The organism is Faecalibacillus intestinalis (assembly GCF_003024685.1).
Lineage (GTDB): Bacteria > Bacillota_I > Bacilli_A > Erysipelotrichales > Coprobacillaceae > Faecalibacillus > Faecalibacillus intestinalis.
Genome location: NZ_PYLQ01000006.1, coordinates 1 through 115,343, shown reverse-complemented (window position 1 = coordinate 115,343; position 115,343 = coordinate 1). Strand labels below are relative to the sequence as shown.

At 27.8% G+C, this 115,343-nt stretch carries 128 protein-coding genes, 3 pseudogenes and 1 other annotated feature (1 of these 132 running past the window's edge); of the genes and pseudogenes, 29 read left to right on the top strand and 102 right to left on the bottom strand.

Annotated elements, in window-relative coordinates; translation table 11 throughout:
* The 7 genes from C7U54_RS06385 to C7U54_RS06355 form a co-directional block, all read right to left on the bottom strand.
* Positions 1-18 carry the 5' portion of an RDAC family protein gene (locus C7U54_RS06385; protein WP_107029699.1) on the bottom strand. Its footprint begins 243 nt before the window's first position, so 18 of the gene's 261 nt are visible here — the first part of the coding sequence; its start codon is at positions 16-18; its stop codon lies off the left edge, out of view.
* 52 nt (positions 19-70) lie between these two features.
* Positions 71-1,252, bottom strand: a complete 1,182-nt coding sequence (locus C7U54_RS06380) for an iron-containing alcohol dehydrogenase (RefSeq protein WP_107029698.1) — start codon at positions 1,250-1,252, stop codon at positions 71-73.
* Between the two features lies 1 nt (position 1,253).
* A complete protein-coding gene (locus C7U54_RS06375) occupies positions 1,254-2,090 on the bottom strand; it encodes an SDR family oxidoreductase (RefSeq protein WP_193448609.1) in 837 nt (278 codons plus the stop codon).
* A complete protein-coding gene (locus C7U54_RS06370) occupies positions 2,090-2,836 on the bottom strand; it encodes a carboxymuconolactone decarboxylase family protein (RefSeq protein WP_107029696.1) in 747 nt (248 codons plus the stop codon). Before C7U54_RS06370 ends, C7U54_RS06375 begins: the two co-directional genes overlap by 1 nt.
* Position 2,837: 1 nt before the next feature.
* Positions 2,838-3,350: a flavodoxin gene (locus C7U54_RS06365; RefSeq protein WP_107029695.1), complete on the bottom strand. Its 513-nt coding sequence runs from the start codon at positions 3,348-3,350 to the stop codon at positions 2,838-2,840.
* Positions 3,316-3,894 carry a flavodoxin family protein gene (locus C7U54_RS06360; protein ID WP_107029694.1) on the bottom strand — a complete coding sequence of 193 codons (579 nt, stop codon included), beginning with the start codon at positions 3,892-3,894 and terminating at the stop codon, positions 3,316-3,318. Before C7U54_RS06360 ends, C7U54_RS06365 begins: the two co-directional genes overlap by 35 nt.
* 83 nt (positions 3,895-3,977) lie before the next feature.
* The gene (locus C7U54_RS06355; RefSeq protein ID WP_107029693.1) at positions 3,978-4,865 is read right to left on the bottom strand and encodes a LysR family transcriptional regulator; all 888 of its coding nucleotides are present in this window, start codon (positions 4,863-4,865) and stop codon (positions 3,978-3,980) included.
* An 83-nt stretch (positions 4,866-4,948) separates the two neighbouring features.
* Between C7U54_RS06355 and C7U54_RS06350 the strand changes: the two genes are divergently transcribed.
* The gene (locus C7U54_RS06350; RefSeq protein ID WP_022002362.1) at positions 4,949-5,572 is read left to right on the top strand and encodes a DUF5052 family protein; all 624 of its coding nucleotides are present in this window, start codon (positions 4,949-4,951) and stop codon (positions 5,570-5,572) included.
* Between the two features lie 19 nt (positions 5,573-5,591).
* Here C7U54_RS06350 and C7U54_RS06345 read toward each other — a convergent pair whose 3' ends face one another.
* The 6 genes from C7U54_RS06345 to C7U54_RS06315 all read right to left on the bottom strand — a co-directional run bounded on the left by C7U54_RS06345 (position 5,592) and on the right by C7U54_RS06315 (position 12,731).
* Positions 5,592-5,822 (bottom strand): hypothetical protein, encoded by a 231-nt coding sequence (locus C7U54_RS06345; protein ID WP_107029692.1) that lies wholly within the window; start codon positions 5,820-5,822, stop codon positions 5,592-5,594.
* 143 nt (positions 5,823-5,965) lie between these two features.
* Entirely contained in the window at positions 5,966-6,472 is a 507-nt protein-coding gene (locus C7U54_RS06335; RefSeq protein WP_107029691.1) for a YcxB family protein, read from the bottom strand.
* Between the two features lie 367 nt (positions 6,473-6,839).
* Complete coding sequence (locus C7U54_RS06330; RefSeq protein WP_107029690.1) at positions 6,840-7,145, bottom strand: hypothetical protein; 306 nt, start codon at positions 7,143-7,145, stop codon at positions 6,840-6,842.
* 88 nt (positions 7,146-7,233) lie between these two features.
* Complete coding sequence (locus tag C7U54_RS06325) at positions 7,234-10,440, bottom strand: SNF2-related protein (RefSeq protein WP_396129918.1); 3,207 nt, start codon at positions 10,438-10,440, stop codon at positions 7,234-7,236.
* The gene (locus tag C7U54_RS06320; RefSeq protein ID WP_107029688.1) at positions 10,424-11,848 is read right to left on the bottom strand and encodes an SWIM zinc finger family protein; all 1,425 of its coding nucleotides are present in this window, start codon (positions 11,846-11,848) and stop codon (positions 10,424-10,426) included. The genes C7U54_RS06325 and C7U54_RS06320 overlap by 17 nt, the downstream gene beginning before the upstream one ends.
* Before the next feature lie 64 nt (positions 11,849-11,912).
* A complete protein-coding gene (locus tag C7U54_RS06315; RefSeq protein WP_107029687.1) occupies positions 11,913-12,731 on the bottom strand; it encodes a Cof-type HAD-IIB family hydrolase in 819 nt (272 codons plus the stop codon).
* Positions 12,732-12,837: 106 nt separating this feature from the next.
* Here C7U54_RS06315 and C7U54_RS06310 point away from each other — a divergent pair, with 106 nt between their 5' ends.
* The gene (locus C7U54_RS06310) at positions 12,838-13,548 is read left to right on the top strand and encodes an ion transporter (RefSeq protein ID WP_107029686.1); all 711 of its coding nucleotides are present in this window, start codon (positions 12,838-12,840) and stop codon (positions 13,546-13,548) included.
* Here C7U54_RS06310 and C7U54_RS06305 read toward each other — a convergent pair.
* The 25 genes from C7U54_RS06305 to C7U54_RS06190 all read right to left on the bottom strand — a co-directional run bounded on the left by C7U54_RS06305 (position 13,540) and on the right by C7U54_RS06190 (position 41,024).
* Complete coding sequence (locus C7U54_RS06305) at positions 13,540-14,250, bottom strand: hypothetical protein (RefSeq protein WP_107029685.1); 711 nt, start codon at positions 14,248-14,250, stop codon at positions 13,540-13,542. The two genes, C7U54_RS06310 and C7U54_RS06305, sit on opposite strands and share 9 nt — an antisense overlap.
* A 150-nt stretch (positions 14,251-14,400) precedes the next feature.
* Positions 14,401-15,033, bottom strand: a complete 633-nt coding sequence (locus C7U54_RS06300; protein WP_107029684.1) for a hypothetical protein — start codon at positions 15,031-15,033, stop codon at positions 14,401-14,403.
* Positions 15,023-15,505 carry an RNA polymerase sigma factor gene (locus C7U54_RS06295; protein WP_107029683.1) on the bottom strand — a complete coding sequence of 161 codons (483 nt, stop codon included), beginning with the start codon at positions 15,503-15,505 and terminating at the stop codon, positions 15,023-15,025. The genes C7U54_RS06300 and C7U54_RS06295 overlap by 11 nt, the downstream gene beginning before the upstream one ends.
* Positions 15,506-15,596: 91 nt before the next feature.
* Entirely contained in the window at positions 15,597-17,165 is a 1,569-nt protein-coding gene (locus tag C7U54_RS06290) for a sensor histidine kinase (RefSeq protein WP_107029682.1), read from the bottom strand.
* Complete coding sequence (locus tag C7U54_RS06285; RefSeq protein ID WP_162297496.1) at positions 17,158-17,826, bottom strand: response regulator transcription factor; 669 nt, start codon at positions 17,824-17,826, stop codon at positions 17,158-17,160. The genes C7U54_RS06290 and C7U54_RS06285 overlap by 8 nt, the downstream gene beginning before the upstream one ends.
* Before the next feature lie 158 nt (positions 17,827-17,984).
* On the bottom strand, positions 17,985-18,578 hold the full coding sequence (locus tag C7U54_RS06280; protein WP_022002375.1) for a hypothetical protein: 594 nt from the start codon (positions 18,576-18,578) through the stop codon (positions 17,985-17,987).
* 118 nt (positions 18,579-18,696) lie between these two features.
* Positions 18,697-19,815, bottom strand: coding sequence for an aldo/keto reductase (locus C7U54_RS06275; protein WP_107029680.1), 1,119 nt, complete (start codon positions 19,813-19,815; stop codon positions 18,697-18,699).
* Between the two features lie 704 nt (positions 19,816-20,519).
* Positions 20,520-21,938: a hypothetical protein gene (locus C7U54_RS06270; RefSeq protein WP_107029679.1), complete on the bottom strand. Its 1,419-nt coding sequence runs from the start codon at positions 21,936-21,938 to the stop codon at positions 20,520-20,522.
* A gap of 60 nt (positions 21,939-21,998) precedes the next feature.
* The gene (locus C7U54_RS06265; protein WP_162297495.1) at positions 21,999-22,610 is read right to left on the bottom strand and encodes a DUF4230 domain-containing protein; all 612 of its coding nucleotides are present in this window, start codon (positions 22,608-22,610) and stop codon (positions 21,999-22,001) included.
* Positions 22,600-23,247 (bottom strand): DUF4230 domain-containing protein, encoded by a 648-nt coding sequence (locus tag C7U54_RS06260; protein ID WP_107029677.1) that lies wholly within the window; start codon positions 23,245-23,247, stop codon positions 22,600-22,602. The genes C7U54_RS06265 and C7U54_RS06260 overlap by 11 nt, the downstream gene beginning before the upstream one ends.
* Before the next feature lie 115 nt (positions 23,248-23,362).
* Positions 23,363-24,283, bottom strand: coding sequence for a DUF6591 domain-containing protein (locus C7U54_RS06255; protein WP_107029676.1), 921 nt, complete (start codon positions 24,281-24,283; stop codon positions 23,363-23,365).
* Complete coding sequence (locus tag C7U54_RS06250) at positions 24,280-24,603, bottom strand: MerR family DNA-binding transcriptional regulator (RefSeq protein WP_107029675.1); 324 nt, start codon at positions 24,601-24,603, stop codon at positions 24,280-24,282. Before C7U54_RS06250 ends, C7U54_RS06255 begins: the two co-directional genes overlap by 4 nt.
* A gap of 459 nt (positions 24,604-25,062) precedes the next feature.
* Positions 25,063-25,380, bottom strand: coding sequence for a M20/M25/M40 family metallo-hydrolase (locus tag C7U54_RS14950; RefSeq protein WP_206603599.1), 318 nt, complete (start codon positions 25,378-25,380; stop codon positions 25,063-25,065).
* The gene (locus tag C7U54_RS14945; RefSeq protein WP_206603598.1) at positions 25,340-26,092 is read right to left on the bottom strand and encodes a M20 family metallopeptidase; all 753 of its coding nucleotides are present in this window, start codon (positions 26,090-26,092) and stop codon (positions 25,340-25,342) included. The genes C7U54_RS14950 and C7U54_RS14945 overlap by 41 nt, the downstream gene beginning before the upstream one ends.
* Complete coding sequence (locus tag C7U54_RS14940; RefSeq protein ID WP_206603597.1) at positions 26,040-26,225, bottom strand: hypothetical protein; 186 nt, start codon at positions 26,223-26,225, stop codon at positions 26,040-26,042. The genes C7U54_RS14945 and C7U54_RS14940 overlap by 53 nt, the downstream gene beginning before the upstream one ends.
* Before the next feature lie 314 nt (positions 26,226-26,539).
* Positions 26,540-28,042 carry a glycoside hydrolase family 1 protein gene (locus C7U54_RS06240; RefSeq protein WP_022002378.1) on the bottom strand — a complete coding sequence of 501 codons (1,503 nt, stop codon included), beginning with the start codon at positions 28,040-28,042 and terminating at the stop codon, positions 26,540-26,542.
* Positions 28,043-28,102: 60 nt separating this feature from the next.
* Entirely contained in the window at positions 28,103-29,389 is a 1,287-nt protein-coding gene (locus C7U54_RS06235; protein WP_107029674.1) for a PTS sugar transporter subunit IIC, read from the bottom strand.
* Between the two features lie 170 nt (positions 29,390-29,559).
* A complete protein-coding gene (locus C7U54_RS06230; protein ID WP_107029673.1) occupies positions 29,560-31,470 on the bottom strand; it encodes a BglG family transcription antiterminator in 1,911 nt (636 codons plus the stop codon).
* Between the two features lie 227 nt (positions 31,471-31,697).
* Entirely contained in the window at positions 31,698-33,188 is a 1,491-nt protein-coding gene (gene lysS / locus C7U54_RS06225; protein ID WP_107029672.1) for a lysine--tRNA ligase, read from the bottom strand.
* Between the two features lie 33 nt (positions 33,189-33,221).
* Positions 33,222-33,454, bottom strand: a binding site (T-box leader).
* 89 nt (positions 33,455-33,543) lie between these two features.
* Positions 33,544-34,413, bottom strand: coding sequence for an aldo/keto reductase (locus C7U54_RS06220; protein WP_107029715.1), 870 nt, complete (start codon positions 34,411-34,413; stop codon positions 33,544-33,546).
* Between the two features lie 259 nt (positions 34,414-34,672).
* Positions 34,673-36,190, bottom strand: a complete 1,518-nt coding sequence (locus C7U54_RS06215; RefSeq protein WP_107029671.1) for a hypothetical protein — start codon at positions 36,188-36,190, stop codon at positions 34,673-34,675.
* Positions 36,180-36,632 (bottom strand): RNA polymerase sigma factor, encoded by a 453-nt coding sequence (locus C7U54_RS06210; protein ID WP_107029670.1) that lies wholly within the window; start codon positions 36,630-36,632, stop codon positions 36,180-36,182. Before C7U54_RS06210 ends, C7U54_RS06215 begins: the two co-directional genes overlap by 11 nt.
* A gap of 156 nt (positions 36,633-36,788) precedes the next feature.
* Positions 36,789-37,160: a DUF6465 family protein gene (locus tag C7U54_RS14935; RefSeq protein WP_199664661.1), complete on the bottom strand. Its 372-nt coding sequence runs from the start codon at positions 37,158-37,160 to the stop codon at positions 36,789-36,791.
* A 203-nt stretch (positions 37,161-37,363) separates the two neighbouring features.
* Positions 37,364-38,935 (bottom strand): hypothetical protein, encoded by a 1,572-nt coding sequence (locus C7U54_RS06195; protein ID WP_107029669.1) that lies wholly within the window; start codon positions 38,933-38,935, stop codon positions 37,364-37,366.
* Between the two features lies 1 nt (position 38,936).
* Positions 38,937-41,024 carry an efflux RND transporter permease subunit gene (locus tag C7U54_RS06190; RefSeq protein ID WP_107029668.1) on the bottom strand — a complete coding sequence of 696 codons (2,088 nt, stop codon included), beginning with the start codon at positions 41,022-41,024 and terminating at the stop codon, positions 38,937-38,939.
* A gap of 152 nt (positions 41,025-41,176) precedes the next feature.
* Here C7U54_RS06190 and C7U54_RS06185 point away from each other — a divergent pair, with 152 nt between their 5' ends.
* The gene (locus tag C7U54_RS06185; RefSeq protein WP_022002386.1) at positions 41,177-41,785 is read left to right on the top strand and encodes a TetR/AcrR family transcriptional regulator; all 609 of its coding nucleotides are present in this window, start codon (positions 41,177-41,179) and stop codon (positions 41,783-41,785) included.
* 20 nt (positions 41,786-41,805) lie between these two features.
* Here the strand turns inward: C7U54_RS06185 and dusB are convergent, their stop codons facing one another.
* The 4 genes from dusB to C7U54_RS06165 all read right to left on the bottom strand — a co-directional run bounded on the left by dusB (position 41,806) and on the right by C7U54_RS06165 (position 45,226).
* Positions 41,806-42,780 (bottom strand): tRNA dihydrouridine synthase DusB, encoded by a 975-nt coding sequence (dusB, locus tag C7U54_RS06180; RefSeq protein WP_107029667.1) that lies wholly within the window; start codon positions 42,778-42,780, stop codon positions 41,806-41,808.
* Positions 42,781-42,923: 143 nt separating this feature from the next.
* Positions 42,924-43,409 carry a DUF1307 domain-containing protein gene (locus C7U54_RS06175; RefSeq protein ID WP_107029666.1) on the bottom strand — a complete coding sequence of 162 codons (486 nt, stop codon included), beginning with the start codon at positions 43,407-43,409 and terminating at the stop codon, positions 42,924-42,926.
* An 87-nt stretch (positions 43,410-43,496) separates the two neighbouring features.
* Positions 43,497-44,651 (bottom strand): tyrosine-type recombinase/integrase, encoded by a 1,155-nt coding sequence (locus tag C7U54_RS06170; protein WP_107029665.1) that lies wholly within the window; start codon positions 44,649-44,651, stop codon positions 43,497-43,499.
* A gap of 62 nt (positions 44,652-44,713) precedes the next feature.
* Positions 44,714-45,226 (bottom strand): helix-turn-helix domain-containing protein, encoded by a 513-nt coding sequence (locus C7U54_RS06165; protein WP_107029664.1) that lies wholly within the window; start codon positions 45,224-45,226, stop codon positions 44,714-44,716.
* Between the two features lie 147 nt (positions 45,227-45,373).
* Here C7U54_RS06165 and C7U54_RS06160 point away from each other — a divergent pair, with 147 nt between their 5' ends.
* The 10 genes from C7U54_RS06160 (at position 45,374) to C7U54_RS06125 (ending at position 50,257) form a co-directional block, all read left to right on the top strand.
* Positions 45,374-45,571: a helix-turn-helix domain-containing protein gene (locus C7U54_RS06160; RefSeq protein ID WP_107029663.1), complete on the top strand. Its 198-nt coding sequence runs from the start codon at positions 45,374-45,376 to the stop codon at positions 45,569-45,571.
* Positions 45,572-45,725: 154 nt separating this feature from the next.
* A complete protein-coding gene (locus C7U54_RS06155; protein ID WP_107029662.1) occupies positions 45,726-45,938 on the top strand; it encodes a hypothetical protein in 213 nt (70 codons plus the stop codon).
* 16 nt (positions 45,939-45,954) lie between these two features.
* Positions 45,955-46,383 carry a helix-turn-helix domain-containing protein gene (locus tag C7U54_RS15145; RefSeq protein WP_241522572.1) on the top strand — a complete coding sequence of 143 codons (429 nt, stop codon included), beginning with the start codon at positions 45,955-45,957 and terminating at the stop codon, positions 46,381-46,383.
* On the top strand, positions 46,383-46,772 hold the full coding sequence (locus C7U54_RS06145; RefSeq protein ID WP_107029661.1) for a hypothetical protein: 390 nt from the start codon (positions 46,383-46,385) through the stop codon (positions 46,770-46,772). Before C7U54_RS15145 ends, C7U54_RS06145 begins: the two co-directional genes overlap by 1 nt.
* A gap of 52 nt (positions 46,773-46,824) precedes the next feature.
* Positions 46,825-48,027, top strand: coding sequence for an AAA family ATPase (locus tag C7U54_RS06140; protein WP_107029660.1), 1,203 nt, complete (start codon positions 46,825-46,827; stop codon positions 48,025-48,027).
* A 389-nt stretch (positions 48,028-48,416) separates the two neighbouring features.
* Complete coding sequence (locus C7U54_RS14570) at positions 48,417-48,566, top strand: hypothetical protein (RefSeq protein WP_155522448.1); 150 nt, start codon at positions 48,417-48,419, stop codon at positions 48,564-48,566.
* A gap of 149 nt (positions 48,567-48,715) precedes the next feature.
* Entirely contained in the window at positions 48,716-48,916 is a 201-nt protein-coding gene (locus C7U54_RS14565; RefSeq protein WP_155522447.1) for a hypothetical protein, read from the top strand.
* Between the two features lie 15 nt (positions 48,917-48,931).
* Complete coding sequence (locus tag C7U54_RS06135; RefSeq protein ID WP_107029659.1) at positions 48,932-49,132, top strand: hypothetical protein; 201 nt, start codon at positions 48,932-48,934, stop codon at positions 49,130-49,132.
* Positions 49,133-49,386: 254 nt separating this feature from the next.
* Positions 49,387-49,746, top strand: a complete 360-nt coding sequence (locus C7U54_RS06130) for a hypothetical protein (protein ID WP_107029658.1) — start codon at positions 49,387-49,389, stop codon at positions 49,744-49,746.
* Between the two features lie 154 nt (positions 49,747-49,900).
* Entirely contained in the window at positions 49,901-50,257 is a 357-nt protein-coding gene (locus tag C7U54_RS06125; RefSeq protein WP_107029657.1) for a hypothetical protein, read from the top strand.
* Between the two features lie 365 nt (positions 50,258-50,622).
* Here the strand turns inward: C7U54_RS06125 and hslO are convergent, their stop codons facing one another.
* The 9 genes from hslO to C7U54_RS06085 all read right to left on the bottom strand — a co-directional run bounded on the left by hslO (position 50,623) and on the right by C7U54_RS06085 (position 61,016).
* A complete protein-coding gene (hslO, locus tag C7U54_RS06120) occupies positions 50,623-51,492 on the bottom strand; it encodes an Hsp33 family molecular chaperone HslO (RefSeq protein WP_022002389.1) in 870 nt (289 codons plus the stop codon).
* Positions 51,493-51,627: 135 nt separating this feature from the next.
* The gene (gene ftsH, locus C7U54_RS06115; protein ID WP_107029656.1) at positions 51,628-53,577 is read right to left on the bottom strand and encodes an ATP-dependent zinc metalloprotease FtsH; all 1,950 of its coding nucleotides are present in this window, start codon (positions 53,575-53,577) and stop codon (positions 51,628-51,630) included.
* A gap of 12 nt (positions 53,578-53,589) precedes the next feature.
* The gene (gene hpt / locus C7U54_RS14695) at positions 53,590-54,123 is read right to left on the bottom strand and encodes a hypoxanthine phosphoribosyltransferase (protein ID WP_022002391.1); all 534 of its coding nucleotides are present in this window, start codon (positions 54,121-54,123) and stop codon (positions 53,590-53,592) included.
* 10 nt (positions 54,124-54,133) lie between these two features.
* Positions 54,134-55,378, bottom strand: coding sequence for a tRNA lysidine(34) synthetase TilS (gene tilS / locus C7U54_RS06110; protein WP_162297494.1), 1,245 nt, complete (start codon positions 55,376-55,378; stop codon positions 54,134-54,136).
* A gap of 29 nt (positions 55,379-55,407) precedes the next feature.
* Entirely contained in the window at positions 55,408-57,588 is a 2,181-nt protein-coding gene (locus tag C7U54_RS06105) for a SpoIIE family protein phosphatase (RefSeq protein ID WP_107029655.1), read from the bottom strand.
* A 121-nt stretch (positions 57,589-57,709) separates the two neighbouring features.
* The gene (locus C7U54_RS06100) at positions 57,710-58,207 is read right to left on the bottom strand and encodes a GNAT family N-acetyltransferase (RefSeq protein ID WP_107029654.1); all 498 of its coding nucleotides are present in this window, start codon (positions 58,205-58,207) and stop codon (positions 57,710-57,712) included.
* Between the two features lies 1 nt (position 58,208).
* A complete protein-coding gene (gene prmC, locus C7U54_RS06095; RefSeq protein ID WP_032091181.1) occupies positions 58,209-59,066 on the bottom strand; it encodes a peptide chain release factor N(5)-glutamine methyltransferase in 858 nt (285 codons plus the stop codon).
* Entirely contained in the window at positions 59,066-60,142 is a 1,077-nt protein-coding gene (gene prfA, locus C7U54_RS06090; protein WP_022002396.1) for a peptide chain release factor 1, read from the bottom strand. The genes prmC and prfA overlap by 1 nt, the downstream gene beginning before the upstream one ends.
* 85 nt (positions 60,143-60,227) lie before the next feature.
* Positions 60,228-61,016, bottom strand: coding sequence for a YoaK family protein (locus C7U54_RS06085; RefSeq protein WP_107029653.1), 789 nt, complete (start codon positions 61,014-61,016; stop codon positions 60,228-60,230).
* A 173-nt stretch (positions 61,017-61,189) separates the two neighbouring features.
* Between C7U54_RS06085 and tnpA (C7U54_RS06080) the strand changes: the two genes are divergently transcribed.
* The 5 genes and pseudogenes from tnpA (C7U54_RS06080) (at position 61,190) to C7U54_RS15665 (ending at position 63,418) form a co-directional block, all read left to right on the top strand.
* Positions 61,190-61,510, top strand: coding sequence for an IS66 family insertion sequence element accessory protein TnpA (gene tnpA / locus C7U54_RS06080; protein WP_107029652.1), 321 nt, complete (start codon positions 61,190-61,192; stop codon positions 61,508-61,510).
* The gene (tnpB, locus tag C7U54_RS06075; RefSeq protein WP_107029651.1) at positions 61,450-61,809 is read left to right on the top strand and encodes an IS66 family insertion sequence element accessory protein TnpB; all 360 of its coding nucleotides are present in this window, start codon (positions 61,450-61,452) and stop codon (positions 61,807-61,809) included. The genes tnpA (C7U54_RS06080) and tnpB overlap by 61 nt, the downstream gene beginning before the upstream one ends.
* 43 nt (positions 61,810-61,852) lie before the next feature.
* A complete protein-coding gene (locus C7U54_RS06070) occupies positions 61,853-62,440 on the top strand; it encodes an IS66 family transposase (protein WP_158546555.1) in 588 nt (195 codons plus the stop codon).
* A gap of 45 nt (positions 62,441-62,485) precedes the next feature.
* Positions 62,486-63,262 (top strand): annotated as a pseudogene (gene tnpC / locus C7U54_RS06060) (IS66 family transposase); the annotation flags it as partial.
* Positions 63,257-63,418 carry a transposase domain-containing protein gene (locus C7U54_RS15665; RefSeq protein ID WP_241522580.1) on the top strand — a complete coding sequence of 54 codons (162 nt, stop codon included), beginning with the start codon at positions 63,257-63,259 and terminating at the stop codon, positions 63,416-63,418. The pseudogene tnpC and the gene C7U54_RS15665, both read left to right, overlap by 6 nt.
* Positions 63,419-63,525: 107 nt before the next feature.
* On the opposite strand, the gene C7U54_RS06055 is transcribed toward C7U54_RS15665, so the two are convergent.
* From C7U54_RS06055 to trhA, 23 genes and pseudogenes are all read right to left on the bottom strand, one after another.
* Positions 63,526-64,029 (bottom strand): hypothetical protein, encoded by a 504-nt coding sequence (locus tag C7U54_RS06055; protein WP_107029647.1) that lies wholly within the window; start codon positions 64,027-64,029, stop codon positions 63,526-63,528.
* A 5-nt stretch (positions 64,030-64,034) separates the two neighbouring features.
* Positions 64,035-65,210, bottom strand: coding sequence for a DUF2812 domain-containing protein (locus C7U54_RS06050; protein ID WP_107029646.1), 1,176 nt, complete (start codon positions 65,208-65,210; stop codon positions 64,035-64,037).
* A gap of 17 nt (positions 65,211-65,227) precedes the next feature.
* Positions 65,228-66,382: a DUF2812 domain-containing protein gene (locus C7U54_RS06045; RefSeq protein ID WP_107029645.1), complete on the bottom strand. Its 1,155-nt coding sequence runs from the start codon at positions 66,380-66,382 to the stop codon at positions 65,228-65,230.
* 4 nt (positions 66,383-66,386) lie between these two features.
* Positions 66,387-66,695, bottom strand: a complete 309-nt coding sequence (locus C7U54_RS06040; RefSeq protein WP_107029644.1) for a PadR family transcriptional regulator — start codon at positions 66,693-66,695, stop codon at positions 66,387-66,389.
* 172 nt (positions 66,696-66,867) lie between these two features.
* Complete coding sequence (locus tag C7U54_RS06035) at positions 66,868-67,482, bottom strand: thymidine kinase (protein WP_107029643.1); 615 nt, start codon at positions 67,480-67,482, stop codon at positions 66,868-66,870.
* A gap of 11 nt (positions 67,483-67,493) precedes the next feature.
* Positions 67,494-68,867: a replicative DNA helicase gene (gene dnaB / locus C7U54_RS06030; RefSeq protein ID WP_022001325.1), complete on the bottom strand. Its 1,374-nt coding sequence runs from the start codon at positions 68,865-68,867 to the stop codon at positions 67,494-67,496.
* An 11-nt stretch (positions 68,868-68,878) separates the two neighbouring features.
* Positions 68,879-69,325: a 50S ribosomal protein L9 gene (rplI, locus tag C7U54_RS06025; RefSeq protein WP_022001324.1), complete on the bottom strand. Its 447-nt coding sequence runs from the start codon at positions 69,323-69,325 to the stop codon at positions 68,879-68,881.
* A gap of 5 nt (positions 69,326-69,330) precedes the next feature.
* Complete coding sequence (locus C7U54_RS06020; RefSeq protein ID WP_022001323.1) at positions 69,331-71,286, bottom strand: GGDEF domain-containing protein; 1,956 nt, start codon at positions 71,284-71,286, stop codon at positions 69,331-69,333.
* A gap of 44 nt (positions 71,287-71,330) precedes the next feature.
* Positions 71,331-71,897 carry a YybS family protein gene (locus C7U54_RS06015; protein ID WP_107029642.1) on the bottom strand — a complete coding sequence of 189 codons (567 nt, stop codon included), beginning with the start codon at positions 71,895-71,897 and terminating at the stop codon, positions 71,331-71,333.
* A gap of 230 nt (positions 71,898-72,127) precedes the next feature.
* Complete coding sequence (locus tag C7U54_RS06010) at positions 72,128-73,279, bottom strand: RNA-guided endonuclease TnpB family protein (RefSeq protein ID WP_107029641.1); 1,152 nt, start codon at positions 73,277-73,279, stop codon at positions 72,128-72,130.
* Positions 73,280-73,284: 5 nt separating this feature from the next.
* Positions 73,285-73,680 (bottom strand): IS200/IS605 family transposase, encoded by a 396-nt coding sequence (gene tnpA / locus C7U54_RS06005; protein ID WP_107029640.1) that lies wholly within the window; start codon positions 73,678-73,680, stop codon positions 73,285-73,287.
* Between the two features lie 151 nt (positions 73,681-73,831).
* Positions 73,832-75,304: a family 1 glycosylhydrolase gene (locus tag C7U54_RS06000; RefSeq protein ID WP_022000818.1), complete on the bottom strand. Its 1,473-nt coding sequence runs from the start codon at positions 75,302-75,304 to the stop codon at positions 73,832-73,834.
* Positions 75,305-75,398: 94 nt separating this feature from the next.
* Positions 75,399-76,264: pseudogene (locus C7U54_RS05995) on the bottom strand (aldo/keto reductase).
* Between the two features lie 115 nt (positions 76,265-76,379).
* A complete protein-coding gene (locus C7U54_RS05990; RefSeq protein ID WP_022000816.1) occupies positions 76,380-77,252 on the bottom strand; it encodes a ParB/RepB/Spo0J family partition protein in 873 nt (290 codons plus the stop codon).
* The gene (locus C7U54_RS05985; RefSeq protein WP_022000815.1) at positions 77,245-78,012 is read right to left on the bottom strand and encodes a ParA family protein; all 768 of its coding nucleotides are present in this window, start codon (positions 78,010-78,012) and stop codon (positions 77,245-77,247) included. Before C7U54_RS05985 ends, C7U54_RS05990 begins: the two co-directional genes overlap by 8 nt.
* 2 nt (positions 78,013-78,014) lie before the next feature.
* On the bottom strand, positions 78,015-78,875 hold the full coding sequence (locus C7U54_RS05980) for a phosphatidylserine decarboxylase (protein WP_022000814.1): 861 nt from the start codon (positions 78,873-78,875) through the stop codon (positions 78,015-78,017).
* Positions 78,872-79,486, bottom strand: coding sequence for a CDP-alcohol phosphatidyltransferase family protein (locus tag C7U54_RS05975; protein ID WP_022000813.1), 615 nt, complete (start codon positions 79,484-79,486; stop codon positions 78,872-78,874). The genes C7U54_RS05980 and C7U54_RS05975 overlap by 4 nt, the downstream gene beginning before the upstream one ends.
* Positions 79,487-79,556: 70 nt before the next feature.
* Positions 79,557-80,111, bottom strand: a complete 555-nt coding sequence (nrdG, locus tag C7U54_RS05970) for an anaerobic ribonucleoside-triphosphate reductase activating protein (protein WP_032091169.1) — start codon at positions 80,109-80,111, stop codon at positions 79,557-79,559.
* Positions 80,112-80,194: 83 nt separating this feature from the next.
* Entirely contained in the window at positions 80,195-80,737 is a 543-nt protein-coding gene (locus C7U54_RS05965; RefSeq protein WP_022000811.1) for a hypothetical protein, read from the bottom strand.
* A gap of 122 nt (positions 80,738-80,859) precedes the next feature.
* A complete protein-coding gene (locus C7U54_RS15410) occupies positions 80,860-81,303 on the bottom strand; it encodes an aldo/keto reductase (protein WP_206603596.1) in 444 nt (147 codons plus the stop codon).
* Positions 81,304-81,326: 23 nt separating this feature from the next.
* A complete protein-coding gene (locus C7U54_RS15405) occupies positions 81,327-81,569 on the bottom strand; it encodes an aldo/keto reductase (protein ID WP_206603595.1) in 243 nt (80 codons plus the stop codon).
* Positions 81,570-81,614: 45 nt separating this feature from the next.
* Complete coding sequence (gene nrdD / locus C7U54_RS05955) at positions 81,615-83,792, bottom strand: anaerobic ribonucleoside-triphosphate reductase (RefSeq protein ID WP_032091168.1); 2,178 nt, start codon at positions 83,790-83,792, stop codon at positions 81,615-81,617.
* Between the two features lie 240 nt (positions 83,793-84,032).
* Positions 84,033-84,698: a PAQR family membrane homeostasis protein TrhA gene (gene trhA, locus C7U54_RS05950; protein WP_022000807.1), complete on the bottom strand. Its 666-nt coding sequence runs from the start codon at positions 84,696-84,698 to the stop codon at positions 84,033-84,035.
* 160 nt (positions 84,699-84,858) lie between these two features.
* Between trhA and C7U54_RS05945 the strand changes: the two genes are divergently transcribed.
* Together C7U54_RS05945 and C7U54_RS05940 are read left to right on the top strand one after the other, a co-directional pair.
* Positions 84,859-85,371 (top strand): dCTP deaminase/dUTPase family protein, encoded by a 513-nt coding sequence (locus tag C7U54_RS05945; RefSeq protein ID WP_022000806.1) that lies wholly within the window; start codon positions 84,859-84,861, stop codon positions 85,369-85,371.
* Positions 85,325-85,618 (top strand): GIY-YIG nuclease family protein, encoded by a 294-nt coding sequence (locus tag C7U54_RS05940; protein WP_230312882.1) that lies wholly within the window; start codon positions 85,325-85,327, stop codon positions 85,616-85,618. Before C7U54_RS05945 ends, C7U54_RS05940 begins: the two co-directional genes overlap by 47 nt.
* 12 nt (positions 85,619-85,630) lie before the next feature.
* On the opposite strand, the gene C7U54_RS05935 is transcribed toward C7U54_RS05940, so the two are convergent.
* Positions 85,631-86,068 (bottom strand): DMT family transporter, encoded by a 438-nt coding sequence (locus C7U54_RS05935; protein ID WP_032091164.1) that lies wholly within the window; start codon positions 86,066-86,068, stop codon positions 85,631-85,633.
* A complete protein-coding gene (locus C7U54_RS05930; protein ID WP_107029638.1) occupies positions 86,065-86,484 on the bottom strand; it encodes a DMT family transporter in 420 nt (139 codons plus the stop codon). The genes C7U54_RS05935 and C7U54_RS05930 overlap by 4 nt, the downstream gene beginning before the upstream one ends.
* An 81-nt stretch (positions 86,485-86,565) precedes the next feature.
* On the opposite strand from C7U54_RS05930, the gene C7U54_RS05925 reads away from it, so the two are divergent.
* Positions 86,566-87,213, top strand: a complete 648-nt coding sequence (locus tag C7U54_RS05925; RefSeq protein ID WP_107029637.1) for a cyclic nucleotide-binding domain-containing protein — start codon at positions 86,566-86,568, stop codon at positions 87,211-87,213.
* Between the two features lie 22 nt (positions 87,214-87,235).
* Here the strand turns inward: C7U54_RS05925 and C7U54_RS05920 are convergent, their stop codons facing one another.
* From C7U54_RS05920 to C7U54_RS05810, 24 genes are all read right to left on the bottom strand, one after another.
* Positions 87,236-87,745, bottom strand: coding sequence for a pyridoxamine 5'-phosphate oxidase family protein (locus C7U54_RS05920; RefSeq protein WP_107029636.1), 510 nt, complete (start codon positions 87,743-87,745; stop codon positions 87,236-87,238).
* Positions 87,746-87,756: 11 nt separating this feature from the next.
* On the bottom strand, positions 87,757-88,533 hold the full coding sequence (locus C7U54_RS05915) for a Cof-type HAD-IIB family hydrolase (protein ID WP_158562272.1): 777 nt from the start codon (positions 88,531-88,533) through the stop codon (positions 87,757-87,759).
* A gap of 118 nt (positions 88,534-88,651) precedes the next feature.
* Complete coding sequence (locus C7U54_RS05910; protein ID WP_455737474.1) at positions 88,652-89,470, bottom strand: MATE family efflux transporter; 819 nt, start codon at positions 89,468-89,470, stop codon at positions 88,652-88,654.
* Positions 89,471-89,571: 101 nt separating this feature from the next.
* Positions 89,572-89,931, bottom strand: a complete 360-nt coding sequence (locus C7U54_RS15125) for an MATE family efflux transporter (RefSeq protein ID WP_241522569.1) — start codon at positions 89,929-89,931, stop codon at positions 89,572-89,574.
* Positions 89,932-89,994: 63 nt separating this feature from the next.
* Positions 89,995-90,300 carry a cysteine-rich small domain-containing protein gene (locus C7U54_RS05905; RefSeq protein ID WP_107029634.1) on the bottom strand — a complete coding sequence of 102 codons (306 nt, stop codon included), beginning with the start codon at positions 90,298-90,300 and terminating at the stop codon, positions 89,995-89,997.
* Entirely contained in the window at positions 90,284-91,606 is a 1,323-nt protein-coding gene (locus tag C7U54_RS05900) for a glycoside hydrolase family 32 protein (protein WP_107029633.1), read from the bottom strand. Before C7U54_RS05900 ends, C7U54_RS05905 begins: the two co-directional genes overlap by 17 nt.
* A gap of 59 nt (positions 91,607-91,665) precedes the next feature.
* Entirely contained in the window at positions 91,666-92,460 is a 795-nt protein-coding gene (locus C7U54_RS05895; RefSeq protein WP_022000794.1) for an HAD family hydrolase, read from the bottom strand.
* A gap of 9 nt (positions 92,461-92,469) precedes the next feature.
* Positions 92,470-93,243, bottom strand: a complete 774-nt coding sequence (gene noc / locus C7U54_RS05890; protein WP_107029632.1) for a nucleoid occlusion protein — start codon at positions 93,241-93,243, stop codon at positions 92,470-92,472.
* 9 nt (positions 93,244-93,252) lie between these two features.
* Positions 93,253-93,957, bottom strand: a complete 705-nt coding sequence (gene rsmG / locus C7U54_RS05885; protein ID WP_022000792.1) for a 16S rRNA (guanine(527)-N(7))-methyltransferase RsmG — start codon at positions 93,955-93,957, stop codon at positions 93,253-93,255.
* Between the two features lie 2 nt (positions 93,958-93,959).
* Complete coding sequence (gene mnmG / locus C7U54_RS05880; RefSeq protein ID WP_107029712.1) at positions 93,960-95,822, bottom strand: tRNA uridine-5-carboxymethylaminomethyl(34) synthesis enzyme MnmG; 1,863 nt, start codon at positions 95,820-95,822, stop codon at positions 93,960-93,962.
* Between the two features lie 104 nt (positions 95,823-95,926).
* On the bottom strand, positions 95,927-96,541 hold the full coding sequence (locus tag C7U54_RS05875; RefSeq protein ID WP_107029631.1) for an RpiB/LacA/LacB family sugar-phosphate isomerase: 615 nt from the start codon (positions 96,539-96,541) through the stop codon (positions 95,927-95,929).
* Positions 96,542-96,622: 81 nt separating this feature from the next.
* On the bottom strand, positions 96,623-98,464 hold the full coding sequence (locus tag C7U54_RS05870) for a BglG family transcription antiterminator (protein WP_158546551.1): 1,842 nt from the start codon (positions 98,462-98,464) through the stop codon (positions 96,623-96,625).
* Between the two features lie 28 nt (positions 98,465-98,492).
* Entirely contained in the window at positions 98,493-99,773 is a 1,281-nt protein-coding gene (locus C7U54_RS05865) for a PTS sugar transporter subunit IIC (RefSeq protein WP_107029629.1), read from the bottom strand.
* A gap of 3 nt (positions 99,774-99,776) precedes the next feature.
* Entirely contained in the window at positions 99,777-100,079 is a 303-nt protein-coding gene (locus tag C7U54_RS05860; RefSeq protein WP_107029711.1) for a PTS sugar transporter subunit IIB, read from the bottom strand.
* A gap of 2 nt (positions 100,080-100,081) precedes the next feature.
* Positions 100,082-101,482, bottom strand: a complete 1,401-nt coding sequence (locus C7U54_RS05855) for a glycoside hydrolase family 1 protein (protein ID WP_107029628.1) — start codon at positions 101,480-101,482, stop codon at positions 100,082-100,084.
* Entirely contained in the window at positions 101,475-101,789 is a 315-nt protein-coding gene (locus C7U54_RS05850; protein ID WP_107029627.1) for a PTS lactose/cellobiose transporter subunit IIA, read from the bottom strand. The genes C7U54_RS05855 and C7U54_RS05850 overlap by 8 nt, the downstream gene beginning before the upstream one ends.
* A gap of 129 nt (positions 101,790-101,918) precedes the next feature.
* Positions 101,919-102,848 carry a G5 domain-containing protein gene (locus C7U54_RS05845; RefSeq protein WP_107029626.1) on the bottom strand — a complete coding sequence of 310 codons (930 nt, stop codon included), beginning with the start codon at positions 102,846-102,848 and terminating at the stop codon, positions 101,919-101,921.
* 11 nt (positions 102,849-102,859) lie between these two features.
* On the bottom strand, positions 102,860-103,618 hold the full coding sequence (locus C7U54_RS05840) for a TatD family hydrolase (RefSeq protein WP_107029625.1): 759 nt from the start codon (positions 103,616-103,618) through the stop codon (positions 102,860-102,862).
* A gap of 234 nt (positions 103,619-103,852) precedes the next feature.
* Positions 103,853-104,410, bottom strand: coding sequence for a DUF308 domain-containing protein (locus C7U54_RS05835; RefSeq protein ID WP_158561775.1), 558 nt, complete (start codon positions 104,408-104,410; stop codon positions 103,853-103,855).
* Positions 104,411-104,496: 86 nt separating this feature from the next.
* Positions 104,497-105,030 (bottom strand): TetR/AcrR family transcriptional regulator C-terminal domain-containing protein, encoded by a 534-nt coding sequence (locus tag C7U54_RS05830; RefSeq protein WP_107029623.1) that lies wholly within the window; start codon positions 105,028-105,030, stop codon positions 104,497-104,499.
* Positions 105,031-105,099: 69 nt separating this feature from the next.
* A complete protein-coding gene (locus C7U54_RS15515) occupies positions 105,100-105,249 on the bottom strand; it encodes a GHKL domain-containing protein (protein WP_227392793.1) in 150 nt (49 codons plus the stop codon).
* A 158-nt stretch (positions 105,250-105,407) separates the two neighbouring features.
* Positions 105,408-105,860 carry a hypothetical protein gene (locus C7U54_RS05820; protein ID WP_022000785.1) on the bottom strand — a complete coding sequence of 151 codons (453 nt, stop codon included), beginning with the start codon at positions 105,858-105,860 and terminating at the stop codon, positions 105,408-105,410.
* A gap of 13 nt (positions 105,861-105,873) precedes the next feature.
* Complete coding sequence (locus C7U54_RS05815) at positions 105,874-106,251, bottom strand: DUF6120 family protein (RefSeq protein WP_107029622.1); 378 nt, start codon at positions 106,249-106,251, stop codon at positions 105,874-105,876.
* Positions 106,244-106,582 carry a PadR family transcriptional regulator gene (locus C7U54_RS05810; protein ID WP_022000783.1) on the bottom strand — a complete coding sequence of 113 codons (339 nt, stop codon included), beginning with the start codon at positions 106,580-106,582 and terminating at the stop codon, positions 106,244-106,246. Before C7U54_RS05810 ends, C7U54_RS05815 begins: the two co-directional genes overlap by 8 nt.
* A 194-nt stretch (positions 106,583-106,776) precedes the next feature.
* Here C7U54_RS05810 and C7U54_RS05805 point away from each other — a divergent pair, with 194 nt between their 5' ends.
* The 6 genes from C7U54_RS05805 to C7U54_RS05780 all read left to right on the top strand — a co-directional run bounded on the left by C7U54_RS05805 (position 106,777) and on the right by C7U54_RS05780 (position 112,939).
* Complete coding sequence (locus C7U54_RS05805) at positions 106,777-107,127, top strand: hypothetical protein (protein ID WP_107029621.1); 351 nt, start codon at positions 106,777-106,779, stop codon at positions 107,125-107,127.
* 73 nt (positions 107,128-107,200) lie between these two features.
* Positions 107,201-108,211, top strand: coding sequence for a hypothetical protein (locus tag C7U54_RS05800; protein ID WP_107029620.1), 1,011 nt, complete (start codon positions 107,201-107,203; stop codon positions 108,209-108,211).
* Positions 108,208-109,053: a hypothetical protein gene (locus tag C7U54_RS05795; protein WP_107029619.1), complete on the top strand. Its 846-nt coding sequence runs from the start codon at positions 108,208-108,210 to the stop codon at positions 109,051-109,053. The genes C7U54_RS05800 and C7U54_RS05795 overlap by 4 nt, the downstream gene beginning before the upstream one ends.
* Positions 109,053-109,907 (top strand): ABC transporter ATP-binding protein, encoded by an 855-nt coding sequence (locus C7U54_RS05790; RefSeq protein WP_107029618.1) that lies wholly within the window; start codon positions 109,053-109,055, stop codon positions 109,905-109,907. The genes C7U54_RS05795 and C7U54_RS05790 overlap by 1 nt, the downstream gene beginning before the upstream one ends.
* On the top strand, positions 109,894-111,000 hold the full coding sequence (locus tag C7U54_RS05785; RefSeq protein WP_107029617.1) for a hypothetical protein: 1,107 nt from the start codon (positions 109,894-109,896) through the stop codon (positions 110,998-111,000). The genes C7U54_RS05790 and C7U54_RS05785 overlap by 14 nt, the downstream gene beginning before the upstream one ends.
* Entirely contained in the window at positions 110,984-112,939 is a 1,956-nt protein-coding gene (locus tag C7U54_RS05780; protein ID WP_107029616.1) for a hypothetical protein, read from the top strand. The genes C7U54_RS05785 and C7U54_RS05780 overlap by 17 nt, the downstream gene beginning before the upstream one ends.
* Here the strand turns inward: C7U54_RS05780 and C7U54_RS05775 are convergent.
* Both C7U54_RS05775 and C7U54_RS05770 read right to left on the bottom strand, forming a co-directional pair.
* Positions 112,926-113,294, bottom strand: a complete 369-nt coding sequence (locus tag C7U54_RS05775; protein WP_199589621.1) for a transporter substrate-binding domain-containing protein — start codon at positions 113,292-113,294, stop codon at positions 112,926-112,928. The genes C7U54_RS05780 and C7U54_RS05775 overlap by 14 nt on opposite strands.
* Positions 113,295-113,424: 130 nt before the next feature.
* Positions 113,425-113,871 (bottom strand): S-ribosylhomocysteine lyase, encoded by a 447-nt coding sequence (locus C7U54_RS05770; RefSeq protein WP_107029614.1) that lies wholly within the window; start codon positions 113,869-113,871, stop codon positions 113,425-113,427.
* Positions 113,872-114,057: 186 nt separating this feature from the next.
* Here C7U54_RS05770 and C7U54_RS05765 point away from each other — a divergent pair, with 186 nt between their 5' ends.
* Together C7U54_RS05765 and C7U54_RS05760 are read left to right on the top strand one after the other, a co-directional pair.
* Positions 114,058-114,951 (top strand): hypothetical protein, encoded by an 894-nt coding sequence (locus C7U54_RS05765; protein WP_107029613.1) that lies wholly within the window; start codon positions 114,058-114,060, stop codon positions 114,949-114,951.
* 157 nt (positions 114,952-115,108) lie between these two features.
* Positions 115,109-115,343 (top strand): annotated as a pseudogene (locus tag C7U54_RS05760) (ISL3 family transposase); the annotation flags it as partial.

Genomic DNA, 115,343 nt, shown 5'->3' with positions numbered 1-115,343 from the left:
ATTAACAACATTATTCATAGTCATCTCTCCTTTACTTTATTATAAACAAAAAGGAAGAACGAATCTTCCTTTATAAACACATTTTATAAATATTCAAACAATCTTTTTGACTTAATGATCGATAAGCTCTAGGTAATGCATCTTGACCATAGCAAGCTTTTACTTTCAACTCATCAAATTTTTCATCATTAATTCCTACTTCACTTAATGATGTAGGTAAATGAAGTTCATCTTTAATAAAGTTTTGTAAAGCTTCAATTCCTGCTTTTGCATTAGCCATGTCATCACCTTGATCTTGAATACCCATCACATTTAAACCAAAACGAGCAAAATCTTCAACAACAGTTTCATCTTTGTTTAATAAATAAGTCATCCATTTAGGGGTAATGATAGCAAGAGCTAAACCATGAGTCATATCATAAGTTGATGAGAATTGTTCAAGCGCATGAAGTTGAGCTTGTGTTTTGTATCCTGATGTACAAAAACTATTTAAAGCCCATGAAGCAGCCCATAACATTGTTGCTCTAGCTGAATAGTTTTCTGGTTCTTCAACAGCAATTGGTAATTGTTGGCGAACTGTTCTTAATAATGTTTCTACAACATTGAATTGTAATGGGTATTTATCGCTATTAACAAAATAGTTCATATCAAATAAGTGAGCCATAATATCAAATCCCCCACATGCTGTTTGTTTAGCTGAAACACTAAATGTATTTGTTGGATCAAGGAAAGCTGCTTTAGGTCTTAAGATATCCCCATTAATACCACTTTTAACACCTTTTTCAACATTAGCAATCACACATGATTTATCCATTTCACTTCCTGTTGAAGCAATTGTAGGCATTGCTAGTACGGGTAAGGCATTATTCCACGCTACTTTCTTTTCTACTAAATCCCAAATATTATCTGTATCAGCAAGTGTTAAAGCCGCAATGGCTTTAGAGGCATCGATTGTTGAACCACCACCAATACCAAGAATGGATGTAATATGATTATCTTTACAAATTTTTGCACCTTTATTGACAGTTGTATGTCTTGGATTTGGTTCCACACCTGCAAGTTCATAAACTTCAATATTATTTTCTTTTAATTCTTTCATGACTTTATCATAAAGTCCTATTTTTTTAATAGAACCTCCTCCATAAACAACAAGTACACTTTTACCATATTTTAATACTTCTTCATGTAAATGACCTAATTGGTCTTTACCAAAATAAACTTTTGTTGTGTTTTGAAATTGAAAATCGTTCATTTTATTTTCCTCCTTCTGGTTTTAAAGGCCCATAGTAATAAGAAGATGTTGCTCCACCATCCATTAAAAATGTTGACCCTGTAATAAATGCACCTTTATCACTCATTAATAATTCAGCTACATTTGCAACTTCATTCGCAGTTCCTGGTCTACCTGCTGGACATTTAGCAAACATATTTTTATAGAAATCTCCCCTTGGTCCATTAAATTCATCAATAGCAAGCGGTGTTACAATAATACCTGGGGCAATAGCGTTGATTCTTGCACCACGTTGTCCCCATTTAACAGATTCAGCCATCACACGTTTTTCATTACATCGTTTTGCTAATTGATAAGCATGTAATGTATCTTTAATATTTTCTGGTTGTAAGATTTCTAAGTCTAATAATTCTTCAGTTGGTGTACAAGCAAGTTGTTCATCTTCTAAAGCTGTAAGTTGTTTCATACGGAAACCTGATTGACTAGAAATTGTCACACCAACGCCACCTTCTTCAATAACTTTTCCGACTTCTTCTAATAAAACAGCTGTTCCATAAAGATCGACTTTTAAAATCGCTTCAATTGGTGCTTGTGAAGGCGAAACCCCTGCGCCATTGACAAGCATTTTGATTTTTCCATAGCTTTTAGCTGTTTCAATCATTTTTAAAATATCTTGTCTACTTGATAAATCCATTTCTATAACTTCAACATCAAATCCTGCATCCACCATTGTCTTTTGAATATTTTTAGCGTTTTCAATATTCTTATCACCTAGAATAATTTTCTTACCGGCACCCATTCTTCTAGCAATCGCCATACTGATTTGACCAGCACCAACAACAATCATAACTTCTTTCATTATTCTTTACCTGCCTTTTCTATACAATCAATGGCATTTAAACTTCTTGGATATCCTACAAAAGGAACATTTTGTGAAACGACTTTAATTAAAAATGCTTCATCATTTCCTAATCTTATATTCGCTTTGGCATGGGCAATGGCTTGTGGCTTGCATCCACCTTGTGCATATAAGAAACAGAAAGTAATCATTTCTCTTTGTTTATAATCTAAACCACTTCTTGTGTAGTAATCTCCAAAACAGTTATCTGTAAGCCATTTACGAATATGCACTGTTTTAGGATCACCACTTGTCGCATATCCTCTCATTTCTTCACCAAAGATTGCTACTTGTGCTTGCTCTCCTTTTTCTAAACGATTGGTATTAGGATCATTTTGATTTTCTAATGGAAGTTGTAAACCTAAAGTCTCTTCAATAAAACTATTCACAGCTTTTAAGAAAGGAAAAACTCTCCCAATTCCTAAATAAGCAACAGCTTGATAAACAATTTCTTTCATTTCTACTGGAGTTACTCCAAAATTATATGCTGCTTTCAACATTCCTTTAAATTCGTCAATTCCTTGGCATCCTAATAAAACTGCAAGAATTGAAATAAATCTAGTTTTATCATCTAAATCATCTTGATTTACAACTTCATCAAATGCGAAGTTATCAAAAGCTTCAATAAATTCAGGATCTGTTCTTAAAAAATCTGAAACATACCCTGGAAACATTTTTTCATGGTAATTTTTAGCGTTATCTGTCATTTTATTTTCCTCCTAATCCTCTTTCTAATTGTTGTCTACATCCATCAACATGACTTCCATGAATACTTAAGCCTTTATGAAGGATACTATTTGGACAAAGTTTCTTTAAATCACTTTCACTTCTTCCCATACCACTTCCTTCATGGCTACAAATCGGATAGATATGCTTATTGGTAAAGTCATAACTTTCTAAAAATGTCATAACAATCGTTGGCATTGTTGACCACCAATTTAGATATCCTAAATAAATCGTATCGTATTCATCAATACTTTCTAATGGATCTAATATTTGGGGACGAGTATTGTTTTTAAGTTCTTCACTTGCACGCTTTGTACATTCATGATAATCAAATGGATAAGCATCCACTTCTTTGATTTGATAAATATCTGCATCAATCATTGTAGATAATGTTTCAGCAATGACTTGTACATTCCCTTTTTCTAAATTAACAATATTTCCCGAGAAATAATTTTCTTTATTATGTGAAAAATAAACTATTAAACTCTTGCTCATTGATCTTTATCTCCTTTGCCATGTTATATGCTTTTTCTAGTGCATTTGTTTTTTCAATATCATCTTTATTCCCTGTTTGGAAACCTAAAATAGAATCTACAAAACGATTACCACCAACTCTTAAACAATCAATATACTTTTGGAAAGTATCTTTAATGATTCTAAAATAACTTTCTTCAGGAGCTAATCCTGTTGTAAGTAGATAGAAATCTTTGTCATGAATTGTTTTTTCAATCGCAAATGTACGATCAATTAATAACTTCATTGAAGCATTAAATGTATAAAAATAAACCGGTGAAGCAAAGACAATGACTTTTGCTTCTAACATCTTTTCATAAATTTCTTGCATGTCATCTTTTTGTACACATTGATTTGTCTTTTGACAAACATTACATCCTAAACAAGGTTTAATGTTTTGATAATTGACATAAATCTTTTCTGTGCTATATCCATTTTCTTCTACACCTTTAATAAAAGCATTCGCTAATCGATCTGTATTCCCATGCTTTCTTGGACTACTCATTAAAACAAGAACTTGTGCCATAATTACTCACTCCTTTTTCCACTTATATGATAAAAAAAAGAAGGAATTGAAACAATTTCAATTCCTAATCATCTTTATAAGTTTTACTTATTTAATGCTTCTTTGTACATCTTTACAAATTCTTCTATATAATAATTTGTCTTATCTTTTGGCCAACAAGCAAAATAATTTCTTTGAATAGGATTACCTTTATAAGATAATTCAATTCTTTCAATTCCTGACATAGGCTTATCTAAATGACCTATTTGATCAACGGGTAAATAACCCCTTTGACTAGCAACCATTAAACGAGCTTGTTCTAAAGAATCTGCATAAAGAAAACGATGCGAAAGATTTAATGACTTTTCAAAAAATTCTCTTTCTGAATCTTCTCTATCTTTAGAGACGACTAAAATACAAGATATATTCTTTAAATCATCAGCACTAATAACTTCTTTTTTAGATAAAGGAGAAAGTGTTGAGATTTCAATAAAAGAAACACTTTCTTTTAAGTTTTCATTATAATAATCTTTATTAAACGTTCTTCTTTGTTCACTTATTTTCATATCAATACGATGATCAACTAATAATTCAAACAATTCCTCATGTGTACCACTGACTACTGAAATATTAACTTCTGGATAAATTCTTTTAAATTCAACAATTGTTTCTAATAATTCATTGGTACTAAAATTTTTAGGATAACCTATTGTTAGGTTTAATTCTTGGTCTTCCCCTCGACGAATTGTTTCTTCTTTAAAATCTTCAATTTCATCAAGGAGCACTTTTCCATGACGATAAAAATATTCTCCTGCCACAGTTAAAGAAAATTGTCTTTTACTTCTTTCAAATAAGCGTACCCCTAATTCCTTTTCTAAAGCTTTGATTTGTTGGGAAATAGCTGATTGTGAAATAAAACATTGTTCAGCTGCTTCTGTAAAACTATGTAAATCAACAACTGTGATAAAATACTTCATTTGTTTAAGTAACATGGATTTCACCTCTTTTTATATTTTACTGTATTTTTAAGTTCTCTGCACAAAAATTTGTTATAATTTAGAAAAGGAGTGGGAATATGAAAAAAATAATCACAGTATTACTATCTTGCATAATGCTTATAAGCTTAACAGGATGTGCCATGTTTGAATCAAAGATCAATGATATTAAAGGAAACCTTGTTGGTAATGGTTATACCATTGATACCTTTGATAACTATGGAAAAAGAGTTATGACAACAACAGGAGATAAAATAAATATTCAAGGTAATCCTGTAGAAACAACTTCTTATGATAGTGATGGAAGTATTATTACAGGATATGAATTATCTTCAGTTATTACCATTACCATTGATGGTCAAGAAATTGAATCTTGTGGAGATACATGTATCTTTACTCAAAAAGGATTAGAACCAAATGTTGATTTTACTCAAGAAGACATAGAAAGTAATGATAATGGAAAACTTTCAAATAATACATATATTGCTAATATTATTAATAAATATAAAAACTACTTTGGTAAATCAAGAGTTGTTGTTATTAAGTCTCAATTAGGTCAACCGATTACAGCTTACTCAGGAGATGAAGTTTATTGGTCAGTACCTAAAAAACTACCTAAAATGACAAAGCTTATGATTGATGGTAAAGCTCTTTATATTCATCGTGCAAATTATCAAATCATTGATACATCTTTATTAAATTAAAAGACGGCATTACCGTCTTTTAATTTTTAGCTTCTTCATTATAGCAATCTAAAATATATTCCGCATTTTCTGCCCATAAACCGTTTTCAACTTGAGTAAGTGTTTTATATGTTTGAGAATGATAAAACTTGCCTGTTGCTTCTTCAAAACCAATATTTTCTTGTTCCTGTATAAGATTAATAACTCTATGAATTTGAATACATACATTCATAGTAATATCTTGTCCATTAAAGAAGTAAATATCATGCATCGTATCTCAACCTCCTTATAAGTTGTAAATAATCTAATGCTTTTTCACTATGAAAAGAAATTTGATTATTTACCTTACTATATTTCAATCTTTCTACAGCTTCTTAAGTTGCTCAATTATTTGACACAAAACACATTTTATAATTATATATTTTTCATTTTACAAAGAATATTTTTCTTTTCAAATATTTCTCTTATTCCCTCATATTGAGTTTTTGTAGCATTCTTCTTTTCAAAATAAAGAACTGCACCTGCTCTAGTCAACATCATAATAAGTGTCCCTGTATCAATTACTTCTTTTATAGTTTTATACTCTATGAAAGTATGTTGTGATTCTTGTATCATATCAATACCTTCATCTAAAAATACCAAATCAAAAGATATTTCTTCTTTTTTAAATATTTCTTTTTGAAGGTTTATTGTTTTTTTTGCAAAATAATAAATCTGTACTTCAAAAACAATTATTGCTATTGGTAGTACAAAAGCCATCCATAACTTAAATTGACGCATCAGCACATTTATCAGTACTAACACAGCATAGACTAATATACATATTTTAAATGCTAATCTTATTTTTGGTGGAAACAAATATCTTCTATTATCCTTTACTATCTGCCAATTTCTCTTATTGTCTTTTATTGCAATTTCCATACTTAGCTCTCCTTATATTATTTTACATTGTATCCAAATTATAACATATTATCTTTCTAAATATTAATTATTTACTTTAGAAAGATATAAATCTAAAAGTGCTTTGGTATGTTCATCAATATAACCTCTTTTACTTCGATCTTTAACATCTTCTATAACTGTTGTAACAAATCTGCCATGTTCACTTTCAGTTGTATCACTTTGACTCTATTTGATTTCTGTCGTTCCTGTTTTGAAATATATGTCATTCCTATTTCTTTTATATCATTATTTTATGCTATCTAAATAGTAGTTGTTAACCTATTATTGATTAATAAAACATTCATCATTATACCAGAAACTCCTGTTCCCGCATGCATTCCTTATTTTACTTTTTTACTAATTTCTTAGAAGCAACTACAGTAAATACTGCTCCCAAAAATAAACAACCAATTCCTAAATAATAAATTACACCATCTTGAAAAATTTCTTCTAAAATAAGCCCCATAGCAAAAATAATTTCCGCAAAGCAATTATTTTTACAATAATTTTTAACAGATTCTTCGGTATATTTCTTTCTCATTCCCTTTGTTAAAAAGGGCGTACCTTTTGCCATCAAAACAGCAATCAATATTGTAACAATTCCTAAAACTACAAAAAAAATAACTTTTCCAATTTCTAAAAAATCATTCATAACACTTTGCCTCCCTTTAAATATTTATATAATTATATAAAAAAAAAGAGCCATTACGAAATTAAACAAATAATTTCGTAACAGCTATTTACATTGTAAATAAGCTTAAGATATCTTCTTTAGACATTTGTGATAATCCACCACTATTATTTTCTACAAACATATCCGCTAATTCTTTTTTACGTTTTTGCATTTCAATAATCTTTTCTTCTACACTATCTTTCATCACAAGATTAAATACTTGAACATTACTCTTTTGACCAATACGATAAGCACGATCTGTTGCTTGGTTTTGCGCCGATACATTCCACCATGGGTCATAATGAATAACATTTTCAGCCGATGTTAAGTTAAGACCTGTACCTCCTGCTTTTAAAGAAATTAAGAATAATGTTGTATCATCTTTTTGGAATCTTGAAACAAGTTCTCTTCTTTCTTCCTTATTTGTACTTCCTGTAAGCATGTAATATGTAATACCAGCTTTTTGACATTCCTCAGCAATTAAACCCAAAGCGGAAGTAAATGAAGAAAAGAGAAGTACTTTTTGTTTATTTTCTTGCATTGTTTTAATAAGTTCCATACAGGCTTTAAGCTTCGATGATGGTTGATCGATATTATCATAAACAAGACGTGGTTCTAGACATAATTGTCTTAGTCTTGTAAGCATTTTTAAAATTTGCATCTTATCTGAACCTTCTATGTCATAAAGTTGTTGAAGTTCTTCATTGACTTTAGCAAGATTGGCAACATAGATTTTTTCTTCTTCATCACTAAATGGAAGAATCATATTTTGTTCTATTTTATCTGGTAATTCTTTTAATACTTCTTTTTTATTTCTTCTTAAGATAAATGGTGTTACTAGTTTTTTAAGCTGTTTTGTTTTTTCTTCGTCATTATTTTTAACAATACTTGATTCATATTGTTTTTGGAAATAATGGTAATTGAATAAGTATTGTGGCATTAAGAAATCAAAAATAGACCATAATTCTGCTAAACTATTTTCAATTGGTGTTCCTGTTAAAGCAAGTTTATGTCTTGTTTTTAAAGTTTTAACCGATTGTGCATTCTTTGTCTTTTGATTTTTAATATATTGAGCTTCATCTAAAATCACATATTCAAATTCAATATCTTGATACAATTCAAAATCTCTTCTTATATAATCATAAGATGTTACATATAAACCTTGTTTAATCTCTTTTATTAATTCTTTTCTTAAAGCACCATTACCTGTAATACATGTGACTGGTAACTGTTTAGAAAACTTATGCACTTCATCTTCCCAGTTATAAATAAGTGAAGATGGACATACAACAAGACTTGGTCTATTAGTTTTTAATGAATCTAATAAAGTGATAATTTGTAATGTTTTTCCTAACCCCATATCATCAGCAAGAATACCATTAAAACCATAATCTTTTAACGTATGAAGCCATACATATCCTTCTTTTTGATAATCTCTTAAGATTTTTTCATAATTTTGAGGTACTGGATACTCTTTTTGCGTTGCTGATTTAAATCTATCTAGTGTTTCTACAAAGGATTCTTCACGATCAAGTTCTACATATTCAAAATCATTTTCTTCATCAATTGCGAGCATTCTTTGCTTATTCATTAAAAACTCACCATTATCAATATCTTTAACATCAACATGATAAGCATCCATAAATTCACTTAATTCTTCTAAATCAGGTGAATCTAAATAAAGCAGTTCGCCATTTTTTAAACGATAGAATTTCTTTTTACGACGATATTGATTTAAAACATCTTGTAATTCTTTCTTTGGTATTTCATGAGACGAAATATCAAATTTTAAAAGATTGTTTTCAACACTAACCCCTACATGTAAGTTATAAGAAATCTTCTTACCTACTCTTTTCAATGCTTCTGATACATAAACATCTCCATATTGTTTTAAATAATCTAATCCTTCAAAGATGAATTCATAGGTTGTTTGGCTATTCATATCAAAATAAGCACGATGCTTATTTTGATCTATTAATGAAGCATATTGTTCAATATATTTTTCAATTAAATCTTGTTGATAAGTTGTAATTATATTGTCATTAAAACCATAAACACGATTTTGATTTTCATCTACATAAACTGGTTGAAAATAAATCATTTGATCATCATCAATATCTCCATAGATTTTAATTTCATCATAAGTTGGTATATCATTTGAAGTTTCATCAAACACTTCAAAATAAGAAAAAATTGGTAACAAAACATATTTATAGAAGTCTTGATATTGTTCCTCTAAAATAATCAATTTCCCCTCATTATCTAAAATACTGCTTAAAAAGCGACAAACATTTCCTTCCTCATCAAAAGTCATACGATTCATATAAAACTCACCATTATTCATTCCATAACAATAACCATGTTTATCCCCAATATAAATTGGGTCTACTACAGTTACTCTTACAATATAATACTCATCTTCTTTTTGGATATATAAACGTAAATTACATTCCATTTCACCTAAAGAAAAGATTTCTTTATTCGCATCATAAAATTCATCAAATAAACGAGAATCTATTGTTATACTTCTTTTAATAGGTTCATAATAATAAGAATATTCTTCCATATCATAGCGACGAATGATCAGTGCTTTTTTCATTAAATCAATTTGTTTTAAAGCATCATCTGTAAAGCTTTTTTCACTGTGGACAAATTCTAAAGCTTTTCCATATTTATAGTTTTCTTGATTTTGAATTCTTTCTATAAAATCAGCAATATTTTTTAATACATATTTCTTTTCATTTCCAATTTTATACTCGAGTACTATTTTATCTCCATTTAGATAAACATTCGGTGTTAAATCATATTTTTCTTGATTGATTGAAAGGCGTAAGTCTGTTTGATATTGGCTTTTATTAAAATCAATAAGCTTTGTAGACATAGAAGCCATTTGTCTTAATTGTGCTTTTCTTCTTTGTCTTTGATTTTCTTTTTCTATTTCTTTGATTTTTTGTAATTTATCACTTTGATAATCAAAAGGGAGTTCATTGATTTCTAATTCATTAAGTTTTAAAATTACTGCACCTAAATGACCACACATTGAATCTTGATCATTAAATGGACATGAACATTCATAAGAAATCACTTGATTATCTTTAATATCTAATGAACATTTTTGGGGATGATTAAATACTGAAACGACAGCATCTATATGATAAACATCTTCATTAGCTGTAACATGTATGCTTTCTACATTATCATAGTGATGATATTTTCTAGCAATTTCTAAGTTATTTTTACTTTTTACAACATTTGAATTAATATTGAATTTCAATTTCATCACCTTCCTTTAAACATGCATCTAACATTTCATGTAGTTTCTTTTTTCTTGGATATTCTTTTTTCAACATATCTACTAACTCTAGTTTAGACATTTCATCTAACTCATGAAATAAGTCATAAATATAATCTCTTAAATAATAATTTCTTATTCCTTGATTTATATAATCTTTTAAGCATTCAACATATACCATTAAATACATTTCTAAACTGTATTCTTTTATCATTCCTTTTAGTGGATCAAAAAAATTCATATTTGGTTTTTGTAGTAAGATATAAATAGCATATTTTGCTTCTTGTTTTCGTTTAAACATTATCGCTAATTCATAATCACTATAATAATCATCTACTTTATTTATAAAATCAATCAAGTAATTTTCAAATTTATTTCCATAAAACTCTTTTAAATCATCATAATAAATAGGAACTTCTGAACAATTATAATAGCTTAATTTTGAACATAAATAATTTAAATACGCATCTTCATTTTCTGGATTGAGTAAGGATTCTAATTTTGCTTTTGTTTCTTTTGTTCTAATATTTTGTATATGTTCTTTATAGTATTGCTTAGCATGTCCTATTTGTTGATTATTCATATAATAGCGTATCATTTCCATAATATAATCTTCATTGTTATTATAAATTTGGATCTCATCTAAGTATTTTTTTATATCCAAATGATGATCATTAATTATTTTAAAATATGTATTTAATAAAGCTGGATTTCTTTTATTTAAAAGCATTTCTTTAATAATAGCTATTTGATCTTCAACATCTAATAAATAAACTACAGACATAATATGACTAAATGCATTTTCATATCTTTGATATTTCATATTTTCTTTAAGCCATTGCACTGTTAATTCTTTATTATGTTCATTAGTAAGCAACTTACAGTATCCTTGAAACATAATATTAAGTATTTCATGGCGATAATCTTTTGGATAATTAGAACTTAAAAATTCTTCAATAACTTGTTGATAATTAGAAATATGAAAATTTCCTTGCTTATTTAATTGAATAATATTCTTTAAATATTTCTTAAATTCTTCATTAAATTCACGTTTTAACATATAACTACTACATGATCTTGCACGAACTCTTTTTAATAAAGCATTAATATCGATATATTGTTGTTCATCCTTAGGAAGTCTTTCTTCAATCGCAAAATAAAGTGCTGCCTCATGTTTACAATGATGACCATCTTTAGCATAGGGGCAATCACATATTGCATCAATAACTTGATTTGTATTATCTACTATAATTTTTGTATGATAAGCTTCACTTCCTAAAACAATCCCTGTATAAGTTTGATCACCTTTTTGATTAACGGAAAAAACTCTGTTTTGTTCAAAATATTTTTTTCCTCTTTCTAATATTGTATCTGTAAAAAATGAACTCATACTCTTCCTCTTTTCGTATTTATTCAATTATACAAAATAGATCACTATTAAAAAAGCACAAAAATTAATTTGTGCCTAAAATATATTTATTGATGACTTCCGCCACAGCATTTTCATTATTTGTCGCCTTGGTAATCACATCACATTCTTTCTTCATATCTTCAACAGTGTTTTGTACCCCAACACCAAGTCCTGCCACTTTAATCATTGATAAATCATTAAAGTTATCACCAACAGCAATCGTCTCTTTAATATCTACACCTAAGATATCCGTAAGTTTCTTTAAACCTTGTCCTTTATTAACACCTTGATGATTAAATTCAATATAACGATTAGATGAATAACTGACATCCAAATCCCCTGTAATATCCTTTAAATCATCTTCAATCTTTTTCAAATAATCATAATCTGTATTCATATACAACACTTTAACAATTTCTTGTCCCTTTAAAAAATCAATATGATCATCAAAGATTTCTTTAACTTCCATTCTTCCTGCTAAATAATCAATCTCTTCTTGAACAAACTTATAAGCATAAACCATATCTTTTGTGTAAACATGAATACATACATCATAGTTTAAACCTCTTTTATAAAGCTCACTTGCTTTTTCAAAAGTAATTCCTTCAAAATAAAGAAGTTTACTTCCTTTATTTTCACTAATGGCTCCGCCATTATAAGAAATTACATATTCATTTTCTAAGTCATAAAGACCTAATTCTTTTAAAGTTCCATCAACCGTATTGTATCCTCTTCCTGTAGCAGGAACAAACTTAACACCTAATTCTTTTGCTTTTTGAATTGCTTCGATATTTTCTTTAGAAATTGAACGATCATCACTTAATAAAGTTTCATCTAAATCACACGCTATAATTTTATACATAAAGAGCCTCCTTTATTTATTATTGTATCTAATCAAATATCTCTTCCACATTAATTTCATAATATGAAATTAATTCTACCTATGTATCTTTAATGAGGGTGATAACATGAAAAAACGTATTTACGAAATAATAGAAGTTTCTAAAGAAGATGATAAAGCAAGTCATATATATGATTTAGTGATGATGTTTGTCATATTTATAAACATTATTCCACTTGCTTTTAAAAATGAATCTCATTTATTTAATATGATTGATTCTATCTCTGTCTTTATTTTTATTATAGATTATTTTCTAAGATGGTTGACTGCAAACTTAAAGTACCATAATAATGATATAATCTCATATCTAAAATATCCATTTTCATTTATAGCTATTATTGATTTACTTTCAATCCTACCATCTATCAGCCTTTTAAATAAAGGATTCAAAGCATTAAAAACAATTCGTCTTATTCGAACATTTAGAGTACTACGTATATTTAAAAGTTTTCGTTATTCTAAAAATATTCAAATTATTATACAGGTTGGAAAGAATTCAAAAGATGCCTTAATTACTGTTCTTTATCTAGCAATAGGCTATATTATTGTCTGTGCTTTAGTTATTTTCAACGTTGAACCTGATAGCTTCCATACTTTCTTTGATGCTATCTATTGGGCAACGATTTCTCTTACTACTGTAGGGTATGGAGACATCTATCCAATAACAACATTAGGTAGAATGATTACCATGGTTTCTTCTTTCATGGGAATTGCTATCGTAGCATTACCTGCTGGTATTATTACGGCAGGCTATATGAAAGAAATAGGATCAGTATAATCCTGATCCTCTCGATACACCATGGTCAGCTTCGATACTTTGCATAACAAAACATGAATACATTGGATAAGGGCATTCTTTTAAACCAAACAACAATGCGTACTTCATCTCATCTTCTGTTTCAATTTCTTTATAACTATCTAAATACTTTTTATAACCTAATAATTTCTTTAAATCTTCATAAATATCTAAACTATAACAATCATCTACAAAACGATGTTCTTGTCTTAGTTTATTTTGCATATCTTTTAAGTATTCATTTTCCCATTTTATTATTTTTTCAAAATCATTTTCTACCCAAATACGTAATGTTTTATCATCAACAATTTGATCAATAGAAAGAATATATAACATTTGGAATAATTGATCTTCTACTCTATTATTTGTATATGTTTTAAGAAAATGAATACTTAGCTCATAGTCTTTTTCTTCTAAAGAAATATCCTTTTGCTCATTCCATTTTTTTAATAATAAATAGATAAGGATTGATTTATCTTGTGGTAGTTCATCAATCAATAATAATAAATAATAAACATATTGTAAGTCTTGAACAGGTGTATTCGTTGTTTGTATTTTTTTATAATTTAATACATGTTTTTTATGATCTTGATATTGAATGACAGGATAATGATTTTTAGGTTTTTTCTTATAAAAGTAATAAAGAATAATGAGAAGCATTGCAAATACAAATAGTAATTCCATAATGATCACTCCTTTAAATCATTATACCACAACATTAAAATAATAAAATTAATATTTTTAATTTTATTTCTAATACTAATATCTATCTTATTAAATTATCCAGTTTACCTATTTCAATGGTTATAAAAAATGGAGGAAAATCCTCCATTTTTACTTAATTCTAATAAATCGATTTTTGATATCTTTGACCGTTACACCCTGTGTAACTGCGGCATTTTCATCACTATACTGTGATATAGTGCTATCCTCATCTATTTTATCTTTATAACTAATCACAAAATAAATATCTTTTTCACCATTATTGATTACTAAATAGCATTCCTTTTCTTTATCAAACATCTTTGTTATATCAACCGCTTTATCTTGATAATAGAATATATACTTATCTTCTTTTTCATCATAAACAATTTCACTGTCATCATTTAAACTATTTGCTATTTCATCCCCGTTCATCGTTTGAATTCCAAAAGGTGTCCCTTTTAAACCAATATGAACTCCCATATCAACGACATCTCCATTTTTATCAGTTGTATAAAAATGATAAGCGTTATCTTGTACTTTTTCATATTGAACACTTCTTTTTTCACCATGGAACCAGACTTCTAATTTACTTTGTATCCCCCCTACATCAAAGGCATAAGCAACAGTAAATGTAGATAATAAGACAATTAATGATGTTGCAAGAGTAAGTAAAGATTTTGGAATTTTTCTTTGATTTAAGTTAATTTCTTTTTGATAATGTACATGTTTAAATGCTTGTTTATAGGCTTCTTTATTCTTCATTGTTCCAGTTCTCCTTAAGTTGTTCTTTTAATATTTGTCTTGCTCTAGAAAGTCTTACTTTAACATTCCCTTCATTGAGTTTTAATTGTTGAGCAATTTCTTTAATTGAATAATCTTCATAATAATATAAGTGAATCACAATACTATACTTTGATGGCAAAGCCATCACTGCTTGAAATAATTCTTCATCCTGTGATCTATCAAATGGAATCGTTGCCATATAATCTTCCATAGATACTTGTTTTCTTTTCCAAAACTTTCTTTGAATATCTTTAGCTTTATTAATTGCTACTTTATATAACCAAGATTCTATATGTTCCTTTGATTCAAAATCTTTTTTATATGTATGATATCTAAGAAAAGTTTCTTGAACAACATCCTCAGCATCATCAGGATTTTTTAACATCGTTAATCCTATCGCAAAAATACGATCTTTATATGTTGCAATCACTTGTTCTGTATCTATCTTCATAACTGCCTCCTCAAGAGCTCTTTCACTTATAATACGTTTTATATAGAAAAAAGGTAACAAAAAGTCTATGTATTTCTACATAAACTTTTTATTACTTATTCATCTCTATGATAAAATGAACTTCTTCGTCTTGTACAACTTTACAAGTATAGTTGTGTAAATCTAAAATATTTCTAACAATCGCTAATCCCATTCCTGTAGAATTTGTATCATTTCTGGATACATCTGCTTTATAGAGAGGTTCAAATATATGATTAATATCTTTATTTTCTATTTTTGATCCATCGTTACTTATAATTATTTTTTCTTGTTTATAAACAATACTTATTTTTTGATTTGCATATTTAAAAGCATTGTTGATTAGATTGTCAAAGACAATCATCATCAATTGTTGATCACATGAAATATTGATTTTAGAATCAATATCAATTGTAATGACTTTTGATTCTAAATCATAATGTTTTAATACTTCTTCAATCATTGTCGAAAGATTATGATTTTGTTTATGTAATTGATAAGAATTTGTCGTTCTTGTATATATCAACATTTGATTTAAAAGATTATTCATATGCTTAGATTCATCTTCGATCATTCTTAAGTATTTATGTTGTTTTTCAGGATTAACATTTTCTATCAACATTTCTGAACTATTTAAAATAACTGCATTAGGCGTTTTCATTTCATGAGCCATTGCATTAATAAATAAGTTTCTTGTTTTATTTAATTCTTCTCTTTCATTTTCAAGATACGTATATATAAAATAAATACATGCTAGAATAATTTGTACAAAACTAAACATTAAAATAAATCTATCTTTTAAACTATCTAAAACAATATTGGATGTATCAATAAACATATTTAGTTTTATATTATTTTCTTTATTTACATAATGAACATATATCTTTGACTTATCAGAAGAAATATCACATGTTTCTTGTTCTACTTTAATATCTTTTTCTTTTGGATTCTTTTCTAGTGTTTGCTTTGAATTAAAAAACATTAATTCAAAATCACCAAGTCTATTTTGATCACTTGCTTTTTTATTTTTATATTTATACCATGAATAATAATTCATTGTTCCTTGTGAGTTACCAAGTTTATAAGTCGTATGACTATTTTCATCATAAAAGATAATTTGATCTATGACGTATTGATTATCTTTTGAATGAAAACTCATCTTTTTTATAGTACAACCAACTTGATTTTGATTATAAAAGTCTAATAAATTATTGATCTCTCTTTTATTAAAAGAATTTTCTAGATTAAAAAAAGTATATTTTTCATTTGCACTATCTTTAAAAAAGATAATAAAGTTTTTATTATTAAATTCATATTTATTTTTTACTTTATATTCAAAAGCTATATTTTGTTTAATATCAAACCCATTACCATCATAAATAGTAGATAGTATATCATGCATATTATTTTCAATATTTTTATCACTTTGCGTTATCATTTGATTCGTAACATCACTTGCTAGTGACCACATAACGGTATCCATTGTATTAAGATTACTCGTGTACATCTGCCTACCTATAATAAAAATAATAATTAACACACTTTCAATTAATAAAAATCTTTTAAGTTTCTTATTTTTAAAGGCAAGATAAAACATGCCTAATAATAAAACAATACTTAACGCTCTTAAAAAATCAACCATTTTCAAACACCTTCGTTTCAAAACAATAACCTTGTTTAATCACTGTCTTTATTCCCTTTTGATAAGGTCCCAAGGCTTTTCTTAATATTTTAATATGTGTATCAACACTTCTTTCCTGTCCTTTATAATCAAATCCCCACACTTTTAATAAAATCTGTTCTCTAGATAAGATCATATTGGGATTTTTTATAAAATATTCTAATATTTTATAATCTATTATTTTTAAATTCAAATTTTGATTATTAAGATATGCTTGTTTTTCTCTTGTATTTAACTTTAATATACCTTTTTCTAAAAATTGATAATGTTTTCTGTTTGTAATAGCTTTACATTTAGCAAGTAATACCGGTAATGAAAAAGGTTTAATAATATAATCATCACAACCTAATTCATATCCTTTTAACTGATCAACTTCTTGTACCTTAGCCGTAATAAAAAGAATTGGTATTTCTTCTTTTTCACGTATCTTTTTACATAATGTAAAACCATCCATCTTAGGCATCATCACATCCAATAAAACAAGATCATAACTTTCAGTTAAAAAGCTATAGTAAGCATCTTCTCCATTATCAAAACTTTCCACAACATACCCATGAACAACCAAATAATCTTCTATTATTTCTCTTAAATTATCATGATCTTCAGCAAGTAGTATCTTCATAACAATACCTCCCTTCATCTTTAATATACTTTCTTCATTTGTAATCTTTGTGTAAGTTCTTTAATAATTTAATTTTATATTATGATATCTTAAAGATTCAACTCTATTCCATCATATTTCATATAAAAAAGAAACAGTATCATACTGTTTCCCTCGCCCTAGTTATTATTATCTTTTTTTGGTAAATACCAATAATTATTGAACTGATATAAGAATGTTTTTGAACCCGGTGGCATTTCTACAAATGCATGATATACATTCATGAAATCTACTGCTGAATTTGCAACAACAAACATAGCGGCCATTCCTAAAAAAAACTTACATTTTGTTAATGAAATATAATAAGGAACTAAACCAAATAAAATATCAGGAATAAGATTGATAGCTATATATTTTTTCTTTGTAAACTCTGTTGTATATACTCCTGCAAAACCAACACGTGGTATTTTAAACATATAAATTTCTTTATAGAAATAAAACTGACATAGTTTTGAAAGAACTAATAAAATATTTGCGAGTATAAAATAGCTAAAAAGATTTGATAAATCCATAGAATCAACATCTCTAAAAAGAACATTTAAATATTCTGGTACAAACATAATACATATAATAATAAAAGTAACAATACTTGTTTGTATATTCTGTTTTTTTCTATCCGTTGGCTCATTAAATCGAATAGCCCCTTCTTTAAGCTTATTTGTTGGAAGTGGATTAGTTTCTGGATCTAATTTCCCCATATATTTTATCTTCATAAGTTGTCTCCTCGTATATACTGTTTCACTTTTATCTATAAATACATCATACCATACATATCACTATTTATTTTACTAAAACATAATACAAAAAAAAGAATGACATAACGCCATTCTCTTATAAGTTCTTAATATCTTGAACGACACGTTGTAAATCTTCTCTGATTTTAATAGATTGTGGACAAAGTTTTTCACATTTACCACATTTCTTACAAAATTCGGCTTGTGCATCTCCTAGATTTGTATAACGTCTTTTAGCTGTATCTTTAAGACCTAACATACCATATTCATTCCATAACTTGAAGTTACCTGGAATATCAATTCCAAATGGACAAGGCATACAATAACGACATCCTGTACATCCATTTTTAGTTTTTGCTTTAATCATATTAGCTACTTTTTCTACAAGTTTTTCTTCATCTTGATCTAATAGTTTAAATTCTTTAAAAGTAGCAAGATTATCTTCTACTTGATCATAAGTTGACATACCACTTAAAACAACTTTAACATTTGGAAGTGAAGCCACAAAACGTAAAGCCCAACTTGAAATGCTGACATTTGGATTATAGTCAGTAAAAACTTGTTCAATATCATTTGAAAGGCTAGCAAGAGCTCCGCCTTTAATAGGTTCCATAATAACTAATGGTACATTCTTTTCTTCTGTAAGTTTATAACCTTTCATTCCTGCTTGGATATCTGTATCAATATAATTTAATTGTATTTGACAGAAATCCCAATCACGATAATTAATAATTTCTTCAAATACTTCATAATCATCATGGAATGAAAAACCAAAGTTTTTAATTCTTCCTTGTTTCTTTAATTCTTCACAATAAGGAATGATATTTAAATCAATAACTTTTTTCCATGTATCTTTATTTAAAGCATGTAATAAATAGAAATCAACATAATCGACATCAAGTCTTTTCATTTGTTCTTCAAAGATTTCTTTTGCTTGTTCCAATGAATCAATTTTAAACATTGGTAACTTTGTCGCAAGATAAAAATCTTCTCTTTTATATTTCTTTAAAACTCTACCTACAAATGGTTCGCTTTCACCATCATGATAAGGATAAGCTGTATCAATATAAGTCACACCACTTTCAATAGCATGATCTAACATTCTTTCTGCTTCTACCTCATCAATAGTGCCATCTTCCTTTTTAGGAAAACGCATGCATCCAAAACCTAATAGTGATGGATTAACACCAAGTTTATCAATTTTACTATATTCCATTTCTTTTTCCTCCCTAAATTAACCTATATACATTGTAACCACTAAAGCCAAGTTCATGTCAAGATAGATTTAAGCTTTACATTCTTGCTAATATGACATACAACATTAGCAAATTTGTAAAGTAATTAATAAATCACAAAAAGAAAGCCCTAATTATAAGTTTATAAAATACTATTTTTATCCATTTATTTTACTGTTCAGCCATACTTTTTTGACATAATTTGATATAATTATTTTGTTATCGTCCTCCTTGAAAGGAGGTGATGTTAATTGTTTTCCGACTTAGTAGTATCCGTCGTGGCAGGTGTGTTAGTTTATTACATATGCAAATGGTTAGACAAAAGATTTAAGCGATAACTAGCCTAGTGTTAGACCACTCTAAAAGTTAGAAAAGGTAAGGATCCACCAATCCTTACCTTTTCGTTTTGATGCAATTGTTCTCCGACTTGCAAATAAAGTATACCATACTTTGCGTGTAGTACACAAGTTATTGTACATTCGCTTAAATTTTTATTTTTTCTTTCAGAAATTACTTTATCAAAAAATTTATCCTTTATTTCATATAACTCCTTTAAAAATTGAATTTCTATTTTTGCTCTTCTCTTTAGTTTTACTGACTAATTATCACTTTCTCTTTTATATCTAAAATATAAGAAATTTAATATCAATTATCCAAGAAAAAGGATATTAATATTTAACAACAATTATTTTAATACTTCTACTAAATCACATAAATCATCATATAGAGTATTTAAGTATTTGATATTCATATCAAAATTATATGTTTCCGTTGTTTTAATCATTATTGTACAAAATAGTCGTTCACTTAATAACGTTGTATAATTATAAAATCCAAATGGTATTTCTTTTGTAATATTGTCATATTGAAAATGACAAACTAGACTAAATATTTGCATTGGTAATGATTGTGGAAATGGATCATTATTATTCGTTAAAAGTGATTTTAATAATTGAGACTTTTTATTTCCACTTAATATCTTTACTTTTCTTTTATTTGTTAATTCATCATATGTTCTTAGAAAAATAGCAACTTTTAAAGGATAAATAGTATATTTATCATCTATCTTTTCTATATATAATCCTTCATTTTCATCAAATGTATCAATCCATTGTTTATCATACTCAATAGCATTCCTTAGAAATTTAACAGCATTACTATTTAAAAAATTATGTCTTTGTTTACTTTCTATTTTTCCAATTGTTTGTTTACAAAAATAGAATAAGTCATCACTCATTAAAAATTCATTTAAATCTTCTAATGAAATATGCATATTCTTCCAAATATCAGGTGGCAATATCTCAAATTCTTCTGTATAAAATAACTCTTGAAAATTATTATCAAGATTATTTAAAAGATCAACACTATAAACTAATCGATTATATTGATTACAATGTTCTACTAATTGAATAATTGGATTAACATTATATCCTTTTACTTCTATTTGATTTTCATAAATAATGTTTTCTATAATACTTTCTAATTTATCGTTACTAGCTAAATCAAATCTTTTATATGCCATATTTTCAATCAATTTTTCAATTTGATATGATATGTTATTAAATTCGTTATTAGTATTACAAAAATAATAAAATGCTTCTTCATCATCAAATAAATTTAAAACAATAAATGATAAATGATTTCCTTTTAAAGCACCTTCCTCATAACTTTTTTTATAATCTACATTTTCTAATGAAAGACTTTTAAATATATTTTCTTTAGGAAAAATAAAATAATTCATTATATAAAAGAAATAAAGCACTTGTAAATACTTTTTATATTCTAATGACTCACTAGGTTCATAAACACCAAAAACCTTTAATCTATTATTTAAAGCAAATCTACTTTTATCATTTCTTACAAGTATTTGCTTTATTTCTTCTTTTCCTCTATCCCAAGTAGCTTCATCAATACTCACTCTATCAACAAAAACTTCCCTATTATTTTGATCCCTATGTCTACAAACAATTTTTCCTTCTATATTATATATCTTCTCTGTTATTCTTATTATTTCTTCAGCTAAACAATTAATATTTGCTTGTTCATTAGATAAATCTTTTCCTATATCAAAATTACTTTGTAATTCTTTATTTTTAAATAACATATCATTTCTCCTCATGAAATAAAACGGGTAAGAATATAATAATTCTTACCTGTTCAAAATTTAATCATTTGTATATTCAAAAGTAACAGTATATTTTTTATTATTAATTTTTCCAACATTATTAATATAACTTTTTATCAATTCTTCTGCTCTTTCATCAGCTTGTACAAATAATATTTTATTCTTCTTTGTTTCTTTTTTCATTGATTCATTTGCTTTACTATATGCTTTCTTTTCATCTTCAAAAGTGATATCACTGACAAATAATCCCTCTTTATCAGAATAATAATGATCTTTATCCAATGAATCCGCATTAATACTTATTCCTTTTCGTAATATTTTAGAATGAGGCATTGTAACTTTTATTTTGTTGCCATCCATCTCCATTTGCAATTGTGAGATATCCGTTCCAATTTTTACAGTTCCTTCATATTCAATCCATAATTTTTTATTATTTTTCAAAAACAAAAATGCTGTCCCTGGATTATCATATTTTGCAACATTATGATACGTTGTTTCAATTGTTGCTAAATCTGCAATTCCTCTCAATTTATTAACCGTAGGTATAATATCCTTTTTTTCATTTTCATTAGAGTGTCTAATAAGTATTCCTGCTCCAAAACAAAGTACTAAAATGATAATACCAAAAACCCATAGATTCTTATTTTTCATTTTCAACACTCCAATCATATGTATATTTATTTCCATTTTCTTCAATTAGAGGATCTATCAAAGCTTTTAAAAGCCTTTTTAAATTATCTTCTGCAAGTTTTTTTATAGCCTTGTTGTTTTTAGTTTCCGTCTTAGCATCATTCACTGCTAATTTATATGCTTCATTTGTTACCCCTTCTTTATCTTCTGATTTATCATAGAAAATGTAATCCAATTTTTGCATATCAACATTGGGTTCCTCTATTTCAATTGCAGGTAATTTAATCGAAATCTTGTTATCCTCGATACTCATTATTTCAATTTTCCTCATATCTACGCCTGCTTTAATATTTGCTTCGTAATTAACAAGATATGCCGCTTTTTTTTCACCTTTTTTTACTTTTTTAGCTACCCCATTATAAGTCATTTGATATGTTGAAATTTGACTTGTTTTAATTACATCGGTCAACGTTGATTTTGTTATTATGGTCGTTTCCCCTCCAAAATACTTATTGTATGCAGGTAAAATAGCAAGTTTTACACAAATAACAGCAACTATAAATAAAAATAAAATTGTAGCAATTTTACTTTCAATAATATTGTTAATTAACTTTACAATATTTACCTTTTCTTTCCCCTTTTTTCTTTTTTTATCCATATGTTTTCCTCCTATTAAAAATAATACCTTTGTAATATTATACTATATTTTGTCGAATTACTTAATGCTGTAACACTAATAAACGCAGAAAAATTTCTGCGTTTATTCTCTATTATTATTCTTCATCCAATTCTTGATCATCATCTGTTGTATCCGTAGTATTTTGATTTTCATTATTTGTTCTAGGAGCAGAAATTGAAACATTTAACTCAAAATCATCTGCATCATAACGAATATCAATCTTATATCCTTCACTATTTTTAGCATAATAAGAATCATCAAAATTATCTGCATCCACTGTATAACCCATTTTCTTACATTTATCAACATAGCTATCATAGTCATCTTTAGTTAAACCACATGCAACAAAAGAAAAACTTTTCTTATTATCTATATAATCTTTTTTAATAACTTGTGCTTTAGGTTTAGGTAATTTATCTTTAAATGTTCCTTGTGTCCAATAGATAGCTTTTTCAGTCTTTTCATCTTCTGTATATTCTTTTGATTTATAATCATAATAGGCTTTATGTATTTTATCGTTACTTATATATTCTATAGTTGCTGTAGATGGATCAGCCAAATTAATATAACTTGCATCTTGTAAATAATATATACCACTATAGTAATAAACTCTTTGATTTTTTACTGTTTTATTTTTATTTACAATTCTATTAGATTTTGCATAAAATTCAATTTTTTTATTTTTTATTTCTTCCATGCCTTCATCATCTGCATTTACTACATCTTTTATATGTTTATAAAACTTTTCTTTATCTTCTTCTTTTAAATCATCTTTTTCTTCAAAAGTTAATTCAAAATGTGTAATCGTATAAGGTGTATTATTTGTATAATCTAGTAATGCATATCGATCACCATCTACAATTCCTTGTTTAACTTTCCAATCTATATCTTCTATATTAATTTTTGATTGTTTTTCTAAATCACTATTTGTGTTATTCTTCTTATTATTAGAACTACATCCACCTATTATAGCAATCATACATATTAAAATTATGCACTTTATTCCTCTTTTCATTTTTCATATCCTCCAAAATATTTCTTTTTAATATATATTGATAACTCCAACTTTGTTTCTAGCTGTTCTACTTTCTCATCAATCATTTGTAATATCTCATTATTGGTTTTTGAATTAAAGCTTTGTATTTCTAATATACTAAATCCTATAGATTGGAAGTCTTTTATTTCTATGTAATCATTCAATTGTTTTTCATCATAAAATCTATATCCTGATTTTGTATCTATGATAGAAGGCTTTAAGATTCCTATTTGATCATAATATCTAAGAGTGTAAACACTGCATTTACAAAGTTTGGAAAATTCCCTAATTTTTAACAACTATTCTATCACCTCTAATTTTAGTTTATCATTCTAGCTAACTAGAGGGTAAAGCCTAAACAACACCTCTTTGTTATCTACATTTAAAATTTATCATTATTTATTTACAAACATTAAAGGCAAAAACATAGAAATATTTAGCAATAAAATTTTTTACATTATGATATTATTAATTTAGAAAAACTAATACTTGGTGTAGGCGCTATTGTAGGTGGTGGATTAGATTTATTTGAAACTAAAGTTATAGCAGATAGATCTTATGATTGGTTTATGAAGGAAAATTTCTCATAATAATTAATATTTTAAAGTTAGAAAAGGTAAGAATCCATCAATCCTTACCTTTTCATTTTGATGCAATTGTTTTCAGATTTGTAAATAAATCATAGCATATTTGCTTCCTGAAGTATGTTTTAAAATTATATATTATTTAAGCTATATTTAGATGAAGTATTTTATAATTTAACTATCTTTATGATTTCCAAGCCAATGACTTACACAATATGCAAAACATGCCGCACCAATTACACATACATTTTCATCAATCTGTGCTTTAGGATGGTGTAAAGAATAATCGCCACGTTCATCCATAAATCCAGCAGTTAAAATCATATAAGTTGTCAGTATTTTTTCAGAAATAATAGCAAAATCTTCTGTTGCTGTACTATTAGGTATTCCTTTTAATCCTTCAATTCCTATTTGTGACATATATTCTGCCATTTCTAAGGTTAACTGTGAATCACACATAAGTGGCGGTACTGTTGATTTCAACTGTTCCACGATAGGTATCTGCAATTTTATGACATACTTCCTTCATACGACTTAATAAATTTTCTCTTGTTGAAACATTATTTGTTCGTAGTGTTCCTTGTAAAATTGCACTTTCAGGTATGATATTAGCTGCACTACCAGCATTAAACTTACCTATTGTAAGTGTGCATATATCTTGAGGATTTGCTTCTCTTGCAATAAGTTCTTGTAGAGCGAGATGAATATGTACACCGATATTTATAGGATCTATTCCTTGATGAGGATAGGCTCCATGTGTTCCTTTTCCATGAATTATTATTTTAAATTCATCAACAGAGTTCATCATAATGGCCCCTGCATTATACATATAAGTACCCACTTGATTTTTCCCTATCATCATATGATAAGCCATTGCTGCATCTGGTCTTGGATTATCTAAAATTCCATGTTCAATCATACCATTGGCACCTTTAAATACTTCTTCAGCATTTTGAAACATTAATTTTACTGTTCCTTGTAAATGATCTTCATCTTCTTTTAACATTCTTGCTGCCGTTAATAACATAGCTGTATGGATATCATGGCCACAGGCATGCATGTTTCCTGAAGTACAAGTAAACTCTTCTCCACTTAATTCAGTAATCGGTAAAGCATCCATATCTGCCCTCAATAAAATAACGGGTTTTCCTTTACCAATCGTTGCAGTTACTCCATGTCCACATAATTGGGGGTTGAATTCCATATTCTTTCAATTGTTTCATAACATATTCAACCGTATTTGGTAAATCTAATCCTACTTCTGCATTTTTATGAAGATATCTTCGTATTTCAATAGTATCTTCTTTTAATTCATTTGCTCGTTTATAATAATCCATTTACATCCCCCCTCTATATACAAAAATAATTATATATCGCTTATTACCACCGTCAACTTCTTTTATATCCCCTTATCAAAAGTTAAAAAATTCATTTTCACTAATAAATCATCAAATTAAAAGGCACCAACAATTCCTATTTATCTAGGTTTATTAGTGCTCTTCTTAATTTTTTCATGTCCAACTTATTTATTGGTTTTGCTTTCATCTTTTATATAATCACAATCGCTTTATTTTTTCTTCTTTTATATTATTGATAAATGAGTTCAAAATAACATAAGGTATATAAATTTTTATAAGGAAGGAAATATACCTTAGTCTAATTCTTCACCATTTGTTGTAATAACTTTTTTATACCAATAAAAAGAATCTTTTTTTATTCTTTTTAAGCTACCTTTGCCTAAATCGTCTAAATCAACATATACAAAACCATATCTTTTTTTCATTTCTCCTGTTCCAGCAGAAACAATATCAATACATCCCCATGGAGTATAGCCAAGTACATCAACTCTATCGATTTCTATTGCTTTTTTTAATTCTTTTATATGATTTCTAATGTAAGAAATACGATAGTCATCGTGAATTTCATTGTTTTCTAATATATCATCATTTCCCATTCCATTTTCTACTATAAATAATGGTTTTTGATAACGATCATATAATTCATTTAAAACAAATCTTAATCCTTCTGGATCAATTGGCCATCCCCAAGGTGTTTTTTCTAAATATGGGTTTGGTGATGCTTGTTGTCCACCAGTAGTTGTCGTATTAGGAGAAAAACGATCAAATGCAGTTGTTCGATAATACGAAAATGCAAGATAATCAGATGTGTTTTCTTTTAACCATTTTTCATCCTCAGGTTCCATCTTTAATTTAAAATTATATTCATCAAAAATAGCTTGTGCATAATTAGGATAATATCCTCGACAAGTAACATCACTAAACATCAATGCTTTTCTTCTGAATTCATATGCTCCAAATACATCATCTGGATGACAAGTCGCAGGATAAATTCCAGAAAGTGCACACATTGTACCTAACATAAAATGTGGATTGATCTCTCTTGCCATTTTATTTGCCATTGCGCTGGCAACTAACATATGATGAATTGATTGAAACTTAATTCCCGCATCTTCTAATGGTGTTTCTCCTTGATTAGAATGAGCTCCAGTTTTACGATGATTCGAAGCTAATCCAAGTGTCCAATAACCACCCAATACATTTATTTCATTAACGGTAATCCAATAAGTAACTTTATCTTTCCATCTTTCAAAAAGAACTTTTGCAAATTTTAAATAAAAATCAATTAATTTACGATTGATCCATCCACCATATTTAGTAGCTAAATTTAAAGGCATATCAAAATGTAAAATTGTTACTAATGGTTCTATATTATGCTTTTTTAATTCATCAATAACATTATCATAAAAATGTAGTCCTTCCTCATTAGGTGTTTCATCATCACCGTTAGGAAATATTCTTGTCCACGATATCGAAAGACGATACGTTTTAAATCCCATTTCTGCCATTAAAGCAATGTCTTCCTTGTAGTGATGATAAAAATCTGTAGCTTGATGGCTTGGGTAATAATACCCTTCTTTTAAGAAACCAACATATCCATAAGGAATGCATTCTCCCATTTGGATTGTCACTTCATCACCTTGATCATTCTTACAAAAAATACGTCTAGGTTCATCCTTAGTTCCATTAGTTATTAAGTCGTGAACAGCAATTCCTCTGCCACCTTCTTGCCATCCACCTTCATATTGATTAGCGGCAGTAGCACCACCCCATAAAAAATTCTTTGGAAAACTCATATTTCATTTACTCCTTCTTCGTTTTACATTAATTAAACAATTTTTAAAGAACAAACTATTTTATTTTTGTTCAAGTTTGGCTTGTTTATTAGACATCAAAACAAATGGAACCCAAATAATAAATGTAACAATTAAAATAATAGCTTGAACAATAATTCCATGAATTCCATAGCTAATAAATCCTGTTACAAATACTGGTAACCCTGGTGGACAATCAAGTACTCCACAAGTTAAAAATCCTATATTTGTAGCAACTACAGCAATAAATGCTGCAATAACTGAATTAAGTATAAATGGAATTGCAAAGATTGGATTTAATACTAAAGGTAAACCGAAAACTACTGGTTCATTAATACCACAAATACCAGGAATTAATGAAAATTTTGCAATAGATTTATGATCTTCACGTTTTGAAAAAATGAAAATTGCTATTAATAATGATAGAGTAATTCCTCCTCCACCAACAACAACGAAACTAGTCCAAAAACCTCTTGTTAAAATATTTGTTGCAACTCCTCCAGCTTGTACAGCAGAAATGTTTTCTGCAAGTCCAGCAGCAGATAAAGGACCTCTAACTCCTTCAATAACCATACCACCATGAATACCTAAAAACCAGAATAATTGATTTGCTAATGCAAGAACAAGAATACCACCTGTTGTATTTGCTAACGCTTGTAACGGAAGTTGAATAATATTGTAAATCCAAACATTTAAATAATTACCAGTGAATGTATTAAATAAACATCCCCCAACTGAAAATGCAGTAATAATAATGAAAATAGGGATTAAAATATTAAATGAACGAGCAATTCCTGTTGGAACCGAATCTGGCATTTTAATTTTAATAGCATCAATGTTAGTCAATAATCCAAAAAATTTTACAGCAACCATTGACATAATCATTGAAACAAATAGTCCTTGTGCTCCAATAACACCTGCACCTAATCCATTGACCACAACTGGATCTTTTAAACCTTCGACCACTGTACTTATTGTATTTGGACATACAGCTAAATAACTTAATAATCCAATTAACCCACTTTCTAATTGTGGTAAGTTTTCTTTTTCAGCAAGTTTATAACCAATTAAAAATGCAATTGGTAATGACATACAAGAAATAGTCACAAAATTTATCGCTGTAAATGCTGGAGATAAATTTGATAACCATGGAACCCATTGTGCCAAGCCATTAGCTCCAGATACTAATATATTTAACATACTACCAAATGAACCAACAATAATAAACGGTACAAACATCGTAAATGCTTCTTTAATCGAACCAAGATATTTATTTGTTTCGACTTTTGAGCTTATTGATAACAAAACATTTTGTAATTTATCTTTCATTTTTTTCCTCTCTCTCTAAAAAATATAAGAATTTATTTCTGCAGATCTATCTATATCTTTCATATGTAATTATAAAACCTCTATTATAGAACTCAATGTATATAAATTCCATTTTATTGTGGAACTTTTCAAAATATAGAAAAAGAATTGATAAATTACCAATTCTTTTTCTATATTTTCAATTCAATATCATTAAATATTTTTATAATTTCTTCTTGGTTTTGTTTTTTTATAATTCTTTTTATATAGTTAGAATTATCCGCAAAATAAGAAAGTTCCTTATATAAATCTAAGATTTTTATCCCTATATTTTTACCAATAAGCGGTATAATAACAAGTTGTACTTTTTTCTTATTCCATAAAATAGGTTTTGATAAAATACCTATAATAATTTTTGTCTTTGGTTCATCAACACAACAAGATAAGATGGCGAGCATATTTTCTAATTCATAGTTTCCTATACAATCCTCTTCAATCAATTTTTTTGAAATACTTTCATTTCCTAAAGTATTTTTTATAATATAAGAAAGAACTCCTTCCTTTGTTTCTTCATTAATATTTTTAATTATTAAATTCCTCTTAATTACTTCTTGCATATGAAAACTATCTTGATCATCCAAAAAGGAGAGTATTCTTTTTTTATCATTATTATTTAAAAAATAATTAACTTCTATTACTGGTATAGGCAACTTATTTTTTATCGGTGTGCTCGTTATAAGAAAATCAACATCTTCAAAATCATAACTTTTAATTCCAATATAATCAACCGTTTGAATTTCATTTATAAATTTTCCGTACATTTCCTTTATCTGATACGCTAAAGTACTTGATGTTCCTCTTCCTACACCGCACATTAAAAGAATGTTCTTTTTATCTTTTATTTTCTTTCTAAGAAGAGCAAGTTCTAAATGTAACGCGATATATCCTATTTCCTCATCACTTAAATTATTTCCATGATAATCTACAAGATGATTACATGCAGCAACAGCTAATTGATAAGCCAATATATTTTGTTGTTTTATTTTATCAATAAGCGGATTACGAAGAACTACATTATATCTTGAACGAACCTCTAATGGAATAAGATGTAAAAGTAAGTAATCTCTTAATTCATTATCATTAGAAAAATCAATGTGCCATTGTGATTGAATATTAACTAACATAGTATTTACAATTTGATTAACATCAAAATCTTTGATAATACGATGAATACTTTCATCAAAATTTCTAATAATTCTCTTTGATGCTAAATGTATTGAAAGAGACACAATTTCTTGATCACTCATCTCAATTCCTAAGTGTTTATGAATTTGTTTTGCTAATTCTACAGCAACAACACTATCAGTCCAACGAGAAATATCAATAATCATTTCTTCTGTAGCTTTCAATAAAATACCTTGTTTAATTCTTTTTAATGATACAAAAATAACAATAATAAAGTTTTGAACAGATACTTCTGACATTGAAATTTGATATTTGACCATTACATTTTCAAGAATTTGACTAATATTTTGAATCATTAACAAATCATTAGAATTAAACTGATTTCCTGGAAAATCATCGCGTTGATCAATATAAGAAATATATATTGCTGCTAAGCATAATCTCTTGTTAAATTCTCTTCCTTCTACTCTCATTCCATAATGTGGTTTTTGTACTAATTTTAAATCATATTTTGACAGTGATTTTCTAATTCCCTTTAGATTTTGCGACAATACAGAAGCAGAAACAAATAGCATTTCACATAATGTTTCTGATTTAACCCAATCATTAGACTCTATCAAATATTTTTGAATCCAATCTTCTCTTTCATTAACACTAAAAACAAAAGAATCTTGTAAAGAGCGATAGGAATTACATAAATTAATAAATTCATCAACATTATTAATAACTAATTTTAATCCTTGAGATGTTTTGACATCAATATAATTCTTTGTTGATTTCATGTCTTCATTTATTAATTTAATGTCTTTTAATATTGTTTTGGTACTTACATTACATAACGCACTTAGATTTTCTGAAGTCACATATTCGCCGTTCTCTTTTAAATATTTTAATATTGTGTAATTTCTTTCATTCATATTGCTATTATAATATTTTATCTAGAAATTTGTCTACTCATGCTTTTTAACATATTAAAACCAATTAGCTATAATATATACTTTTAATAAGAAAAGACACATCTAATTAATGATTTTTATACCTAAATAAGTACTATTTTAAGTATATTTATCATCAATAGATGTGTCTTATTTTGATGTGTTAATCACAAATTTAAAATCAAAAAAATGTTGATTTTATTGTTGTTTTATTTGTTTCTTGGTTTCATTTGAGGGAATAAGATAACTTCTTGAATAGATTCTTGTCCAGTTAATAACATAACTAATCTATCAATACCCATACCCATTCCACCTGTTGGTGGTAAACCGTATTCTAGAGCTTCTACGTAATCTAAATCCATTTCGTTTGCTTCGTCATTTCCTAATTCTTTTTCTTTTAATTGATCAGCAAATCTTTCATATTGATCGATTGGATCATTTAATTCAGTAAATGCGTTAGCATATTCGTTTCCACAGATGAATAATTCAAAACGTTGTGTGAAACGTGGGTCTTCTAAATTCTTTTTAGCAAGTGGTGAGATTTCAATTGGATGACCATATACAAATGTTGGTTCTACAATTGTTTCTTCTACATATTTTTCAAAGAATTCATTGATAATATGTCCATAACCAAAGTGAGCTTCTACTTCAATACCATGTTCTTCAGCTAATTTTTTAGCATCTTCAAATGACATATGTTCATTGAAATCAATACCAGTCTTTTCTTTAATAGCTTCTGTCATAGAAACACGTTTAAATCCTGGAGCTAAAGAAATATGATGTCCTTTATAATCTAATTCATAAGTTCCATTAACTTCCATAGCTGCATTAGAAATAATACCTTCAGTTAAATCCATCATTCCTTCAAGATCACTAAATGCTTTATAAACTTCAATTGTAGTAAATTCAGGGTTATGAGTTCTATCCATACCTTCATTTCTAAATAAACGTCCAATTTCATAAACAGCATCCATACCCCCAACAATTAATCTCTTTAAAGATAATTCAGTCGCAATACGTAAATAGAAATCAGTATCTAATGTATTATGATGAGTAACGAATGGTCTTGCCGCTGCTCCACCTAAGATTGGATTTAAAACTGGAGTTTCTACTTCTACATAATTTCTACTATCTAAGTAATTTTGAATTGAACGAATGATTCTTGGTCTTGTAAACGCAATTTTTTTAGCATCTTCATTCATGATTAAGTCAACATATCTTCTTCTATATCTTTCTTCAATATCACTTAAACCATGGAATTTTTCTGGTAAAGGACGTAATGCTTTTGTTAAATGTGTATATTCACTTACTTTAATTGAACATTCTCCAGTATTTGTCATAAATACTGTACCTTTAACCCCAATAATATCTCCAATATCACCTTTTTTAACGATTTCATAAGCATCTTCACCAATAGTATCTTTTCTTACATATAATTGGATTTGTCCATCTCTATCTTGAATATGCATAAAACATACTTTACCTTTACGACGTTTAGTCATAATTCTACCAGCAACAGCTACTTCTACAGCCATTTCTTCTAATTCTTCATGTGTTTTATCACCATATTGTTCTTTAATACCTTTTGAATAAGCTGTTACATCAAATCTTTGACCAAAAGGATCAATCCCTTTGTCAATAAGTTCTTGCATCTTTTCTCTACGAACAAGTTCTTGTTCACTAAACTTTCTTTCTTCCATAATATCCTCCTAAAATATAAAAAACTCTCCATCCCATGGGACGAGAGCTAAATCGTGTTACCACCCAAATTCATTAATAGGTCACCCTATTAACCTCAATAACTATCTATTAATAGTCTTGCCTATAACGTGGCTTACGTCATCTTATCAAAACATCCAAGATGCAGCTCCTAGTCTTTATTCATAATAGTTTCATTATCTTTTCCACCAACCAAGACTCTCTTTGAATGAAGGACTATTATTACTTGTCTATTCATTGCCTTTATTTCTACTTCGTTATCTTAACTTAATTCAAATTTATTGTCAATATAAGCGATAAAATTAGTTTTAATAATGAAAAATGCACCTGAGTGCATTAATCATGAATCTTATTATTTAATACCATTCTTACAAAATCAGGTTCAAAATGTTTTGCTCTTGATCCTGAATAACCCATATCTAATGATGAGATTTGTTTCATTTCTTCTTCATTTAATTCAAAATCAAAGATATCTATATTTTCTTTAATTCTTTCTACATGTGTTGATTTTGGTATAACAATGACTCCTCTTTGGATATTCCATCTAAGTATTACTTGTCCTACAGACTTATTATATTTAGCTGCAATTCCTTTTAACATTTCATCTTCAAATGGATTATATCTTCCTCCACCAAGTGGTGCCCATGCTTCAGGAACAACATTATAATATTTCATTGTTTCTAGAGCTTTTTCTTGTGTGTAATATGGATGAAGTTCTACTTGATTGACTACTGGTTTTACTTTAACGATTTCACAGAAGTTTGTAAGAATATTTGGATAGAAGTTAGATACCCCAATTGCTTTTAAAATTCCTTCTTGATATGCATCTTCCATCGCTCTCCAAGCACTAAAATAATCACCACAAGCTTGATGTAATAAATATAAATCAAAATATTCTAAACCACTTTTTTCAAGTGATGCACAAATTCCTTTTTTAGCACTTTCATAATCCATCATATCTTGTACCCATAATTTAGAAGTAATAAATAAATCTTCTCTTGTACAAATACCTTCAGCGATTGCTTTTTTAACTGCTGTACCTACTGCATCTTCATTATAATAAGCTGCAGCTGTATCAATTAAACGATATCCTGCTTTAATAGCTTGATATACTGATTCTTCACATTCTTTTTTATCTGGTACTCTAAATACTCCAAAACCTACCATAGGCATTTTTAAGCCATTGCTTAATGTTACATATTCCATTATAGAATCCCCCTTCTTTAAAGAAATCGTTTGAACTATTTTATAAATAATCATGATAAGTAGTACAAGGCAAATAAAACTAAAATATTGATAACCACCCCAATAATATTCATCCGTATTCCTTACAGGATAAATCATTCCTTCTAAACAAATAAATATAAATATTTCAAAACCAATAATAAAATAATTAAACAAAATTCTATCTTTTTTCTCTTTCATATTCTCACCTACATTTCTTGGAAAATAATTTTTCTTCTTTTTAATAACCATGATCAACTTCTTTCCAGTTTCCATGTTTATCTTTTATTAATAACCAATTCCAATGATCATAAGTACTATTGGGATTTAAAGATCCATCTCCACCTGATCCATCAACATCAAATTTTGATAATAAAACAATCGCTTCTTTTCCACCATATTGTTGATTGATTTCTTTAAAATACTTTTCATCATCTCCTGCATAATAGATTTCTTTTAAAGTACATCCTTTCCAATCTTTAAAGTTATCAATAATTGTATTAATAGCGGATGCAATATCATCATAATCATAAATAGTTGATTCTACCTCTTTGATTGTAATATCATTCTCTTTTCTTTTTTCAATTTGTACAAGCATATTATTATCTGTTTGAATGACATATTGATAATATTTATCAACATAGGCTTCATAGTTTCCTCCACTATAATGACTTGGAAGTATAACTTTAGTAAGTGGTAACTGTTGGTTTATTAGAATCTCTTGTGCATGTTTGATAACATCTATTGGATCTTTTTTAGTTGTTGATAGAATATTTTCTGTAAAACCATATTCTTTTGATACATATTGAATGATTTTGTTATTATTGTCATAAGTTACATCTATTCTTAATGTTGGATTATCTTTATCATTACTAAAATTAAAATATCTTTCTTTTTTATTTTCATAAACATAACCATTTTTCATCAATTCATCTATTACTTCTTGAGGTAGAATTTCTTTTAGTTCTTTGATTGTTTCTGATTCACTTAAAGTACTAAATTTTAAGTATTTTTGTTTTGAATTGTTTAATTCCGTATTTATTTCTGTACGTCTTGTTTTTCTTTTTTGAACAAACATTTGTCCTTTTTTATTAAATGATACTTCAATTTCAAAAAGTTTACTTTCTTTCGATTTATATTCTACTTCTATTCTAAATTGATCTGAGATATCTTCAAAATCTTGATTAAAGATATTTTCATCAGGTTTCCATATAACCTTTAAGCCTTTTTTTGTATGATAATATTTACGATATGTTTTATAAGGTATGATTGTATTATTTTGATATATTTTATCACCTAGTTGTATTTCTAAAGGATTATTACCTTGAACTATTCGTATTGCTTCAATTTCATCACTATGAACATCTACAGTAAAATAACTTGTTGTAAGATAACCATTAAGATAAGAATCTTTAATATCTAATTTAGATTGTTTAAAATCAGCTTTTTTAGATAAATATTTATCTTCATATTTCTTTTTTACTTGTGTTTCATTAGAATCTACTTGATCATGAACTAGATAATAATCCATTGGTGTCGCTTTAGTTGTTATAGAATTATAACTTTGATTATAAGCAAGAACTTCTAAAGTATCTTTGCTTATTTGTTTATTTTGAAAAATACAAACAAATAACAAAAGACAACAAGAAATAACAAGAATTGGTTTTAAATAATGATGTTTTTTTATAGGTATTTGTTGGAGAAGTGAATCATCTACATGTATATCATCATAATAGTTTTCAAATGATTTATTTTTCATCAGCTTCTATCTCCTTTCTTAATTGATTTCTTGCCCTATTTAATAAAACACGTACATTATTTTCTTTGATATGTAAAATGCTAGCCATTTCTTTTGTCGAATATCCCTCATAATAAAATAAATAAAGAACAGCATTATGTTTTTTAGAAAGTTTATTTAAATATGGTTTTAAATCAATTTCTTTCTTTTCAAAAATATAAGTTTGTTCATCTATTTCTTCTACTTTATTATTCCATAAGGATTTTAAAGATATTTTACTACAATTTAGTGTAACTCTTATAAACCATGCTTTTTCATGTTCTAATGATTTGAAACTAGGCTTTCTTTTAAGATAACGATACATTACATTTTGAAAAATATCATCTGCCTGATCTTTTTGATGACATTGACTAAAGGCAAGACGATAAACAAGATCTTTTTCCCGTTGAATAACTTCTTCCATATTTAAAAACCTCCCTTCATTAGTAATACTTTTTAAAGTGTTGATTTGTTACAAAATTATAACACTTTTATAAAAAATTTTTTCTCACTAAAGTTGTTCTCTCTAGATTATCTAGAAAATTTAAGCATAAAAAAAGAACCTCTCGGTTCTCCTCTATTATTTTTTAGTAGTTTTTTTAGCAGTTGTTGCTTTTTTAACAACTGGTTTAGCTTCTTTAGCAGCTACAGCTTTAGCTGGTGCTTTTGCTGCAGGAGCTTTTTTAGCTGGCGCTTTTTTTGCAGCTGGTTTTTTAACAACTTCTGGATATTCAGGCATAGCATTAACATCTAATTCACCTTTTAATTCAGAACCATCTTTTTTAATTGCTACAAAGAAAACTTTAGCAGTTTCAGGTAAGTAATAAATATTTAAAGTTTCAACTTCTGTTGTTTTTACACCTTGTTCTTTTAAAGTTTCTTTAACGTATTTATCTAAATCACCATCTTTAACATTCTTTTCTTGGTATTGTACTTCGATCATTGTTTTCATATTCTCTCACTTCAAAACCTCAGTTTTTACTTCCTCCTTGGTAAGTATTCTATACCATTTTTTTTATTTGTAAAGTGTTTTTCTTAAGAAAAAGCGCATGAAATCAACGTTTTTCTCTAACTACTTATCATAATAATAAAATATTGTTTTATCTTCAAACCTTTTATCTTAATTTGTAAAAAAATAGAATTGGAAATCCAATTCTATTTCTTAGATTTTGAATCAATAATCATGATAAATTTAGTTTTAGCTTCTACACCATCTTTACTATCTGCAAATGTTTTATAATCATTAGCTAAATCAACAAGTTTTTGTGTTGTATCTACATCTTTTTTCACTGTATCATTTAAAACACTAGAAATCTTATCTAAACCTTTACTTTTAAATAAAGTTAAACCATCAACTAAAGCATCACTACCTTGAGCTAATTGATTTGATGCCGTTTTTAATTGACTACTTGCTTGTACTAAAGTATCAGATCCATCACTTAATGAAGATAATCCTTCACTTAATTGTTTAGAACCATCAACAGCTCTCTTAGCTCCTTCTTTTAATTGAGCAACTCCATCTGTATAACTTTGTAATCCTTGATAGAATTTGTTATATGAATCTAATTGTGCTAAAGCTGTTTTGATTGATGGTTGATTTTCTGCTGGTAATTTTGCCATTAAACCATTTAAAACTGTTTGATAATTATCAATTGTTAATTCAATAGACATTCCTGTAGTAGCCAATTGATTATTAATTTGTGTTTGTGTTGTTGTTAATAATGTATTAAATACTTGTTTTGCTCCTGCAACTAAAGTTGCACTTTTTCCATCTAAAGTGACTAAACCATTATATAATGTTTCAATACCTGTTGTTAATTTTTGTGATCCTACAAGAGCAGAAGCTGCACCTGTTTTTAAAGATCCTACACCTTGATCAAATTCACTATATTTAGAAGCATATTGTTTTAAGCCTGATTGTAATGTTTGCCCACCAGCAATAATTTGATCAAATGATGAATTTAATGTATCTACACTATCATAAACATCATTTAAATCATCAAAATTAATATCTGTTTCAGATAATAATGATGGTGTTGCTACTGACATTAAACTATTTAATTTAAATTTAGTTGTATCATATTTAATAGTTACAGAGTTTAATTTTTCTAATTCTTCATTATTATCATAATTTTTAGATAATCCAGGGGCAGCAACTGCCATAATAATATTAGAAGAACCATTACTAATAACCTTGCCATTTGTTACTTCAATATTAGAATCTGTTTTTGTTGGTAACATTGTTCCTGTTGTAACAACAAAAGGAACATAAAGTTCTTTACCATCAACAGTTTGTTTTTCATTATTTGTATAATCAATTTGAATTTCTACTTTACCCTTTTTACCAAGCATATCTTTTAACTTCATTTTCTTACCATCCAATTTATAAGTTACTTTCATTGAAACAGGTAATGAATTTGTTGTTTTACCTTGGTAATAAATATCTTGTCCATCTGTTGTTTGCCATACCAAACTAGAACCATCTTGTTTAAATGTTTCTTTACCATTAACATTTTTAATATTTTTTAATGATGATTGATCATCTAATGATGTTTCATTTTGATCATTGATAAGATGTTCAGAGACAACAGTTGTCTTTTCTGTACCATTAGTTTTTAATTTACTATAAACTGTTTCTTCTTTTGAATAGGCAAAGGCAGGAACAATTGAGCTCATGACCATTGTCATTACAACTGCTGAAGATGTGATTAATTTTGCTTTTTTCATGTTAACATTCTCCTTTATTTTTTAATTGTTTAAAACCGATAGAAGTATGAATAATTACTTTATCAAATACAAGTAAAATTGCTGGTATAACACAAATAACAATAAACATTGAAATAAGTGCTCCTCTAGACATTAAATTACATAATGATGCAATCATATTCAATTTAGAAATCATTCCTACTCCAAATGTTGCTGCAAAGAATGACATTCCAGAAACAAAGATTGAACCTGCAGAATTACTAATTGCATTATCCATTGCTTTAATCTTATCAATACCATTTTTTCTATTTTCCAAATATTTCGTTGTAAGTAAAATAGCATAATCAATTGTTGCTCCAAGTTGAATTGTTCCAATAACAATAGAGGCAACAAATGGTAAAACATCACCTGTGTAATAACTGATTGCCATATTGATAAAGATAGCAAGTTCAATTCCAGAAACTAACAATACTGGAAGTGAAACTGATTTTAAAACAAATAACATAATGATAAAAATAATTCCTATAGATGCAATACTTACATTTCTAAAGTCTTCATCTGCTATATTAACCAAATCCTTCATGCATGGACCTTCCCCTGCCATTATAGCATTTTTATCATATTTTTTGATAATATGATCTATCTTATCAATGACTTTATTTAATTTATTGGTTGCAATTTCTTCTGTTGAATTGACAAATATCATTTTATAACGATTACTTTCAAAGATATCTTTAACATCATCAGGTATCATTTCATCAGGAATAGCTAAGTCAGATAACTGTGATGGTGATAAAACAAGATTAACAGATTCAACATTTTCTATTTCATCAACCATTTGATTTAAATCATTATCTTTAATACCTTTATCTACTAAAATAACTTGCGAAGCAACTAAATCAAATTCATCACTTAATTCACTATTAGCCACACAACTCTTTAAATCCTGTGGTAAATCTTTTGTTAGATTGTAATAACTTTTAACATGTGCATTTCCATAATAAGCTGGATAAGCAATAACTAATGCGACTAATAAAATAATTTTATAATGTTTAATTACAAAATTTTTAATTACATTAAATGATGGAATAATTGGTTTATGTTTTGTCTTAAAGACAAGTTTATCAAATACTAATAAAAATGCTGGGAAGATCGTAACTGTTGAAAGAACACCAATAAAGACACCTTTAGCCATAACAATTCCAATATCTGAACCTAATGTAAGTTGCATTGTACATAAAGCTAAAAATCCAGCAATCGTTGTAAGTGAACTTCCAGCAATAGAAACAAGTGTATCTCCAATAGCAAGTGTCATCGCTTCATTATTTGTTTTAACTCTTGTTTTTGCTTGTTCATATTTATGATATAAGAAAATTGAAAAGTCTGTTGTAACTCCTAATTGTAAAACAGCAGCAATTGCCTTTGTAATATATGAAATTTGACCTAAGAAAATATTAGATCCCATATTATAAAGAATTGCTAGTCCGATGTTTCCTAATAATAGAAATGGAACAACATAACTATCTAACGATGCCATTAAAACAATTAAAACTAAAATAACAGCGACAATAACATAAGTAATAATTTCACTATCAGCAACAATACTTGTATCTAATGTAGATGCTGACATTCCTCCTATTTTAACGACCTCTTCACTTGTAATTTCTCTCATTTGAGTAATTGCATCGATCGCAATTGTACTATCTTTAAATGTTACCAACATGAGTTCGCTGTTTCCTTTTTTATACTGCTTTGTCACATCACTTGGTAACATTTCTTGAGGTATTGTTGTTCCTATTAAATCATTTGCGGAAATAACTTTAACAACACCATCTATTTTTTTATACTTCTCTTCTAAGTTTAAGATATCTTTAGAAGACATATTTTCTACAACACATATCGCAAAAGATCCCATATCAAAATCTTTAGCTAGTATATCTTGTCCTTTCATTGTATCAATGTCTTCTGGTAAATAAACAAGAATATCATAATTAATATCAGTATTGATATATCCAAATAAAGATGGAATACAAAGAATAACTGATGCAATCACGATAAGTATCTTGTGTTTAACAACAAATTTACCAATGATTTCTCCTAGCTTTTTCATAGTTCTCCTCCTAAATGACCTTTGGTCATAAATGATACTAGCACTAAAATGACCATCGGTCAATATATAAATGACTAAAAGTCACTTTTTTAATTAATTCATTGACATTTTTAATTCTTCACCCTAAAATAAATGCTAAAGGGAGTGTTTTTATGGCAATTAAAGAGATAAAATCAAAAATAAATGATAATAAACAAGAAAAAGAACGTAAACTGCTTAATACTGCACTTCATTTATTTTCAGAAAAAGGAATTAAAAAAACTTCTATTCAAGATATTGTTAAAGATGCAGGTATTGCTAAAGGAACTTTTTATTTATATTTTAAAGATAAATACGAACTTCAAGATGTTTTATTAGCTAAAACATCTCATGAATTATTTTCCAAAGCATGTAAGGAAGCTACTCAACAACAATTTGATCGTTTAGATGATAAGATTGTTTTTATTATAGATTCTATTATTAATGAATTAATTGTTAGACCTAACATTCTTAAGTTTATTCAAAAGAACTTATCTTTAGGACTATATAGTGAAAAATTAACTGATTTATTAGATAGTGAAGAATTAGGAATCAAGGAATTATTTGTAAATGAAGTAAAAGAAAAGGATATTCCTTTAGAATATCCTGAGATGACTTTATTTATGATTATTGAACTTGTAAGTTCTACAGTTTTTACTTCTATTGTTGAAAGTCATCCACTTCCAATAGAAGAATTTAAACCTCATTTATATAAAACAATACGCTTATTGATTAATGAATAAAAGGATGTCGTGACATCCTTTTATAACGTATCTAAAAATTGTTCATAATCTTTAAGAATTTTTTCTAATTCTTCATACGTATTTACTTTTGAAAGTTCATTTTTAACAGCAGACGAATTTTTTAAACCTTTGATATACCAAGGAGCATGTCCTCTCATTTGTGACATAGCAATTCTTTCAGGTTCAATCGTCATCAACCTTTTAGCATGTGTTAAACACCATGCTATTTTTTCTTTATAAGTTGGTTCAGGTATATCTGTTCCATGTTCTAAACTTTCTACAACTTGTTTAATAAGCCAAGGATTTCCAAGTGCTGCACGACCAATCATAATTGCATCACAGCCTGTCTCTTCAAGCATTCTTCTAGCATCTTCTACACTTCTAATATCACCATTTCCAATAACAGGAATACTAACTGCTTCTTTAACCGCTTTAATAATTGACCAATCAGCATGACCTTCATACATTTGTGAACGTGTTCTACCATGAACAGCAATGGCACTAGCTCCTGCTTTTTCAATTAATTTCGCTACTTCTACCGCATTAATATGTTCCTTATCAAAACCACTTCTAATTTTAACTGTAACAGGTTTACTTACATTTTTAACAATATTACTGACAATATCATAAATTAATTGAGGATTTTGAAGAAGTTTACTTCCAGCATTTGCTTTTAAAACCTTATTCACTGGACATCCACAATTAATATCAATAATATCACAATTAGAATGTTCATCAATAAACTTGGCTGCTTGTACCATACTTTCCACTTCTCCACCAAACAATTGAATACTAACAGGATGCTCTCCTTCATCTACTTGTAACATTTCTATTGTCTTTTGATTTCCATAACAGATTGCCTTATCACTGACCATTTCTGAATATACAAGTCCAGCTCCAAACTCTTTTACAATCTTACGAAATGCCATATTAGTAATTCCAGCCATTGGTGCCATAATGACAGAATTTTTAATTTCTATATCTCTAATTTTCAAATTTTATCTCCTCCTGTATATAATTTAAACATCTGTTCATAATATAAATAGATAACTTATATATTCCCTCTATTTTCCTCCCCTAAATAGATATAAGTTATCTAAATAAGAGTTGATTTCCTTGAAAATAAAGGCATTTGCCTTTATTTTTCTTTACAAGTTAACCCTGCTGATTTTTGGTTTTCTATTGTATCTTTTAAAGATATATAATCAATATCTTTATAACTACCATTTGTACTTACAAGCCCTGCTTCTACTAAATCCTTCATATAATCTTGACTATATTGAATATCTACTTCATAAATAATCTTATTTCCTTCAACCTTTAAAGAAGTTTTAACACCTTTTACGTTCTTATAAAATGTATTACTATTTTTTATATAATCTTTATAATAAGAAATTGGATAACTTTCTGATACATAATCTGTATAATCATAAATTACTTTCGTTTTTGTTTCTTTAACTTTATCATCACTAGATATAACTTCTACTTCTTCATCTGTAATCATATCTAATGTTCCTTTACAAATTGTTGTTTTAGTAAGATGACCTGTTAAATAGAAAACAATTGCACCTAATATAATAATGAGTATAAGTCCTATAATTAATTTCTTTTTCTTGTTTTCCATTTTTTCTCCTTTAAAAAAATCACATTTTTCAGTATGAATACTTTTTTTTATAAAATCTCTCGAAAGCCTTGATATATAAGGCTTTTTTTATGATAGCATTTCTCTAGTTTGAATTTTTGGGGTATTTTTAGGGTAATTTGTATCAAAAACACTATTTAAAGCTTTTATTTTATCCTTTTGGTTAAGGTGTGTGTAAACATTTAATGTTGTATTTATATTACCATGTCTTGCTAGTTCTTGCATAGCTTTAATATCAAGTCCTTTGTTATGTCCATTTGTTATTAAAGTGTGTCTTAACATATGAAAATGGAAACCCTCAATATTTAAAGAGTTCGCTACTCTTTTTGCTTTAGATTGTGCGTTTATTGGGTTGAAATATAAACCTTTTTTATTACATACAACAATTTCATAAGGGTTAACATCAAACCATTTTAATAATATTTCTTTAAGTTCACTCGCTAAAGGATAATTTAGATCATAACTAGATTCAGTTTTTAAAAGTGGTGTGATTGTTATATCTTTTGTTTTAGCGTATCTATTAGCTATTTGTTTAGTAACGCTTATAGTATTGTTGATGAAATCAAAGTCGCTTTTATTTAATGCTAATATTTCACTTTCTCTAAAACCTGTATAATACCCAATACTAATAGCAATAGATAAAGCTTTATCATTGAAAGTGCCTTGATTTAATTTATTTGTTAATGATTGGTAGTCTCCATTTGTGATATAGTTGTTTTTTTCTTTTTTATCTTTTACTTTAGTATTTTTTATAAATTGAATTGGGTTACTTTCAATATATTCATTTTTAATAGCATATTTAAATACAATATTTAACACTCTTTTAATAGCACCGCAAACATGCCAACTTAAATTATCTTCATTTATAAATGCTTGTAAGTCTTTATATTTAAGTGTTATAAGCTTTTCTTTTCCTATAGTATTCTTTATATATTTGCTATAAGTTTGTTTATATTGGCAAATTGTATTATATGCTAACTGTTCACTATCAACCTTTAACCATTCATTAAAGACCATATTTAAAGTACCTTTGTAAATCTTCTTTACTTGTCCATATAATCTTATTTGAGCTTTTATATCTTCCTCATGTTCTTTAGCTTCTTTCTTTGTTAGAAAACCACTTTTAACATATCTTGTTGTTATGCCATTAGTTTTATATCTAAAATCAACTTTAAATGTATATCCATTTTTAGATTTTTTACTTGCTAATTTTAAAATGCTCATTGTTATTCCCTCCTGTTGGTTTTATTGATCGTGTTATACTAGGAGGGGTGATAAATATCATATTATTTTTTTATAATTTCTTTATTCTTTAAATATCTTTCTAGAGTAAATTCTAAATAATCAAAAATATCACTTTCTATCTCAATAAGTTCATCATTGTTTAATGTTTGGTACTCTTTTAATTCACGATTTAAGAAAATATTAAGTCCGTTTGTATCGTTTAAATTTATTGGGTGATTTTGATTTCTTTTAAATAACTCTCCTAATAGTTCATATATAAAGGTTATTTTTCTTTTATTCAATTCTTTATAATACTTTTTTTCTTCATCTTGAATAAAATCATTTCTAAAATCTTCTATTGAAAATGTTCCCCAATTTTCACCAATTATTTCACTCATTGAAACTCCTAGAGCTTTAGCTATTTTTCTAATCGTTTCTAATTTTAGTGTTTTTTTAGATTCATACTGACTTATCATAGGTTCACTAACTTTTAATTTATTTGCTAATTCCTTTTGTGTCAGTCCTTTTTCTTTCCTAATTTTCTTTATGTTTTTTCCTATTGTATTTTCATTCATTTTTTTATCACCTCATACGAAGTATAACACATTACATAAGAAACATAAGTAAAAAGTTATGTTTTTGTCTTTACTTAAGTATATGCTTATGTTAACCTAATAGTAACTTAAGTATTTGCTTAAGTCAAGGGAGCGAGGTGAAATGCAATGAGGCTAGATAGAGTTAAGTTTGTTACTGAACTAACAAAACAAGATTTAACGCTTAAAGAATTAGCTAATTTAAGCGGTGTTAATCGTGTCACATTAAGCAATATCAAATGTGGCAAGTCTTGTCGAAAAGATATTGCTAGTAAAGTAGCAAGAGCTTTAAATGTAGAGCTTAAAGATCTAATTGAAGAAAATTAAAGTTATCGTCATTTTTGACGAAACCAAAAAGAAATGAGGTATAAGAACATGAAATTAACAACAAGAGGACTAGTAACAATTATCGTATTATGTTGTTTTGTTGCTGATTGTTTAGCTATTTTAATTAGATCAATTTAAAAAGAGGTGTAACTTTATGGATATATTAAAAGAACGCTATATAAAACAGTTAGATACACGCTTTAATGAAATTCTTAAATACAAGAATTTACATAGTGATTTTTGGTGTGGTTATTCTCTTGCAATGTTTCATACTGAAATAACCGAAGCATTTAATAAGGGTTTTCTTACAAAAGAAGAAAGCAATTATTTATGTAGGTGTGGAAGTTATGCCTCAATAATTCTATAAGAAAGGAGAAAAAAGTATGACAAAACAAGAAGAATTGATTTTAAAGATCATATCTTTGAGTGAAGAAAGAATGAGATTGTTAAATTCAAATAACAATGATAGTTCTTTAAACTTTGAAAAAATTAATAAGCGCATTAATCAAATACCTTTAGAAGTTGAAAACTTAAAGAAAGAACTATATAGCATGGTTGAAGTTAAAGAAGAAAAAGAAAAAGCTTCATACTTGAATATGCTAACACAAGAAGAAGTGGCCCAAAAGCTAGGTACTACAAAACAACATATATCAGTATTAAGAGAATTAGGGCTAATACAAGCTATTAAAACAGGTAAAGGCTTTATGTTCTCACAAAGGGAAATTGAACGCTTTCAAGAAGTGTATCGTGGCTGTGATGTTTCTAATAAACTTAAAGCTTTAGAAAGTTATAGAAAAAGAGAAAGTAATTAATGAATATTAATGATGTAGAGCGAAACGCAAGGGAAATAGCACGACAAACCATAGAAGAATGTTTACACGCTAAAGATAAAGAACTAGAAGAAAAAGTTTATATTTATGCTCAAACTTCTATACAAATCTTGCTAAAGGAATACATAAAAAAAATACTTTATTATGAAGATCGCATAAACATTATAAAAAATGATATGGATAAACTTTATGATAATTTAATAAACAACAACAATGAAATGACTTCTTATGAACTTACTAGAAGAGGATATAAAGCAATGTGTTATTTAAGTATTTGTTATGTATTAGGTGTTATAGATCATAAAGAAATGATAGATAAAAGAGATACAATAAATATGATTATTCCTAAAGCTTTACAAAATAAAATATAAAGCTCTTTTTCGATTAAAACCTTACACAAATCTAAAAGAAAGGAATAAATAAATGAATAAAGAGCAATTAAGAGAAAGATTAAATAATCTTGCTATGTCATATGATGGTTCAAAAGAAAGTGAGCCATTATTGACACTGTTAGAAAAAGAAAATGCTAAATATGATTTATCTGTTCAATTAGCACATGAAGAACTAACAAAAATGTTACTTATACCTAGAACACCGTTCAGTAAACAAACCGTAGAAACCCCACATATAAAAACATTGAACGAAGTAATTGAAAAGCCTACAGAATGGCTTATAACAAATTACATCCCAAAGAACGAAGTCACTATTTTATGTGGTGATGGTGGAGTTGGTAAAGGGTTTGTAGCTAGTGCTATTGTTAGTGCTATTTCTAGTGGTGAGCAAGTGTTTTTTGAAAGTGAAGAAGAATACTCAAAACAAAGTAGGAAACCTCAAAAAGTGTTATTTATATCTAGTGAAGAAGATATAAGCAAAGTTACTAAAAGAAAAATGCTAAAGCAAGGAACTCTTATACAAAAAAATATTTATGTTTTAGGTGCGGAAAATGAATATACCTATAAAGTGAAAATAGGTTCTAAAGAATTAGAAAAGCTTATACATGATATAAAACCACAATTAGTAATAATTGACCCAATACAAGCATTTTTACCACCTAATACAAATATGAGTGATAAAACAACTATGAGGGATTACATGGGCGGTTTAAAAGCTTTAGCTGTAAAAGAAGATACTACTTTTATTGTTTTAGCTCATACAAACAAAAGAGAAAGCTACGGACGTCAAAGAGTTGGTGATAGTGCGGAAATATGGGACGCTTCAAGAAGTGTATTTATTCTTGGGAGAATTGATGATAATACACGTTATATGTCACAAGAAAAGAATAATTTAGCCAAGACACAACCTACTACACTTTATGAGATATTTGATGGAGAAGTAATATTTAAAGGTATAACCGATAAAAAAGATAAAGATTTTTCTAATGCTAATTTTAGCAAGAGCAAAGGAAACCCAATAGATGAAATAATGTCATTTATTAAACAGGTTTTAAAAGGAAATGAAAATAATCAAATCACTAATAAAGAATTAAAAGAGATCATTGAAAACAACGGATATAGTTCTCGTACTTATGAAAGAGCTAAAAAACAAATGAAAGAAAATAATGACATCACTACAAAAACAACGGGAAAAGGAAAAGAAAGAGAAATGATAATAAGCCTTAATAAATAGAGTTTTTAAATTGTCACACTTATTGTTATTAAATTGTCAAATTTTCAATAAGTGGTAATCTTTGAAAACCTATACAGGGCAAGGGTTTCAAGAGAAAAAACACGTTAAATTGTCAAATTTTCAACTTAGGGCGCTTCTAGGTATGAGCGGTCTAAGTCCAAAATATGGCAATTCAACTTAAAAAATCAAAAAAAACGTTGATTATATCAACACTTTTAATAATTGTCACAACTCTATTTTTTGACAATTTAAAGAGGCTATAGGTGACAATTTAAAAAAAGCGCCAACATCATAAAATATGCTACCAATATATTAAAAAAAACTACCAATACCAACAATAAAAAGAACTCGCTAAAAGTCTAAAATAGAAAGGAAATGTTAAAACATCAATGAAAAAGAACAGACAAAAGAAAGAAATGTTTAAAAAGGCAAGTAATGAAATAATCAAGAATAATAAGAAAGGTTTAGATACTATTGTTATTCAAACACCTAATAATATTTCATTATTCCCATTAAAAGAAACATCAAAAAATAAATAAGTCCATTAAACAAAAAAAGGTATAGAGCAAAATACCCTATACCGATTGAACAAATAAATGGGAAATTTTATTCATTCAAGAGTGTTATAAAAAGCACTACCACATGAATTATAACACTCTCTATATTTAAAAGAAAGAGGTACAATATAATGACTAGACCAATAGACACATTAGAATTGATAAAAAATACCAAAAGAAAAATAAATCCTAATTACAACGCAAAAATAAGAGATATAGACGCTATTTACAGCTCTAGTATAGATAAAATTCAATTAATCTTAAATGCTTTCACTTTTGGCTATGCTCAAGGTGTAAAGGCTCAAAAAAGAAATAAAGCATATAAGAAATAAAAAGGAGTAAGAACAATGGCAAAATTAAACACATTAAGAGCAATAGAAAATGCAAAAGGAAAAATAAATACTAGATATGATCTAACTTATGAAGATATTGAAAAGATAGAAAAGGTAAGTAAAGGACACTTTGATTTAATTTGTAAATTCTTTGTATTTGGATATGTTCAAGGTGCAAAAGCACAAAAGAAAGGGTGTGCTTATATTGGAAAATAAGCTCTAATAAACATTTATAAAACTCATATAAAATAATACCTGTTTTATAAATAACGCTTAAAACTTAAAATAATCTTATTTAAGGGGGACCAAAATGGTACCACCCTTTTTATTAGGTGTCAAAAAATTTACGCCTTATAACATTTAAAACATATTACTATTTGAGTATAATGGTATTGATAAATAGAAAGATTTAAACAGATCATTAAATAACATGAAAAATAAAATCATTAAGAAAGAAAAGAGTGATAAAAATGTCAAATGAATATGCTAGTCTTAAACATGATTTAAAATTGACGTATCTTAATAGCAATGATCAATCAGTTGGTATGTTCCATTTAAATGATTTAGGGCCTTCTTTTGATGGTGACCCTTTGTTTGCATTACAAGTTTCTTTGGCATTAGCAACTATTGAAGCTGAATTGTACCCGACGCTAAATGATGGTGTAAATTATATGTTTTATCAAACATATGAGAATGTTGACCAAATTATTGTTGGTGAGCATGTCAAAACTCAGGAAGAATTAGATGAAATGAAGCGAGATAGGGACTTTGTTTTAAATTCAGGAAAATTAAATTATGAAGATACATTTAGAGATGAAGCCGACAAATAGTCGGTTTTTCTTTTGTTTAAACAACAGTTAAGAAAAGTTAAGTTTATTCTATAATAAGCAAAGGTGATAAAAGGTATTATTTGTTATAATATATATTTATAGCAATCATAAGTATATCTTATACATTTTTTTTGAGGTGGAATAAATATGTCAAATGAAGAGAAAATATATTTTTTTAGAAAGCTATAAAAGGTCAAAAGAGAAATATGAAACATTAAAAAGCGCTTTAGATACTGTTCATAGTATTAGTTATTTTAATTGTAGCAATAAAAATAACAAACCTAATAAAACTATAGTAGATAAAATAAACGAAGTAGACAACGCATATTTAGAGCAATTAGACCAATACATAAAGATAAACGATATTTTATTAAGGAAATACGATCATATTCTTTATTGTAAATATGTGTATTTAATGAGTGATGAAGAAATAGCAAATGATAACGATATGTCTATAAGTGAATTAAGGCAATCTATAAACAGGAGATTAAAAAAGCTTGAGCTAGTATGATTTATAATGCAACTTTTTTTATTGGTTGCATCCCTAAAAGGTTGCACATTATAGAGTTATGGACAAAAAAGGACAAAAGCCATTTTTTAAGGTGTCACTAATTCAATGACACCATACAAATTAATCAGGTCATAATAACTATGGCTCATAGCTAAAAAAACTATTAGCCTAAAATGACTAATAGTTAATTATCCTAGTATAACACTTATTTATTTTTGGGGTAAATTTGGGGTAAAGCTAGATACTATTATATTAAATTGAAACAATAGTATCTTTCTCAAACCCCTTGTAAAATCTACCTTTTTTATTTTGAAATAAATCGTAAAACTCATTTATATATAGTATTTTCATACTTTTCAATGTGATTATAAACGATTAATTAAATTTTGCAATTCTTCTTCACTAAATTGATATTTTGTATTACAGAATTGACATGTAATTTCACAACCATGATCCTCATCAATCATACTTTGAAGTTCTTGTTTTCCAATAGTTGATAAAGCATTGATCATCTTTTCTCTTGAACAATCACAAGTAAAGAATAAATCTTGTCGATCTGTAATTTCAACATCATCAAAAATCATTTTTAAGATTTCTTCTGGTGTTTTTCCTTCATGAATCAATGAAGAAACAGCAGGGAAATCTTTTATTTTTTCTTCAATATAAGAAATATCTTCTTCAGTAGCTTCTGGTAATAATTGAATAATAAAACCACCTGAAGATAAGATTTCATTTGTTTCATCAACTAAAACACCTACAGAAACAACTGATGGAGTTTGTTCACTTGCCATGAAATAATAAGAAAAATCATCACCAATTTCACCTGTTTGAAGTGGTACTGTTCCACAGAAGGGTTCTTTTAACCCCATATCTCTAATCACTTGTAACGTTCCTTGTGTTCCAACAGCCACACCTACTGCTAAATGTCCAGTATCATTATAAGTATAATGAACATGTGGATCACCTACAAAACCTTTAATATGTCCATCACCACGCGTAACAGCCATCATCGTACCAATTGGTCCTCCACCATTAATTGTGACAGTCATTTTTTCATTGTTTTTATTCATTGCAGCCATCATAAGAGTAGCTGACATCATTCTTCCAAGAGCAGCAGATGCTGTTGGCCATAAATCATGTTCTTGTCTTGCTTTTTCTAATAAATTCGTTGTTTGGCAGGCAAACACACGACAATTTTTACTATTGACTAATCCTCTTACTAAATAATCTTTCATTTTTCTTTTCTATAAAAAGAACACGGAAGAAAATATCGGAATAATCATGCTTAAAGCGATTAAGATGATTACAATTCTCTTTGTTCGTGTACTCATATTTATCCCCTTTCTAAATGAAAAAAAGCGAAATTCGCTTTATTTCATTTCATCTAATAAATCATCTTGATCATCAATTGATGGTTTTTCTTCTTTAACTTCTTGAACAGGTTCTTCAGTTAAAGTTCCATCATGATGTTCTAACATTTTACCTGTATTGTATAAAGATTCAATATCTTCACCAGATAATGTTTCATGTTCAAGTAATGCTTCTGCAATACAAATAAGTTTTTCTTTATTTTGTTCAATAATATTTGTTGCTTCTTGATAACAAGCATCAATAATTTTTCGTACTTGAACATCAATTTCATAAGCAATTTGTCCTGAATGTGTATTACTTCTTTGTGTATAATCTCTACCTAAGAAAACTTGTCCATTTTCAGAATCATATTGAATAGGTCCAAGTTCAGACATACCTAATTCAGTAACCATCATTCTCGCAATTCGAGTTGCTTGTTCAATATCGTTGTGTGCTCCTGAACTTACATCTCCAAAGAAGACTTCTTCAGCCACACGTCCACCCATATATCCTGAAATAGTTGCTTTTAATTGACTCTTAGTTTGGAAATATGTTTCTTCTTTAGGTGTCATTAAGTTATAACCACCTGCTTGTCCACGAGGAACAATTGTAACTTTTTGTACTTTATTGGCATCTTCTAAAGTTAAACCTATTAAAGCATGTCCTGCTTCATGGTAAGCCACTAAGCGTCTTTCTCTTTCTGTATATTTACGTGATTTCTTAGCAGGTCCACCCATAACACGGTCCACCGCTTCATCAATATCAGCCATTGTAATTAAATCATGATTTTGTCTTACAGCAAGTAAGGCAGCTTCATTTAAAACGTTTGAAAGTTCAGCCCCAGAGAACCCTGGTGTACGTTGAGCGATGTTATCAAAATTAACATCTGGTGCAAAACGTTTATTTCTTGCATGAACTTTTAAGATTTGACTACGTGCACGTTTATCTGGATTAGCTACTTGGATTTGTCTATCGAAACGACCTGGTCTAAGTAAAGCTGGATCTAAGACATCTGCACGGTTTGTAGCTGCTAAAACGATAATTCCTTCATTTCCAGAGAAACCATCCATTTCAACTAATAATTGGTTAAGTGTTTGTTCACGTTCATCGTGTCCTCCACCCATACCAGTACCTCTTTGACGACCAACTGCATCAATTTCGTCAATGAAGATAATACATGGTGCTGTTTGTTTTGCTTTTTTGAACATGTCCCTTACACGTCCAGCCCCAACACCAACGAACATTTCTACGAATTCAGAACCTGAAATTGAGTAGAATGGAACGTTTGCTTCACCTGCTACTGCTCTAGCAAGTAATGTTTTCCCTGTACCTGGTGGACCTACAAGTAAAACACCACGTGGGATCTTAGCACCCATATCAGCAAATTTCTTTGGTGTTTTTAAGAAGTCAACTAACTCTTTAACTTCTTCTTTTTCTTCATCCATTCCAGCAACATCACTAAAATGTGTTTTAGAATTTTTTTCTAGTTTAGCTCTTGAATTACCAAATTCAAAGGCTTTATTATTACCACCAGCAGTATTTGACATCATCTTCAAGAAGAAGAACATTCCTCCAAATAAGATCAAGTATGGTAATAAGCTTACAATGAAGTTCAATAATTGATTTCTTTCAGCATCATTGACAACATTGATTTTTGTACCATTTTCATCTAACAAGCTAATTAAAGAATCTAATTCTGTTTCTGTTCTTGGAATAACAACAGAGAATTTAGTATCTTCTTTTTTACCATTGCTTGCTTTTTTAGAATATGTTCCACTCACATCAATGACTAATGATTTAGGAACGATTTCTACATCTTTTACTTTTTCTTTTTGAACTATCTCTATAAACTTATCATATCTAATTTCTGACGATTCACTTTGATTAAAGAAAGGAATTGCCACAGAAATAACCATCAGTACAATAAGCCATGGTAGGATAGACTTCAACAATCCTTTTTTATTTCCCATAAAATCTCCTAACTATTTTTTATAACAATCTTCTTTTAAAATACCTATATAAGGTAATTGACGATAACGTTCATTAAAATCAAGACCATATCCTACAACAAAGGCATTAGGAATTTTAAATCCTGAATAATCAGCTTTCATATCAAAAACACGACCTTCTTCTTTATCTAATAAAGTCACGATTTTAACACTCTTAGCATGTCTTTTTTCTAACATTTCTTTAACGTTATATAAAGTCTTTCCAGTATCTAAAATATCTTCTACAATTAAAACATTCTTACCACGAATATCTTCTTTAATATCTTGTCTAACAACTAATGTTTTAGATTCAACACCACTATAACTACTTACTGACATAAAGTCGAACTTAACATCACTTTTTAAATGTTTAGCAAGTTCTGCCATAAATGGAACTGAACCTTTTAATAAACCAACTAATAAAATTTCTTGACCAGCATAATCTTGATCAATTTGTTTTGCTAATTCATCACATTTAGCCTTAATTTCTTCTTCTGTATATAATATTTCTTTTATATCCTTGTGCATACCTTACACCTCACTTACATGTGTCATATTTTATCACAAAAACATTTGGTTTTGTATATAAATACTTGATATTTTTGGCGATATGTGGGATCAAAATGATCTCACCATGGCAATTTTCAACGATTGGCCATATTTTACGCTCATCTCTAGGAATTTTACGATCTATAAATAGCCTAGAGACCTTTTTTGTTCCTCCAGATGTTTTGATTGTATCACCATTTTTAAAACATCTTATAACTATTGGAAAGTCTTCTTTTGAAAGAAAAACACCATCGTGAAGATGTCCTTGATCTGTTAAAAAATAATGTAATTGTTGATCTTTATAAAAAGATTCATACTTTACATAATAAGTATCGTCAATTTCTTTTTTTCTAACGGCTATATTATTATACTTTTTTATGAACACAAAATTAACAGGTAATGATATTTCAATATTTGGTTTTTGTGAATGGATTTGTTTAATAATTTCTTGTACTAAGTTTTCTGTTATAAGTGGTGGATAGATCTCTTTTTTTAACATATAATAAATGATTTGATCTAATGATTCTGTTGGTAACTTATCTAAATACAAGAAATGATTTTGATCATATTCTTGATAAATTTGTTGGAGTTTTGCTTGTTGTTTTTTGTATTGTTGATTATGTTTACTTGCCTTTTCTAATAATTCTTGTTCATTATATTTTTTAAGATCGATATGTCTTACATGATTACGTGTATAACGTGTATCATAGTTTGTATAGTCTTCATGATATTCAAGATGATTTTTAGTACAATAATCTATAAGTTGTTGTTTTTTTAACTTTAATAAGGGTCTTACAACATGCATATTTTTAACATAAGATTGTTCTTTTATACCCAAATATCCCTTTGTATTATGTCTTTGTAATTGCATCACGATCGTTTCTAAATGATCATTTAAATGATGCCCTAAAATAATCGTATCAATTCCATTTAAATCACCTATTTCTTTATAAAAAGCATATCTTTTTTCTCTTGCTAACATTTCAAAATTACCTTTTTGATATTCTTTTTTATCTCCTTGTCTTACATAAAAAGGAAGATGATGATTTTGACAATAACTACGTACGAGATTTTCATCAAGATCACTATCTTCTCTAAAATGATAATTATAATGTACAACAATGACATTGTATGCTTTTTTAACTAACATATCTAATAAAGCCATCGAATCGACGCCACCTGATACTCCTACAAGATATTTTCTATTTTTATCTAATAAACTTTCATCTAACATAATCTCACCGCTTGTATTATAGCATATCTCTAATTTCTATTGACCACTTTAATAACAATAATACTCATATCATCTAGATCTTTCTTTTGAAAAGATTTTTGAAAAAGAAAGGAAACAATTTCATAAACTGACATCTTTTCAATTTCTTCTTGATATTTTTTTAATAAATCAAAGAAATGTTCTCCTACTCCATCACTTGTAAGAATCAATATATCATTTTCTTTGATTTTCATATCATAAGAAACCATCTTCATTGTAGAAGCCATTCCTACTGGTAAAGAATGTGAATGTAAAACATCTATTTGATGATTTCTTATTAAATAACTTTCATAAGCTCCATATTTAATTACTTTTAATCTTGAATTCATTAAATTAAAATCAAATAAATCTAATGTCGTATACATATCTCCTTGATTCTTTATCTTTAATAACGTATTTAAAGTATTCAATGTATCTCTTAATTGAATGCCATTTTTAAGCAATTGACTTAAAACATCCAATGTTAACTTACTTTCCTTATAAGCAATATAACCTTGTCCCATACCATCAGATAAAGCCACATAATGATGTTCATCTAAACCAAAAGTAAGAATACTATCTCCACATTGTTGATCTAAAGCATACTGTTTTTTCGCAAGTTGTAATGTATATTTAAGTTCATGTTTTAATAAAATTGAAGTGTAACCTATTTGAAGATGTTGCTTTTTAATAGAGACAAGATCTAATGATTCATTTAAATAATTTTCTAAAATAGGAATAAGTTCTTCTGTTACAGTTTTTTCATCTATATCTTCTATTCCTATTTCTAACATATAATTTTCATAATCTTTTTTTATTTTCTTTAAATAATACACTTCAAAATGATACGCTTTTAAATGTTCTAAGATTTTCTTTTCATTATCTTGTTCGTCTATCTTTTTAGAAAAGTTTTGAAAAACATGACCCATGATTGAAAACTCTTGAAATAAATCTTTTTTTAAATGATCATGTGCATGATTAACTTTTAACATCTTAAAATAACCTTTTTGATGATTCTTTAAACTCTTTAAATAATCATCCGGCTTTAAACAATGTTGATAAATATAATTATAATCATCTACCTCTAAATCTTTTTGAATTCCCTTAGAAATCAACTTACCTAAACGACTCATTCCTTCTTGACTATAAAAACAATATTTTTTAGAAGAACAATGATGACACACATCCTCATAAACATATCCCACATATTCAGATAAATGGGTTTCTTGATTTTCTTCTTTAAAAACTTCTGTGAGTTGATGAAATAAAGATGCAAAAGCATCTGCTTTACTTTTAAGTTGTTCTTGATAACTTATTTCTATAAATTCTGGATTGATCTTTATTTTTTTATTTTTAAATTGTGGAGAAATCATAAATAAAAAAACTGGAACAAGAATCACAAAAGCATAATAGAAGTAATTGTAATTAATAAAAAATGGTAGTGTAATATGTGATAATAAGAAAATAGATATGAATAGATATTTGTTTTTAGGTTGCATCAAAAAAAAGAAACTCATTGGTAATATTAAGGATAAGACATCATCTTTTAATGATGGAGCTATCAGCATTAAAAGAATAGAAAGATATAAAATAATAGGCATGACTTTTTCAATTGATAGATAATAAATAGAAATCAATAAGAAATATCTTAAAAAAATCATTGTATATGTTGTATTAAAAGAAATAAAGCTAATAAATAATGTACATACCACAACAATTAATGCTTGTAATCTTTTTATATTTAAAACATTTTTATTTTGATGAATAATTAAAGGAATAATTTCTTGATCAAGATAACAATTAAACAACGTTAACATGACAAGAACTGTTGTTTGTAAGATGTTGTAATGATTCGCATAAAAAAATGGAATCAAAATTGCTGTTATAATAAAAGAAATATACTTTGTTTTTAATAGATGTGTAAAGTTAAGAAGATAAATGGTCAGTAATAATGTAATGATGACAACAATTGTAAATGTATCTTGATTAATAATCGATATTCCTATAATCGCTGTTAAAAAGCATGTAAGATACAGATATCCACTATAAAACGATACAATAAATAAAGGTAATAAAAAAGGTAAGGCTGTTTCTTGTATTTTAGCATAGCTTAAAATAATGGTACTAAAAAATATAATGATTGGTAAAATATAATGCACGTGTTTTTGTTTATTGACGATAACTAAATCCATTTTATTTCCACCTCGTAATCATTATATAGAGTTTATTTTAAATATTTTGTCACTAAAAAAAGACATCTTTAAATTGGTGCCTTTTATTTTGAATTATCCATTTAACTCATTTTGATAAAATCTATTTATTTAACATTTTACGATAAAGTACATCTTGGTAAAACCAAGATTTATGGATTTTATCGAATCCATTTCTTTCTAATAGTTTAATTGATTTTATATTATCTTCATATACATGACATAAACATATTTTAAAAGAATATGTTTCATGCATTGCCTTAAATACACTCTTTAATGCTTCACTTGCATATCCTTTAGACCAGTAAACACTATCTAAAGTATATCCTAAAGTAAAAGTTGTATGCCCATCTATTTCAATAAAAATATCTCCAATAAGCTGATTGTTTTCTTTTAAATAAAGACCAAATTGGTAGTTACCAATTTGTCCATGAAATGGATGCTTTTGACAATATTCAATACGGTTAATAGCCTTATTTAAAGGATATTCATCCCATGATTGATACATTGCAACTTCTTCTTTATCACGATATTCACTAAAACGTTTGGCATCATCTAATGTAAGTGGCTTGATTATGAGTCTTTCTGTTTCTATATTCATATTATTTTAAATTATAATAGATAAATAACATTCTATCTTTTCCATTAATGTCTTTAATAATTTCAAAAGGGTAATCTCCAAAGAATTCTTTGATTGCTGTTTCCATCAATTCTCTTTGATCAAATCCCATTTCAAAAGCTAATAAAGCTCGATCATTTAATAAAGGTTTTACTTCTTTAAAAATCTTACGATAGAAATAAAGACCATCATTTCCTCCAAATAATGCTACATGAGGTTCATTGTCTTTAACCATTGCTTCAATATCTTGATCATTAGGAATATAAGGTGGATTAGAAACAAAGATATCTACTTTTTCATGTGTATCTAATAAAGGTTGTAACATATCTCCATTTCTAAATTCAACATTCGCCCCTAATGTTTTCGCATTATCTTGAGCAACAACTAAAGCTTCTTTAGAAATATCTGTCGCAATGACTTTTAAACGTGGTTCTTCTAAAGCAAGAGTAATCGCAATAGCACCACTTCCTGTCCCTACATCACATAAATGAATTTCTTTATAATCATTAAAGTAATCATCAATACGATATAAGATGTTTTCTACCAATTCTTCTGTTTCATAACGAGGAATCAATACATCTTCATTCACTTTAAAGTCTCTACCAAAGAAACTTTCACAACCTTTAATATATTGAATAGGTTTCCCTTGATAATATTCTTCCATTCCAGCAAGAAAAGCTTTTTCTAATTCAGGTTCCACTTCTTCATTCATCATTAAATAAAGCTCATGTGGTTCTTTTTTAGCAAGATGATAAAATAAGACTTTTGCGACATTGACATCTTTATGTTCATCATCCAATTTACTTTCGGCTTCTTTAATTAATTCTCTAACTGTTTTCATTATTTTTGTCCTTCTAATTTAAGACGTTGATCTTCATTGATTAATGCTGTAATAATATCATCTAATTTACCTTCAATAATACGATCTAATTGTTGAATTGTAAGTCCAATACGATGATCTGTTACACGGTTTTGAGGATAGTTATAAGTTCTGATCTTTTCAGCACGATCTCCAGTACCAACTTTCGATTTTCTTTCACTATCAATTGCTTCTGTTTGTTGAGATTGGAAGTAATCATAAACACGTGCTACTAAAGCTTTCATTGCTTTATCACGGTTATCATGTTGAGAACGTCCATCTTGGCTTGTTGCCACAATTCCTGTTGGTAAGTGAGTAATACGAACAGCTGAATCTGTTTTATTGATATGTTGTCCTCCGGCACCACTTGCACGATAAGTATCAATTCTTAAATCACTTTTATTAATTTGTACATCAACTTCTTCCATTTCTGGCATAACTAATACTGTTGCAGTTGAAGTATGCACACGTCCTTGTGTTTCAGTCTTAGGAACACGTTGAACACGGTGTGATCCAGATTCATATTTTAATTTACCATAAACACCATCACCAATCACATTGAATGAAATAAGTGAGAAACCACCAGCTTCAGATTCTTCAGCTTCCATAACTTCTACTTTCCATCCTTGGCTTTCAGCATATTTTACATACATTCTATATAAATCACCTGCAAAGATATTTCCTTCATCTCCACCAGCAGCTCCACGGATTTCCATGATAACGTTTTTATTATCATTTGGATCTTTAGGAATTAATTCTAATTCTAATTTTTTAATAATATCTGGCATTCTTTCTTCTAATTCATCTAATTCCATTTTTGCCATTTCTTTAATTTCAGGATCATTTTCCTTCATTAATTCTTTAGCACCATCAATACCATCTTTTACTTCTTTATATTCTTGAAACAAATCATAAGCAGCTTGTAAAGAAGCTTGTTCTTTTGTAACATCTGTCATTTTTTTAATATCAGTACCAATATCTGGATCCATTAACATATGACCTAATTCTTCATATCTATTTTCCATAGATACTAATCTATCTAACATACTTTCATTCATAGCTTTTTACCTCCATTAAATTTTTTATACTCATAGCACAATAATAATACATGAAATAGACGATTTAAACAAGAAAAAATGGGCATTAATGCCCATTTGGAACTTGATCTAATAATTCTTTTTCTTTGACTAAATCAGCATATAATAAGTCCCCTTGTAAAATAATTAAGAAAATAAGTGAACCCCATATAGCTCTATCTTTAAAATAATGACACATCACAGTAGAAAGAACAGCACCACCTATAAAACATAAAATCATACATAAATGTCTTAAAGAACGATTTAAATATTTCTTTTCATGTCTTTTTCTTAACCAACGAACAAAGAAACTCCCTGTTTGTCTAATATGATTTGTTACAAAAGTAGTAGCCATACCTACTTTTTCTGCTTGTCTAAAAGTATTAAATTGCATTGCACAAATAAAGTTAATTGTTACTTGAAATACTTGATCAGGTACACTACTAGGAAGTAGTCCTAAAATAATAACAGTAATTATTTCTACCCCTATTAAGATGGTATCCCATCTTAATTTTCTATATTTCTTTATTTTTAAAGCCAAATATTCAGAAACCATTGTTCCTATAAAATAAGAACTAATAGGAATTAATAAATAAGCAGCTCTTGAGAAATCCATATTACCTAAAGCCATGCCAAATAAAACAATATTGGCTGTTTGGGCATTACAGAAAACACCACCTTTTACTGAAAAAGTATAAGCCCCAAAGAATCCCCCTACAGTAATCAACAATAAAAAACAACGCCAACGTTCACACTCTAGAAAGCCTTCTTCTTTTTGTTCGAGTTCTTCTTCAACTTCTTCTAACTCATCTTCTAATTGTTCTACATTCTGTTCTACTTCGTCATAATTTTCCATTTTTATCACCGCAAATATTATATTCCTGTAATAATTTGTTATCAAGATATAATTCTATTAAAAAAGACACATGTTTTCATGCGCCTTAAGTAAGCGTCAAATAAATAAGCGATTATAAATAATGGATGAATTCAATACAATAAGGATGTACTTAATAAGGAGGCGCATCTTTTTTGATAATTAGAGGAAAAGAAAAATGGAAGGAAGTTATCGAAGCACAGAAACAAAGTGGTTTGACAATTAAAAAGTATTGTAATGACAATCCTATTTGTATTTCCAGCTTCTATAAACAAAAGGCTTTGATTCTTGATGAAGAAAATATTTTTATTCCTGTCATCATTGATAAAAGTAATGATGTTATTGATTTTGATATTGACCGTCATCGTATTTTCTGTTCCAAACAAAATTTCAAGATTTTATTGGAGAACCTGCTATGCTTATCAATAATGATGAAATCAAAAATATTTATGTTACCAAGCAGTTTTGTGACATGAGAAAACAAATTGATGATCTTGCTTTGATTGTTACATCTCAGTTCAGCATGAATGTCTTGGATCATAGCTTGTTTATTTTTACCAATGCTTCACGTAATAGAATCAAGATGCTTTATTATGAAGCCAATGGCTTCTGGCTTTTTACAAGAAGACTTGAAAATGGAAAATTCAAGTTTAAAAAGCATGAGGAATCAGGCGTTTTGATGATTACACCCCAACAGCTCAACTGGCTGATTGAAGGATTGGAATTTGAAAATAAAATTAGTGAGGATACTGTATCAAACTGTATTCTCATCTAATAATTTATGGTATAATCTTTCCTGTTTGAAGGATGTGATGACAATGAAAAAGGATAAAAGAATCAGACAGTTGGAAGCTGAACTTGAAGCAAAAAATACAGTCATAGAAAGTCTGAAACAGGAACTGAATTATGTTCGTGAACAGCTGGTTCTTTATAAAAAAACATTTTATGGATCAAGAAGCGAAAAGATCGAAATACCTGATCAATTGACACTCAACCTTTTCAATGAAGCTGAAACTGAATCAACAGTATTAAAAACAGAACCAGAACTACAGGTAAGAGTTACATCACATTCAAGAAAGAAATCAAAGAAAAGAGGGATTGAAGATCTTCCTGAAACAGTTGTTGAACATGATTTGGAAGATAAAACAGATCCTCAAACAGGGAAGCCATTAAGACTGATTGGAACGAATGAAAGAAAAGAACTTGTCCATCATAAAGAATATTATGAAGTCATAAAACATATTCAATATGTTTACAGCGGGGAGTATGATGAAGAAATTGAAACAACACCAATGTACAAAGGTGATATGCCTAAAGCAGTCATACCTAAAAGTTTTGCTTCACCATCATTGCTCGCATCGATACTTGATAAAAAATACAATCTTTCTTTGCCATTATACAGATAGGAAAAGGCACTTGAACGCATAGGGATTACATTATCGAGGCAGACAATGTCCAACTGGATCATGAAACTCTATGATCTTTACTTTCAAGAATTTGTTGAGTACATGCATGATCAGCTTTTAAAATGTGAATATATCAATGCAGATGAAACAAAGCTGGAAGTATTAGAACTCAAAAAGAGTGAAGGAAAACAGGACTGTTAGATGTGGGTGTATAAAACAGGAAGAAGCGAAGAAAAGAAGATGGTGCTCTATCAGTTTGAAAACGACAGAAAATATGATAGAGCCAGCGATTATCTTGAAGGCTTTAATGGAGTAATTCAAAGTGATGGCTACCAGGCCTATGCAAATATAAAAGATATAAAAAACATGGGATGTTTTGCTCATATTAGAAGAAAACTGGTAGAAGTAATGGATGTTGCGCCAAAAGGGACAGTAATAAAAGAAACCCAAACATATAAAATGTATCAGTTGATCAATAAACTGTTTTATCTTGAGAAGGTATACGATAAAAAATACAAAAAGGATTATGATCGTATAACCAGAGAAAGAAAAACAAAATCACTTCCAGTACTTGAAGAATTCTATGAAATAGTGAAAACAGTTGCGCCACATACACCAAAGAAATCACATTTGGATACGGCAATGACATATGCCATCAATAATGAAAAATATTTAAGATATTATATAGAAGATGGGCGAGTTGAAATAAGCAATAATTCAGCAGAAAGATGTTGTAAGAGCTTTGTCATTGGCAGAAAAAATTTTCTGTTTTCAAACAGCATCAATGGAGCCAAAGCAAGTGGAGCGGCGTACAGCATAATTGAAAGTGCAAAAATAAATGGTCTAAAACCATATGAGTATATAGAATACATACTAACAAGAATGACAGGAAATAAGCTGACAGCAGATTTACTTAAAAAAATCATGCCATGGTCAGAAGAATTACCAAAAAATCTATACAAAAACAAAAAGGCATAGAAATATGTTCTTTTTGTGCAACAATAAAACAAACAGGACATTTTCTTCATTATGAAGGCTTACTGTTTGTTTTTTTATTCTATGATTATAAATTGACGCTTACCGCCTTAATCATAGTATCCATATTCTGTGTCACTCATCAAATATTCATATTCCGATTCATGTTCTTCATCTCTACCTGCTTTATATTCATAGCTAAAAATAATGACTTTATTTTTATCTACAAACGTTCCATAAACAAGTCCACCAGCTTTTTTATTATTTTTGTTTTTAAATTCATATCTATATCCTGGTTTATCCGTATTATCTGATTGATAACTTCTCTTTTTGATGTTTTCTTCTGTATTATAATTTTGGTATATTTCATCTTTTAAAAATGTATAAGCTTCTTTTCTTGTAGATATAGTTTCAACATCTATGGCTTTTAATGTAATTCTATTATTTTTATCTAATTGATAACAATGATAATATTCATTCGAGTCACTACTTTGTTTATATTTTAATGGAAACATATATGATATATGATCTATTTCATAATGATTCATTTCTATTTTCTTTAAACCACATCCAGTAAGTAATACAACTAATAGTAATATAATAATCTTTTTCACTTTAATCACCTAGATCCTCTATATGTTGTAATAATTTTATTTTTTGTTACTACAATTTGATAGTCTTTATTTGTATAAGTATTTCCTTTTTTCTTAAATGATTTTATTGCTTGGTCATAGTTTTTGTAATGAATTTTATTTGTATCAAATTGATAAGTATAATCATCATTTAAAAATTGAATATAAGCATTATTTTCTCTTGTTTCATAATCAGTAAGTATAATAATAAATTTAAATACTCCATTTTTATAAATATCATTTTTAATAGTGATATTTCTTTCATAATAAATAATTTCTTGATTTTTTACTTTTTTTATACAGTTTGTAGTTTTAGTTTTAACCGCTTCACTTTCATAAAGATCATCTATTTTTTCATATGTTTCATATTGTTGGTTATTTTGATTCGTATTTATAAACAAACATAAAGTAAGCATTGCTATAAAAAAGTATCTCATTTGTTTTGTATTGAATTTTGGACTTAACTTTTGTAATATACCAATGATAATAACTGGTATAAACATCATATAAAAAGCATTAGCACTTAATAAAGAAGTAACGATAATACCTATTAAATAAATAATAGAAATAGCAAAGATCAAATAATCTTTTATTCCATTTAATTTCTTTAATATCCTTAAACTTTTATCATATTTTAAAGCATATAAAATTGACAAATTCAAAATAGATGACAACAAAATACCTATAGCTACAGTAAAAATCATTAATACAATAAAATATTTAGTAAATCCTTCATAATAAACAATTGGAAAACCAATTTCAAAGAAATCAATCATCAATAACTTACCAATACCAAATAAGAAATAAGCTAAAATTGGATAAATAAAATAGCGAATCTTTTTAAATTGTTTCATTTTATTATTTTTATCAAAAATAAATTCTGTATTTAAATCAGGAGCATCTTCATCTTCATTTTCTAAAACTCTAAAATCATACAAAGCATTTTTTACTTCATGATATCCCATTTCTTTTAAAAGCTCTTGATATTCTTGAGATACTGGTGTGTAATCTATTTGATACTTATAAACATGTTCATCATGACTAAAACGATAATAATAGCCTATAAAATCTAAACGCCATCCTTTTTTAGACATACTATTAAAATAATCTTGTAATTCTTCATCTAAATACAAACTATTTCTTAAAACATATTTGTGTTTCATCGTCTTATCCTCCCTTATTATTTGTATCTTGTAATAATTCTATTTTTTAATACTTTGATTACATATGTTCCATTGTCATATGTATTTCCTTTTTTATTAAAGGATTGAATAGCTTTTTCATAATGAACATATTGTGTTTTATTACTGTCCCATGAAACATTAGATTTTGTATTTACTGCTTTTTCAAAATTTTGATTATCTCTTGTATCATGTTCTGTTTTGATAATGATGTATTTAAAGATTTCATCTTTATACTTATCTTTTTTAATTAAGACATCTAATTGTGGATAGATACATGTTGTATCTTTTATATCTTTTTCATAATTTGTGATTTTTGTTTTAACAGTGCTGCTTTCAAATAATGAATCATCCATTTGTACCTGAGGAAAAATAAGTCCACAAATAGCAATAGCTACAAAAGCAGCAATGGCACTGTTATATTTATTATTTTTAATAATACGTGATAAAACTACTCCTATAATACATGTAAGTAAAAGATAAACAATGACTTTTAAATCTAATGTTATAAATGATTTCAATAAGTAAAAAACACCACTTATTAATAACAAAATATAAAATAGAATACTTAAATGGTCTTTAATACTGTTTAGTTTCTTTAAGCTTTTTAAATCTTTATCATTTTTTAATGCATATAAAATAGAAAAATTTAAAATTGTCACAAATAAGAGTACAAATGATAAAATAATAAAAACAATACCCATCAACAATGAACCAAATCCTTCATAATAAAGAACAGGTTTACCTATCTCTACAATATCTTTTATAAAAATCTTACCTAACCAAAATAAGAAATAAGCTAAAATTGGATAAATAAAATAGCGAATCTTTTTAAATTGTTTCATTTTATTATTTTTATCAAAAACAAATTCTGTATTTAAATCAGGTGCATCAACATTTTCATTTTCTAAAACTCTAAAATCATCAAATGAATTTCTTACTTCGTGATACCCCATTTCCTTTAAAATATCTTGATATTCACTAGATATAGGGGTGTAATCTATTTGATACTTATAAACATGTTCATCTTTTATAAATCGATAATAATAACCAACAAAATCTAAACGCCATCCTTTTTTAGACATTTCATTAAAATAATCTTGTAACTCTTCATCTAAATACAAACTATTTCTTAAGACATCTTTGTATTTCATATCTTTATCCTCCTATTTGATCTAATAATGAAATTTGTTTAAGCATCCTTTCCTTTTCTTTTTGTAATTTCTTTTTTCCTAGATTTGTAATTTGATAGATTTTTTTATTATTTTCTACTTTCACTAATTTGATATAACATTCTTTTTCAAACTTTGGTAATAAAGTATATAAAGAACCTGCTCCTACAGTGATTTCACCATTAGTAATCCGATTAATTTCACTCATAATTTCATAGCCATGCATTGGTTGATGTAAAACAAGTAATACATAATACATTTGTGGGGTCAATACTTCCATTTCTCTTTTTGGCATTTATTTCATCTCCTATATCGTTTAACGATACTTTCTTCACTTTCATTATATATCGTTAAACGATATATAGCAACAAAAAAAGAACACATGTTATCTCAACATGTGCCTTTTCTTTGTTTATATTAAGGGGAGGTTTTCTTTTACACCCTTATAATAATGAATCTATGTTAATTTATTGTGAACTTTTAGCTTTTCTTTTTATTTTTATAGGTTTGTTGACAACTTCATGACAATGTCTGCATCTTGGTTCATAATGATCAACTGCTCCTACTAAAACAACAGGATCATCAAAAGATGCTGGCTTACCATCTACAAGTCTTTGTGTACGTGTAGCCGGTGAGCCACATTTAGCACAAACAGCTGTTAACTTTGTTACAAATTCTCCTTTTGTTAGAAGTTCAGGCATAACACCAAATGCTTCTCCTCTAAAGTCTTTGTCTAATCCTGCAACCATGACACGAACTCCTTTATCTGCAAGATATTCACATACATCAACAATTTTTTCATCAAAGAATTGCACTTCATCAATAGCAACAACTTGAACATCATCTGTTACTTTATCTAAGATTTCTTCAGGATCATCAATTGCATAACATGGTACTTTTCTACCTGAATGTGAAGCAATTTCTATTTCTGAATAACGATCATCTATTTTAGGTTTGAATACTAATATTTTTTGTTTCGCATAAGATAAAACATTAATTCGTCTAATCAATTCTTCTGTTTTTCCTGCAAACATACATCCACATATAACTTCTATATATCCTTCTCGATATTGGTGATACATTCTTTCTTCTCCTAACCTCTTACATCTCTTACACCCGCACTACTTCCATCAGGACCAATAGGTGCTAAATCTGTAAATCTACTAAAATTCTTTTCAAAAGCAAGGTTAACTTCACCTGTTGCTCCATTTCTGTGCTTAGCGATAATAATTTCTGTTAAACCATTATCTTCCTCTTCTTTACCTTCACTAGCTTTATAATATCCTTCTCGATAAATAAAGGTAACGATATCAGCATCTTGTTCGATGGCTCCTGATTCACGCAAGTCAGACATCATTGGACGTTTATTTGGTCTTTGTTCAACTGAACGTGATAACTGTGATAAAGCAATAACAGGAACATCTAATTCTCTGGCCAACATTTTTAATTGTCTTGAAATATCTGAGACTTCTTGTTGTCTTGATTCTCGATTATTGGAACTTCCAGTAATTAATTGAAGATAATCGATAACAATTAATTTTAAACCATGTTCTTGTTTTAATTTTCGACATTTAGCGACAATTTCATTGATTTTAACTCCTGGCGTATCATCTATGTATAAATTACATTTACTGACTCTTTCAGCTGCCGCATAGTATTTATTTGCATTTGTTTTCAAGATTTCACCTGTTCTCATGGTAGAACCTTCAATTCCACCCATGGAACAAATAATTCTTTGTACTAATTGACTCGCAGGCATTTCTAATGAAAAAATAGCTACTGGATCTTCTGATTTAAAAGCAACATTATGAGCAATATTTAAGGCAAAAGCTGTTTTCCCCATTGCTGGACGTGCCGCTAAAATAATCAAGTCTCCTTTTTGAAGTCCTGATGTTATTTTATCCAAATCTCTAAAATTTGTACGAATACCTGAAATATTACCATCAATACTTTGTAATTTATTTAAACGATCCGTTACTTCTCTAATAACTTTTTTTACATCGACGAATTCTCCGGCATTACGATCTCTCGTAATGGCCAACATTGTTTTTTCACTTTCATCAATAAAACCATCAATATCTTCAATATCTCCAAAAGCATTTTCAGCTATTTTTGTTGTTTCATTGATAATTTTTCTTAAAATCGATTTATTATGAATAATCTTTAAATAATATTCACTATGAGCTAAAGTTGGAACTGAATCACTTAATTGTCTTAAGTATTCTACTCCACCTACTTTATCTAATTGGCTATGATCTAATAGATAAGAAGTAATCGTTGTAACATCAACAGGTATATTTTGTCTCGAAAGTTCACTCATTGCATTGAATAATACTTTATGTGATTCTTCATAAAAATCTCTATCTTCACACTTATTCAAAATATCTTGGCAAGCTTCTTTTGATATAAGCATAGATCCCAGTAAAGAACGTTCTGCCTCTAAATCATGTGGGAAAACTCTTGGCATAAATCTCCCTCCTATTTTTCAGATAAGTGAACTCTAATAGTAGCGATAACTCCTTTGTATAGTTCAACTTTTAAGTTTGAATATCCTAATGCTCCAATTGGATGTGCATTGATAAATTTTCTTTTATCGACTCTAATATCATATTTTTCTCTTAATTGTTCAACGATATGTTTTGTTGAAACACTTCCAAATGTTTTACCATCTTTACCAGATTTTAAAACAAATTCTAATGTAATACCTTCAATTTTTTCTTTTAGTGCTTCCGCATTTTTCTTGTTTTCAATATCTTGTAATCTTGCTTCTTCTTTTTGTTGTTCTAAAATCTTTTTAGCACCTGCTGTTTCCTTAACAGCTAATTTATTTTTAATTAAGAAGTTTTGTCCATATCCATCAGATACATTGACAACATCCCCTTTTTTACCTACTTTTCTAACATCTTCTAATAAAACTACTTTCATCTTTTTTACCCTCTTTCATCCAAATATTGATCAATAGCTTCTTCTAACTTATCGATCGTTTCCTTAACAGTTTTTTCTTCAACCTGACAAGCAGCCATTGAAAAATGACCACCACCTCCAAGTTTTTCCATAATCAATTGCACATTAACCTCTGCCTTAGAACGAGCAGAAATAGCAATCTTATCCTTATCTACGCGTCCTGCAACAAATACCGCTTTAATTTCAGCAATATTTAATAACTCATTACCAACTTTCGCTAGTAGAGGTCTTGTATAAATTTCTTCTTCATTTCCATATGCTATTAGTATATCATTTCCAAAACGATATGCATTAGCTGAAATAGACATTTTTTCTTGTGTCGTTTTGTAATCATCTTGCAAGAACTCATAAGCTCTAGAAACATTCGCTTGTTTTTCTTTAAGCTTTGAAGCAATTTGAAAAGTACGTGATCCAACATGATTTCTAAAATAGTTTGTATCCACCAACATTCCCGCATACATAACAGTTGCTTCTGTTGGTAAAACTTCAATTTCAACTCTTTGATACTCAAATAATTCAACCACTAATTCTACAGTTGAAGAAGCAGCTGGTTCCAAATAAGTTAAAATTGGTGAATCAACAAAGTCTTCCCCTCGACGATGATGATCAATCACGACTATCTTTTCAGCCTTATCCAAAAGTTCTTCACTAATAGCCAATGCTGGCTTATGATTATCAACACAAATAAGTAATGTATCTTCATCAATTAAATCAATGGCTTTTGCAGGAGAAATAATTTTTCCTTTATATAAATCCTCTGCCATTAAACGACGTGCAATATTTCCTGTTTTTTCTTCTAAAGAATTTTCATCAACAATCACATAAGCATCCTTTTCAAATGCTTTAGCAAATTTAGCAACCGCTAAACTTGCTCCAAAAGAATCTAAATCAGATTGTTTATGTCCCATAATAAGGATATTTTGGCTTTGTTTTACTATACTTGCTAGTGTTTGTGAAATAACACGTGCTCTAACACGGTTCGCTTTTTCACTATTTTCACTATTTCCACCAAAATATCGAATTTCTTCATCTAATGTTTTTACTGCCACTTGATCTCCACCACGTGAATACGATAAAGAAATAGCACTAAAAGCAAGTTCATCTAATTCACGTAAAACTTTAGATCCTCTTCCTATTCCCATTGATAAAGACATCACGGCACCAATTGATTCCATCTTTTGTTTAAATTCATCTAAAATACAAAAACGAACTTCTACTTGTTTACGATAAATCCTTTCATTAAAAACAGCTAAATAACCATCTTCTTTATATCTTTTTAAGATAATTCCATTATCTTTGGCCCAATCAAAAATCATTTGTCTTGAAGTTGTTTCAATCATGACTGATTTTTGTTCATCTGCATATTCAATAGAATCATCATAATTATCAATTGTTAAATAGGCAACACATAATTGTTGATCATTATATTCCTTTTCAATCGTTGTTAAATCTGTTACATCTTTTAAAAATAATAAACGATTATTTCTAGAATTATAAACTTCATATTTTCTAGAATTAATATCTATTGTTCTAACATCTTCATCTTCAAAAAGTATTGCGAGTAAAGGTTGCCATTCAAGTAATTTCTTCCCTACGATACGAATACCAAGTTCATGTAATAAATCACTGACCCAAACAACATTTCTATTTTCATCATATTTAATAAGCCCTATTCCACCAAAAATCAAAGCATTCTTTGATTCATTATTTAATGCTTCTTTAACACTATAAGTTGTTTCACTAAACATATTATGGAGATAATAGAGAACAATGATACAAACAACATTTTTTATTAAAATATAAATCATTAAAGCTAAAGTAACACGATTTTGTAAAAACATATAAGTTAATAAAACTAATACAAATTCTATACCTAATAAAGCAACTATTGTATTTCTAAGTTGCATAAGCTTCTTAATCATGAAATACCCTCCTCTTTATTACCTTATATTATACATGAATTCATTTATTTCATCATCTTATTTTTATTCATTCGAAGGATAAATAGATTCGTGTAAACTTTAATAATATAAACTTCTGAAAATGATAAAACGATCCATAAAATAATAAACATTCCATTCTTTAAAAAATCACTTTCTAAAAAAGGAAAAAGACCAACAATACTATAATAAATATCTTTTGCATCTGTAAAAGTATTTAAACCTAATAAAGAATTTAATAAAAATAAAACAATATAATTCTTCAACATACTATAAACTCTTAAAATCCATTTACCATCAATCTTCTTTTTTATACAATAAATATATAAAATACCTAATGGTAAAGTAAAAAAAGAATACAAAGTAAAAAATAGTTCACCTGTTAAAAATAAAATAAACGTACTTGTAAACAAGACAAGAACAGCCATCTTTTCATTAAACTTAAACGTATAATAAGCTAAGGCAACTGTCATTAGATAAATAAAAATAATATCAAACATCGTCCCTGTATAAACATTTACAACTGATAACACTCCAAAAAGAGCTGCCATAAATGCTCCTGTTACAATTTGTTTTGTCTTTTCTCTATTCATTTCATCACCGTGATTATCATACAACTTTATCGCTTATCTGTCACTTATATAAAGAAAAAAGAGATTCCTTAGAATCTCTAGTCGTGAACTACTCCGACTTACACTTCGTTTAGAAGTCGGAGCTTCTTGCTTCAACCACTACAGCCTCTAATGACAATACATTATAGGTCTTACACAGTGTCCACAAGCGTATAAGTTTGGCTCGTCCCAAGCCTACTTTTATAATTTATCTATAAGGACTGAAGAATCCTCAATCCTTCTGTAAGTATATTGATTGCTGCATTATGGTCTCTGTCTCCAGTATAACCACAATCACATGTATAAAATCGGTCTTTTAGGTCGAGTTTTTTTACACTTCCACAGCAATGACAGATTTGACTAGAAGGGTACCACTTGTCAACTTTTACAAAATATTTACCTCTTTCTTTAAGCTTGTACTCAAGCATATTAAGAAACATTCCATAGCCATTATCGAAGGTCGCTTTTCCATTGCCAAAACCTTTATTTCCAATAGCTTTCATATCTAAGTCTTCGACACATACGATATCATACTGATTGGCTATCTCAGTAGATTTCTTATGAAGACTGTCGAGACGTTGATTCGCTATTTTTCTATAGATTCTGTTTACTTTTCTCATTTGTTTAAAATAGTTGCTTGATTTTGTTTCATTCTTTTTAGAACCTGCTTTTCGTGAAAGTCTTCTTTGTTCTTTAGCAAGCTTCTTATGACTTTCTCGATAGTATTTATGAACTCCTGCTTTATTCCCATTACTGTCCATATAAAGTCCATCGGATTTATAGTCAAGTCCAATAGCATTTGTACTTGATTTGGAAACAGATGGAATGTCTTCCTGTTCATATTCAAAAAGAACGGAAGCAAAATAGTTACCGACACTATCTTGAGAGACAGTAACAGATTTAAGCTTCCAATCATCTTTAGGCAACTTATGAATAACAGCTTTGACCATTCCAACTTTAGGAAGCTTTATGACATTTTTACCAATAAGAATATTGTTGTTTGTAAAGTTTGTTGTATACGACTTTTTAGATTTTCTTTTGCTTTTGAATTTAGGGAAATGATTTTGTTTTTTAAAAAATCTGTCATAGGCGTCTGCTAAATGAAAAACGGCATTTGAAACAGCAAATTTATCTATTTCTTTGAGAAAATCATAATCTTTTTTTAATGTACGAGTAGCGAACTCATTTGATTTAAGCTTAGAAAGATGGGATTCTCCATCTTTGTATCTTTGTTTTTGTAAGGCAAGTAATTGGTTATAGACAAATCGACAGCAACCAAAAGTTTTTGCAAACATGACTTTTTGTTCATCATTTGGATAGAGTCTATATTTAATTGCCTTGTTACTTTTGTTTGCTTTTGACATATATTTTACCTTCCTTGCGTTTGAATATATTCCTTAATAATATCTACGGTCACCCCACCTGTAGATATCAAACAATAGCTTTGTGACCAGAACATATCCTTCCATAAATGTTTCTTGATTTCTGGATATTCTTTTTTTATAAGTCTACTGCTTGCTGATTTATAAGCATTGATAAATTTAGAAATCTCACTATTAGGCTGTCCTCTGAACAGTACATGAACATGGTCTTTATCGTGATTCCATTCTTCCAACGAAATATTATAATTAAGGCATATGTTTTTAAATATCTCTTTAAGCCGTAATGAGATAGCATCATCAATAACATTATTCCTGTATTTGACACACATAATTAAATGATAATTAAGCATGAACACTGAATGATTATTAGTATCAAGTTCCATAGCAATATCCTTCCTAAAATCAAGTACGACTGAGCGTCTTTTATACTTATAATATATCACAGCTGCACGTCTAAAACAACATCTCTTATAAAAACTATAAAAGGAGCTAGACCCTTCCCTACGCTTCGCTTAGAGGAAGGGGATTGCGCTCCTATTTTTGTTCAAATAAACAAGCTCCATTTGTTTCAATAACATGTTTATACCAATCAAATGATTTCTTCTTATATCTTTTATAAGTACCATTACCTAAATCATCTGCATCTACATAAATAAATCCATAACGTTTAGACATTTGTTTTGTACTTTCAGATACTAAATCAATACATCCCCAAGATGTATAACCCATTAAATCAACACCATCTTCATAGATTGCATTATACATTTCTCTAAAGTGAGCATCAAAATAATCGATACGATATTGATCATCTACTTTACCATCAACAAGTTCATCTTTAGCTCCTAAACCATTTTCTACAATAAACAATGGTTTTCTATAACGATCATATAAATCTACCAAAGAAACTCTTAAACCGATTGGATCAATTTGCCATCCCCAATCAGAACTTGGAATATAAGGGTTTTTAATCGCAATATTAGTATTAGCAGCTGTTTTCTTTAATCCAGCATCATCTTTAGCAACACAGCTTGATGAATAATAACTAAATGAAACAAAATCAACTGGATATTTTTTCATGATTTCTAAATCATGTTCTTCCATTTTAATATTTAAACCTTCATTTTTAAATTTAGTTAATAAATAAGCAGGATATTCTCCAAAGACTTGAGTATCGCTATAACAATACGTACTTCTCATATCTTGTTGTGCTTGTAAAACATCTTCTGGTTTACAAGTATATGGATAATAAGTTAATTTTGTAAGCATACATCCTACTTTACAGTCTGGATTTTTTTCATGCGCAATTTTTGTTGCAAGAGCACTTGCGACAAATTGATGATGCATTGCTTGGAAAATAACTTCTGGAAAGTTTTTACCTTCAAAACGATCTCTTACAAGTCCTCCTGTTGTATAAGGATGTCTAATCATTGAATCAACTTCATTAAAAGTTAGCCAATATTTGACTTTATCTTTATAACGATCAGTAATAACATCTACATATTTAACAAACATATCAATAACTTCTCGATCATACCAACCATTATAATTTAATACTAAGTTGATTGGTGGTTCATAATGTGACATTGTAACAAGTGGTTCGATACCATATTTGTGACATTCATCAAAAATATCATCATAGAATTTTAAACCTTCTTCATTTGGTTCTTTGTCATCTCCATTTGGGAAAATACGTGACCAAGCAATAGAAAGTCTAAATACTTTAAATCCCATTTCAGCAAATAATTTAATATCTTCTTTATAATGATGATACCCATCTGAACCATGTCTTTTTGGATAAAGACTTGTATCATCACTTTTCATTGCTTCTAAAATTTCTTCTGTTGAAATTTCATTTTGTTTAGCATAATCTTGAACATCTACATCTAAATGATGGCGAGCACAATCGGAAACAGAAACTCCTTTTCCTCCTTCATTCCATCCACCTTCATATTGGTTAGCAGCAACAGCGCCACCCCATAAAAATCCTTCTGGAAATTTTTTTACCATTTTAATATCCTCCGCGTTTCTCTAAAACCATCTTAACACCTTATATAAAAAAAGCATGATTATTTCATTTAATGAAAATAATCATACTTACTCGTTAATCATGTATTTTTTTAGCTAAACACATTTCCACAAATTCAACATCAAAATGTTTAGCTCTTGATCCTGAATAACCCATATCTAATGATGAGATTTGTTTCATTTCTTCTTCATTTAATTCAAAATCAAAGATATCTATATTTTCTTTAATTCTTTCTACATGTGTTGATTTTGGTATAACAATGACTCCTCTTTGGATATTCCATCTAAGTATTACTTGTCCTACTGTTTTATTATGTTTTTCTGCAATTTCTTTTAACATTTCATCTTCAAAGGGATTATATCTCCCTCCACCTAATGGTGCCCATGCTTCAGGAACAACATTATAATATTTCATTGTTTCCAAAGCTTTTTCTTGTGTGTAATAAGGATGTAATTCTACTTGATTGACCATTGGTTTAATTTCTACTGTATGGACAAAGTTAACAAGAATATGTGCATAAAAGTTTGAAACACCAATTGCTTTTAACTTACCTTCTTTATACGCATCTTCCATGGCCCTCCAGGCACTAAAATAATCTCCCATCGCTTGATGTAACAAATATAAATCTAAATAACCTAAACCACTTTTTTCAATAGAAGCATCAATTGCTTGTTTAGCCATTTCATAATTTTGCATATCTTGAACCCACATTTTAGAAGTAATAAATCTTCTCTTGTGCAAATTCCTTCAGCAATTGCTCTTTTAACGCCTGCACCAACCGCATCTTCATTATAATAAGCTGCAGCTGTATCAATTAAACGATATCCTGCTTTAATTGCTTGATATACTGATTCTTCACATTCTTTTTTATCTGGTACTCTAAAGACACCAAATCCAATTGTAGGAATTTTTAATCCGTTATTTAATGTTTGATATTCCATAATATGACCTCTTTTCTTACTTATATTTTGAAATAAAGAAGTCTAAATGTACAATATCAATTTTGCAATCTACTATAACTTTGTTGCATAGAAAAAACTTGGTTTTTAACCAAGTTTAGCTTTCTTCAATAACACCCATTAATTCTAATAATCTATTTAAATCATCTGTGTCAGAGTATTTAATTGTAATAGACTTATCATCAACTTTGATTCTTGTACGATATTTTTTTCTAAGTAATCCTTCAACATATTGATATTCTTTAGGTTTTTCAACCTTAGGTTTATTTTTTCTGGCTTCTTGAAGTTCAAAACCTTTTACAATATTTTCAACATCTCTAACAGATAACTTTTCATCAATAACTCTTTTAGCAATCTTTAATGCTCTTTCTTTATCCAATGTAATTAAAGCTCTTGCATGTCCCATTGATAAAGAACCATCTAATACATATTCTTGAATCTTTTCAGGTAAATTCAATAATCTAAGTGTATTTGTAATATGTGTTCTTGATTTTCCAATACGTTTAGCTAATTCATTTTGTGTAAGTTTAAGTTTTTCCATCATCGTTTGATAAGCTTGTGCTTCTTCGATGGCATTTAAATCTTCTCTTTGAATATTTTCTAATAAAGCAATTTCCATCATTTGTTGATCACTAAAATCAACAATAATTGCTGGAACTTCTTCTAAATGTGCCATTCTAGCTGCACGACATCTTCTTTCACCAGCAACAATTTCATATCCTTGAACAGATTTCTTTAAAATAACTGGTTGAAAAATACCATGTTCTTGAATTGATAAAGCAAGTTCATTTAAAGCTTGTTCATCAAATACTTTTCTTGGTTGATAAGGATTAGGTCTAATTTCATCTAATTTGATTTTTTCTTGACTACTTTCAGGTGTATTATGTTCAATATCATCAATTAATGATGTAATATCTCCACCAAAAATAGCATCTAATCCTTTATTTAATTTTTTCTTTTTCTCAGCCATTTCTACTCAACACTTCCTTTGCAAGTTCTTTATAAGCTTGAGCCCCAACAGAAGATCCATCATAATCAAAAATACAGATTCCTGCACTTGGTGCTTCAGATAATTTAATATTTCTTGGAATAACAGTTTTATAAACTTTTTCTTTAAAATACTTTCTTACTTCTTGAGAAACTTCCAATCCTAAATTTGTACGTTGATCTAACATTGTTAATAATAAACCTTCAATAGAAAGTTTTTTATTAAAATGATTTTGTGTTAATTTAATTGTATTTAACAATTGTGTTAAACCTTCAAGTGCATAGTATTCACATTGTACTGGGATAAGTACTGTATCACATGAAGTTAATGCATTTGTATTTAATAAACCAAGGGCTGGTGGACAATCAATAAAAACAAAGTCATAATAATCTTTAATTTTATCTAATGATTGTTTTAAACGCACTTCTCTTCCTTGTTTTACATGTGCTAATTCTAAATCTATCCCCGCTAAATCTATTTCTCCTGGTGCAACATCTAGATTTTCAATATAAGAATGTTGAATTACTTTTTCTAAACCAACTTCTCCTGTTAAAACATGATATGTTGATAATTCAATATAATCTCTATCGATACCAATACCTTGTGTTGCATTTGCTTGAGGATCCATATCTATAAGTAACACTTTATAATTCATCTTCGCAAGTGCAGCTGATAAATTAACGCTTGTCGTTGTTTTACCAACGCCACCCTTTTGATTTGTAATTGCTATAACCTTCGACATCTTTACACCCCTTTATGTCCTATCGTTTGTCCTAGTAATACTCTTGTTTCAATGTTCTCACTAGAATTATTTATAATATCATCATCTATTTTGACAGTATCTTTTTTCAAAATCAATACAACTGTTGATCCACCAAATTCAAAATAACCTTTTTCTTCTCCTTTAGTAGCAATACTATGTTTATAATTGACAATTTTACCAACCATCATTGCTCCTACTTCCATTTGAATCATTCTACCAAAGTTATTTGAATCAATCACAGTGTACTCTCTACTATTCATTTTGTATATAGGATAATAATCATTTGCGATAGGATTAACAGTATGAAAAATACCTTTGATTTTCTTATGGGAAACAATTTGACCATCATCTACATAACTATAACGATGATAATCATCAACAGCTAAACGAAATACAAGACATATTCCACCATCATATTCTTTAGCTAATGTTTCATCTTGTAATAAATCTTTTAATTGGTATTTTGTATCCTTGATTTCTAAAATCGTATCATCATTTATTGGATAATAAGTAAGTTTACTATCAGCAGGTGCCATCAATACATCTTTAGAGTCGTCAAATGGTCTTTGACCATCCTTTATTCTTCTTGTAAAGAAATCGTTATAACTTTTATATTTCTTTTCTTCATATTGACTCATATCAATATCATTATTTTTAATAAACGAAGAAATACTTGTCTTTGAAAATGGTGAAGACATATATAAACCACCTAAGTGCGTAACAAATGGTGATACTAAGATTTTTAAAGCACATCTACCAGCAGATGTGCTATATAATTTTTTTAATAATTTATTTTGACCCTCTAATTCTTTAACGATATGTCCTTGACGATCTTTAATCATGAAAAACAAAGAATTTGCACAAGTTCTACAACAACTAGAACACCAAGTGCAATAAGTCCTTTCCCTTTTAATTTTGGCACTTTAAAATCAACAACAAATAAAATACCTGTAATTAACATTAAAGTTCCATATAAGTAATCTAAACCAAAAATAACATATCTTAAAGCAAATGCAAAAGGTAAAATAAAGGCTGAAGTTGTAACTGGTAAACCTTGATAATACTTTCTTTTTTCTGTTGTTTGTTGCTGTCTTGTTTCTTCAGTAACATTAAAATAAGCTAAACGAATAACTGCTGCTAATACATAAAGTATTTCAATAGCAAGCCATCCTACTGAAGATAATCCTAAATTATATCCTAGTATTGCTGGAAAAACACCAAAAGAAATAAGATCACATAAAGAATCTATTTGAATACCAAATTTCTTTTCTTCCTCTGTACGATTCTTCTTACTTCTTGCTACCATTCCATCAAAAGTATCACAAATACCACACATCATTAAACAAATAAATGACCATTGATAAACACCTATGACAGATAAGTGAATTCCTACCATCGCAAAAACTAATGATAAATATGTAAGAATGACAGTGTAACTATAAAATCCTATCATATTCTACTCCCTCTATAATTAACGAAAACATTATAGCATAATTTTATCTAATTATGTAGTGTATATCGTCTTATTCATATTTTTGAAAATTTCTATTTTCATTCAAATCTTTATATAAAATAATTTCATCTTTTTCTAAACTTTGTTTAACATCTATAATTCTTTGATTAGACGATCCTCTAAACTTTAAACTTAAATCTTTAAGTTCTTCAATAAACTTACCATCTACTAGAACATCGATATAAGATAACAATTCATCAGTTACTTCACATCTTGCTCGACTTTCACTTAAAAGTTCTTGATCAAAGAGATAACCTGTATAACACCAAATATCCTTTTGTGGATAAAGTTCTTTCACTCTTTTAATAAATGGTAATAACGCTCTTTGATTACTTGGTTCCATTGGTTCTCCTCCAAGTAAAGACAATCCTGTTATATGTTCTGGTTTTAAATAATCTATAATTAAATCTTCTACTTCTTGATTAAACTCTTTTCCATATTTAAAATCCCATGTCATTTGATTAAAACAATTCTTACAGTGATGCGTGCATCCTGATACAAATAAAGAAACTCTAACTCCTAAGCCATTAGCGATATCAAAATTCTTAATTTCTGCATAATTCATTTCAATTCCTCTTTTCATATTTTCCTATTATACAACAATTCTTTATAGATTCTATTGATATAATAAAAAGGATGTATCATCCTTTAACATAAATCTCTATATTTTATAAGTTCTCCAATATTTCCTTGATATAAACACTCTAATTCTTCAAATAATAAATAATCCGATGGTTTCATTAAACAAGGAAGCTTAGGTAATTCTATAGCTTGACTATAAGCCAAGATTTCACTTACAAATTCTGAACAGAAATAATAATGATTTCTACGATATGGAACTTCCAATTTACATAAGATCAATCCCATTAAATTATATTTATAATCTTGAGAATGATTTAAAATAGATTCTAAAATAAATTTTGCCTTATAATATATCTCTTTCTTAACAGTAAGTTTATATAATGCACAAGGAATATGTTGATTTTTATTATAGAATCCCTTTTCAAATGACTCATTTCTAATTCCTGCAGGAATTGGAGAGTAAGTATATTTTCTAGCACAACTATACATCGGTTGTAAATTTTCTTCAAAAGAGATAGAAATATGTGTATAACTGTCTTGCGTCATTAAATAAATTGCTTTAGAAACAAAAGTATCTGATTTTGTTAGTAATAAATAAATGTCTTTCACCTTATTCTCCTTTCCTCACTTCTTTCAGTATTACATATTTTTTGGATATAATCGACATATTTTTACAAATTTATCAATTCATTAAATTTTTTTCATAATAAAAAAGCGAGAATGTCTCGCCTTTATAAACCAGCTCTTTTTTCAAAATCTGAATCTGGTTCAAATCTTCTACCTTCGATATCCATTTGAGATAATGCTTCATTCATTGATTCAGCTTCTACTTTTGTAAATTTGATTTCGGTTGCTTTAATATTTTCTTTTAATCTTTCCAACTTTGTTGTTCCTGGAATAGGTACAATAAAATCTTTTTGTACTAATACCCAAGCCAAAGAAATTTGTGCAACTGTTACCTTTTTTTTTGCAATTTTATTAACTAAATCAACAACTACTTGATTCTTTTTAAGCGCTTCTTCACTAAATCTTGGTGCATTTAATTTTACATGAAAACTATTTTTATCATAAGCATCACTTAAAAATCCTTTACATAATGGAGCAAAAGGTACAAAACCAATTCCTAATTCTTCAAGTAAAGGAATATGTTTGTTTTCTAGTTCTCTCCACATCATTGAATATTCACTCTCTACGGCTGTTAAAGGACATATTGCATAGGCTTGATTTCAATTCCTGCTTCTGATAATCCCCAATGTTTGATTTTCCCTTGTTTAATAAAATCCTTCATTAAATACGCAATATCTTCAATTGGTACATTGGGATCAACGCGATGTAAATAATACAAATCAATATAATCTGTTTTTAATCTTTTAAGAGAGCCCTCTAAAGATTTTTTAATACCTTCAATATTTCCATCAACAACTTGTTTACCATTTTCCATTCTTTGGTTTTTACATAATAGAAAAAAGAGATGAAAATTTCATCTCTATAAGTGTAATACACGTTCTTTGATTTCTTGTGTTCTTCCTTGATTCCAGAATTGAGTTCCAATATAACCACATGTACGTCTAGCAACAGACATCATATCTTGGTTTTTATTTCCACAGTTTGGACATACCCAAATAAGTTTACCATTTTCATCTTTTTCAATTTGGATTTCTCCATCATATCCACAAGCCATACAATAATCACTCTTTGTATTTAATTCAGCATACATAATATTATTATAAATATGTTTCATAACTGCTAATACCGCATCAATATTATCTTGCATATCTGGAACTTCTACATAAGAAATAGCTCCACCTGGTGATAATTTTTGGAATTGAGATTCAAATGTTAATTTATCAAAGGCGTTAATATGTTCTGTTACATGGATATGATAACTGTTTGTAATATAATTTTTATCTGTAACACCTTCAATTTTACCAAAACGTTTTTGTAAACATTTCGCAAATTTATAAGTTGTTGATTCAATTGGTGTTCCATAAAGTGAGAAATCAATATTTTCTTTTTCTTTCCATTTTGTACATGCATCATTTAAATGTTGCATCACTTCAATCGCAAATGGTGTTGCACTTGGATCTGTATGTGATTTACCTGTCATATATTTAACACATTCATATAATCCAGCATATCCAAGAGAAATTGTTGAATAACCACCGTATAATAATTTATCAATTGTTTCACCTTTTTTAAGACGAGCCAATGCTCCATGTTGCCATAAAATAGGAGCTACATCACTAGGTGTTCCTTTTAAACGTTCATGTCTACACATTAAAGCTCTATAACATAATTCTAATCTTTCATCAAATATTTGCCAGAATTTGTTCATATCTCTTTTTGATGAACAAGCCACATCAACTAAGTTGATTGTCACAACACCCTGATTAAATCGTCCATAATATTTTGGTTTACCATTTTCATCAATATATGGTGTTAAAAAAGATCTACATCCCATTGATGGGTAACATTGACCATTTCCATTTTGATCAACTTTTAATTCTTTCATTACTTTTTCAGAAATATAATCAGGAACTAAACGTTTTGCTGAACATCTTGCAGCAAGTTCTGTTAAATAATAATATTGACTATTAGGTTCAATATTGTTTTCTTGTAAAGCATAGATTAATTTAGGGAATGCTGGTGTAATATAAACACCTTTTTCATTTTTAACACCTTTCATTCTTTGTTTAAGTGTTTCTTCAATAATCATAGCAAGGTCATCTCTTAAACGTCCTTCAGGTACTTCATTTAAATACATGAAGACAGTAATAAATGGTGCTTGTCCATTTGTTGTCATTAAAGTAACAACTTGATATTGAATTGTTTGTACCCCTTTAGTAATTTCTTTTTTCAAACGTTCTTCAGCTAAAGCATTGATTTTTTCATCATCTAATTCTAAACCAATAGTTTCAAATTCTTCTTTAACTTCTTTTCTAAACTTTTGTCTACTTACATCAACAAATGGTGCTAAATGAGATAATGTAATACTTTGTCCCCCATATTGAGAACTTGCTACTTGAGCAATAATTTGAGTAGCTACATTACATGCAGTAGAAAAACTCTTTGGTTTTTCAATCATTGTTTCTGAAATAACTGTTCCATTTTGTAACATATCTTCTAGATTTACTAAATCACAGTTATGCATATGTTGAGAGAAATAATCAGCATCATGGAAATGAATCAATCCTTCATCATGTGCTTTTACAATATCTTCTGGAAGTAAAATTCTTCTTGTTAAATCTTTACTAACTTCTCCAGCCATATAATCTCTTTGTACACTATTTACTGTAGGGTTTTTATTAGAGTTTTCTTGTTTAACTTCTTCATTTGCACATTCAATCAAACTTAAAATTTGATCATCAGTTGTATTAGATTGTCTTGCTAGTGCTCTTTGAAAACGATATGTAATATACTTTCTGGCAACAGAAAAAGCATTTAATTTCATTAATTCATCTTCTACTAAGTTTTGAATTTCTTCAACACTTAATGCTCTTTTCATTTTTTGACATTTATATTTAATGTCATTTGTAATATTATCTATTTCTTCTTCAGAAAGTCTTTCTGTTTCAACAACTTCTTTATTAGCACCAATAATTGCATTGGTAATTTTTACTTCATCAAAAATTGCTTCTTGCCCATTTCTTTTTATTATTTTCACGCCAAATGCCTCCTTATTTTTATTTCGTATATGTATTATAACTAATCAAAAAAAAAATATATACTTTTATGCTCTATTGGCCCATACTTTTTTTTCGAATTATTTTACTTAAAATAATTCGACGTCCAATCCATTCTATCACAAATAATATTGATTTTATAGTTCTTTTACGTTTTTACAAAATAAAAAATCCAATGTTCATATAAACAAAGGATTTCATTAAATTAATATTTATGATTTTTATAAAACATACAAAATAATACATAAAAAATGTAAGATAGAACCAACTAAAATCCATAAATGCCAAATACTATGCATATATTTAATCTTATTTTGTAACACATAGAAAATAACACCAATTGTATAAGCAAGTCCTCCTGAAACAAGTAACCAAATACCATTCATTCCTACTGCTTGTGGTAAGAGATTGATTTTAAAAATAATACACCAACCCATCACTAAATAACAAATCATTGAAAAAGTTTGATATTTTTTAATATCGATTGCATTTAATGTAATTCCAATCACTGTCATGATCCATATGACTGCAAATAAAATCCAAGCCCATTTAGCATCAACTTCTCTTATTGAACAAAGTAAAACCGGTGTGTAAGTTCCCGCAATCAATACAAAGATACTGCAATGATCCATAATTTGGAAAACTTTCTTTGCTTTAAGCTTAGGTGATAAACCATGATAAATAGCTGACATTGTATAAAGAAGAATCATCGAAATTCCATAAACAATCCCTGAAAATAAGCCATAACCATCATGACAAAAGATAATACATAAAACTAATGCGGCTATTCCCATCGCACCACCTACAATATGAGTTACCATATTAAATATTTCTTCACCCTTTGTATAAACAGGTAAAACACGATCATCTAATTTTGTTCTTTTCATATTCATTACCTCTTTTAACTATCTTATGTAGTATTTAATACTATATCTTGTAATTTACACATATAATAACAATCTCCTCCCCCTCTGTCAAGTGAGGAAATTATTTATTTTCTTGTTTTCATTTTTATTCTATAATAGAAAAGTAAAAAGGAGAAAAAATATGAAAAAAATCGCAAAATTTGAAAAAGTATCATATAACCAATTTAAAAATGATTTCATGGATTCATTTCCTCAATATAATGAAAAAGAAGTAGAAGAAATCTATCATTCCATCCAACTTCCAAAACGCGCCACAAAAGGATCAGCTGGATATGATTTCTATAGTCCTATTGATTTTGAATTAAAGCCAAGACAAACTATTAAAATTCCTACAGGTATTCGTGTACGTATTGAAAATGGTTGGGTATTAGGTTTATATCCTCGTAGTGGTTTAGGATTTAAATATCGTTTACAACTTAATAATACAGTAGGTATTATTGATAGTGATTATTATAATAGTGATAATGAAGGTCATATGTTTGTAAAACTTACAAATGATAGTAATGAAGATAAATCTCTTTCTTTAAAAGCAGGACAAGGAATGGTTCAAGGTATTTTCTTTGAATTTGGAATTGTTGAAGATGATGATGTCACTGAAGAAAGAAATGGTGGCTTTGGCTCAACAACAAAATAATTACGTTTATATCGTAAGATGTCGTGATCAAACACTTTATACTGGTTGGACAAATCAGTTAGAAAAGCGTATTGAAGCCCATAACGCTGGTAAAGGTGCTAAATATACAAAGGCAAGAAGACCAGTCGAACTTATTTATTTTGAAACTTTTGAACATAAAAGCGAGGCTTTAAAAAGAGAGTATCAAATTAAACAATTAAAAAGATCAGAAAAAGAAAAACTCATATTAAGCAAAAAGAAGATCTAAACTGATCTTCTTTTATGCTTTTTCTTCACTTAATTGATAAATCACTAAACCAGCAATAACAATCAAACATCCTAAAATCTTTGAAATAGAAAACATGTTATATACAAAAGCATCAATCACCATCCCACTGACAAGTTGTCCAATAAAGCTTAATAAAGTAAGGATAACAGGTGATATTCTAGGAACAATAATATTTAAAATCAAGATATTAAAAACCCCTATGATTCCACCTAAATACATCATCAAATTCGTTTTATCTAAAGAAATATTTATATGTTGAACACCAACAATCATAAGCACAAGCATTAAAATCAAACTTGTCATAAAGCCTGTAAAGTAATTATAAAACGTTCCTTGATAAGCACCCATTTTCTTAGAAAGCATCCCATTGACACTACGGCTTAAAACAATTGTAACTCCTGATAGAATAGAAAATATAATAGAAATCATAATAACATCACTCCTATTCCTAAACAAACAACTGCTAATCCTATGATCTTTCCTATATTTAATTTTCGAATAGATGTCGCTAGCCATCCCTTATTTTCTAACAACAAAGATGTCATCATTTGTCCTAATAATCCTAGTGCTGTCATTAAAGAAGCTCCTATCTTACCAATCGCAAAAACATTAAAAATAACAGTTAATACCCCAATACATCCTCCACAATACATATATAAAGGAATTTGTTTTTTAAAACAAACTTTCTTATCTTTGATTTTCATAATAATAAAAAAAGTAACTAAACCAACTAAATGAATGATAACTGTTGATAAATAGACCCCTGTATAATCTGATAATTGCCCATTAAATACATTCATTGTCGTTACAATAATCCCACATAATGTGGCTAATACAAAATCCATCAAGATCACCTCCAGAAAGAATTATAGTGATTGAACTTGATTATAAATACGACATATGTCATATTGGTGATGGTGATTTAGATGAATTATTTAAATGAATTAAAAAAATTAGAAATTCTTCACGTTGATAATTATCAATATATTGAAATCAAAAAATTAAATAAAGACGAATATTTATTACATCAAGGTGAAAAGCTTAATTATATTTATATTCTTTTAAGAGGAAAAGTGAAAGTAAACCATATTAATGCGAATGGAAATAGTATGTTATGCAGTTTTAATAGTCCCTACTCTATTATTGGGGATTTAGAATTTATCACTCAATCTCCTATTATTAATAATGTGATTGCTTATGAAGATTGTATTTGTGCAACTATTTTCCTTTCTAAATATCATGAAATATTAATGAATGATGTTTTCTTTATGAAAGCCATCGCAAAAAATCTTGCCAGCAAGCTTTCTAAATCAACTCAAAATCAATCTATTTCATTAAATTATCCAGTTGAAAATAGATTAGCGGCTTACTTTGTTGTTTCTCATAAAGATTATATTGTTCAAGATAATTTTGTAGTCGTTGCTGAATTGATTGGTTGTAGTTATCGTCAACTCCAACGTGTTCTTCAATTATTTTTAGATAAGAAATACATAAAGAAAATTAAACGTGGTACTTATCAAATTATTGATTTAAATGCCTTAAATCTATTAGGTGAAGATGTTTATCAGTTTTAAAAACCTTGGCAATGCCAAGGTTTTACTCTAATGTAATATGTCTTTTTACTTTTTCTTCAGGATGAATATTATCTCTTCTTTTCCCTGTCATGTCTAATACTTTTACACGGAAAACTTCTGTCATCATTGCGACTTTTTCATTGAATTTGAAATCTTCTTCATGATAATGCCTCATTAAGATTTTTAACGCATTAATCTTATTTTCATCTTCAACAAATTCTACAATACCATGTCCAATGACACTTTCATAACCCATTGTGCATGACATTCTTTCATCATACATAATGATGTTATGTCCACAATCCATTTCAAAAGTCACTTTATTATTTTTTCTTATTAAATCAAGTTTTGTTCCTACTTTGGCACTATGAAAATATAGATAAAGTTGTCCTTCTTCTACATCTGTTCCAAAGTTTAAAGGAACGATATAAGGAAATTCATCATCAAATAGTGCTAAACGACAAGTATCACACTTTGCAATAATTTTCATCATTTCATCAAAATCAGTAATTTCTCTATCTTTTCTTCTCATACTCTTTTCTCTTAGTCAATAAGATTAAAATGTTTTAATCCTTTTAAAATTCCTTCTTTTTCAACATCATCACAAATATAACATGCATGTTGTTTTACTTCATCACTGCCATTTTCCATCACAATAGGATAACCTACGACATCTAACATTTCAATATCATTATGTCCATCACCAAAAGCCATTAATTCTTCTTTTTGATAACCAAAATGTTTTGAAACAGCTTGAATAGCCGCTGCTTTCCCACCTGTTTTGGGAACAATATCATAGGCATAGTCATGCCATTTTGTGACTTTGACATGTTTGGTGTTTTTTATAATTTCTTTTATTCCTTTTTCATCTACATAAGGATCTACTTGGTAAATGTTGTCTATATTGATTTGATTACTTATTGGTGGAATCATTGTTGAAATAGACGCTTGAGCATCTATGACTCTTTGATTTACATGAGTAATATACATTTGATTACTTTCAATAAATAAACAAGGATAATTATTTTCTTTTACAATCTTTATAATTTCTTTTAAATCCTCTTGAGGTATTTTATTATCATAAATAATTTGTGAATCTATTATACAATAGCCACCATTTAATAAAAGATAGCCATCAAATTCAAACTGTTCAACAAGTTTTAATTCTTCTAGCTCTAACATATGTCTTCCACTGGCTATAAACAATTGAATTCCTTTTTTCCTTACTTGTTTTAATCCTTCAATCACTTCTTTTTTTATAGAAGGTCTTTTCCCTGAAATCAATGTTCCATCAATATCTAAAAATATCGCTTTAATCATTTTCATCACCTATCTTCAATCATAAAGATTTAAAATAAACTAAGCAATAGAATTTATAAAAAAGATATATTGTTGCAAAAAAAATAAAGAATTTCTCTTTTCTATGTACTAATGTAACTTATCTCTCTTTAATATTATTAAATTTTGTTTTCTTAAAATAAATAAAGATCATTACTAAAGAAATCATTGTAGATAATGGAGCTGCAATCCCCATATGAAATAGTGTTACGTTTGGTATTTTAGAAAATAATAAAGTTAAAGGAATTCTTCCAACAAAAGTCGCTACTAAACTATGTACCATCGTAAAGACAGTTTTTTCATAACCATTTAAATAGCCATTGATACAAAAGAGAAAACTTGTAAGTAAACAATCAATAGAATACGTTTTTAAATACAAGGCACCATTTTTAATAACATCTTGATTATTGGTAAAAATACACGTAAGTATTGTTCCATCGATTTCACAAATCGTTGTTACAATGATAGCAAAAGCAAGAGAAATCATGATTGCATATTTTAATGTTTGTTTTGCACGTTTATATTGTTTAGCTCCTACATTTAAAGCAATAAGAGAAGCTAAAACACTTCCTAAGACAATCGCTGGTAACATTAAAAATCCCATTAATTTTTCAACAACACCTAAAGAAGCTGAAGCAATCAAACCCATTTGATTAACAATAATCGTAATAATTAAAAATGAAATATTAACAAGTACACTTTGTAATCCTAAAGGAAAACCTATTTGCATAATCTTTTGAATATATTTTGAAAAACAAATATCTTCTTTATAAAACGAATACCCTATTCCCTTTTTACATAAATAAACCAAGGCAAAGAGAAAAGAAAACCCTTGTGCTGATACAGTGGCAATGGCAGCCCCTTTTGTTCCCAAATGAAAATATCCTACTAAAACAAAATCAACAACAATATTAATCATACATGCAATAAAAACAAACAATAAAGGTGTTTTACTATCCCCTAATCTTCTTAAAATACTACTGACAACATTATATCCGACAATAAAGATAATATACTTAATTAGCTTTTCGTTGCTTCAATAGCTTCTTTTGGTATATTCATTAAAAGTGTAATTTCATTATTAAAATACAACATCACAAAAGTTAAAACTAAAGCAATGATTAAAAATAAAACAATAGCCCCTCCAATGGTCTTTGATAGATCACGATAAGATTTACTTCCTAGGTATTGTCCTAATAAAACCGTAACTCCTGTAGTCAATCCTAAAACAAGGTTTGTTATTAAAGACATGGCTTGACTTCCTATCGAAACCCCAGAAACATCAAAGGTATGTCCAAATTGTCCTACAACAAATAAATCTGCCGACCCATAGAATACTTGTAATAAGTTTGAAAACATATAAGGTAAAGCAAATATCATTAATGCTTTAAAAGTCTTTGTTCCATAATTTCCTCCTAAAAAAAACTGGATAAGGTCTAAACCTTATCCAGCATTGTTTTCAATACCCTCTGGTGCTTCTATCTTATCATTTGTATCTTTATTGTCAAGTAATTGAAAAGCTTTTACAACATCTTGATAACGAGAAATAATATAATCATAGTTTTCTTTTTGATGAGGTAAAGTACATCCACTACAATCTTTTATATCCCCTATCATTTTATAATTGCCTTTACAATCTTTTAAAATATACAATGGACAATAACAAAACAAACAATTAATTTCATCTAATTGATGACAAGGATAATACTCACATTGTTTATGACTAAAGAATTTATAATGATCTGACATAGACTTTATACTCTGTATTTTGAATAATAACTTGATCATTTAAATCATAAACAACTTGTGACATCACATATTCACCACCATTAATATAAATTTCAAAAACATGATGATCATAATAAAGTTCAATATCATAATGCCCTTGTAACTTAGGTGAAACAACATCATTACATACTTTATTTTCTTGAATAGATACTTCTTCTCTATTTAAATGGAGACAATCATCTTGAATATCAATTTTAAAACCACCAAGATTTAAAGAACTATCCTTATTAAGTGTTGTCTTTAATTGGAATGGTTGATCAAATGAAATTTCTTGAACTTCATGATTAAATGTGTTTTTTATTTTAGGATAAAGTTTTTGAATAATCTTACCCTCTTTTTCTTTTAAAACTCTTGGCATAATAAACATTCCAATCCATTCTTCTCCTTGAACGGGTTTTCTCATTCTAAGCCATCCTAGTAATAATCTTTCATTATCTTTAGATAAAAATGTTTGTGGGGCATAGAAATCTAAACCATGATCTAAATAAGGCCAATCACCATGCTCTTTAATAGTAAGTGTATCTTCATCAAAATCAATCGGCATATAACGAGCATTACTATTTGGTTTTGGTGGTTGATCCGTATTTTCTGGTGAGAAAATCATAAAGAATTGATCATTGATTTTAAAGACATCTAGACATTCCCACATATTTCCAATAGTTGGTTCTTGATAGCTGTTTTTATATTCAAAATGAATTCCATCTTCACTTTCATAGAAAAGTGCTTTTCCACAGTAGTCATTTTCATAAGCTACTTTACTCCCAATAACCATGGCATATTTTCCATCTTGTTTTTTCCATACTTTAGGATCTCTGGTATGACGATAATCTCCAATAAATCCTTCTTGAATCATGGGAATGATTTGTTTTTTATTTTTAACATTATCAAAATGAATTCCATCACTACTTACAACGAGTGCTTGTGAGGCTCTTAAATCATCATCACTATATTGATTATGTACATTATTTGGATTTTCTTTAGCGTATTTAATTGCCGTATAATATAAATAAAGATGATCATCTATTTCAATAGCTGATCCTGAAAAACATCCATTTCTATCAAAATCTTTAGATGGATATAAAGCAATTGGAAGATGTTCAAAATTGACAAAATCTTTTGTAATAGAATGTCCCCAATGCATTGTTCCCCATTTATTATCATATGGGAAATGTTGATAAAAGATATGATAGTTTCCTTTATAATAAATAAGTCCATTTGGATCATTGATCCAATGATAAGGTGCTGTAAAATGTAATTTTGGTTTCATAGTCTTCCTCCTTGTTTTAACGTCTTTATTATACAAAAAAAACAATGCTTACGCATTGTTTAATAGTTACCTTTTAAGATTTCTTTTATTTTTAAAATAACGCCATCATTTTCATTACTATCAATCACTTGATAAGCAACCTCTTTAACAGGTGGCATGGCATTAGCCATCGCATAACCATATTTTACTGTTTGTAACATTTCGTAATCATTCATTTGATCACCAAAAGCACCTGCTTCTTCATTAGATATTCCTAACAAATCTAGAAGATGTTGTAAGGAAGTTCCTTTATTAATTGTCTTATAAAAAATATCAAACCAAACATTTCCTGTGGTTACAACTCTAAATTTAGGATTTATCCTTTTCTTGATCACTTCAAGTCTATCTTCAATTTTACCATCAAAGTTAGCAACTGAAAACTTTAATATTTCATCATCTATTTCATCAAATGAATCTACAAAAACAATATTTTTAATAAATAATGTAATAAAATCTTTTCTATCTTCAAACTTCTTTAAAATATAAGCATGCTTTACTCCTGATACAACTAACATACATTCTTCATCTTCTTTTAAAATATTTAATGCATGTTGATAATCATCAGTTTCTAAACAATGTTTATAAATAACATCTCCTCGATAGACAATCTTTGTTCCATTTTCACAAAGATAATAAAGATCATCTTTAATATCATCATCAAATTTACAAACTAATGCTTCATATTGATTGCCAGAAGCAATTACAAATTGAATTCCTTGTTTTAACATTTGCTTATATAAATCATTAAATTCTTCACTATAGGATTTATCATCTCTTAGAAATGTTCCATCCATATCTGTTGCTAGTAACTTCATCTTAACCCTCTACTTATGTATTCTAATTGTAATAACATATTCATCTTCTAAATCTTCTGTTTCTTGTTGAAGTGATGTTCCTGTTTTTTCAATCATTCCAATTGCTTGTTGTAATGTATTTAAAGCAATTTTCACATTTCTTGAAATTGTTTTTTTAACATCAGCTGATGCTTTTTTCTTTTTAGGTTTTGGTTCTTTTTTAATAAGTCTTTCTGTATCAGCTACCGTTAGTTTTTTCTTTAAAACTTCTCTTAAGACTTCTTGTTGTTTTTCTTCATTTAATGAAAGCATTGCTCTAGCATGTCTTTCTGTTATTTGTTTTTGATTTAAAGAAAATTTAACATCATCACTTAATTTTAATAATCTTAATTTATTCGCAATCGTTGATTGTTTTTTACCAACAATATCTGCAAGCTCTGTTTGACTATAACCATATTCTTTAATTAAAGCTTGATAAGCTTTTGCTTCTTCTAATGGTGATAAGTCTTCTCTTTGAATATTTTCAATAATAGCAAGTGTTTGTGTTTGCTTATCATCATAATCTTCAATAATACATGGTACTTGTTTCATATTTAAAGAACAACAAGCACGATATCTTCTTTCACCGGCAATAATTTGGTAAATTCCATTTACTTTTCTTACAACTATAGGTTGTATTAAACCATTTTCTTTAATAGAAGCAGCTAATTCTTCAATTTTTTCTTCATTAAAAACAGTTCTTGGCTGATTCTCATTTGCTTGTATTTTATTAATATCTATATTTTTTAATTTATTATTAAACATGATACCCTCCTACAATGGACTCTTTTTTATTTTAGAAAACATTCTTGGATACTTCTTTGGTGTTTCTTTTACTTTTTTAATAATAATATTACTTCTAAAATCATCATGATTTGCAAGTGTAAAATCATGTGTACTTTCTATTTGTCCACCTAATAATTGAATACCTTTTTTAGCTTCTTTTACTTCTTCTGGTGCTTGTCTTCCTTTTAAAGATAAGAAATAACCATTCTTTTTAACAAGTGGTAAACAAAGTTCATCAAGAATATTTAAACGTGCTACTGCTCTTGCCATCACGATATCAACACTTTCACGATGATCTTTAGCGTATTCTTCTGCACGTGCAGCCACTGCTTGACAGTTATCTAATTCCAGTTCTTTAAATAAATGATTTAAGAAAGTAATTCTTTTATTTAAGGAATCAACAATTGTAATCTTTAAATTTGGATAAAGGATTTTTAAAGGAACTGATGGAAAACCAGCACCAGCTCCTACATCAATCAAGGTTTGATTATTGAAATCAAAATCAAAAGCAATCGTAATTGAATCATAGAAATGTTTTAAATAAACATCTTCTTTATCCGTAATTGCAGTAAGATTCATTTTTTCATTCCATTCAACTAAGATTTCATAATATTTTTGAAATTGTTGAAGTTGATGTTCACTTACTTCGATTCCTTTTTCTTTAAGTATATTTTGAAATTCTAATTCATTCATTCTTATTCTCCATTATATTTTTGTTTTAAATAAATTAATAAAACTGAAATATCTGCAGGATTGATTCCTGATATACGAGAAGCTTGACCAATGGTAAGTGGTCTAATTTCTGATAATTTTTGTTTTGCTTCTAAAGCTAAGTTTTTAACATCTTCATAATCAATATCTTCTGGAATATGTTTTTCTTCCATTTTGATTTGTTTTTGCGCTTGTCTTTTAGCTTTTTCAATATATCCTGCATATTTAATTAAAATAGTAATTCTTCTTCTTTGTTCCTCACTTAATTCAGGTGCATCAATATAAGGTAACATCATATCATAAGTGATTTCAGGTCTTGTAATAAGTTCTTTTGCAGAAACCCCTTCTTTTAAATGTGAAGAATTGTTTTGTTCCAACATTTCATTGATATCATCTTTTGGGGTAAAACGAATAGTACTTAAACGTTCAATTTCATCATAGATCCCTTTCATTTTAGTTTGATATCTTTGATATTCTTTATCTTTAACAAGTCCAATTTGATGACTATAATCATAAAGTCTTTCATCAGCATTATCATGTCTAATTAATAAGCGATATTCCGCTCTTGAAGTAAGCATACGATAAGGTTCTTTTGTTCCTTTAGTAACTAAATCATCAATCATGACCCCAATATAAGCTTCATCTCTCTTTAAAACAAGAGGAGCTTCATTTCTTACTTTAAGAGTTGCATTGATACCAGCCATTAATCCTTGTCCAGCAGCTTCTTCATAACCACTTGTTCCATTGATTTGTCCAGCTGTAAATAAGTTTTTAATCACTTTTGTTTCAAGTGATGGCCATAATTGTAATGGATCAATTGCATCATATTCAATGGCATAAGCATATTTTAAGATTGTACAGTTTTCTAATCCTGGTAAAGTACGAATCATTTGTTCTTGGATATCATGTGGCATTGATGTTGAAAAACCTTGTACATAGATTGAATTCATTTCTTTTGATTCAGGTTCTAGGAAGATTTGATGTTGTGGTTTATCTGAGAATTTAACAACTTTATCTTCAATGGATGGACAATAACGTGGTCCAATTCCTTTAACAAGTCCACTATACATTGCACATTTTTCTAGATTATCATGAATGATTTTATGTGTTGTTTCATTTGTATAAGTTAGATAACATGGTGTTTGTTTTTCAATAGGAACATATTCATCTGTGGTAAAACTAAAGGCTAGTTTTGCATCTGTTCCTGGTTGTAATGATGTTTTTGAATAATCTATACTATTGATTTCAACACGTGGTGGTGTTCCTGTTTTTAATCTTTGAATTCTAAATCCGTAATCTTTTAATTTTTCAGATAAGAATTTTGATTCTTTTTGTTGATCTGGTCCACTAGCATGTTTACTATGTCCAACAAGAATTTCTGCTTTTAAATAAGTACCTGTTGTTAGAATAACAGTTTTCGATAAATAAGTTGTTCCATCATCAAGAATAACTCCTTTAACTGTTTGATCTTCAACAACTAAATCTTCAACCATCCCTTCAATTAAATCTAAGTTTTCTTGTTCCTTAACCACTTTTTGCATATAACGAGGATATGCTTTTTTATCAGCTTGTGCTCTTAAAGATTGAACTCCTGGTCCTTTAGCGGTATTTAACATTTTCATTTGTAAGTAAGTCTTATCTGCTGTTTTAGACATTTGTCCACCAAGAGCATCAATTTCTCTTACAATGATTCCTTTGGCAGGTCCACCAATAGAAGTATTACATGGCATAGACCCAATATTATTTATATTTGATGTGACAAGTAATGTTTTTAATCCCATTCTTGAAGGTGCTAAACTGGCTTCAATTCCAGCATGTCCCCCTCCGACAACTATTACGTCATACATATCACTTACACTCCCTTTCAATTCTTTTCCATTGTACACCAACATTGCTTTTTTGACGAGAAAAAAACTACAGTTTATCATTCTTTTTTATAAAAAAAACAGGATTATCTCCTGTTTAAAATCCATTGTTTTATTCTTTTGTCTTTTCCATATTTTAAAATATAATCAATTACATTCTTTTTAGATAAAATCTTATTTATCATTTGTTGATCTAATTCATCTAAAAAAGTAATTACATCTTTTTTTGCTAATTGATTTAATTCTTTTATTTTCTTGGTATCTTCTTTTTTTCTTTTAGCATCCTTTAAAGGATATCCTATACCAAAAGGTTCCTCAAAAAGTTGTTGGAGTGTTGCTTTTAAATTAATTTCTCCAGCCCATCCATAATTAAGACCTAAAGGCAAAGAAGCTACATTTCCATCATTGATTCTTCCAAATAAATAAGCATCTTGAGGAGTAGGTAAATAACCACAAATTAAATGAGGTAAACTATTACAAGCAATCATCATCCCTTGCCCAGATGAACACCCTGTCACTATAAAATCTACTGCTTTACTTGATATTAATAAACAAATTTCTAATGCTATTTCTACATAAGAATAGTTGTCTTCATTTTCAAAGCAACCAAAATTAATGACTTCACCATATTCTTTTGTACATTCATATAAAATACTATTCTTCTCTATTTGTGATGTCCCTTGAATTATTCCTATTTTCATATCATCACCCCACAAAAAAAGTATACCAATTTATATAAAAATTAAAAAGAACTGTTTAAAACAGTTCTCAAAACGATTAATTTATTCACTTAAAAATAATTCAAGAAACTCTTCATACTTTTTACATTTTAATAATTCTCTCACTTTTTTTGATTCATCTAACAATCCAACAAGTTTTTCAAATAGCAAATCAAATTCTTCGTTTCTTTCTTTCGTTAAACAAAACAAAAAAACTAATCTTACTTTTTGTTGATTCCAATCAATAGGTTTATCTAATAACGCAACTGCTATACGTGTTGCAAAACCAGCTTTTTTTACAGCATGAGGAATTGCAAACATACTTCCATAGGCAGTAGGTGCAATTTGTTCACGTGCTAAAACTAATCCTTCATACTGTTGATCCACGTATCCTTTGTAATATAAACTTTCACAAAGTCTATGAATAACATCTTCTTTATTTTCTATATCATTATAAATATGAAATAATTCTTTTTCAAAGAATACATTTTTTTTGAAAGTATGATTTCCCTTCAAGATATTATAAATATTCTCTATATCTTCTTCAAGTAAGAGGTTATGACATACATATATTGGATAACCAACTTTTTCTTCAATATGGACAAATGAAATAACTAAATCTGGTTGATATTCTTTAATTTGGAAGGCATCAAACATTGATAATTGACAACATATTTCTATTTCTAAATCATGAATATGATTTATTTTTTTTACAATATAATCATAACCTGCTTGTCCAAAAGGATAAATTAAAACTATTTTTTTATGTAATGATGTATGTAATCTTTCAATTGCACCCATTAAATGAAGGGTAATATAACCTATTTCATCTTCATATAATTGCGTAGAAAAGAACTCTTGAATCTTCAATGCTATAAAAACACTCATATCATAAATAACTGGGAAATTCTTTTGTAGTTCTTTAATAAGAGGATTATTCAAAAAAGTGTGATTTGTAATTCTTCTCTTTAATCCTATTAAATGAATAAGAAAATTATCAGCAAACTTACTATCTTGTTGTAAATCCACATCAAAACTTTCATTAATTTCTATAATCAACTGTTGAATAAATTGTTTCACTTCATTAATGTCATTTTCTTCAATAGATGGTACTTTCCCTGCCAACAATAATGATAAATACTTAATTTCACTTTTATTCAATTTAATTTCATAACGTATTTGAAGTATATTAGCAAATTGTATTGAAAGATGGTTGTATTCATCATTAACAAAATCCACTTCATTAATAATTTCATTTCCTCTAATGACTCTTTCTAACATTAAAGCAACATGAATTACTAAAGAAATAATTTCAACATCTCTTAAATTTAAATGATGTGAATTGTTAAATTCTGTAATTATTTTTTGTAATTCTAAAATATCAATCCTTAAAAATAAGCTTTGATACATTGATAAATTAAAGTTATATTGATTTAACTCATTCATTAAGAAATATGTTGTAATTTGTCTTTTTTCTGTTTCTGTACCATTTAAATAAAGTTGATTCTGCTGGCGACATATTTTAATAGATGAATTTCTTTTTTGAATAATTTCATTCACTCTTTTTATATATCTTTGTAAATTAGATTCACTAATAAATAATTCATCAGCAAGTTCATAAAAATTATAAAAATCATGATTTAAAATTTTTTTTAAGATAAGGTACTGAATATTTTGTTCACTAGCGTATTCTTTTTCTAATTGAATTTGCTCATTAATTAAATATCCAGTCCCTTTTTGTGAAATAATATAATTTAGATTGAGGCTAGAGTTGATTTTATGTATTTCATTACGAATTGTCTTTGTTGAAACATTTAGCATTTTAGCTATTTTATCAGCAGATAAAATATGATATTGATTCAATAATTTAATGATTTCATTTTGTCTTTCCGTTAATGTTACCACCAACCTCACCTCTTTCTTATATTATAATCTATTCGCTTTCTTGAGCAACTAATTGTTTTTCGTATACTTTAAAGAAAGGATAATACATGACTAAATCTATAATAATTAATATAATTACCAAGATAAAAGCTTTAATATCCATTGTTGATAAAAATGACCCAAACACTGATGGCATTTGCCATGAAAGCATGGCAAATGTTTTTCCAACAATACCAACACTCATACTTATATAAGCAATAATACAATTGACAGTAGAAGTTAATAAAAATGGTACAAAGAAAATAGGATTTAACATTAATGGGATTCCAAAAATAAGTGGTTCAGAAATTCCAAAGAATGAAGGAATGATTCCAACTTTTCCAACAGTATTTAATTGTTTCGATTTAGAACGAACTAATAAAATAGCAAGTGCTAAACATGAACCGCATCCACCAATGGCAACAAAATAAACCCAAAATGGTGTTGTAAATATTTTTGGTAATGTTTGTCCTGCTGCGTGTGCAGCTGCATTTAATGAAAGGCCACCATCACGAACTGGCCCCAATATTCCTGAAAAAGCAGCATCATGAATTCCAAAGAACCAGAAAAAATGAACTAATAATGTTGCAATAATCGCAAATGGTAAACTATCGGCAGCATTTAGTGTAGGTGCCATAACATTATAAATAAATCCTGGCATTGTTGTATTAAATGCATTAAAAATAGCAAATAAAATAATATCTGTAGCAATAATACATACTCCTGGACATAAAGAAGCAAACGTTTCATTTAAAGAAGCCGGTACAGAATCAGGTAGTTTGATTCTTCCCCAATTATGTTCTCGCATATAATGATAAGCTTCCACTGTTAAACATGAAATTAGTATGGCTGGTATAAGTCCTTCACCACCAATATAAGAAATTTCAACTGTTTTACCTGCCCAGCCCAATTCAATAGGCGCTATGACAAGCATAAAGAACCCACATACAGATAACATTATTGGAAAGAATGGATCCATTTTAAAATGTTTACTTAAAAAATTCGCAATTCCAATACAAATATATAAGGACATTGCCCCTAATGTTAGAGCATTTACCCAATTTAATAGTAGACTATTTTTATCAGCAAAAGATGCCCACGCTAATAAAAAACCATTGGTTGTATTTTCAGTAATTGGTGCTGAAGAGATGACTGCAAATATTCCTCCAATGAGAGTAATTGGCATAATTGACATAAACGCATCTCTTATAGCTTTCAAATGGCGTTGTGAACTCATTTTATTAGCAATAGGTAATAATTTGCTTTCGACGATTTGACTCAAAGAATCCATTTTTTATTCCTCCTCTTTTATGTTTAATATTTTTTTTATATCTTGAAATACAGCTTCACCATTCATAATTCCATAATGTTGTGGCGCAATATAATCCACAGGAATAGAAACTTTAGATTCAATTTCTGGTTTTAAATGTCTAATTTGTGGACCTAGCAAAATCAAATCATAATTATTTGCATATTCTTCATATTCTGCTTCTCCATAGGCTTTAACACTCAATAGTCCTTGGCTAGCTTTTTCAATTTTTTTTGCTAGAATACCTGTAGACATTCCAGCATTACATACAAGCATTACATTTTTCATAACTAATCCCATCTCTTTCTCTCTATTTTTTTTCCTTTACTTTCAATTATTTCTTTATACCAATAATAACTCTTTTTAGGTTTTCTTAAAAGATTTGGTGTATCAAAATCAATTGCAACTAAACCATATCTTTTCTCACATCCATTTTTCCATGAATATAAATCAAATGTACTCCATGCAAAATAACCTCGCATATCTACACCATCATCCATAGCATTCATCATCGCTGCAATATGATCGTTCATATAAGAAATACGATAATCATCTTGTACTTCATCAACTGTTACATCTTCTCTAACACCTATTCCATTTTCACTAATATAAAGTGGTAAATGGTATTTATTCCAAACTTCTTTTAGTCCTTGTTCTAATCCTAATGGACAAATTTCAGTTCCCCATTCTGTATAAATTGCATCAGGATCATCAAAAACCTGTTCAAACCAATCTTTAATAATAACCTTATTGCTTCCACCATTTCCACTATTATTTGCAACTAAAACAGTTTCTCCATTACTATATGGTCTAATTAAAGCTCTAGCATAATAATTTAATCCTATGAAATCAACCGTATTTTCTTTAATTACATCAAGCTCTTTAATATTAATAAATGATAAATCAAACTTTTTATTTAATTCGCTTAATAAATCAATTGGAAATTCTCCTTGACATGCTGTATCTAAAATCCAATTGTTACAATAATTATCTGCATATCTCATTGCAATTCTTGTTTCTAAAGAATCATCCACACCATTGACAGGTGTAAAACTATGAACAATTCCAATTTGACCTTTATATCCACCTTCTTTAAAAATTTTAACTCCCAAAGCACTTGCAAGCATAACGTGATAAGCTGCAATAATCATTTCTTGTGGATTTTTATGAGCTGGTGGATAATTTCCAATTAGGTATCCACTGCTTACAAACCATTTTGGCTCATTAAATGTTACCCATAAATCAACTAAATCGCCAAACTTTTCAAAGCATATTTTTGCATATTTTTGGTATGCATAGGATACTTCATTGTTAAGCCATCCGCCAGTTTCTTCCCAATATTGTGGTAGATCCCAATGATAAATTGTTACAAATGGTGTAATATCTTTATCTAGACAACATTGTAGAATTTTTCTATAAAAATCGACTCCTTTTGAATTAACTTCACCTTCCTTATTTTTAATAATTCGAGGCCAAGCAAGAGACATACGAAAGGCGTTTTGTCCTCCATTTTTTAACTGTAATAAATCCTCTTCAAAATGATGATAAAAATCAGATGCATTATCTCCATTTTCAAGATTGTTTTCATGTAAATAAACATCCCACATACTCTCTACTTTATCATCTAAATTCCACGCTCCTTCACATTGATAAGAAGCTGTTGCACTACCCCATAAGAAATCTTTATTCATATTCTTTTAACCTCCCATATAATTCAACAATTTCATTAGCCATTTCTAAAGTATTTTGTGCTCCGAAAACATGATCTTCGGCATGAATCATCAATAGATTTGTTTCAACATCTTCTTCATTTGCCATATCACGTAATAATTCTGCATGCTTTTTCTGTGCAATAAGTAATTCATCTTTTGCGTTTTTTAAATTATCATTTGCTAATACAACATTACCTGTTTTCGCATTGGAAATTGCTTCCATTGCTTTTGTACGCGCATTACTACTATATAATATTAATTGGCAAGAATCTTCTTCTCTTTTCATACTATCACCTCCAACGACAAATTCATTGTAAGTGAATACAAGTTAGAAGAAAAATCAAAAATTACCACTATAAAGTGGTAAAATAAAAAGTTCTCCAACTTCGGAGAACTTGCTATATATACTTGTTATCTATTTCCAAAAATTCTTGCCACTACCAACAGATACGATTTCAAATTGTGTATTATTTGACGTACCACCTTTAAAGTATTTGCCAGCTTCTGTTCCATTAAAAATATCAATATGATTTTTCTTAATAGCTCCGCCTCTATCAACAACAATACCATACGCTGTTGATTCAATACCTAAGTTGTGATTTGTAATTTTAATAATTGTTCCAAAAGGAATAGATGGATCTGCTGCTAAACAATAATAACTTCCACCATTATAACTTAACTTCGCGCTATGACTTCCTTTAACACCAGTTGTTGGTGATAAAGAAATACCTGATGATGAAGTTCCATTTCCTCCTGCACAATCGCCACCATATGTTGTCAGTTTTCCAGTAAAATAAGCTCCAGGTTGAATTGTCCCATGAGCGATAATTGTATCTGTTTTTTCTGTTACAACTTCACTCGATAACAATTCTTTTTTAACTATTTTACCGTTTTCATAAGTGACTTTCACTTTATTCTTAATTTGTCCTTGTTGTCCAGTTTGAACAACTTCTGTTGTAAATAAATGTAAACCTGTTGTTTCTATTGTTTGTGAAGATACATATTGCATTTCTTCTACTTCTTCTTCGTTAATACGATTAACTTGTAATAAATCTTTACTTTGTACAATATAAGACATATCTTTGTTAACTGTATCTTTTGCGTTTAAGTTTACATCTAATTCTTTTAATACATTTTTAACAGTATCTTGTCTTACTAAATAATCTTTAGTTTCTTGGCCACCATCTTGATACTGTATTTCAATTGTTTCTTTATAACCTTTTATTTCTTGTGTTGCTCCTGATGTAACAGTTGTCGCCATAACCATTACATATACAATCATAATCACTAATACCCCTTTCAGTCGGGGGTCTGCATCTGAAATAATTTGTTTAATTGTTTTCATTAATTTTCCTCCTATTTAATGCCAAATACTTTTTTAGCATTAAACGTTGTCTGACTTGCAACGCTTTCTATCTCCATGTTCTTTAGCTTTGCTATTTCCTGGGCAATATACACAACATTTGCAGGCTCATTTAAAGTACCACGATAAGGGTGTGGTGTTAAATAAGGACAGTCGGTTTCAATTAATAAATGCTCTAAACCTATTTTTTCTGCCACATCTTTAGGAACTCTGGCATTTTTAAAAGTAACTGGTCCAGCTAATGAAATATAGAAACCTAAATCAATAAATCTCTTTGCCATTTCTACTGATCCACTATAACAATGCATAATTCCTGGATGTCCATTTCTTTTAAGCACTTCATAAGTATCTTCATAAGCATCTCTACAATGAATAATAATTGGTTTTTGATGTTTTTTAGCAAGATCAACTTGTTGTTGAAAAATATCTTTTTGTTTATCACTAGGAACATCATCCCAATAATAATCTAATCCGATTTCACCAAGTGCTACAACCTTTGGTTCATTTAAGTACTCATCGATGGTTTGTAAATCTTGAGTAGTTGTGTTTAAACAGTCGTTAGGTCCTATCCCTACAGCAGCATAGATAAAAGGATATTCTTTTGCAATTTCAACTGCCTTTTTGGAAGACTCAAGATCATAGCCTACAACAACCATCATTTCTACTTGATTGTCTAAAGCATGTTTAATAAATTCATCTTTGTTTTCATATAATTGTTCACTATTTAAATGACAATGTGTATCAAAGTACATAAATCTCACCCTGGTGAATACTAACAAAATATCATAACTTTGTCAAATTTCTAAAAGACTTCATTCATTTAAAAAATATTTTAGTCCATTTTATCGGTGTTTTTTTGAATGAATAAAAATATATTTTGTAATATTTTAGGATTTAAACAAATATATGCTTATAAATATGGTATTTTATAAAGGGCTCATTATAATATATGCCCACTTTTATGATTTATGATACTAAAGTATAAATTATTGAAGATATCTACGATATTCTTTTGTAATCTTTGAAAGTCTTAAAGCAATAAATAAGTTTCCAATACCATTAATAAGGAATAAAATTCCTATCACAAAAGCAGAGGAAATGACTGTACTTGGGCTCAAAAAGAACATTGCAAGTCCTGTGAAAATTAAAATTGTAACAATAATATAATCAAAAGTTAAAGAATAACTAACCATTGATTTAATAAAGGTATAAGCTTCAAAACAATAGATGGCACTAATAATGATATATAAACTAAAAATATAAGAAAAGAATGTTGTCATCATTGATATATGTGTTAATACAAAGATACCTAATACGCATTTTAAAATACCACTCAATAATGTATTCTTCATAAAATAAATATCTAACCAACCACTAAAATAATAAATAAAATCAATAATTCCTGTAAAAGTAATAATAATACCAGCAAGTATTGTAATAATTTGAAAAGATTCTTGAGGATTTATTAAAAATAATATACCTATCACTATTGCACTTAAGGCATTAATCCATATACTCATTTTTACTTTATTTAAAGTTTTCATATTCATTCCTTCTTTCTACTTTTACTATAATCTTATTTATATCAACATAAAATGGACAAAATAAAAGAATTAACCAAAAAAGGCTCCTAATGAGCCTGTATTGTTGTTTCTATTAAATGAAATATTTGTTCAACAAATGGTTTTAAATCATAATCACCTTGTGCTTCTAACCAATCAATAAGAATACCTATCATTAAACATTTATAAAAATGAATAAGTGTTTCTTTTTCTTGTTCACTTCGTAAAACATAATGAGAAGATTGTTTCATAAACATTTTTACAATATGTAAGGCTACATGATTCATATAGGTAATAAACTCATCTTTTTGTGATGAATTATAAAGATGTTGAAAAGCTTTTTTATGTTGATTACATTCTTCTATAAGTGGTACAAGACATGTCATTGGTGAACCAAATTCATAGTTATTTTGAATAATTTGATCTGCCCATGATTTAACAGTATATTCTGCTAAATTAGGAATATCTTGAAAATGATAGTAGAATGTATTTCTATTTAAATGACAGCGTTCGACAATATTTTGAACAGTTATCTTATTAAATGGTTTTTCCTCTAATAATTGCCAAAAAGCATCAATAATTGTTTCTTTTGTTTTTTTCATATCATTACCTCATTTACCACATTATAACAAAAAAGAAATTGTAGATGAACAATTTCTTTTAAATGAATACTAATGAATATATTCGTATTTATCAATAACTATAAGAACAGTAAACCAATATTTATCTTCTGAAAAAGATATTTCAGATTTATATTTTTTTAAAGTTGATTTTACACTTGATAAACCAATTCCATGTTCTGACGTTCCTTTTTTACTTATGAGCTGAGGATTATATTTTAATACTGGATAGTTAATTCATATCAAAAACAATAAATAACAAATACTTAAATATAATTATAAACATACAATTATATAAAATGACAAATGCTATATAACTTAATGAAATCTGATATTTACCTTGTAATGCTATTCAATTATTATGATAATACTCCTGTAGAGCTACAAGTAAGCCTAACAGTTAATTTTTTTGTTTCATAAGCTGTATTATCATAGCTATGTTTTGCTGTTGCAGATGCTATTGCTGTTGCTCCTGATTTAGAAGCAGATTTACTCGAAATAGCCCATTTATTATTATATACACCTGACTTAACTGATGATGAAATACATTTTGCTGATCCATTCCCATATGAGAACGTTCCAGTTACAGTTACATACCATTGTTGAACGCCCGTACTACTATTATATCTAGCAATTTTACTAGCAGTTTTTTGAGATCTAGCATAATCATTAGATACAAATATAGTTGTTTCAATATACGAACCATCTTCCAAATATTCTATCTGTGAAATATTTTCATAATTATAAGCATTTACTTGTGAAGGTATGCATAAAATACAAAATAAGCTTAAAAATAATATAATTTTTTTCATAAATTTTCTCCTTTTATTTAATAATTTCTTCAGTAATATAACCATGTGTTTCTGATTTTGCTTCTTCATATAATTGATTTAATCTATACATTTTAAATCCCCATAATAGAGTTATTAAAATTAGAAGTGTTAAAAGAAAATATTGAAATAACTTTTTCCTATTTAGTTTTTTTATGAGTTCATTACTTTCCATATTTTCAATATAAGATCCTGCAACCTCATTAGGTGTACCAAATTCATTTACAATATCCTGATAAGTACATCTCTCTAAATCGCCTGAAAATTCTTTTATTCTTTGAGTTAATAATAAGATAAATTCTCTTTTATCTTTTGAATGGATAGGAATTATTCTTTTTACATATTTAATAAATTTTTTTGAATCTTTATTCATTTTTTTCCACCTCACCATATTCAATAATGTCGAATACACCTTTAATATTTTTTCTAAAATCAGTAATTGTTTTTTCTAGATAGTCTCTTCCTATAGGTTCAATATGATAATAAACTCTTACTTTTTTATTTACTATTTCATCTCGACTAGAAATGTATTCTTTTTTCAATAGGTTATGCACTACGGGATAAAGTGTACCTTCTTTTATATCTAATGTATTATTTGAAACTTCTTTGATTTTTTTTACTAATTCATATCCATAGCAATCACTTACTTTTAACAAACTTAAAACAAGCATATCAATATTAAAAAAGCTATTTGATTTTGCCATAATTTTATCACCAAAATAATTATAGCAGTATAATATTATAATTACCATACTATTATTATAAAGGTATTATTGACAATATAGTAATATAAGATATAATAAAACTAAGGTAGACGTCAACCTAAACTAATGAAAGGAATATTAAATTATAAAAAAATAAAATTAAATTATTTGTAACGTTAAGTTTCGCACTACTTATGGCATTTGGAAATGTAAACTCTGTATCCGCTGCTAAATCAACAACAAAATCAACACCATATGGTACATTAAAAGGATTTATATCTCCTTATAATAGTGGATCATCTAAATTGTGTGAAGGTGGTACCACTATTGGTCAAAATGTTAAATCTATCAAAATAAAAATAGAAGCTAAAAAAACTAGCACTGGTGCTAATATTGGTTCTACTCAAAACCAACATGCAAATAGTTCTGGTGTTGGAGATACATTAGAATGTTGGGGATATACTGGAACTAAAGTTACATTTTATGGAACACATGATGCTATTCATACAACTGGATATCATGTTTATACATCTACACAATATTAAATTAATATAAATATCATTTTTGATAATAACTATTAAATTATCAAAAATGATATTTTCTATAATGAGGTTAACTATGAAAAAAATAATAACCATTTTTTTAGTCATATTACTATGTGGTTGTCAAACCACAAATAATCATAAAGTAAAAACAGTTAAGAAAACTCAAGATTACCAACAATTATCAAAATATGAAATCATTGATTTTAAAATCATAGATCATAATTTAATATTCGTTTATAAAAAAAATAATCAAACATATGTTTATGATTATTCTATAGAAAAAAATAAAGAATTATTAAACACAATGATTTTTGATGGGCCTGTTAATAAAGCTAAAATACATGTTCTTCAAGATATATATGCTATTCAACTAACAGACACTTTATTCTTATTTCAAAATCATGAACTTAAAAATCATATTGATTTAAATAATTTTTTTGATGAATTTGAATATGATAGTTTAGCTGTTTCATCATCCGGTCAATTTATTTCATGTGTAAAAATGAATTATGATACAGAAAGTGTTTTATTATTAGATAGAAATTCTCGCTTAGTTAGCACTGTTCTTACTTTAGATGATACACCTAGAAAATTAAATGCTATATGGGAATTAGCTTTCACAAATGATAAATCCCTTATTTATACTGGTGGAACATATTTAAAACAAGGTCAACAAACTTCTGGATGTTATGGAGTAATAGATATAGATCATCAAAATTATAGTTTATATAATAGTCCCCAAGTTACTTTAAGTTCTTTTAAAGATAAAAGTATTATTCATAATCAAGATGAAGGCTATGGTGCTAATAAAGATAAGATTGCTGTTTATTATGATAATGGATTTAATGATTTAGGATTTAATTATGAAAATTCTGTAAATTGTTATTTAAGTAATAGAAAGATTATTATTACAGAAAAAGGAAGTGTTGATGATTGGAAACCTTATATTATTTTCAATAATGTAAAATATGATTTTAATGAGCTAGATAATATTTTATTTGCTGAATATGTTGATCACCAATTATTTATTATAGGTAAACAGAATGAGAAAACTACTTTTATAAAAAGAGAGGTAACAGAATGAAAAAAATAATGCTCAGTATGTTTTGTATATTTTTACTTGTTGGATGTAGTACCAAACAGGAAAATATAACGATTAAAAAGAACAACAATCAAGAAACAGTTGATTTAAAAGTAGGTTTTGGATTGCATCATATTGAAGATGGTTATAATTTTGATGGTAAAGATGTAGATATTAATTATGATTATGAAGTTGTAGGTAGAGATGCAAATTTTGGTTTAATGATATTTATTAATGGTATTCCTCAAATGATTAAGCATGAAGATAAAGAAAGTTTAGTCTACACATTTAAAGGAAAGAAAGACACTAATAAAACTGAGCATGTTTCTATTATGCCTAATACTGGTAGTAAAGGTGATCATCTTTATATGCATGCTTTTTTAATAGCTGATTATGAAATTGTTGATTCTCTTAAACAACTTACTAATAAACAACATATGATGGCTTGTGGTACTACTTTTATTGATATTCATCAAGATACTGCTAATAATCCTATAGATTTAAATAACAATTATGATTTAATTGATTATACATCTGATTTATTAAAACATGATGAAGAAGGTTATTTTGATAATAATTTACTTATTCAATTTCCTAATAACTTAGAAGGAAATTTTAAGAAAAATAAACCTATTACTATAAAAATGAGTGGTATTTCTGATAATTATATTCTTTGGGTATTAGAAGATTTAAAACCTGTATCTAGCTACCATATAGAACTTCCTAAAAATAAAAGTGCAGTATTAAGCTATAAACCAGGAAATAAAACAAAAAATGTAAAAGCTATTGCTATTCCTCTTTCAAGTAATCTTCCAGAAGAAAGTACTTCATTGGTGGTAAAGTAATGAATATTTATATAAATGATTTATCAAAGTATTATAAAAACAAAAAAGCATTAGATCATATTACTTTACATTTATCATCTGGAATCTATGGATTAATTGGTCCTAATGGAGCAGGAAAAACTACTTTTTTAAGTATTTTATGTGGACTTATTAAAAATGATAGTGGAACAATTGAAATTGATGAAGTTAAATTTTTAAGTGATGATTTTTATCATGTCTTTGGATATGTTCCTCAATCTCCTGCTTTATATGTTGATCTTACTTGTAATGAATTTCTTGAATATATTTGTGCACTTAAATCAATTGATAAAAATCAAATAGATCATACTTTAAAATTAGTTAATTTATATGATCAAAAATACATCAAGATTAAAAAATTATCTGGAGGCATGAAGCAACGTTTATCTATTGCTCAGGCAATCATAAATGATCCTCAAATTTTATTATTAGATGAACCTACAACAGGTTTAGACCCTATTGAAAGATTAAGACTTAAAAATCTCTTGAGAAATCTTTCAAAAAATAAAATTATTATTATTTCTACTCATATTATTCAAGATATGGATCATCTAGCTAAATCTCTTATATTCTTTAAAAACGGACAATTATTAGATTTTAAAAGTCCACAAGAATTAATATTATCATTAAAACAATTCTTTTATGAAACGATCGTTTCAAAAAATGATCTACAAAAATATATAGAAACATATCATGTTTCTTCTATTGTACCTATTAACGATGATTATAAAATTAAGTTTTTTTCTCATAAAGATGAATTATTTCCACATTGTAAAGAAATAAATTTAGAAGATATTTATCTTTATTATTATGGTGATGTTTATGATAAAAGGTGAATTATATAAGTTATTACGTTCTAAATCAATTAAAGTCTTATTTATTCTTTTGCTTGTCTTAAACAATTTACAAATCATATATGTCAATTATCAAAATATATATGGAGATATTAATACAGGAAAAAGAAAAATATTAAAAATAATTGAAGGCCCTATTTCTCAACAAAAATATGATTGGCTTGTTAATTATCATAATACGATGTTAGAACAAGTAAATAATGGAAACTATAATACCAAAAACAAGTCTAAAAATACTTTTTCAGGTTATGTTTTCGGTGATGAACAGATAAGTAATAATTTATTAGAAGATTATGAATATACAATCAATTATCATTCTTCAATTAAAAATAAAATCACTATTCTAGATGAAAATATTAAAAAAACTCAAAATAGTAAATGGAAAAAAGAAAATATAATGCTTAAAAAAAGATTAAAAAATAGAAATCTTAGCTACTACTATGATTATACCTTAATCAATAATTTTATGAATCAAGATTTTCAATATCTATTATCCCTTATATTTTGTATTATCTTAGTAATCAAATTATTCATCTATGAAAAACAAAAACAAACAGATTTATATTTTTATATTTCTAGAAAACAAATAAAGAAAATATTTATATCAAAGATATTAATGATCTTGTTATTTACGTTTATTTCTTCTTTATTATTGTTAATAGAAAGTTATCTTATTTATTATTTTTTAGGAATGAAAAATGGTTTATTTCAACCACTTTATGCATTATCTCATTTTATGTATGAACCCTATAATATTTCTATATTCTTTTATATTGTTTGTAATTATTTTTTTCGTTTAGTTGGGTGTTTATCTTTCTCTTATTTATTTTTATTTCTTTGTCATTTTTTAAACAAGGAATATAAAGGATTTTTTATTGCTATATTGATTATTTATATTTCAATTCAGTTATATAACAACAATCTATTAAGTATTATTAGTTTTTCATCTTTAAATGATTCTATATATAATCAAAAGATTTTTATGAGTTCCTTATTATTTTCATTTATCATTTTAAATTTAAATTTTTTTACCTATTTTCTATTTAAGAGGAGATATTATGTATCAATTAATTAAATTATATTTTCGTTTATTTTTTAAAAATAATAAAGGTTTACTCATTATTCTTATTTTACTTTTTACATCTTTCTCAACTTTATATATAAATCTACATCAAACAAAAATAAACCGTGATACTACTACACAAATTTATGATCAATACATAAATAAATACTCTGGTATTCCAAATAATTCAAAAGAAAAACAAATTCTAAAAGAATTAAATTCTTATGAAAATAATGAAGATATTTTAAAAGAATATCAAAATCATCAAATTACTCAAAAAGAATATCTAAAAAAACAAAGAAAAAATAATTCTAATATTTTAAAAAAAGATGCATTAAATTCTTTCTACTTATATTATTTAAAAATTAAAAATACTCAACATAAGGAAATAGTTAATACAAAGTATACTGATTGTTTAAATTTTAACAATCTAGATTTTATTCTCATTCTCTTCCTTTTCTTTCTTATTTATAGTATCTATTTAAAAGAAATAGATGATCATATATGGATTTATGAAAAAACAACATCTAATGGTATTAAGAATGCTAAAAAGAGTAAAATATTTGTATTTAGTTGTATATGGGGATTATTTTTAATTTTAATGACTATTGGTAAAATACTTATTTTTAAACATTTTTCTAGATTAGATTTTTCAATAATTAATATTCCTTGGTGTTCAAAAAATTGTCCAAACATTTCATTAATAACATTTATATGCTTTTGTACATTTCTTTACTATATAGCGAGTTATCTTTTATGTAGTCTAAGTATTTTACTAAAAAAATTTATTCATTCTAATATCTTTATTTTGCTTGTACTTTTTATTTTCGTCTATATTCCTTTAGCTTTCTTAGGAAATAGTATACATATTCTTTATTTTCCTTTTATTAGTTTTCTTGTTCCTGGTCGCTATTTTGCAGGTTATGGTGAAAAAATGTTAGGCATAGATTTTCATATAGTAATTATTGAATTGATTATTATCTTTATATTCTTTCTTCTTTCTTTTTTTAAAGGAAAAAGAAAGAACTTGATTTTTCTTTCTTTATTAATATTAATAACTGGTTGTTCAAGTAATCAAAATAATTCATCTAGTTTTCAATACAATAGTTATCATGAACTTAACTTTGCGGAAAATAAAGAATATTATTATTTTTCTAATAAGATAATAGATAAAAATGATTGGAAAGAGTATTCTTTAATAAGAAATCTTTATGAATCTAGTAATAATTTAATTAACGTGTTTCCTCAAAAAGATGGTTTTTTTTATACTATTGACGATGATGAAAGTGAATATTTATATCTCTTTAATAATGATTTTCAAGATGTTAAATTAAAAAAGTTATCTTCTTTACAGAAAAATTTTATGAATATAGAACAACAACATATCCCTATTTCAGATAAAAATATATTAGGTATTATTGGTAACAAGAATAGATATTATATTATTTATAGCGACAAAATAACTAATCAAAATAATAAAGTTGTTTATAAAGGAAAATTAACAAACCATTATTCTATTTATCATCAATATCTTTATTTTCTACAAGATGATTATACAATCATTAAAATATCTCTAGATACATTTAAAAAAGAAAAATTAGATACTCCATTATGTGATTATTTCTATATAAAAAATAATCATCTCTATTTACACAATATTCAAGATGATAAGTTATATTGTGATAATCAAATTCTATTTAATGAACAAATTGAAAATAGTGATATATATAAAGATAAACTATATTACACCCAAAATGATGGTTTATTTATGTATGATTTTACTTATAAAGAAAGTACCTTGTTAACAAAAGAAAAAGTATATTCATTAAAAATATCAATAGATGGAAAATATTTATCTTATATAACAGATAGCACTAAAAAAAATAAAGAAATTAAAATAATCATTAAAGATTTAAAAAAGAATAAAATAGTATATGTTAGAGATGCATAAAAGTCATGGATAAACCATGACCTGTTTGTGAAAATTTATGTCCTTTGATATCACTCATTTTAGTGATTTCTGTATTATCTTTTTTAGTGATAATTGCTGGATATGAGTATGTATGTGGAATTGAAAAATCATATTTTTTCTTTCTTTCAGCAGTAATTGCTACTTGATTTGTTACTAAATCATATTTATCTGAATCTAATCCAGCAATTAAACTATCCCATTTAACTTCTACAAATTTAACTTTAACCCCTAATTCTTTAGCAAGCGCTTCTGATACTTCTACATCATAACCTACTAAATTATCGTTATCATCATGATATGAAAATGGAGCAAATGTTCCTTCTGTTCCAATCACGATTTCTTTCTTTTCTTTAATTTTATCCCATGTATTTTCTTGTTTAGATGATGCACATCCTGTTGTTACAGTTGCTAGTAAGGTAAGTGCTAATAATTTAATTCCTTATTTTTTCATTGTTGTTTCCACTTTATAATAGATGATATTCATGTTCCCATTTACTGTTTACAAAATAATCAGCTGCTTTTTTAGCTGCTTCTAAATCCATAAATGTATAATTTCCACATTCTTCTTCCTTAGCCCCTGGAATCTCTTGATCCCAAGAGGCAATTTGACTATAAACATCTTTTACAACTTCTTTAATCACTTCTAAATCTAAATCTCTCACAATCAAATAAAAGCCTGTCATACAGCCCATTGGTCCAAAATAAATCACTCGATCTTTATATTTACCATTTCTAAGTAATGTTGCGCCAATATGTTCAATCGTATGTGCTGCTTCTGGTTTTAAAGCTGGTTCAACATTAGGCTGTGTCATTCGAATATCATATGTAATCAAATCCCCATCAATTCTTGATACATAAACTCCTTTAGTTAGTTTTCGATGATCAACACTAAAACTTGTAATTCTTTCCATTTTTAATTCCCCCATTTTATTTTGTACCAATTTATTTATTTCATATATAATTAGTATGATATAAGAATATAACATTCACTTATCCATGTCAAGCAAAAGCTATGTGACTAAAAGAATAAAAATTTTTTATTTTTTTAAAGAAAAAAGCAAAAAAATAGTCGATATATATAGTAGGAGGTATATTTTATGGAAGGTATAATTGAAAAAAGTTCATCTAATCATAAACTAGTATTAGATAACTATTGTAAGTTGATTATTTGTCATGAAGAAATATTAAGTAGAATAGTTAAATGTTTTATTGATGAAGCAAAACATTTAACTCTGAATGAAATTGAAAGATTGATCAAAGAAAAGAAATCTTTTCAACATTTAGATAAAGAAAACTTTATTCCCTATAGTGGTAAAACGAATTATGATTTCCTTTGTACGATTGATTTATCCCCAAGAATCTATCTAAATGTTGAAATACAAAACGATCCAAATCCAGGTTATTCTCTGATTACACGAGGTCTTACTTATATCTCAAGAATCATGACAACGCAGTGGAAAAATGAATATTATGACTATGATTATAATCATATAAAGAAAGTCTATTCAATTTGGATATTACCACAATCTGCCAAAAAGAATGATGGTCATATCAATGCATATAAGATAGATGAAATAAATATCAATGGAACAACAATAGAAAGAATAGAAACCTATGACAAAGGTGTACTTATTATGATATACTTAAACAAAGAACATGATACTAATGAAAAGTATATAATCTATGATAACATACTAACACCACTTGTTGCTTTTTTAAATAATGTATTAAGTTATCAAGAAAAAAGAAGAATCATGAAAGAATATGGATTTAATGTAATAGATAAGGAGGTAGAAAAGATGTGTAACTTAGGAGAAATGATTGAAAGAGAAGCAATTCAAAAAACGAAACAAAGTGAAAGAAAAAAAAGAAATATCATGGTAGTAAAAAATCTTATTCATAATTTAAATACTACTTTTTCTAACGCAGTAGAATTACTTGGATTACCTCAACAGGAAATTGATGAGATTAAAAAATATTTTCAATCATAAAGAAAATGTATCAACTTAAATCGGTATATTAAATTATCCGGTGCTTAGAGGTTCGCTCTAAATTATTAGGCGGAGTACCCTCTAAATTATCGTGGGGATGTGAATCATCCCCTTTTTTGATACAATTTTACTGTCTGGTCCTGATTAAATTATTATTATGAACAACGAATTATTAAAACTATTTGATATCAAGGATGATGTTGTTGAAACATTTACTGTAGATCATAAAGAATCTAATTATGAAATCGATATTAGATTCAAGCCATCTAGATTTTCATGTCCTACATGTGGCAGCACTCATTTCATTAGTAAAGGCAATAAGAAAAGATCTCTTGTATCTGTACCTGTTAATGATAAACCTGTAAAGATGATTACTTATGTTAAAAGGTATA

Coding starts and splice junctions, on each gene's coding strand:
- C7U54_RS05980 (WP_022000814.1), bottom strand. CDS start 78,875: ATGATTAAAGATCGTCAAGGACATATCGTTAAAGAATTAGAGGGTCAA.
- prmC (WP_032091181.1), bottom strand. CDS start 59,066: ATGAAAACAGTTAGAGAATTAATTAAAGAAGCCGAAAGTAAATTGGAT.
- trhA (WP_022000807.1), bottom strand. CDS start 84,698: ATGAAAAGAACAAAATTAGATGATCGTGTTTTACCTGTTTATACAAAG.
- C7U54_RS05990 (WP_022000816.1), bottom strand. CDS start 77,252: ATGGCTGAGAAAAAGAAAAAATTAAATAAAGGATTAGATGCTATTTTT.
- C7U54_RS06100 (WP_107029654.1), bottom strand. CDS start 58,207: ATGAATATAGAAACAGAAAGACTCATAATCAAGCCACTTACATTAGAT.
- C7U54_RS06235 (WP_107029674.1), bottom strand. CDS start 29,389: ATGAAAGATAAATTACAAAATGTTTTGTTATCAATAAGCTCAAAAGTC.
- C7U54_RS06220 (WP_107029715.1), bottom strand. CDS start 34,413: ATGGAATATGTAACATTAAGCAATGGCTTAAAAATGCCTATGGTAGGT.
- C7U54_RS06035 (WP_107029643.1), bottom strand. CDS start 67,482: ATGTATCACCAATATCGAGAAGGATATATAGAAGTTATATGTGGATGT.
- prfA (WP_022002396.1), bottom strand. CDS start 60,142: ATGAATGAAAGTATGTTAGATAGATTAGTATCTATGGAAAATAGATAT.
- C7U54_RS05765 (WP_107029613.1), top strand. CDS start 114,058: ATGGAAGGTATAATTGAAAAAAGTTCATCTAATCATAAACTAGTATTA.
- C7U54_RS15125 (WP_241522569.1), bottom strand. CDS start 89,931: ATGATATTTGCTTTACCTTATATGTTTTCAAACTTATTACAAGTATTC.
- C7U54_RS06000 (WP_022000818.1), bottom strand. CDS start 75,304: ATGGTAAAAAAATTTCCAGAAGGATTTTTATGGGGTGGCGCTGTTGCT.
- C7U54_RS14945 (WP_206603598.1), bottom strand. CDS start 26,092: ATGGAATTCAACCCCCAATTATGTGGACATGGAGTAACTGCAACGATT.
- C7U54_RS06350 (WP_022002362.1), top strand. CDS start 4,949: ATGAAAAAAATAATCACAGTATTACTATCTTGCATAATGCTTATAAGC.
- C7U54_RS06085 (WP_107029653.1), bottom strand. CDS start 61,016: ATGGAAAATTATGACGAAGTAGAACAGAATGTAGAACAATTAGAAGAT.
- C7U54_RS06310 (WP_107029686.1), top strand. CDS start 12,838: ATGAAAAAACGTATTTACGAAATAATAGAAGTTTCTAAAGAAGATGAT.
- C7U54_RS06270 (WP_107029679.1), bottom strand. CDS start 21,938: ATGTTATTTAAAAATAAAGAATTACAAAGTAATTTTGATATAGGAAAA.
- C7U54_RS06380 (WP_107029698.1), bottom strand. CDS start 1,252: ATGAACGATTTTCAATTTCAAAACACAACAAAAGTTTATTTTGGTAAA.
- C7U54_RS06130 (WP_107029658.1), top strand. CDS start 49,387: ATGTCAAATGAATATGCTAGTCTTAAACATGATTTAAAATTGACGTAT.
- C7U54_RS06015 (WP_107029642.1), bottom strand. CDS start 71,897: ATGAATAGAGAAAAGACAAAACAAATTGTAACAGGAGCATTTATGGCA.
- C7U54_RS06135 (WP_107029659.1), top strand. CDS start 48,932: ATGGCAAAATTAAACACATTAAGAGCAATAGAAAATGCAAAAGGAAAA.
- lysS (WP_107029672.1), bottom strand. CDS start 33,188: ATGGAAGAAAGAAAGTTTAGTGAACAAGAACTTGTTCGTAGAGAAAAG.
- tilS (WP_162297494.1), bottom strand. CDS start 55,378: ATGTTAGATGAAAGTTTATTAGATAAAAATAGAAAATATCTTGTAGGA.
- hpt (WP_022002391.1), bottom strand. CDS start 54,123: ATGCACAAGGATATAAAAGAAATATTATATACAGAAGAAGAAATTAAG.
- C7U54_RS05790 (WP_107029618.1), top strand. CDS start 109,053: ATGAATATTTATATAAATGATTTATCAAAGTATTATAAAAACAAAAAA.
- C7U54_RS06290 (WP_107029682.1), bottom strand. CDS start 17,165: ATGGTTGATTTTTTAAGAGCGTTAAGTATTGTTTTATTATTAGGCATG.
- C7U54_RS05805 (WP_107029621.1), top strand. CDS start 106,777: ATGGCATTTGGAAATGTAAACTCTGTATCCGCTGCTAAATCAACAACA.
- C7U54_RS06280 (WP_022002375.1), bottom strand. CDS start 18,578: ATGAAGATAAAATATATGGGGAAATTAGATCCAGAAACTAATCCACTT.
- C7U54_RS06265 (WP_162297495.1), bottom strand. CDS start 22,610: ATGAAAAATAAGAATCTATGGGTTTTTGGTATTATCATTTTAGTACTT.
- C7U54_RS06160 (WP_107029663.1), top strand. CDS start 45,374: ATGAGGCTAGATAGAGTTAAGTTTGTTACTGAACTAACAAAACAAGAT.
- C7U54_RS06145 (WP_107029661.1), top strand. CDS start 46,383: ATGAATATTAATGATGTAGAGCGAAACGCAAGGGAAATAGCACGACAA.
- C7U54_RS06365 (WP_107029695.1), bottom strand. CDS start 3,350: ATGAGCAAGAGTTTAATAGTTTATTTTTCACATAATAAAGAAAATTAT.
- C7U54_RS06010 (WP_107029641.1), bottom strand. CDS start 73,279: ATGTCAAAAGCAAACAAAAGTAACAAGGCAATTAAATATAGACTCTAT.
- C7U54_RS06275 (WP_107029680.1), bottom strand. CDS start 19,815: ATGGAATATAGTAAAATTGATAAACTTGGTGTTAATCCATCACTATTA.
- C7U54_RS05785 (WP_107029617.1), top strand. CDS start 109,894: ATGATAAAAGGTGAATTATATAAGTTATTACGTTCTAAATCAATTAAA.
- rplI (WP_022001324.1), bottom strand. CDS start 69,325: ATGAAAGTAGTTTTATTAGAAGATGTTAGAAAAGTAGGTAAAAAAGGG.
- C7U54_RS06370 (WP_107029696.1), bottom strand. CDS start 2,836: ATGACAGATAACGCTAAAAATTACCATGAAAAAATGTTTCCAGGGTAT.
- C7U54_RS05795 (WP_107029619.1), top strand. CDS start 108,208: ATGAAAAAAATAATGCTCAGTATGTTTTGTATATTTTTACTTGTTGGA.
- C7U54_RS06320 (WP_107029688.1), bottom strand. CDS start 11,848: ATGAGTTCATTTTTTACAGATACAATATTAGAAAGAGGAAAAAAATAT.
- C7U54_RS15410 (WP_206603596.1), bottom strand. CDS start 81,303: ATGATGTGGAGAGAACTAGAAAACAAACATATTCCTTTACTTGAAGAA.
- C7U54_RS05810 (WP_022000783.1), bottom strand. CDS start 106,582: ATGGCAAAATCAAATAGCTTTTTTAATATTGATATGCTTGTTTTAAGT.
- C7U54_RS05845 (WP_107029626.1), bottom strand. CDS start 102,848: ATGAAAACAATTAAACAAATTATTTCAGATGCAGACCCCCGACTGAAA.
- C7U54_RS06040 (WP_107029644.1), bottom strand. CDS start 66,695: ATGCCAAAAAGAGAAATGGAAGTATTGACCCCACAAATGTATTATGTA.
- C7U54_RS06260 (WP_107029677.1), bottom strand. CDS start 23,247: ATGGATAAAAAAAGAAAAAAGGGGAAAGAAAAGGTAAATATTGTAAAG.
- C7U54_RS05860 (WP_107029711.1), bottom strand. CDS start 100,079: ATGAAAAATGTAATGCTTGTATGTAATGCTGGAATGTCTACAGGTATT.
- C7U54_RS05800 (WP_107029620.1), top strand. CDS start 107,201: ATGAAAAAAATAATAACCATTTTTTTAGTCATATTACTATGTGGTTGT.
- C7U54_RS05905 (WP_107029634.1), bottom strand. CDS start 90,300: ATGTCAGATCATTATAAATTCTTTAGTCATAAACAATGTGAGTATTAT.
- C7U54_RS06295 (WP_107029683.1), bottom strand. CDS start 15,505: ATGAAGATAGATACAGAACAAGTGATTGCAACATATAAAGATCGTATT.
- C7U54_RS06215 (WP_107029671.1), bottom strand. CDS start 36,190: ATGAAAAATAAATCATTTGAAAACTATTATGATGATATACATGTAGAT.
- C7U54_RS05915 (WP_158562272.1), bottom strand. CDS start 88,533: ATGATTAAAGCGATATTTTTAGATATTGATGGAACATTGATTTCAGGG.
- C7U54_RS05770 (WP_107029614.1), bottom strand. CDS start 113,871: ATGGAAAGAATTACAAGTTTTAGTGTTGATCATCGAAAACTAACTAAA.
- noc (WP_107029632.1), bottom strand. CDS start 93,243: ATGTTTAATAATAAATTAAAAAATATAGATATTAATAAAATACAAGCA.
- C7U54_RS14565 (WP_155522447.1), top strand. CDS start 48,716: ATGACTAGACCAATAGACACATTAGAATTGATAAAAAATACCAAAAGA.
- C7U54_RS05815 (WP_107029622.1), bottom strand. CDS start 106,251: ATGAATAAAGATTCAAAAAAATTTATTAAATATGTAAAAAGAATAATT.
- C7U54_RS05850 (WP_107029627.1), bottom strand. CDS start 101,789: ATGAAAAGAGAAGAAGATTCTTGCCAATTAATATTATATAGTAGTAAT.
- C7U54_RS05820 (WP_022000785.1), bottom strand. CDS start 105,860: ATGAAAAAAATTATATTATTTTTAAGCTTATTTTGTATTTTATGCATA.
- C7U54_RS06345 (WP_107029692.1), bottom strand. CDS start 5,822: ATGCATGATATTTACTTCTTTAATGGACAAGATATTACTATGAATGTA.
- C7U54_RS06170 (WP_107029665.1), bottom strand. CDS start 44,651: ATGAGCATTTTAAAATTAGCAAGTAAAAAATCTAAAAATGGATATACA.
- C7U54_RS06125 (WP_107029657.1), top strand. CDS start 49,901: ATGAAGAGAAAATATATTTTTTTAGAAAGCTATAAAAGGTCAAAAGAG.
- ftsH (WP_107029656.1), bottom strand. CDS start 53,577: ATGGGAAATAAAAAAGGATTGTTGAAGTCTATCCTACCATGGCTTATT.
- nrdG (WP_032091169.1), bottom strand. CDS start 80,111: ATGAATTATGCAGAAATTAAGAATTTTGATATCGCTAATGGCTTAGGA.
- C7U54_RS06305 (WP_107029685.1), bottom strand. CDS start 14,250: ATGGAATTACTATTTGTATTTGCAATGCTTCTCATTATTCTTTATTAC.
- C7U54_RS14935 (WP_199664661.1), bottom strand. CDS start 37,160: ATGAAAACAATGATCGAAGTACAATACCAAGAAAAGAATGTTAAAGAT.
- C7U54_RS06355 (WP_107029693.1), bottom strand. CDS start 4,865: ATGTTACTTAAACAAATGAAGTATTTTATCACAGTTGTTGATTTACAT.
- C7U54_RS06375 (WP_193448609.1), bottom strand. CDS start 2,090: ATGAAAGAAGTTATGATTGTTGTTGGTGCTGGTCAAATCAGTATGGCG.
- C7U54_RS05925 (WP_107029637.1), top strand. CDS start 86,566: ATGAATTATTTAAATGAATTAAAAAAATTAGAAATTCTTCACGTTGAT.
- C7U54_RS06315 (WP_107029687.1), bottom strand. CDS start 12,731: ATGTATAAAATTATAGCGTGTGATTTAGATGAAACTTTATTAAGTGAT.
- C7U54_RS06050 (WP_107029646.1), bottom strand. CDS start 65,210: ATGAAACACAAATATGTTTTAAGAAATAGTTTGTATTTAGATGAAGAA.
- C7U54_RS05830 (WP_107029623.1), bottom strand. CDS start 105,030: ATGAAAAAAACAAAAGAAACAATTATTGATGCTTTTTGGCAATTATTA.
- mnmG (WP_107029712.1), bottom strand. CDS start 95,822: ATGTATGACGTAATAGTTGTCGGAGGGGGACATGCTGGAATTGAAGCC.
- C7U54_RS06140 (WP_107029660.1), top strand. CDS start 46,825: ATGAATAAAGAGCAATTAAGAGAAAGATTAAATAATCTTGCTATGTCA.
- hslO (WP_022002389.1), bottom strand. CDS start 51,492: ATGAAAGATTATTTAGTAAGAGGATTAGTCAATAGTAAAAATTGTCGT.
- tnpA (WP_107029640.1), bottom strand. CDS start 73,680: ATGGAACTTGATACTAATAATCATTCAGTGTTCATGCTTAATTATCAT.
- C7U54_RS05930 (WP_107029638.1), bottom strand. CDS start 86,484: ATGGATTTTGTATTAGCCACATTATGTGGGATTATTGTAACGACAATG.
- C7U54_RS05910 (WP_455737474.1), bottom strand. CDS start 89,470: ATGATTAATATTGTTGTTGATTTTGTTTTAGTAGGATATTTTCATTTG.
- C7U54_RS05975 (WP_022000813.1), bottom strand. CDS start 79,486: ATGATAGGATTTTATAGTTACACTGTCATTCTTACATATTTATCATTA.
- C7U54_RS05900 (WP_107029633.1), bottom strand. CDS start 91,606: ATGAAACCAAAATTACATTTTACAGCACCTTATCATTGGATCAATGAT.
- C7U54_RS05840 (WP_107029625.1), bottom strand. CDS start 103,618: ATGTACTTTGATACACATTGTCATTTAAATAGTGAACAATTATATGAA.
- C7U54_RS06195 (WP_107029669.1), bottom strand. CDS start 38,935: ATGAAAAAAGCAAAATTAATCACATCTTCAGCAGTTGTAATGACAATG.
- C7U54_RS05895 (WP_022000794.1), bottom strand. CDS start 92,460: ATGAAGTTACTAGCAACAGATATGGATGGAACATTTCTAAGAGATGAT.
- C7U54_RS06045 (WP_107029645.1), bottom strand. CDS start 66,382: ATGAAATACAAAGATGTCTTAAGAAATAGTTTGTATTTAGATGAAGAG.
- C7U54_RS05940 (WP_230312882.1), top strand. CDS start 85,325: ATGTCACTGAAGAAAGAAATGGTGGCTTTGGCTCAACAACAAAATAAT.
- C7U54_RS06175 (WP_107029666.1), bottom strand. CDS start 43,409: ATGGAAAACAAGAAAAAGAAATTAATTATAGGACTTATACTCATTATT.
- C7U54_RS06360 (WP_107029694.1), bottom strand. CDS start 3,894: ATGGCACAAGTTCTTGTTTTAATGAGTAGTCCAAGAAAGCATGGGAAT.
- C7U54_RS06230 (WP_107029673.1), bottom strand. CDS start 31,470: ATGAATGAAAGAAATTACACAATATTAAAATATTTAAAAGAGAACGGC.
- rsmG (WP_022000792.1), bottom strand. CDS start 93,957: ATGAATGAATTAGAATTTCAAAATATACTTAAAGAAAAAGGAATCGAA.
- dnaB (WP_022001325.1), bottom strand. CDS start 68,867: ATGCCAAGAGTTTTCCCACATGATTTAGAGGCAGAACGTTCTTTACTG.
- C7U54_RS14570 (WP_155522448.1), top strand. CDS start 48,417: ATGAAAAAGAACAGACAAAAGAAAGAAATGTTTAAAAAGGCAAGTAAT.
- C7U54_RS06210 (WP_107029670.1), bottom strand. CDS start 36,632: ATGGAAGAAGTTATTCAACGGGAAAAAGATCTTGTTTATCGTCTTGCC.
- C7U54_RS06165 (WP_107029664.1), bottom strand. CDS start 45,226: ATGAATGAAAATACAATAGGAAAAAACATAAAGAAAATTAGGAAAGAA.
- C7U54_RS05945 (WP_022000806.1), top strand. CDS start 84,859: ATGAAAAAAATCGCAAAATTTGAAAAAGTATCATATAACCAATTTAAA.
- tnpB (WP_107029651.1), top strand. CDS start 61,450: ATGCTTATCAATAATGATGAAATCAAAAATATTTATGTTACCAAGCAG.
- C7U54_RS15145 (WP_241522572.1), top strand. CDS start 45,955: ATGACAAAACAAGAAGAATTGATTTTAAAGATCATATCTTTGAGTGAA.
- C7U54_RS06330 (WP_107029690.1), bottom strand. CDS start 7,145: ATGAATGATTTTTTAGAAATTGGAAAAGTTATTTTTTTTGTAGTTTTA.
- C7U54_RS05935 (WP_032091164.1), bottom strand. CDS start 86,068: ATGATTTCTATTATATTTTCTATTCTATCAGGAGTTACAATTGTTTTA.
- C7U54_RS05920 (WP_107029636.1), bottom strand. CDS start 87,745: ATGAGAAGAAAAGATAGAGAAATTACTGATTTTGATGAAATGATGAAA.
- C7U54_RS05985 (WP_022000815.1), bottom strand. CDS start 78,012: ATGTCGAAGGTTATAGCAATTACAAATCAAAAGGGTGGCGTTGGTAAA.
- C7U54_RS06185 (WP_022002386.1), top strand. CDS start 41,177: ATGGCAATTAAAGAGATAAAATCAAAAATAAATGATAATAAACAAGAA.
- C7U54_RS06285 (WP_162297496.1), bottom strand. CDS start 17,826: ATGAAGATACTACTTGCTGAAGATCATGATAATTTAAGAGAAATAATA.
- C7U54_RS06190 (WP_107029668.1), bottom strand. CDS start 41,024: ATGAAAAAGCTAGGAGAAATCATTGGTAAATTTGTTGTTAAACACAAG.
- C7U54_RS06335 (WP_107029691.1), bottom strand. CDS start 6,472: ATGGAAATTGCAATAAAAGACAATAAGAGAAATTGGCAGATAGTAAAG.
- C7U54_RS05855 (WP_107029628.1), bottom strand. CDS start 101,482: ATGAATAAAGATTTCTTATGGGGTAGTGCAACAGCTTCTTATCAATGT.
- C7U54_RS06105 (WP_107029655.1), bottom strand. CDS start 57,588: ATGGATTTAGTTATCGTCAATAAACAAAAACACGTGCATTATATTTTA.
- C7U54_RS06300 (WP_107029684.1), bottom strand. CDS start 15,033: ATGAAGAATAAAGAAGCCTATAAACAAGCATTTAAACATGTACATTAT.
- C7U54_RS06155 (WP_107029662.1), top strand. CDS start 45,726: ATGGATATATTAAAAGAACGCTATATAAAACAGTTAGATACACGCTTT.
- C7U54_RS14940 (WP_206603597.1), bottom strand. CDS start 26,225: ATGGATTATTATAAACGAGCAAATGAATTAAAAGAAGATACTATTGAA.
- C7U54_RS06240 (WP_022002378.1), bottom strand. CDS start 28,042: ATGAGTTTTCCAAAGAATTTTTTATGGGGTGGTGCTACTGCCGCTAAT.
- C7U54_RS06020 (WP_022001323.1), bottom strand. CDS start 71,286: ATGATTAAGAAGCTTATGCAACTTAGAAATACAATAGTTGCTTTATTA.
- C7U54_RS15405 (WP_206603595.1), bottom strand. CDS start 81,569: ATGGAAAATGGTAAACAAGTTGTTGATGGAAATATTGAAGGTATTAAA.
- C7U54_RS06070 (WP_158546555.1), top strand. CDS start 61,853: ATGAAAAAGGATAAAAGAATCAGACAGTTGGAAGCTGAACTTGAAGCA.
- C7U54_RS05835 (WP_158561775.1), bottom strand. CDS start 104,410: ATGAAAACTTTAAATAAAGTAAAAATGAGTATATGGATTAATGCCTTA.
- C7U54_RS05865 (WP_107029629.1), bottom strand. CDS start 99,773: ATGGATTCTTTGAGTCAAATCGTCGAAAGCAAATTATTACCTATTGCT.
- C7U54_RS06255 (WP_107029676.1), bottom strand. CDS start 24,283: ATGAAAAGAGGAATAAAGTGCATAATTTTAATATGTATGATTGCTATA.
- C7U54_RS05780 (WP_107029616.1), top strand. CDS start 110,984: ATGTATCAATTAATTAAATTATATTTTCGTTTATTTTTTAAAAATAAT.
- C7U54_RS05875 (WP_107029631.1), bottom strand. CDS start 96,541: ATGAAAATAGGAATAATTCAAGGGACATCACAAATAGAGAAGAATAGT.